The sequence below is a fragment of the Streptomyces sp. NPDC051452 genome (assembly GCF_044454765.1).
Lineage (GTDB): Bacteria > Actinomycetota > Actinomycetes > Streptomycetales > Streptomycetaceae > Streptomyces.
Map to the genome: position 1 here is coordinate 336,504 of NZ_JBITEB010000004.1, position 113,372 is coordinate 449,875.

At 71.5% G+C, this 113,372-nt stretch carries 104 protein-coding genes, 2 pseudogenes and 2 riboswitches (2 of these 108 cut by a window edge); of the genes and pseudogenes, 34 read left to right on the top strand and 72 right to left on the bottom strand.

Going from position 1 to position 113,372, the window contains the following annotated elements; genetic code table 11:
* The 13 genes from ACIBA9_RS13765 to rsmH all read right to left on the bottom strand — a co-directional run.
* Positions 1-705, bottom strand: the 5' portion of a protein-coding gene (locus ACIBA9_RS13765; protein WP_362153921.1) for a YggS family pyridoxal phosphate-dependent enzyme. The gene continues 15 nt to the left of window position 1, outside the view; the window shows 705 of its 720 coding nt (coding positions 1-705); its start codon is at positions 703-705; the stop codon falls past the left edge of the window.
* 6 nt (positions 706-711) lie between these two features.
* Positions 712-1,440, bottom strand: a complete 729-nt coding sequence (pgeF, locus tag ACIBA9_RS13770) for a peptidoglycan editing factor PgeF (protein WP_393898688.1) — start codon at positions 1,438-1,440, stop codon at positions 712-714.
* On the bottom strand, positions 1,437-2,645 hold the full coding sequence (gene ftsZ, locus ACIBA9_RS13775) for a cell division protein FtsZ (RefSeq protein WP_362153927.1): 1,209 nt from the start codon (positions 2,643-2,645) through the stop codon (positions 1,437-1,439). Before ftsZ ends, pgeF begins: the two co-directional genes overlap by 4 nt.
* A 279-nt stretch (positions 2,646-2,924) precedes the next feature.
* Positions 2,925-3,719 (bottom strand): cell division protein FtsQ/DivIB, encoded by a 795-nt coding sequence (locus ACIBA9_RS13780; protein WP_399362625.1) that lies wholly within the window; start codon positions 3,717-3,719, stop codon positions 2,925-2,927.
* A 26-nt stretch (positions 3,720-3,745) separates the two neighbouring features.
* On the bottom strand, positions 3,746-4,834 hold the full coding sequence (gene murG, locus ACIBA9_RS13785) for an undecaprenyldiphospho-muramoylpentapeptide beta-N-acetylglucosaminyltransferase (protein ID WP_362153931.1): 1,089 nt from the start codon (positions 4,832-4,834) through the stop codon (positions 3,746-3,748).
* Positions 4,835-4,840: 6 nt separating this feature from the next.
* Positions 4,841-6,202 carry a putative lipid II flippase FtsW gene (ftsW, locus tag ACIBA9_RS13790; protein ID WP_362153933.1) on the bottom strand — a complete coding sequence of 454 codons (1,362 nt, stop codon included), beginning with the start codon at positions 6,200-6,202 and terminating at the stop codon, positions 4,841-4,843.
* 85 nt (positions 6,203-6,287) lie between these two features.
* The gene (murD, locus tag ACIBA9_RS13795; protein ID WP_399362627.1) at positions 6,288-7,736 is read right to left on the bottom strand and encodes a UDP-N-acetylmuramoyl-L-alanine--D-glutamate ligase; all 1,449 of its coding nucleotides are present in this window, start codon (positions 7,734-7,736) and stop codon (positions 6,288-6,290) included.
* The gene (gene mraY / locus ACIBA9_RS13800) at positions 7,718-8,791 is read right to left on the bottom strand and encodes a phospho-N-acetylmuramoyl-pentapeptide-transferase (protein ID WP_399362629.1); all 1,074 of its coding nucleotides are present in this window, start codon (positions 8,789-8,791) and stop codon (positions 7,718-7,720) included. The genes murD and mraY overlap by 19 nt, the downstream gene beginning before the upstream one ends.
* Complete coding sequence (gene murF, locus ACIBA9_RS13805; protein ID WP_399362631.1) at positions 8,788-10,194, bottom strand: UDP-N-acetylmuramoyl-tripeptide--D-alanyl-D-alanine ligase; 1,407 nt, start codon at positions 10,192-10,194, stop codon at positions 8,788-8,790. The genes mraY and murF overlap by 4 nt, the downstream gene beginning before the upstream one ends.
* 4 nt (positions 10,195-10,198) lie before the next feature.
* Entirely contained in the window at positions 10,199-11,719 is a 1,521-nt protein-coding gene (locus ACIBA9_RS13810) for a UDP-N-acetylmuramoyl-L-alanyl-D-glutamate--2,6-diaminopimelate ligase (RefSeq protein WP_399362633.1), read from the bottom strand.
* Positions 11,720-11,896: 177 nt separating this feature from the next.
* On the bottom strand, positions 11,897-13,861 hold the full coding sequence (locus ACIBA9_RS13815) for a penicillin-binding transpeptidase domain-containing protein (protein ID WP_399362635.1): 1,965 nt from the start codon (positions 13,859-13,861) through the stop codon (positions 11,897-11,899).
* A 5-nt stretch (positions 13,862-13,866) separates the two neighbouring features.
* On the bottom strand, positions 13,867-14,358 hold the full coding sequence (locus tag ACIBA9_RS13820; protein WP_362154157.1) for a hypothetical protein: 492 nt from the start codon (positions 14,356-14,358) through the stop codon (positions 13,867-13,869).
* A 162-nt stretch (positions 14,359-14,520) separates the two neighbouring features.
* A complete protein-coding gene (gene rsmH, locus ACIBA9_RS13825) occupies positions 14,521-15,477 on the bottom strand; it encodes a 16S rRNA (cytosine(1402)-N(4))-methyltransferase RsmH (RefSeq protein WP_399362637.1) in 957 nt (318 codons plus the stop codon).
* A gap of 404 nt (positions 15,478-15,881) precedes the next feature.
* Here rsmH and ACIBA9_RS13830 point away from each other — a divergent pair, with 404 nt between their 5' ends.
* From ACIBA9_RS13830 to ACIBA9_RS13845, 4 genes are all read left to right on the top strand, one after another.
* Positions 15,882-16,427, top strand: coding sequence for a beta-class carbonic anhydrase (locus ACIBA9_RS13830; RefSeq protein WP_399362639.1), 546 nt, complete (start codon positions 15,882-15,884; stop codon positions 16,425-16,427).
* A gap of 279 nt (positions 16,428-16,706) precedes the next feature.
* Entirely contained in the window at positions 16,707-17,780 is a 1,074-nt protein-coding gene (locus ACIBA9_RS13835) for an AAA family ATPase (RefSeq protein WP_393898696.1), read from the top strand.
* The gene (locus ACIBA9_RS13840; protein WP_399362641.1) at positions 17,780-19,141 is read left to right on the top strand and encodes a DUF58 domain-containing protein; all 1,362 of its coding nucleotides are present in this window, start codon (positions 17,780-17,782) and stop codon (positions 19,139-19,141) included. Before ACIBA9_RS13835 ends, ACIBA9_RS13840 begins: the two co-directional genes overlap by 1 nt.
* Complete coding sequence (locus ACIBA9_RS13845; protein WP_399362643.1) at positions 19,138-21,522, top strand: DUF3488 and DUF4129 domain-containing transglutaminase family protein; 2,385 nt, start codon at positions 19,138-19,140, stop codon at positions 21,520-21,522. The genes ACIBA9_RS13840 and ACIBA9_RS13845 overlap by 4 nt, the downstream gene beginning before the upstream one ends.
* A gap of 224 nt (positions 21,523-21,746) precedes the next feature.
* On the opposite strand, the gene ACIBA9_RS13850 is transcribed toward ACIBA9_RS13845, so the two are convergent.
* From ACIBA9_RS13850 to ACIBA9_RS13860, 3 genes are all read right to left on the bottom strand, one after another.
* Complete coding sequence (locus ACIBA9_RS13850) at positions 21,747-22,130, bottom strand: DUF3040 domain-containing protein (protein ID WP_362153958.1); 384 nt, start codon at positions 22,128-22,130, stop codon at positions 21,747-21,749.
* Positions 22,131-22,406: 276 nt separating this feature from the next.
* A complete protein-coding gene (locus ACIBA9_RS13855; protein WP_399362645.1) occupies positions 22,407-23,177 on the bottom strand; it encodes a methyltransferase in 771 nt (256 codons plus the stop codon).
* A 124-nt stretch (positions 23,178-23,301) separates the two neighbouring features.
* On the bottom strand, positions 23,302-23,865 hold the full coding sequence (locus ACIBA9_RS13860; RefSeq protein ID WP_399362647.1) for an SAV_6107 family HEPN domain-containing protein: 564 nt from the start codon (positions 23,863-23,865) through the stop codon (positions 23,302-23,304).
* Positions 23,866-24,027: 162 nt separating this feature from the next.
* Between ACIBA9_RS13860 and ACIBA9_RS13865 the strand changes: the two genes are divergently transcribed.
* The 5 genes from ACIBA9_RS13865 (at position 24,028) to ACIBA9_RS13885 (ending at position 30,174) form a co-directional block, all read left to right on the top strand.
* Positions 24,028-24,891: an ATP-binding cassette domain-containing protein gene (locus ACIBA9_RS13865; RefSeq protein ID WP_399362649.1), complete on the top strand. Its 864-nt coding sequence runs from the start codon at positions 24,028-24,030 to the stop codon at positions 24,889-24,891.
* Entirely contained in the window at positions 24,863-26,947 is a 2,085-nt protein-coding gene (locus ACIBA9_RS13870) for a YhgE/Pip family protein (RefSeq protein ID WP_399362651.1), read from the top strand. Before ACIBA9_RS13865 ends, ACIBA9_RS13870 begins: the two co-directional genes overlap by 29 nt.
* 47 nt (positions 26,948-26,994) lie before the next feature.
* Entirely contained in the window at positions 26,995-27,624 is a 630-nt protein-coding gene (locus tag ACIBA9_RS13875) for a TetR/AcrR family transcriptional regulator (protein ID WP_362153969.1), read from the top strand.
* Positions 27,625-28,005: 381 nt separating this feature from the next.
* Entirely contained in the window at positions 28,006-28,608 is a 603-nt protein-coding gene (locus tag ACIBA9_RS13880; RefSeq protein WP_399362653.1) for a DUF4126 domain-containing protein, read from the top strand.
* Positions 28,609-28,665: 57 nt separating this feature from the next.
* Positions 28,666-30,174 carry a phytoene desaturase family protein gene (locus ACIBA9_RS13885; protein WP_399362655.1) on the top strand — a complete coding sequence of 503 codons (1,509 nt, stop codon included), beginning with the start codon at positions 28,666-28,668 and terminating at the stop codon, positions 30,172-30,174.
* 16 nt (positions 30,175-30,190) lie between these two features.
* Here the strand turns inward: ACIBA9_RS13885 and ACIBA9_RS13890 are convergent, their stop codons facing one another.
* The 6 genes from ACIBA9_RS13890 to ACIBA9_RS13915 form a co-directional block, all read right to left on the bottom strand.
* Positions 30,191-31,126 carry a hypothetical protein gene (locus ACIBA9_RS13890; protein ID WP_399362657.1) on the bottom strand — a complete coding sequence of 312 codons (936 nt, stop codon included), beginning with the start codon at positions 31,124-31,126 and terminating at the stop codon, positions 30,191-30,193.
* Positions 31,127-31,182: 56 nt separating this feature from the next.
* Entirely contained in the window at positions 31,183-32,106 is a 924-nt protein-coding gene (gene metF / locus ACIBA9_RS13895) for a methylenetetrahydrofolate reductase [NAD(P)H] (protein ID WP_399362659.1), read from the bottom strand.
* 149 nt (positions 32,107-32,255) lie between these two features.
* A complete protein-coding gene (gene thiE / locus ACIBA9_RS13900) occupies positions 32,256-32,906 on the bottom strand; it encodes a thiamine phosphate synthase (RefSeq protein WP_362153983.1) in 651 nt (216 codons plus the stop codon).
* A gap of 89 nt (positions 32,907-32,995) precedes the next feature.
* On the bottom strand, positions 32,996-33,361 hold the full coding sequence (locus tag ACIBA9_RS13905; protein ID WP_362153986.1) for an Rv2175c family DNA-binding protein: 366 nt from the start codon (positions 33,359-33,361) through the stop codon (positions 32,996-32,998).
* An 84-nt stretch (positions 33,362-33,445) separates the two neighbouring features.
* On the bottom strand, positions 33,446-34,678 hold the full coding sequence (locus tag ACIBA9_RS13910) for an NAD(P)/FAD-dependent oxidoreductase (protein WP_399362662.1): 1,233 nt from the start codon (positions 34,676-34,678) through the stop codon (positions 33,446-33,448).
* A gap of 32 nt (positions 34,679-34,710) precedes the next feature.
* Positions 34,711-35,061, bottom strand: coding sequence for a hypothetical protein (locus tag ACIBA9_RS13915; RefSeq protein WP_399362664.1), 351 nt, complete (start codon positions 35,059-35,061; stop codon positions 34,711-34,713).
* 50 nt (positions 35,062-35,111) lie between these two features.
* A riboswitch (TPP riboswitch) is annotated at positions 35,112-35,223 on the top strand.
* Here ACIBA9_RS13915 and thiO point away from each other — a divergent pair.
* From thiO to ACIBA9_RS13940, 5 genes and pseudogenes are all read left to right on the top strand, one after another.
* On the top strand, positions 35,221-36,402 hold the full coding sequence (gene thiO / locus ACIBA9_RS13920) for a glycine oxidase ThiO (protein ID WP_399362666.1): 1,182 nt from the start codon (positions 35,221-35,223) through the stop codon (positions 36,400-36,402). Its footprint overlaps the riboswitch before it by 3 nt.
* Positions 36,399-36,611: a sulfur carrier protein ThiS gene (gene thiS, locus ACIBA9_RS13925; RefSeq protein ID WP_362153997.1), complete on the top strand. Its 213-nt coding sequence runs from the start codon at positions 36,399-36,401 to the stop codon at positions 36,609-36,611. Before thiO ends, thiS begins: the two co-directional genes overlap by 4 nt.
* 2 nt (positions 36,612-36,613) lie before the next feature.
* Positions 36,614-37,405: pseudogene (locus ACIBA9_RS13930) on the top strand (thiazole synthase); the annotation flags it as partial.
* A gap of 100 nt (positions 37,406-37,505) precedes the next feature.
* The gene (pknB, locus tag ACIBA9_RS13935; RefSeq protein WP_399362668.1) at positions 37,506-39,431 is read left to right on the top strand and encodes a Stk1 family PASTA domain-containing Ser/Thr kinase; all 1,926 of its coding nucleotides are present in this window, start codon (positions 37,506-37,508) and stop codon (positions 39,429-39,431) included.
* Between the two features lie 57 nt (positions 39,432-39,488).
* The gene (locus tag ACIBA9_RS13940) at positions 39,489-40,367 is read left to right on the top strand and encodes a deoxyribonuclease IV (RefSeq protein ID WP_399362670.1); all 879 of its coding nucleotides are present in this window, start codon (positions 39,489-39,491) and stop codon (positions 40,365-40,367) included.
* Positions 40,368-40,434: 67 nt separating this feature from the next.
* Here ACIBA9_RS13940 and ACIBA9_RS13945 read toward each other — a convergent pair whose 3' ends face one another.
* A complete protein-coding gene (locus tag ACIBA9_RS13945; protein WP_399362672.1) occupies positions 40,435-41,067 on the bottom strand; it encodes a sulfite oxidase-like oxidoreductase in 633 nt (210 codons plus the stop codon).
* Between the two features lie 175 nt (positions 41,068-41,242).
* Here ACIBA9_RS13945 and bfr point away from each other — a divergent pair, with 175 nt between their 5' ends.
* Complete coding sequence (bfr, locus tag ACIBA9_RS13950) at positions 41,243-41,761, top strand: bacterioferritin (RefSeq protein WP_362154004.1); 519 nt, start codon at positions 41,243-41,245, stop codon at positions 41,759-41,761.
* 27 nt (positions 41,762-41,788) lie between these two features.
* Here bfr and ACIBA9_RS13955 read toward each other — a convergent pair whose 3' ends face one another.
* The 3 genes from ACIBA9_RS13955 to ACIBA9_RS13965 form a co-directional block, all read right to left on the bottom strand.
* Positions 41,789-42,013: a bacterioferritin-associated ferredoxin gene (locus tag ACIBA9_RS13955; protein ID WP_399362674.1), complete on the bottom strand. Its 225-nt coding sequence runs from the start codon at positions 42,011-42,013 to the stop codon at positions 41,789-41,791.
* A 134-nt stretch (positions 42,014-42,147) separates the two neighbouring features.
* On the bottom strand, positions 42,148-43,497 hold the full coding sequence (locus ACIBA9_RS13960) for a class II 3-deoxy-7-phosphoheptulonate synthase (protein WP_362154010.1): 1,350 nt from the start codon (positions 43,495-43,497) through the stop codon (positions 42,148-42,150).
* 119 nt (positions 43,498-43,616) lie between these two features.
* Positions 43,617-45,095 (bottom strand): hypothetical protein, encoded by a 1,479-nt coding sequence (locus tag ACIBA9_RS13965; protein ID WP_399362677.1) that lies wholly within the window; start codon positions 45,093-45,095, stop codon positions 43,617-43,619.
* An 82-nt stretch (positions 45,096-45,177) separates the two neighbouring features.
* Between ACIBA9_RS13965 and ACIBA9_RS13970 the strand changes: the two genes are divergently transcribed.
* Entirely contained in the window at positions 45,178-45,234 is a 57-nt protein-coding gene (locus tag ACIBA9_RS13970; protein ID WP_362154162.1) for a trp operon leader peptide, read from the top strand.
* A gap of 99 nt (positions 45,235-45,333) precedes the next feature.
* Positions 45,334-47,196 carry an anthranilate synthase family protein gene (locus ACIBA9_RS13975; protein WP_399362679.1) on the top strand — a complete coding sequence of 621 codons (1,863 nt, stop codon included), beginning with the start codon at positions 45,334-45,336 and terminating at the stop codon, positions 47,194-47,196.
* Between the two features lie 422 nt (positions 47,197-47,618).
* Here ACIBA9_RS13975 and ACIBA9_RS13980 read toward each other — a convergent pair whose 3' ends face one another.
* From ACIBA9_RS13980 to ACIBA9_RS13995, 4 genes are all read right to left on the bottom strand, one after another.
* Positions 47,619-48,647 carry a 6-phosphofructokinase gene (locus ACIBA9_RS13980; RefSeq protein ID WP_362154017.1) on the bottom strand — a complete coding sequence of 343 codons (1,029 nt, stop codon included), beginning with the start codon at positions 48,645-48,647 and terminating at the stop codon, positions 47,619-47,621.
* Positions 48,648-48,755: 108 nt separating this feature from the next.
* Positions 48,756-49,433, bottom strand: a complete 678-nt coding sequence (locus ACIBA9_RS13985) for a response regulator (protein WP_399362681.1) — start codon at positions 49,431-49,433, stop codon at positions 48,756-48,758.
* Positions 49,430-50,665, bottom strand: a complete 1,236-nt coding sequence (gene macS, locus ACIBA9_RS13990) for a MacS family sensor histidine kinase (RefSeq protein WP_399362683.1) — start codon at positions 50,663-50,665, stop codon at positions 49,430-49,432. The genes ACIBA9_RS13985 and macS overlap by 4 nt, the downstream gene beginning before the upstream one ends.
* A gap of 71 nt (positions 50,666-50,736) precedes the next feature.
* A complete protein-coding gene (locus ACIBA9_RS13995; protein ID WP_399362970.1) occupies positions 50,737-51,483 on the bottom strand; it encodes a lysophospholipid acyltransferase family protein in 747 nt (248 codons plus the stop codon).
* Between the two features lie 185 nt (positions 51,484-51,668).
* On the opposite strand from ACIBA9_RS13995, the gene ACIBA9_RS14000 reads away from it, so the two are divergent.
* On the top strand, positions 51,669-52,448 hold the full coding sequence (locus tag ACIBA9_RS14000) for an alpha/beta hydrolase (protein ID WP_399362685.1): 780 nt from the start codon (positions 51,669-51,671) through the stop codon (positions 52,446-52,448).
* Positions 52,441-53,010 (top strand): hypothetical protein, encoded by a 570-nt coding sequence (locus tag ACIBA9_RS14005; RefSeq protein ID WP_362154025.1) that lies wholly within the window; start codon positions 52,441-52,443, stop codon positions 53,008-53,010. Before ACIBA9_RS14000 ends, ACIBA9_RS14005 begins: the two co-directional genes overlap by 8 nt.
* A gap of 115 nt (positions 53,011-53,125) precedes the next feature.
* On the opposite strand, the pseudogene ACIBA9_RS14010 reads toward ACIBA9_RS14005, so the two are convergent.
* Positions 53,126-53,209, bottom strand: a pseudogene (locus ACIBA9_RS14010) (serine hydrolase); the annotation flags it as partial.
* Between ACIBA9_RS14010 and ACIBA9_RS14015 the strand changes: the two are divergent.
* Positions 53,180-53,341, top strand: coding sequence for a hypothetical protein (locus ACIBA9_RS14015; RefSeq protein ID WP_399362688.1), 162 nt, complete (start codon positions 53,180-53,182; stop codon positions 53,339-53,341). The pseudogene ACIBA9_RS14010 and the gene ACIBA9_RS14015 sit on opposite strands and share 30 nt — an antisense overlap.
* Here the strand turns inward: ACIBA9_RS14015 and ACIBA9_RS14020 are convergent.
* The 6 genes from ACIBA9_RS14020 to ACIBA9_RS14045 all read right to left on the bottom strand — a co-directional run bounded on the left by ACIBA9_RS14020 (position 53,322) and on the right by ACIBA9_RS14045 (position 58,449).
* Positions 53,322-54,074, bottom strand: a complete 753-nt coding sequence (locus ACIBA9_RS14020; protein WP_399362690.1) for an endonuclease/exonuclease/phosphatase family protein — start codon at positions 54,072-54,074, stop codon at positions 53,322-53,324. The genes ACIBA9_RS14015 and ACIBA9_RS14020 overlap by 20 nt on opposite strands.
* 155 nt (positions 54,075-54,229) lie before the next feature.
* Positions 54,230-55,183, bottom strand: a complete 954-nt coding sequence (locus tag ACIBA9_RS14025; RefSeq protein WP_362154033.1) for an ROK family glucokinase — start codon at positions 55,181-55,183, stop codon at positions 54,230-54,232.
* A gap of 67 nt (positions 55,184-55,250) precedes the next feature.
* Positions 55,251-55,748, bottom strand: a complete 498-nt coding sequence (locus tag ACIBA9_RS14030) for a DUF5304 domain-containing protein (RefSeq protein ID WP_399362692.1) — start codon at positions 55,746-55,748, stop codon at positions 55,251-55,253.
* Between the two features lie 57 nt (positions 55,749-55,805).
* Entirely contained in the window at positions 55,806-56,996 is a 1,191-nt protein-coding gene (locus ACIBA9_RS14035; RefSeq protein ID WP_399362694.1) for an ArsA family ATPase, read from the bottom strand.
* 65 nt (positions 56,997-57,061) lie between these two features.
* Entirely contained in the window at positions 57,062-57,502 is a 441-nt protein-coding gene (locus tag ACIBA9_RS14040) for an SRPBCC family protein (RefSeq protein ID WP_362154040.1), read from the bottom strand.
* Between the two features lie 122 nt (positions 57,503-57,624).
* The gene (locus tag ACIBA9_RS14045) at positions 57,625-58,449 is read right to left on the bottom strand and encodes a metallophosphoesterase (RefSeq protein ID WP_399362697.1); all 825 of its coding nucleotides are present in this window, start codon (positions 58,447-58,449) and stop codon (positions 57,625-57,627) included.
* Positions 58,450-58,745: 296 nt separating this feature from the next.
* On the opposite strand from ACIBA9_RS14045, the gene ACIBA9_RS14050 reads away from it, so the two are divergent.
* Positions 58,746-60,542 (top strand): AMP-dependent synthetase/ligase, encoded by a 1,797-nt coding sequence (locus tag ACIBA9_RS14050; RefSeq protein WP_399362699.1) that lies wholly within the window; start codon positions 58,746-58,748, stop codon positions 60,540-60,542.
* 13 nt (positions 60,543-60,555) lie between these two features.
* On the opposite strand, the gene ACIBA9_RS14055 is transcribed toward ACIBA9_RS14050, so the two are convergent.
* Positions 60,556-62,193: a GMC oxidoreductase gene (locus ACIBA9_RS14055; protein ID WP_399362701.1), complete on the bottom strand. Its 1,638-nt coding sequence runs from the start codon at positions 62,191-62,193 to the stop codon at positions 60,556-60,558.
* A 50-nt stretch (positions 62,194-62,243) separates the two neighbouring features.
* Positions 62,244-63,386 (bottom strand): glycosyltransferase family 4 protein, encoded by a 1,143-nt coding sequence (locus ACIBA9_RS14060; RefSeq protein ID WP_399362703.1) that lies wholly within the window; start codon positions 63,384-63,386, stop codon positions 62,244-62,246.
* 149 nt (positions 63,387-63,535) lie between these two features.
* Here ACIBA9_RS14060 and ACIBA9_RS14065 point away from each other — a divergent pair, with 149 nt between their 5' ends.
* Entirely contained in the window at positions 63,536-64,768 is a 1,233-nt protein-coding gene (locus ACIBA9_RS14065) for a glycosyltransferase 87 family protein (RefSeq protein ID WP_399362972.1), read from the top strand.
* A gap of 67 nt (positions 64,769-64,835) precedes the next feature.
* Here ACIBA9_RS14065 and ACIBA9_RS14070 read toward each other — a convergent pair whose 3' ends face one another.
* The 5 genes from ACIBA9_RS14070 to ACIBA9_RS14090 form a co-directional block, all read right to left on the bottom strand.
* Positions 64,836-65,987 (bottom strand): hypothetical protein, encoded by a 1,152-nt coding sequence (locus ACIBA9_RS14070; RefSeq protein ID WP_399362974.1) that lies wholly within the window; start codon positions 65,985-65,987, stop codon positions 64,836-64,838.
* A 63-nt stretch (positions 65,988-66,050) separates the two neighbouring features.
* Complete coding sequence (locus ACIBA9_RS14075) at positions 66,051-67,061, bottom strand: NlpC/P60 family protein (protein ID WP_399362705.1); 1,011 nt, start codon at positions 67,059-67,061, stop codon at positions 66,051-66,053.
* 238 nt (positions 67,062-67,299) lie between these two features.
* Complete coding sequence (locus tag ACIBA9_RS14080) at positions 67,300-68,340, bottom strand: NlpC/P60 family protein (RefSeq protein ID WP_399362707.1); 1,041 nt, start codon at positions 68,338-68,340, stop codon at positions 67,300-67,302.
* 212 nt (positions 68,341-68,552) lie between these two features.
* Complete coding sequence (locus ACIBA9_RS14085) at positions 68,553-69,896, bottom strand: NYN domain-containing protein (protein ID WP_393898724.1); 1,344 nt, start codon at positions 69,894-69,896, stop codon at positions 68,553-68,555.
* Positions 69,897-69,940: 44 nt separating this feature from the next.
* Positions 69,941-70,180 carry a hypothetical protein gene (locus ACIBA9_RS14090; protein ID WP_055541554.1) on the bottom strand — a complete coding sequence of 80 codons (240 nt, stop codon included), beginning with the start codon at positions 70,178-70,180 and terminating at the stop codon, positions 69,941-69,943.
* A 151-nt stretch (positions 70,181-70,331) separates the two neighbouring features.
* Here ACIBA9_RS14090 and ACIBA9_RS14095 point away from each other — a divergent pair, with 151 nt between their 5' ends.
* Both ACIBA9_RS14095 and ACIBA9_RS14100 read left to right on the top strand, forming a co-directional pair.
* Positions 70,332-71,075 (top strand): rhomboid family intramembrane serine protease, encoded by a 744-nt coding sequence (locus ACIBA9_RS14095; RefSeq protein ID WP_399362709.1) that lies wholly within the window; start codon positions 70,332-70,334, stop codon positions 71,073-71,075.
* Positions 71,072-71,353, top strand: a complete 282-nt coding sequence (locus tag ACIBA9_RS14100) for an Lrp/AsnC ligand binding domain-containing protein (RefSeq protein WP_362154063.1) — start codon at positions 71,072-71,074, stop codon at positions 71,351-71,353. Before ACIBA9_RS14095 ends, ACIBA9_RS14100 begins: the two co-directional genes overlap by 4 nt.
* A 9-nt stretch (positions 71,354-71,362) precedes the next feature.
* Here the strand turns inward: ACIBA9_RS14100 and ACIBA9_RS14105 are convergent, their stop codons facing one another.
* The 6 genes from ACIBA9_RS14105 to ACIBA9_RS14130 all read right to left on the bottom strand — a co-directional run bounded on the left by ACIBA9_RS14105 (position 71,363) and on the right by ACIBA9_RS14130 (position 78,499).
* Complete coding sequence (locus ACIBA9_RS14105; protein ID WP_399362711.1) at positions 71,363-72,748, bottom strand: aminotransferase class V-fold PLP-dependent enzyme; 1,386 nt, start codon at positions 72,746-72,748, stop codon at positions 71,363-71,365.
* A gap of 164 nt (positions 72,749-72,912) precedes the next feature.
* A riboswitch (SAM riboswitch) is annotated at positions 72,913-73,029 on the bottom strand.
* A gap of 79 nt (positions 73,030-73,108) precedes the next feature.
* A complete protein-coding gene (trpD, locus tag ACIBA9_RS14110) occupies positions 73,109-74,173 on the bottom strand; it encodes an anthranilate phosphoribosyltransferase (RefSeq protein WP_399362713.1) in 1,065 nt (354 codons plus the stop codon).
* A gap of 120 nt (positions 74,174-74,293) precedes the next feature.
* Positions 74,294-75,952, bottom strand: coding sequence for a cytochrome bc complex cytochrome b subunit (locus tag ACIBA9_RS14115; protein ID WP_399362715.1), 1,659 nt, complete (start codon positions 75,950-75,952; stop codon positions 74,294-74,296).
* The gene (locus ACIBA9_RS14120; protein WP_399362717.1) at positions 75,949-77,007 is read right to left on the bottom strand and encodes a Rieske 2Fe-2S domain-containing protein; all 1,059 of its coding nucleotides are present in this window, start codon (positions 77,005-77,007) and stop codon (positions 75,949-75,951) included. Before ACIBA9_RS14120 ends, ACIBA9_RS14115 begins: the two co-directional genes overlap by 4 nt.
* The gene (locus tag ACIBA9_RS14125) at positions 77,004-77,816 is read right to left on the bottom strand and encodes a c-type cytochrome (RefSeq protein ID WP_362154076.1); all 813 of its coding nucleotides are present in this window, start codon (positions 77,814-77,816) and stop codon (positions 77,004-77,006) included. Before ACIBA9_RS14125 ends, ACIBA9_RS14120 begins: the two co-directional genes overlap by 4 nt.
* A 62-nt stretch (positions 77,817-77,878) precedes the next feature.
* The gene (locus ACIBA9_RS14130) at positions 77,879-78,499 is read right to left on the bottom strand and encodes a heme-copper oxidase subunit III (RefSeq protein ID WP_362154079.1); all 621 of its coding nucleotides are present in this window, start codon (positions 78,497-78,499) and stop codon (positions 77,879-77,881) included.
* Positions 78,500-78,653: 154 nt separating this feature from the next.
* On the opposite strand from ACIBA9_RS14130, the gene ACIBA9_RS14135 reads away from it, so the two are divergent.
* Entirely contained in the window at positions 78,654-79,055 is a 402-nt protein-coding gene (locus ACIBA9_RS14135) for a hypothetical protein (RefSeq protein WP_362154080.1), read from the top strand.
* Between the two features lie 104 nt (positions 79,056-79,159).
* On the opposite strand, the gene ACIBA9_RS14140 is transcribed toward ACIBA9_RS14135, so the two are convergent.
* The 4 genes from ACIBA9_RS14140 to coxB form a co-directional block, all read right to left on the bottom strand.
* On the bottom strand, positions 79,160-80,419 hold the full coding sequence (locus tag ACIBA9_RS14140; RefSeq protein ID WP_399362720.1) for an Ig-like domain-containing protein: 1,260 nt from the start codon (positions 80,417-80,419) through the stop codon (positions 79,160-79,162).
* A 175-nt stretch (positions 80,420-80,594) separates the two neighbouring features.
* The gene (locus ACIBA9_RS14145; protein WP_362154086.1) at positions 80,595-80,993 is read right to left on the bottom strand and encodes a cytochrome c oxidase subunit 4; all 399 of its coding nucleotides are present in this window, start codon (positions 80,991-80,993) and stop codon (positions 80,595-80,597) included.
* On the bottom strand, positions 80,990-82,723 hold the full coding sequence (ctaD, locus tag ACIBA9_RS14150) for a cytochrome c oxidase subunit I (protein ID WP_399362722.1): 1,734 nt from the start codon (positions 82,721-82,723) through the stop codon (positions 80,990-80,992). The genes ACIBA9_RS14145 and ctaD overlap by 4 nt, the downstream gene beginning before the upstream one ends.
* Positions 82,720-83,682: a cytochrome c oxidase subunit II gene (coxB, locus tag ACIBA9_RS14155; protein ID WP_399362724.1), complete on the bottom strand. Its 963-nt coding sequence runs from the start codon at positions 83,680-83,682 to the stop codon at positions 82,720-82,722. Before coxB ends, ctaD begins: the two co-directional genes overlap by 4 nt.
* Positions 83,683-83,983: 301 nt before the next feature.
* On the opposite strand from coxB, the gene ACIBA9_RS14160 reads away from it, so the two are divergent.
* Complete coding sequence (locus tag ACIBA9_RS14160; RefSeq protein WP_399362726.1) at positions 83,984-85,360, top strand: cysteine desulfurase/sulfurtransferase TusA family protein; 1,377 nt, start codon at positions 83,984-83,986, stop codon at positions 85,358-85,360.
* Positions 85,361-85,416: 56 nt separating this feature from the next.
* Here the strand turns inward: ACIBA9_RS14160 and ACIBA9_RS14165 are convergent, their stop codons facing one another.
* On the bottom strand, positions 85,417-86,391 hold the full coding sequence (locus ACIBA9_RS14165) for a carbohydrate kinase family protein (RefSeq protein WP_393898733.1): 975 nt from the start codon (positions 86,389-86,391) through the stop codon (positions 85,417-85,419).
* Positions 86,392-86,520: 129 nt separating this feature from the next.
* Here ACIBA9_RS14165 and ACIBA9_RS14170 point away from each other — a divergent pair, with 129 nt between their 5' ends.
* On the top strand, positions 86,521-86,730 hold the full coding sequence (locus ACIBA9_RS14170; RefSeq protein ID WP_399362728.1) for a hypothetical protein: 210 nt from the start codon (positions 86,521-86,523) through the stop codon (positions 86,728-86,730).
* 102 nt (positions 86,731-86,832) lie between these two features.
* The gene (locus tag ACIBA9_RS14175; protein WP_399362730.1) at positions 86,833-88,353 is read left to right on the top strand and encodes a hypothetical protein; all 1,521 of its coding nucleotides are present in this window, start codon (positions 86,833-86,835) and stop codon (positions 88,351-88,353) included.
* Between the two features lie 87 nt (positions 88,354-88,440).
* Here ACIBA9_RS14175 and erpA read toward each other — a convergent pair whose 3' ends face one another.
* Positions 88,441-88,797: an iron-sulfur cluster insertion protein ErpA gene (gene erpA / locus ACIBA9_RS14180; protein WP_362154099.1), complete on the bottom strand. Its 357-nt coding sequence runs from the start codon at positions 88,795-88,797 to the stop codon at positions 88,441-88,443.
* A 264-nt stretch (positions 88,798-89,061) separates the two neighbouring features.
* Here erpA and nadA point away from each other — a divergent pair, with 264 nt between their 5' ends.
* Positions 89,062-90,258, top strand: a complete 1,197-nt coding sequence (nadA, locus tag ACIBA9_RS14185) for a quinolinate synthase NadA (protein WP_399362732.1) — start codon at positions 89,062-89,064, stop codon at positions 90,256-90,258.
* 25 nt (positions 90,259-90,283) lie between these two features.
* Here nadA and ACIBA9_RS14190 read toward each other — a convergent pair whose 3' ends face one another.
* Positions 90,284-91,072 carry an SDR family oxidoreductase gene (locus ACIBA9_RS14190; RefSeq protein WP_399362734.1) on the bottom strand — a complete coding sequence of 263 codons (789 nt, stop codon included), beginning with the start codon at positions 91,070-91,072 and terminating at the stop codon, positions 90,284-90,286.
* Positions 91,069-92,175, bottom strand: coding sequence for a 3-oxoacyl-ACP synthase III family protein (locus ACIBA9_RS14195; protein ID WP_399362736.1), 1,107 nt, complete (start codon positions 92,173-92,175; stop codon positions 91,069-91,071). The genes ACIBA9_RS14190 and ACIBA9_RS14195 overlap by 4 nt, the downstream gene beginning before the upstream one ends.
* Before the next feature lie 47 nt (positions 92,176-92,222).
* Between ACIBA9_RS14195 and ACIBA9_RS14200 the strand changes: the two genes are divergently transcribed.
* On the top strand, positions 92,223-92,978 hold the full coding sequence (locus ACIBA9_RS14200; protein ID WP_399362738.1) for an SDR family NAD(P)-dependent oxidoreductase: 756 nt from the start codon (positions 92,223-92,225) through the stop codon (positions 92,976-92,978).
* A gap of 64 nt (positions 92,979-93,042) precedes the next feature.
* On the opposite strand, the gene ACIBA9_RS14205 is transcribed toward ACIBA9_RS14200, so the two are convergent.
* The 12 genes from ACIBA9_RS14205 to ACIBA9_RS14260 form a co-directional block, all read right to left on the bottom strand.
* Positions 93,043-94,248 (bottom strand): cytochrome P450, encoded by a 1,206-nt coding sequence (locus ACIBA9_RS14205; RefSeq protein WP_399362740.1) that lies wholly within the window; start codon positions 94,246-94,248, stop codon positions 93,043-93,045.
* Positions 94,245-95,486, bottom strand: a complete 1,242-nt coding sequence (locus tag ACIBA9_RS14210; RefSeq protein ID WP_399362742.1) for a hypothetical protein — start codon at positions 95,484-95,486, stop codon at positions 94,245-94,247. Before ACIBA9_RS14210 ends, ACIBA9_RS14205 begins: the two co-directional genes overlap by 4 nt.
* A 217-nt stretch (positions 95,487-95,703) precedes the next feature.
* Entirely contained in the window at positions 95,704-96,315 is a 612-nt protein-coding gene (locus ACIBA9_RS14215) for a LuxR C-terminal-related transcriptional regulator (RefSeq protein ID WP_399362744.1), read from the bottom strand.
* A gap of 226 nt (positions 96,316-96,541) precedes the next feature.
* Complete coding sequence (locus tag ACIBA9_RS14220) at positions 96,542-96,769, bottom strand: ferredoxin (protein WP_399362746.1); 228 nt, start codon at positions 96,767-96,769, stop codon at positions 96,542-96,544.
* Positions 96,766-98,130 (bottom strand): cytochrome P450, encoded by a 1,365-nt coding sequence (locus ACIBA9_RS14225; RefSeq protein ID WP_399362748.1) that lies wholly within the window; start codon positions 98,128-98,130, stop codon positions 96,766-96,768. The genes ACIBA9_RS14220 and ACIBA9_RS14225 overlap by 4 nt, the downstream gene beginning before the upstream one ends.
* The gene (locus ACIBA9_RS14230) at positions 98,127-99,218 is read right to left on the bottom strand and encodes a terpene synthase family protein (protein WP_399362750.1); all 1,092 of its coding nucleotides are present in this window, start codon (positions 99,216-99,218) and stop codon (positions 98,127-98,129) included. Before ACIBA9_RS14230 ends, ACIBA9_RS14225 begins: the two co-directional genes overlap by 4 nt.
* An 8-nt stretch (positions 99,219-99,226) precedes the next feature.
* Positions 99,227-100,294: a polyprenyl synthetase family protein gene (locus ACIBA9_RS14235; RefSeq protein ID WP_399362752.1), complete on the bottom strand. Its 1,068-nt coding sequence runs from the start codon at positions 100,292-100,294 to the stop codon at positions 99,227-99,229.
* The gene (locus tag ACIBA9_RS14240) at positions 100,291-101,649 is read right to left on the bottom strand and encodes a cytochrome P450 (protein ID WP_399362754.1); all 1,359 of its coding nucleotides are present in this window, start codon (positions 101,647-101,649) and stop codon (positions 100,291-100,293) included. Before ACIBA9_RS14240 ends, ACIBA9_RS14235 begins: the two co-directional genes overlap by 4 nt.
* Positions 101,650-101,716: 67 nt before the next feature.
* Positions 101,717-102,952 (bottom strand): cytochrome P450, encoded by a 1,236-nt coding sequence (locus tag ACIBA9_RS14245; RefSeq protein WP_399362756.1) that lies wholly within the window; start codon positions 102,950-102,952, stop codon positions 101,717-101,719.
* A gap of 212 nt (positions 102,953-103,164) precedes the next feature.
* Positions 103,165-106,281, bottom strand: a complete 3,117-nt coding sequence (locus ACIBA9_RS14250) for an efflux RND transporter permease subunit (RefSeq protein ID WP_399362758.1) — start codon at positions 106,279-106,281, stop codon at positions 103,165-103,167.
* 198 nt (positions 106,282-106,479) lie between these two features.
* On the bottom strand, positions 106,480-107,160 hold the full coding sequence (locus ACIBA9_RS14255) for a response regulator transcription factor (protein WP_362154106.1): 681 nt from the start codon (positions 107,158-107,160) through the stop codon (positions 106,480-106,482).
* Positions 107,157-108,374, bottom strand: coding sequence for a sensor histidine kinase (locus tag ACIBA9_RS14260; RefSeq protein WP_399362761.1), 1,218 nt, complete (start codon positions 108,372-108,374; stop codon positions 107,157-107,159). The genes ACIBA9_RS14255 and ACIBA9_RS14260 overlap by 4 nt, the downstream gene beginning before the upstream one ends.
* A gap of 254 nt (positions 108,375-108,628) precedes the next feature.
* Between ACIBA9_RS14260 and ACIBA9_RS14265 the strand changes: the two genes are divergently transcribed.
* Positions 108,629-110,014, top strand: coding sequence for a DUF3616 domain-containing protein (locus tag ACIBA9_RS14265; RefSeq protein WP_399362763.1), 1,386 nt, complete (start codon positions 108,629-108,631; stop codon positions 110,012-110,014).
* A gap of 13 nt (positions 110,015-110,027) precedes the next feature.
* Here the strand turns inward: ACIBA9_RS14265 and ACIBA9_RS14270 are convergent, their stop codons facing one another.
* Both ACIBA9_RS14270 and ACIBA9_RS14275 read right to left on the bottom strand, forming a co-directional pair.
* Positions 110,028-110,306, bottom strand: coding sequence for a hypothetical protein (locus tag ACIBA9_RS14270; protein ID WP_399362765.1), 279 nt, complete (start codon positions 110,304-110,306; stop codon positions 110,028-110,030).
* A gap of 33 nt (positions 110,307-110,339) precedes the next feature.
* Positions 110,340-111,131, bottom strand: a complete 792-nt coding sequence (locus tag ACIBA9_RS14275) for a PspA/IM30 family protein (RefSeq protein ID WP_362154113.1) — start codon at positions 111,129-111,131, stop codon at positions 110,340-110,342.
* A 223-nt stretch (positions 111,132-111,354) separates the two neighbouring features.
* Here ACIBA9_RS14275 and ACIBA9_RS14280 point away from each other — a divergent pair, with 223 nt between their 5' ends.
* From ACIBA9_RS14280 to ACIBA9_RS14290, 3 genes are all read left to right on the top strand, one after another.
* Positions 111,355-111,984 carry a DUF3043 domain-containing protein gene (locus ACIBA9_RS14280; protein ID WP_362154116.1) on the top strand — a complete coding sequence of 210 codons (630 nt, stop codon included), beginning with the start codon at positions 111,355-111,357 and terminating at the stop codon, positions 111,982-111,984.
* An 83-nt stretch (positions 111,985-112,067) separates the two neighbouring features.
* Entirely contained in the window at positions 112,068-112,805 is a 738-nt protein-coding gene (locus ACIBA9_RS14285; protein WP_399362976.1) for a class I SAM-dependent methyltransferase, read from the top strand.
* 56 nt (positions 112,806-112,861) lie between these two features.
* Positions 112,862-113,372, top strand: the beginning of a protein-coding gene (locus tag ACIBA9_RS14290) for a S1C family serine protease (RefSeq protein WP_399362767.1). It continues 593 nt past the right edge of the window; the window shows 511 of its 1,104 coding nt (coding positions 1-511); the start codon lies at positions 112,862-112,864; its stop codon lies off the right edge, out of view.

Here is a 113,372-nt window from a genome sequence, read left to right on the forward strand (position 1 = left end):
GCGGACTCCGAGTACCGCAGTGCCGACGCGCACATGTGTCGCTCCGGCCGCCACGGCCTGTTCGAGGTCCGCACTCATCCCTGCCGACACCATGGTTGCAGCCGGATGGGCTCGGCGCAGGTCAGTCGACAAATCCATGAGCCGCTCGAACGCCGCCTGTTCGCGTCCCGCGTACTCCCCGGCGAGCGGGGCGACGGTCATCAGGCCGTCCAGCCGCAGTCCGGGCGAGCCGGCGACGAGTGCGGCCAACTCCTCGACGGCACCGGGGGCCACGCCACCGCGCTCGCCCCGGCCGTTCGCGTCCGCGTCGAGCGCGACCTGGATCAGGCAGCCCACCTCGCGCCCGGCGCGCACGGCCTCCTTCGACAGCGCCGTGACCAGCCGGGACCGGTCGACGGACTGCACGACATCGGCGTAACCGACCACGGAACGGACCTTGTTGGTCTGCAACTGACCGACGAAGTGCCATTCCAGCGGCAGATCCGCGCAGGCGGCCGCCTTGGGTGCCGCGTCCTGGTCGCGGTTCTCGGCGACATGGCGCACGCCGAGGTCCGCCAGGATCCGCACATCGCTCGCCGGGTAGGTCTTGGTGACCACGATCAGGGTCACATCCGCCCGCTCGCGCCCGGCGGCCGCGCATGCGGCGGCGATGCGTTCCTCCACCTTCGCCAGGTTCGCGGCGAGTTCGGTTCTACGGTCCGTCATGCCCCATCAGTCCAGCCACACATAGCCCGCGAGCCGCCCGGTGGTGCGGTCGCGGCGGTACGAGAAGTGATCCTTCGACTCCAGCGTGCACACCGGCGACTGCCACCGGTCGCACACCCCGAGCCGGTCGAGCTGCGCGTGCGCCCCGGCGCTCACGTCGACCGCCGGAGTGCCCCAGCTCGTCGTGGCGTGCGCCGCCGGCTCGACGCCGGCCACCTCGGCCCGCATCGGCTCCGGCACCTCGTAGCACCGGCCGCACACGGACGGTCCGGTACGGGCGACGATCCGGCCCGGTTCGGCGCCGAGTTCGACCATGGCCCGGACGGCGGCGGGGACGATCCCCTTGACCAGCCCGGGCCGGCCCGCGTGGGCCGCGGCGGCGACCCCGGCGACGGGGTCCGCCAGCAGGACCGGCACACAGTCGGCGGTGAGCACGGCGAGGGCGAGTCCGCGCCGGGCGGTGACGATCGCGTCGACCCCGGGCACCGGGCGTTCGCCCCACGGCTCGTCGACGACGATCGCGTCGGCGCCGTGGACCTGGTTCATCCAGACCACCCGGTCCGCGTCCAGGCCCAGCGACTCGGCCGCCAGCTTGCGGTTCCCGCGCACCGCCTCGGGCGCGTCACCGACCGCGCCGCCGAGGTTGAGCTCCTCATACGGAGCGGCGCTCACCCCGCCCCACCGGTCGGTGAAGGCGAAGTGCGCGCCGCTCACGCTCTCGCGCCGTCCTATCACTTGAGGAAGTCCGGGACGTCCAGTTCCTCGGCCGCGCTGTCCGCGTAGGTGCGGGGGGCGGGGGTGACCGGGATCTCGGCCACCGGCTCGGGGGCCGGCTCCGGCTCCGGCTCCTCCTTCGGCTTCACGCTGCCGAGCGAGCCGAAGGAGGGGCGGCTGGGCTCCACCGGCCGGGCGGGCGCGGGCTCCTCGCGACGGCTCGGGGCCGATGCGGAGGCGGAGGTGGAACCGAGGACGTTGTCCCGGCGGGCCGGCGGCTGGCCGCCGTCGAAGCCGGCCGCGATGACGGTGACCCGGACCTCGTCGCCGAGGGCGTCGTCGATGACCGCGCCGAAGATGATGTTGGCCTCGGGGTGGGCGGCCTCGCTGACCAGCTGGGCGGCCTCGTTGATCTCGAACAGACCGAGGTCGGAACCGCCGGAGATGGACAGGAGCACGCCACGGGCGCCGTCGATGGACGCCTCCAGCAGCGGCGAGGAGATCGCCATCTCGGCCGCGGCCACCGCGCGGTCGTCGCCGCGGGCCGAGCCGATGCCCATGAGGGCGGAACCCGCCTCGGACATGACCGACTTGACGTCGGCGAAGTCGAGGTTGATCAGGCCGGGCGTGGTGATGAGGTCGGTGATGCCCTGGACACCGGAGAGCAGGACCTGGTCCGCGGACTTGAACGCGTCCAGGACCGAGACCTGGCGGTCCGAGATGGACAGCAGCCGGTCGTTGGGGATGACGATGAGGGTGTCGACCTCTTCGCGGAGTTCCGCGATGCCGTCCTCGGCCTGGTTGGCGCGGCGCCGTCCCTCGAAGGTGAACGGGCGCGTGACCACGCCGATGGTGAGGGCGCCGAGCGAGCGGGCGATGTTGGCCACGACGGGCGCGCCGCCGGTGCCGGTGCCGCCGCCCTCGCCGGCCGTCACGAAGACCATGTCGGCCCCCTTGAGGACCTCCTCGATCTCCTCGCGGTGGTCCTCTGCGGCCTTGCGGCCGACGGCCGGGTTGGCTCCGGCGCCGAGTCCCCGGGTGAGTTCACGGCCGACGTCGAGCTTGACGTCGGCGTCGCTCATCAACAGCGCTTGCGCGTCGGTGTTGATGGCGATGAACTCGACACCCTTGAGACCGACCTCGATCATCCGGTTGATGGCATTGACACCACCGCCGCCGACACCGATGACCTTGATGACTGCGAGGTAGTTCTGCGGTGCTGCCACGTCGAAGGCCTCTCGCCTCGAATTACGTTGTCGCCGCCGTGCGGTGCCCCGCGCGTGGACGACAGATGCCGAATGGGACGGTCCGTAGCGCCGACCCGAACCCTAACCTTGAAGTTTAGGGTTACCAGTGTGTCTGTTCCCTGGAGTCTTCTGAACAGGACACTAAGTCGACAAGTGGCGCCCGTTCAACGAACACGCCGAACCTCCCGTTTTTCTTTTCACCCTATGTGATCAGGCATAGCAGTGCCCAACCAGGGTGCTGGCCTGCGCTGATGTGCGTCAACTCCCCGATGACGCAGGGGCGGTGGGCACGCTGACATCGAAGTGCCGGGCGCCGGGAGCTGCTTTCATGAGTGCTGTGAGGGCTCGTGCCTTGGCGCGGCCGTTCTCGCCGCTTCCCCACGCGACCGTGCGGCCGCCCCTCAACTCCAGCGAGATGTCGTCGTAGGAGCGGAGCCGGACGGCCCGGGTGTCCCGCGCCACGGCGGCCGGAAGGGCGCCGGCGACCCGGACGGCCCCGCGCACCAGGCGATCGGTGCCGAAACGCCGGAAGACGGCCGCGCCCGAACCCGCGCGGGAGAGGGACAATTCCAGCATCGGAACCCCGATCGGCGCCCGCGAAACCGTGGCGAAACGCACACCTTCGTCATCGACTTCGACGAAGTTCGCGCCCTTTCGGACCAGCAGAACCGGAGTGCGCTCCACCACTTTCAGGCCGATTCCATGGGGCCAGGACCGGACCACGTCGACGCTGTCGATGCGGCGCAGTTTCCGGCGCAACCGGGTCTCGATGGCGCCGGTGTCGATGGAGACCATCGGCGCCCCGACGGGCACGGCCGCCGCCTCCCGCACCTCGGCGGGGTTCAGCACGAGGGTGCCGGACACCGAGACGTGGTCGACCCGCAGCCACTGCGAGCCGTACAACACCCAGGCGCCACCGGCCCCGAGCAGCAGGAGGAGCACGGCCAGAATGACGATCACAAGAACGCGCGGTCTTCCGAGCCCGCGGGCGGGCGGCGGGCCGGACGACTCCTGCTGGCGTTCACCGCGCTCGGCGGTGGTCGGTCCGGCCACGCTCACTGCCCTTTCGTCATACGGTCCTAACGGCGCGAGGCGATCGCCTCGTACACCATGCCGACGAGGAGGTCGTCGGCGTCCCGGCGGCCGAACTCGCTTGCCGCGCGGGACATCTCGTACAGCCGGTGCGGGTCGGCGAGCACGGGCAGCACGTTCTGCTGCACCCACTCGGGCGTCAGTTCCGCGTCGTCGACGAGGAGTCCGCCACCGGCCTTGACCACCGGCTGGGCGTTGAGCCGCTGTTCGCCGTTGCCGATGGGCAGCGGGACATAGGCGGCCGGGAGCCCGACGGCGGAGAGTTCGGCGACGGTCATCGCGCCCGCGCGGCAGAGCATCATGTCGGCCGCGGCGTACGCGAGATCCATCCGGTCCAGGTAACTTACCGGCAGATAGGGCGGCATACCCGGCATCTGCTGCACCTGCGGCAGTTCGTTCTTCGGTCCGACCGCGTGCAGGATCTGGATACCGGCCTGCTGCAGCCACGGCGCGACCTGCTGGACCACCTCGTTGAGCCGGCGGGCGCCCTGGGAGCCGCCGGAGACCAGCAGCGTGGGCAGGTTGGGGTCGAGCCCGAAGCGGGCGCGGGCCTCGGGGCGGACGGCGGCCCGGTCCAGCGTGGCGATGGAGCGGCGCAGCGGGATGCCGATGTAGCGGGCGTCGCGCAGCTTGCTGTCCGGGGTGGAGACCGCGACCCGGGCCGCGTACCGCGAGCCGATCTTGTTGGCCAGACCGGGGCGGGCGTTGGCCTCGTGGATCACGATGGGCACGCCGAGGCGCTTGGCGGCCAGATAGGCGGGCAGGGCGACGTAACCGCCGAAGCCGACGACCGCGTCCGCCTTGGTGCGCTCCAGGATCTGCTCGGCGGCCTTGATGGTGCCGCGCAGCCGGCCCGGGACGGTGATCAGTTCGGGGGTGGGCTTGCGCGGCAGCGGCACCGCCGGGATCAGCGCCAGCTCATAACCGCGTTCCGGGACGAGCCGGGTCTCCAGGCCCCGCTCCGTGCCCAGGGCCGTGATACCCACGGTCGGGTCCTGCCTGCGCAGGGCGTCCGCGAGGGCGAGCGCGGGCTCGATGTGGCCGGCGGTCCCCCCGCCGGCGAGTACGACATGCACCGAAATTCACCGCTCTCCGGACGAGCGCGCCACCGAGGCGCGCCGTCGCATCGTGTTCCATCTCCGAGGCCCCCGCTCCGCACCGGGACCTGCCGCCCGCTTTCTACCAAAGCGAGGTTGCCGCACCGCGAGCGCCGCCCGCACAGCGGGCTCGTCACGCGCGAAGGCGATCAGCAGCCCGATGGCGAACATGGCCGGCAGCAGGGCGGACCCACCGTAGGAGAACAGCGGGAGGGGGACACCGGCGATCGGCAGCAGACCGAGCACCGCACCGATGTTGATCACCGCCTGGGCGGTGATCCAGGTGGTCACACCTCCCGCGGCGTACCTCACGAAGGGGTCCTCCGTGCGTCCGGCCACGCGGATACCCGCATAGCCTAGAGCCGCGAACAGCGCGAGCACCGACAGTGTCCCCGCCAGGCCCAGTTCCTCACCGGTGACGGCGAAGATGAAGTCGGTGTGGGCTTCGGGTAGTTGGCCCCATTTTTCCACACTCGCGCCGAGACCCGAGCCGAACAGCCCGCCGGAGGCCAGGGCGTAGATCCCGTGCACGGCCTGCCAGCAGTCCGCGACGCCGGACTTGGGCTCGGTGGCGCCGATGCAGGCGAGGCGGGCCATGCGGTTGGGGCTGGTCTTGATCAGGACCACCCCGATCAGGGCGGCGACCGACAGCACACCGGCGAACAGCCGGGTCGGCGCGCCCGCCAGCCACAGCAGCCCGAACAGGATCGCTGTGAGAATGATCGCGGTGCCCATGTCCCCGCCGAGCATGATCAGCCCGAGCAGCAGGAAGGCGACCGGCACCAGCGGCACCAGCATGTGCTTCCACTGGGCCAGCAGCTTCCTCTCCTGTTTGCGGGCGATCAGGTCCGCGCCCCACAGCACCAGGGCGAGCTTGCCGAACTCGCTGGGCTGGATCTGGAAGGAGCCGCCCAGGGAGATCCAGTTCTGGTTGCCGTTGACCGCCATCCCTATCCCCGGCACCTGCACCAGGGCCATCAGGAAGACGGCGCCGGCCAGGATCGGATAGGCCAGCGCCCGATGCAGCTTGACCGGCATGCGGGAGGCGGCGAACAGCAGGATGCCGCCGATGAGCGCGGCGAGGGCCTGCTTGCGGAAGAAGTACGACCCGGGCAGCGAGAGCTGCAACGCGGTGATCTGGGAGGCCGAGTAGACCATCACCAGACCCAGCACGGTGATCAGCACGCTGCCGCCGACGATCAGGTAGTAGGCGGTCAGCGGCCGGTCCCAGGCGCGGCGCGCACGGGTGTAGAACCGCTGGAAGGGGTTCTCCCGCGGCAAACGGGGCGCAGGGGGCCGCTTGACGGCCCGCTGGACCGGGGGCCGGCCCGTACGGCTACCGGACATCACCGGCTCCTCCCGACCTCAGCCACATCCGAGTCACCCGTCCCTCCAAGGGTCCCGCAGCACCCTGTGTGACCGAGACCCGCCGTCAGGCGCCCGTTCCGAGTTCGCGGACAGCCGCCGCGAACGCGTCACCGCGCTGGTTGTAGTTGGTGAACATGTCCATGGAGGCGCAGGCCGGGGCCAGCAGCACCGTGTCGCCGGGCCGAGCCAGCCGCTTCGCCTCCGTCACCGCCTGGAGCATCGCCCCAGTGTCGGTCCGGTCGAGGTCGACGACGGGTACTTCCGGGGCGTGTCGCGCGAGGGCGTCCCGGATCAGCTCCCGGTCGGCACCGATCAGGACGGCACCGCGAAGCCGCTTCGCCGCCCCGGCGACCAGTTCGTCGAAGGTGGCGCCCTTCGCCAGACCGCCCGCAATCCATACGATCGGTTCATATGCCGCCAAAGAGGCTTCCGCGGCGTGGGTGTTGGTCGCCTTGGAGTCGTCGACGTAACGGACGCCGTCGATGTCGGCGACGTGCGCGATGCGGTGCGCGTCGGGCTTGAAGGCCCGCAGGCCGTCCCGCACGGCCGTGGCCGGCACCCCGAAGGCGCGCGCGAGGGCCGCCGCGGCAAGGGCGTTGGCGATGTTGTGCGGGGCCGGCGGGTTGACGTCGGCGACCTCGGCCAGCTCCTGCGCGTTCTTGTGCCGGTCCGGCACGAAGGCGCGGTCGACCAGCAGGCCTTCCACGACGCCGAGTTGGGAGGGCGCGGGGGCGCCGAGGGTGAACCCGACGGCGCGGCAGCCCTCTTCCACGTCGGCCTCGCGCACCAGCTCCTCGGTGCGCTCGTCGGCCACGTTGTAGACGCAGGCGACCCGGTTCCCCTCGTAGACACGGCCCTTGTCGGCGGCGTAGGCCTCCATGGAGCCGTGCCAGTCGAGGTGGTCCGGGGCGAGGTTCAGCACGACGGCCGAGTGGGGGCGCGGCGAGGGCGCCCAGTGCAGCTGGTAGCTGGACAGCTCCACGGCGAGGACGTCGTACCGCTCCTCGCCGAGGACCGCGTCCAGCAGGGAGACGCCGATGTTGCCGACGGCGGCCGTGCGCAGGCCGGCGGCCGTCAGGATGGAGGCGAGCATCTGCACGGTGGTGGTCTTGCCGTTGGTGCCGGTCACGGCCAGCCAGGGGGCCGCGTCGGGCCCCCTCAGGCGCCAGGCCAGCTCCACGTCGCCCCAGACCGGCACGCCCGCCTTCGCGGCCGCCAGGAACAGCGGTTTGTCCGGCTGCCAGCCGGGCGCGGTGACGATCAGCTCGGTGCCTTCGGGCAGGGTCGCCCCGTCGCCCAGGCGCACGGTGATGCCGAGCGCCCGCAGCTCCGCGGCCTGCTCACGCGCGCGTGCGTCGTCGCCGTCGTTGACGACCGTGACGATCGCCCCGCGCGCGTGCAGCGCCTTGGCGGCCGGGACGCCGGAGACGCCGAGCCCGGCGACGGTGACGTGCCTGCCCTGGAATTCGGAGGTCGCCGAAGGCACCGAGGAGGTCACTTGTCCGCTGCCCATCCCGCGTAGAAGAGGCCCAGTCCGACGATCACGCAGATGCCCTGGATGATCCAGAACCGGACCACCACCAGGACCTCGGACCAGCCCTTGAGTTCGAAGTGGTGCTGGAGTGGCGCCATCCGGAAGACGCGCTTGCCGGTGAGCCGGAACGAGCCGACCTGGATGACGACCGACATGGTGATGAGGACGAACAGCCCGCCCATGATGGCGACCAGCAGCTCGGTGCGGGAGAGGATGGCCAGGCCGGTCAGCACGCCGCCGAGGGCGAGCGAACCGGTGTCGCCCATGAAGATCTTCGCCGGCGAGGTGTTCCACCACAGGAAGCCCAGGCAGGCTCCCATCAGGGCGGAGGCGATCACCGCGAGGTCCAGCGGGTCGCGCACCTCGTAGCAGGCGCCGGGGTTGGTCAGGGTCGAGGCGTTGGCGCAGGACTCCTGGAACTGCCATACGCCGATGAAGGTGTAGGCGCCGAAGACGAGGACGGAGGCGCCGGTGGCGAGGCCGTCCAGACCGTCGGTCAGGTTCACGCCGTTGGACATCGCGAGGATCATGAACAGCGCCCAGACGACGAACAGCACCGGGCCGATGGACCAGCCGAAGTCGGTGATGAACGACAGCTTGGTGGAGGCCGGGGTGTTGCCGCGCGAGTCGGAGAACATCAGCGACAGCACCGCGAAGGCGATGCCGACGGTCAGCTGGCCGGCCATCTTCGCCTTGGCCCGCAGACCGAGCGAACGGCGCTTGACGATCTTGATGTAGTCGTCGAGGAAGCCGACCAGGCCCATGCCGCACATCAGGCCGAGCACCAGCAGCCCGGAGAACGTCGGCGGCTTGCCGGTGATCACCTTGCTGAGGAAGTAGGCGGCGACCGTGGCCAGGATGAAGGCGATGCCACCCATGGTCGGCGTACCGCGCTTGCTGGCGTGCTCGCGCGGGCCGTCGTCACGGATGTACTGGCCGTAGCCCTTGCGGGCGAGCAGCTTGATCAGCAGCGGGGTGCCGACCAGGGTCAGGAAGAGACCAATGACTCCCGAGAACAGGATCTGGTTCATCATCGGTCGGCAACCTCACCCTCGGCACCGCTCTCGACGAGCGCCTGGGCAACGCTCTCGAGCCCCACCGAACGGGACGCCTTCACGAGCACGACGTCCCCCGGGCGCAACTCGCTGCGCAACAGGTCGATCGCCGCCTGTGCGTCGGACACGTGCACCGACTCCTCACCCCACGAACCCTCGTTATATGCGCCCAGTTGCAGCCAGGAGGCCTCAATCCCCCCGACGGCGACGAGCTTGCTGACGTTGAGCCGGACGGCGAGCCGTCCGACGGCGTCGTGCTCGGCGAGCGCCTCGTCCCCCAGCTCGGCCATCTTGCCGAGCACCGCCCACGTGCGGCGCCCCTTGCCCATGGCCGCGAGCGCCCGGAGGGCGGCCCGCATGGACTCGGGGTTGGCGTTGTAGGCGTCGTTGACGATGGTCACGCCGTCCGGGCGCTCGGTGACCTCCATGCGCCAGCGGGAGAGGGAGCCCGCCTCGGAGAGCGCGGTGGCGATCTCAGCTGCGGACATGCCCAGCTCATGGGCGACGGCGGCCGCGGCGAGCGCGTTCGACACGTGGTGCTCACCGTACAGGCGCATGGTCACATCGCTTGCACCGGAGGGTGTGTGAAGGCTGAAGGCGGGCTGTCCGCTGTCCGTGAGTCGTACGTTCTCGGCGCGTACGTCCGCTTCGGCCGACTCTCCGAAAAGGACCACCTTCGCCTTGGTACGGGAGGCCATGGCGCGCACCAGCGGGTCGTCGGCGTTGAGGACGGCGGTCCCGTCCTCGGGCAGGGACTCCACCAGTTCGCCCTTGGCCTGGGCGATCTGCTCGCGGCCGCCGAACTCGCCGATGTGGGCGGTGCCGACGTTGAGGACCAGGCCGACCTTGGGGGGCGTCAGCTCGGTGAGGTAGCGGATGTGGCCGATGCCGCGGGCACCCATCTCCAGCACGAGGAACTTCGTCTCCTCGGTGGCGGACAGGGCGGTGAGCGGCAGCCCGATCTCGTTGTTGAGCGAGCCGGGCGTGTAGATGGTCGGCGCCGCGCGCTGGAGCACCTGCGCGATGAGGTCCTTGGTGCTGGTCTTGCCCGCCGAGCCGGTCAGGGCAACGAGGGTCGCGCCGAGCCGGCGTACGACGTGCCGGGCGAGGGCACCGAGAGCGGTCTGCACGTCCTCGACCACGATCGCGGGCACGCCGACCGGGCGCGACGCCAGTACGGCGACCGCGCCCGCCTCGACGACCTGCGACGCGTAGTCGTGGCCGTCCACGCGCTCGCCGACGAACGCGGCGAACAGGCTGCCGGGCACCACCTCGCGGGAGTCCCGGACGACCGGCCCGGTGACCTGGACGGACGGATCCGGTATGTCGTGTGTCTGCCCGCCGACGACTGCTGCGATCTCGGCGAGGGAGAGGGCGATCACAAGTTCATCCCTGGGTCTTCTGGATAGCTTCGCGAAGCACCTGGCGGTCGTCGAAGGGACGGATCACGCCGGCGATGTCCTGGCCCTGCTCATGTCCCTTGCCGGCGACCAGGACGGTGTCGCCGGGCTGTGCGCGGCCGACGGCGGCGGCGATCGCGGCGGCCCGCTCCTCGAACAGGAGCACCTCGCCGCGTTCGTGCGCGGGCACGGAGGCCGCGCCCTGGAGCATGACCGCGAGGATCGCGAGGGGATCCTCGGAGCGGGGGTTGTCGGAGGTCAGTACGGCCGTGTCGGCGAGCCGGGCCGCGGCGGCGCCCATCGGGGCGCGCTTGGTCTGGTCGCGGTCGCCGCCGCAGCCGAGGACGACGTGCACCCGGCCCTTGGTGACCTTGCGCAGCGCCTTCAGCACCGACTCGACCGCGTCGGTCTTGTGGGCGTAGTCGACGACCGCGAGGTAGGGCTGCCCGGCGTCGACGCGCTCCAGGCGGCCGGGGACGCCGGGTACGGCGGCGACGCCGTCGGCGGCGGTCTGCGGGTCGAGACCGGCCACGGCCAGGGCGACGATGGCGGCGAGGGTGTTCGCCACGTTGAAGGGGCCCGCCAGCGGGGACCTGGCGTGCAGGCGCTCGCCGTTCGGGCCGAGGACCGTGAAGGTGGAGTCCAGGGGTCCGACCTGGACGTCCTGGGCGCGCCAGTCGGCGTCGGGGTGGCCCTCGGCGGAGAAGGTGACGACCGGCACGGTCGCCTCCCGCGCCAGCCGGCGGCCGTAGTCGTCGTCGGCGTTGACGACGCCGAGCCGGCTGCGCTCCGGCGTGAACAGCTGTGCCTTGGCCCGGAAGTAGTCCTCCATGTCGGAGTGGAACTCCATGTGTTCCGGGCTGAGGTTGGTGAAGACGGCGATGTCGAAGACGCAGCCGTCGACCCGGCCGAGGACCAGGGCGTGGCTGGAGACCTCCATGGCGACCGCCTCGACACCGCGTTCGCGCATGACGGCGAACAGGGCCTGCAGGTCGGTGGCCTCCGGGGTGGTGCGCTCGGACTTGATGCGCTCGTCGCCGATGCGCATCTCCACCGTGCCGATCAGGCCGGTGGAGCGTGCCGTCCTCAGGCCGCCCTCGACGAGGTAGGCGGTGGTGGTCTTGCCGGAGGTGCCGGTGATGCCGATCTGGAGCAGGTCATTGCCGGGCCGGCCGTAGATCGTCGCAGCGAGTTCGCCCATCCGCGCGCGCGGGTCGTCGACCACCAGGACGGGCAGTCCGGTGGCGGCGGCGCGCTCGGCGCCCGCGGGATCGGTGAGCACGGCGACCGCGCCGAGGCTCGCGGCCTGGGTGGCGAAGTCCGCGCCGTGCAGGCGGGCGCCCGGCAGGGCGGCGTACAGGTCGCCGGGGCGCACGGCACGCGAGTCGTGGGTGATCCCCGTGACCTCGGCGGAGCCGGCCGGAGCGGCCGCACCCAGCTGATCGGCCAGTTCCGCGAGGGATGTGGCGGAGACCTGAACCGGTCGCGGCGGCCCCGGATATGTCACGGAAGCGCCCTTCTGGGTGGTTTGGGACTGATCAGCTTGTGGCACGGCGGTGAGCGTACCGGGCGCACCCGCTCCGGAGCGAAGCGAGGGGCTGAGAGCGCCTTGGTTCCGGGGGTCCGGGGTGATCGTCGTCACGAGTTCGTCCTGTGGTCTTTCCGCTGTGCTGGGCGGTGCTGATCAGGGCTTGTAGGTCACGGGCAGGTTGGCGGCCTTCGCCCCGGTCGGCGGGACCTGGAGGGTCTTCAGGGCGAACTCCATCACCTGCTTGTAGATGGGGCCGCAGATCTGGCCACCGAAGTAGCTGCCGGCCGTGGCGTTCTGGATGGCGCAGTAGACGGTGATCCTGGGCTTGTCGGCGGGGGCGAAGCCGGCGAACGACGAGGTGTAGCCGCGGTACCTGCCGGTGGCCGGATCCACACGGTTGGCCGTGCCGGTCTTGCCCGCGACCCGGTACCCCGGGATGCGGGCCTTGACTCCGGTGCCCTGCTCGTCGTCCACGACGGACTCCAGCATCTGGGCCAGCGTCCTGGCGGTCTTCGCGCTGACGACCCGGGTCTGCCGGGGCTTGGGGACCGGGGAGAACCGTCCGTCGGCGCCCTTGGCACCGCGGACCAGGGTCGGCTCCACCCGGACGCCGCCGTTGGCGATGGTCGAGTACACGGAGGCGGCCTGCATGGCGTTGATCGAGAACCCCTGGCCGAAAGGGATCGTGTACTGCTGGGACGTGGACCACTTCTGCGGCGGCGCGAGGATGCCGCGGGTCTCGCCGGGGAAGTGGAGCCCGGTGTAGCTGCCGATGCCGAACTTGCGCAGGTAGGAGTGGAGGATCCGGTTGGCCTCGGGCTGCGACCTGCCGAGTTCGCCGGTGGCCAGGATGGTGCCGATGTTGCTGGACTTGGCGAGCACGCCGTTGAGGGTGAGGTTCCAGGTGGCGTGGTCGATGTCGTCCTGGAAGAGCCGGTCGCCGCGGTGCAGCCGGTTGGGCACGACGACATGGGTGAGCGGGGTGGCCGCGTTCTCTTCCAGGACGGCCGCCATGGACATCACCTTCGCCGTGGACCCGGGCTCGTAGGCGTCCTGGAGGGCCGCGTTGCCCATGGCGTCGCCGTCGGCCTTCGACAGGTCGTTGGGATCGAAGCCGGGTGAGTTGGCCATGGCCAGGATCTGACCGGTGCGGGTGTCCTGGACGATCACGTAGCCGCGGTCCGCCCTGGACTTCTTCACCTGCTCGGTGATCGCGTTCTGCGCGGCCCACTGGATGTCGCGGTCGATGGTGAGTTCGACGTCGGAGCCGGGAACGGCCGGTGTCTCGGTCGAGCCCGCCGTCGGCACCTGGCGGCCGCCGGACTGGGCGTAGCGGACCTTGCCGGCCTTGCCCGAGAGCTGCTTGTTCAGTTCCTGTTCGATACCGCCGCCGCCCTGGCCGTCGGCGTTGACCCAGCCCAGTATCCCGGCGGCCAGGTCGCCGTTGGGGTACACGCGCTGGCTGCTGGGGTCGGCGAAGACGCCGGCGAGGACGTTGACCGTGCCGTGGTCCGTCTCCGCCTTCTTGGTCAGCGCGCTCTTGAGGTCCTTGATCTGCTGCCAGACCTGCGGGGTCTGCCGGGTGGCGAGCCGGGCGTAGCGGGAGTTGCCGTTCTCCGGGCGCAGCTTCGCGACCAGCGCGGCCTGGCTCTGGCCGAGGATCGGCGCGAGCAGCGCGGCGGCCTGTTCGGGGCCGTTGCCGATCTTCAGCTGCTTGGCGCCGAACATCGTCGGGTCGGCCGTGATGTCGTAGGCGTCCTCGCTGATGGCGAGGGCCACGCCGTTGCGGTCGGTGATCCCGCCGCGCTCGGCGGTCAGGGTGTGCACCACATAGCGGTTCTGCTCCGCCCGGGCCGCGTAGGCGCTGGCGTCGACCGCCTGGACCTGGAGCAGCCGGACGACGAAGGCGAGCAGCACCAGGGTCAGGGCGAGGCTGACCAGGCGCAGCCGGGGGCGGGGGCTGCCGAGCCGGAGGGGGCGCGGGGGCATGGGCCGCGCCCCGCTCGGGCGGCGGGCCGGCCGGGCACCGGGCCCGGGCTGCCGCCGGACGGCGCCGCGCGGCCGGGGCGGTTTCGCGGGCCCGGGCACACGGCGGCGCGGCGGTTGCCTGTCGGACACTTCCGTCACCTGCCGGGGGTCGGGGTGGAGGCGGGCTGGGGGGTGGCGAGCGGCGGGGCCGGGACCCCGGCCGGTACGGACGCGGGGTCGCCCTGGAGGCCGGACGGTGAGCCGGCGGGTGCCGGGACCGCACCGGCCGGCGGCGCGGCCTCGGGGGCGACCGGGTCGGTGAAGGCTGCCGCCTCGGGGGCGGCGCCGGGCACGCCCCGGACCTTGCCGTCGGGGTCGAGGAAGGCGGGGTCGCCGCCGGGGACCATGCCGAGCTGGTGGGCGCGGCGCTGCAGGGCGTCGGGGGCCGAGTAGGCGTCGATGTCCCGCTGGAGGGCCTGCTCCTGGTCGGTGAGGTTCTTCGTCTGCTTCTGCAGGTCGGCGAGGTGGAAGGAGCCCTCGCTGAGCGCCGAGTTCAGTACCAGCAGCCCGATGAGACCACCGCCCAGGAGCAGCACGACGAGCAGGACGAACGGCGTGCGGGCCGCCTTGGCGCGACCGGCCGGGATGAGCCGGGCGAGCCGGGCCGCCCTCCCTCCCGGCGCGGGGCCGGCCTTGCGGTCCTTGCGTTCGGCCGGCGCGCCGGGTGCCCTGCCGGGTTCTCTGCTCGGTTCGGGTTTCCTACTCACCACTCCCCCAGCGAGTTGGGGAATCCAGCCGGCCCGTCTCACTCACTCGGCGTCCTCCCTGATGCGCTCGGCACCCCGCAGCCGGGCCGGTGCGGCCCTGCGGTTCTCGGCGACTTCTTCCTCGGTGGGAAGTTCGGCACCACGGGTGAGCAGCTTGAGTCTCGGCTGGTAGCGCTCGGGCACGACCGGCAGCCCGGGCGGCGCGGTGGAGGCGGCTCCGGCGGCGAACACGTGCTTGACCAGACGGTCCTCGAGCGAGTGGTACGACAGCACGGCGATGCGTCCGCCGACGTCGAGGGCCTTCACGGCGGCCGGGACCGCCCGCTCCAGGACGGACAGTTCGCCGTTGACCTCGATGCGCAGCGCCTGGAAGGTGCGCTTGGCCGGGTTGCCGCCGGTGCGCTTGGCGGCCTGCGGCAGGGCGTCCCGGATCAGCTCCACGAGCCGGGCGCTGTTGTCGAACGGCTCCTTGTCGCGCTCGCGGACGATCGCGGAGACGATCCGCTTGGCCTGCTTCTCCTCGCCGTACGCGCGCAGCACGCGGACGAGTTCGCCCGGCGGGTAGGTGTTGAGAACCTCGGCGGCGCTGATGCCGGTCGTCTGGTCCATGCGCATGTCCAGGGGTGCGTCCTGGGCGTAGGCGAAGCCGCGGTCGGCCTCGTCCAGCTGCATGGAGGAGACCCCGAGGTCGAACAGCACGCCCCGCACGCGCGCGATGCCGAGGCGGGCGAGGACCTCGGGCAGTTCGTCGTAGACGGCGTGCACCAGGGTCGCGCGGTCCCCGTAGGGCTCCAGCCGCTCGCCGGACAGGCGCAGCGCCTCCTTGTCCCGGTCGAGGCCGATCAGCCGCGCCTCGGGGAACCGGCTCAGCAGCGCCTCGCTGTGGCCGCCGAGGCCGAGGGTGCAGTCGACGACCACCGCTCCCGGCCGCTCCAGGGCGGGTGCCAGCAGGTCCAGGCACCGCTGGAGCATCACCGGGACGTGTCGACTCTGGCTCAAGGGGGCCTCTCAAAATCCGGCGCGGGCCGTACGTACCGCGAGGTCCCCGCCCTCCCCGACTGGGGGACCCCCGGTGAAGGGGAGGCCTGCCGGCGCCGGAAGCGTCAGCCGACCGGGAGCGGGAGGAGGCCGAGCCGTACGTACGCGCCGCGCACGTGGGGAGACGGTCCGGACCGGTGCCGGGGTCTCCGGGGGGTTTCACCAGCAGGGAGCGCCGCGCCTCCCGCTTCGCGTCACTTTAGTCCACCCTGTCTCGCGGTCAATCAACCGGCCTGCGCGTCGCCCTCCGGAGCGGTACCGGCGCGATCTCCGCCCCTGTGGATTCGCTCACAACAAGTCACGATGACATTCTTTGTCCGCTCTCACAGCAGGACCGGAAGGCCGATGACCAGTACGGTCTTGATATGACGACTTCCGCATCAGCTCCCACCGGGTCCGAAGGCGCCATAACGGACGGCACCATCACGGACCGTCTCGTCGAGGCCAACGAGCACTACGCCGACGCCTTCACCGATCCGGGCATGGACGCCCGGCCCGTCCTGCGCGTCGCGGTCGTGGCCTGCATGGACGCCCGTCTCGACCTGCACAAGGCACTGGGCCTGCAGCTCGGCGACTGTCACACCATCCGCAACGCCGGTGGTGTCGTCACCGACGACGTGATCCGCTCACTGACCATCAGCCAGCGGGCGCTCGGCACCCGCAGCGTGGTGCTGATCCACCACACCGGGTGCGGGATGGAGTCCATCACGGAGGACTTCCGGCACGAGCTGGAGCTGGAGGTCGGCCAGCGCCCGCCATGGGCGGTGGAGGCGTTCCGGGACGTCGACCAGGACGTGCGGCAGTCGATGCAGCGCGTGCGCACCTCGCCGTTCCTGTTGGACACCGGGGACGTGCGCGGTTTCGTCTTCGACGTCAGGACCGGCCGGCTGCGCGAGATCGATCCCGCCTGACCCGTGCCCACCGGGCCGGCGTCCCGCCGGCCCGCCGCGAACCTCCCCGCGCCGCGCGGGTGTTTTCCCCCGCTGCCTCGAAAAGGCCAGGCGAAACGGCCGCAAGACCGACATCTCACGGGCAGTTGTCCACAGTCGAGTGACACGAATCGGTAACGACGGCAAGAATGCGGGGTGTGGCGTCACACGGAACCGATTCCGTGTGGTGTCCGTGTTTCGGGGTGGGCCGGTTTCGCGCGCAGAGCGTCGGCCCGGAAAGAACGGGCCGAGGAGGGCCGGGTGTCGACCTATGACGATCCAGCGAGCCATGGGGGTGCCCCCGCCCGGGCATATGCGGCGGGGGAGGACCTGACCGCCACGGTGGAGCGGGTCCGCGGTTCGGTCGAGAGCGTGATCGAGGGCAAGCCCGAGGTCGTGCGGCTCGCGCTGACCGTGCTGCTCGCCGAGGGCCATCTGCTGATCGAGGACGTCCCCGGGGTGGGCAAGACCATGCTCGCCAAGGCGCTGGCGCGGTCCATCGACTGCTCGGTGCGGCGCATCCAGTTCACGCCCGACCTGCTGCCCTCGGACATCACGGGCGTGTCCATCTGGGACCAGCAGCGCCGGGACTTCGAATTCAAGCCCGGCGCCATCTTCGCGCAGATCGTGATCGGCGACGAGATCAACCGCGCCTCGCCCAAGACCCAGTCCGCACTGCTGGAGTCCATGGAGGAGCGGCAGGTCACCATCGACGGGCAGACCTATGAACTGCCCAGCCCCTTCATGGTGGTGGCCACGCAGAACCCGGTCGAGATGGAGGGCACCTACCCGCTGCCCGAGGCACAGCGGGACCGGTTCATGGCCCGCGTCTCCGTCGGCTACCCGAGCGTCGAGGCCGAACTGCGGATGCTCGACGTGCACGGCGGGGTCAGCCCGCTGGAGGACCTGCAGCCGGTGGCCCACGCGCACGAGATCGTGAAGCTCGTCGAGGCGGTGCGCGGCGTGCACGTCTCCGAGGCGGTCCGGCGGTACGCGGTCGAGCTGGTCGCGGCCACCCGCGTCCACCCCGACCTCAGACTCGGCGCCTCCCCGCGCGCGACGCTGCATCTGTTGCGCGCGGCCAAGGCGTCCGCGGCCCTCGCCGGCCGGGAGTACGCACTGCCGGACGACATCCAGGCACTCGCCGCCGCCGTCCTCGCCCACCGGCTGCTGCCCACCGCCCAGGCCCAGCTCAACCGCCGTACGGCCGAGCAGGTGGTGCTGGAGATACTGCAGCGCACCCCGGTGCCCGCGGCGCCCGGGCAGCCGAGCGGCCTCGGCGGCCTCGGCCGGACCGTGCCGGCCTACCCCCGGCAGCCCCCGCGGAGTATGTGATGGGCGCCGGGGGGACCGGGCAGCCGGAGGCCGACCGCGGGGAGGCGAGCGGCGTCCGTACGGCCCTGGCGGGGCTCACCACCCGCGGCCGCTCCTTCCTGGCGGCCGGGATCGCCGCCGCGATCTGCGCGTACGTGCTCGGCCAGAGTGATCTGCTGCGGGTCGGTCTGCTGCTGGCCGCGCTGCCGCTGATCTGCGCGACCGTGCTGTACCGCACCCGCTACCGGGTGGCCGCGAGCCGTCGGCTGGCCCCCGCGCGCGTCCCCGCCGGCAGCGAGGCCCGGGTGCACCTGCGCATGGACAACGTCTCCCGGCTGCCCACCGGACTGCTGATGCTCCAGGACCGGGTGCCCTACGTCCTCGGGCCGCGGCCCCGGTTCGTGCTGGACCGGGTGGAGCCGGGCGGCCGCCGCGAGGTGTCCTACCGGGTCCGCTCCGACCTGCGCGGCCGCTATCCGCTGGGCCCGCTGCAACTACGGCTGACCGACCCCTTCGGCATGTGCGAGCTGACCCGGTCCTTCGCCACCCACGACACGCTGACGGTCATCCCGCGCGTGGAGCCCCTGGCACCCGTCCGCTTCAGCGGCGAGGCCAGGGGCTACGGCGACGGCCGGCAGCGCTCGCTGGCCCTGGCCGGCGAGGACGACGTCATCCCGCGCGGCTACCGCCACGGCGACGACCTGCGCCGGGTGCACTGGCGGTCCACCGCGCGCTACGGCGAGCTGATGGTGCGCCGCGAGGAGCAGCCCCGGCGCTCGCGCTGCACCGTGCTGCTGGACACCCGGGGCGGCGGATACGAGGGCGGGGGCCCCGACTCGGCCTTCGAGTGGGCCGTCTCGGGCACCGCTTCCGTCCTGACGCACATGCTCGAACGCGGCTTCTCCGTCCGGCTGCTGACGGACGGTGGCACTTCGGTGCCCGGCGAGGGCGGCGACGGGTTCGCGGGCACCGGGCAGGAGACCGCGGACGCGGCCGGACTGATGATGGACACCCTGGCGGTGATCGACCACTCCGACGGCACGGGCCTGTCCCGGGCCTACGACGTGCTGCGCGGCGGCAACGAGGGACTGCTGGTCGCCTTCCTCGGCGACCTGGACGAGGAACAGGCCACGACCGTCGCCAAGATGAGCCGGCGCAGCGGGGGTGCCGTCGCCTTCGTCCTCGACCCCGACACCTGGGTGCGGGAGACCACCGACGTACCGCGGCCGGGCGACCGGCACTCGGAGCGGCTGCGCATGCTGCGCGAGGCGGGCTGGACGGCGCTGAGCGTGCCGCGCGGCGCCTCGCTGGACGCGCTGTGGCGGCAGGCGGACCGGGAACGGTCGGGACTGACCCCCGTGGGCGGGGAGGCGCTGGGATGAGCGGGCGGGCACGGCTGGCCCTGTGTGCCGCGGCGGCCACGCTGATGGCGTCGTGCGCGCTGCTGCCCCTGATGGCCGAGCCGACGTGGTTGCTGCAACTGATTCCGCTGGTGGCCGTGCAGAGCGGGGTGGGCGCGGCGGCGCGCCGGGTGCCGCTGGGCCGGCCGCTGACGGTGGCGGCGCAGGCACTGGTGACGCTGGTGCTGCTGACCCTCGTCTTCGCCCGGGAGCACGCGATCGTCGGGCTGGTCCCCGGCCCGGACACCTTCCGTTACTTCGCCGACCTGCTCCGGCAGGGCTCGGACGACGTCGGCCAGTACGCGATACCGGCGCCGCTCACCGACGGCATCAAGCTGATGGTGATCGGCGGTGTGCTGCTGATCGGCCTGCTGGTGGACACGCTCGCGGTGACCTTCCGCAGCGCGGCCCCGGCCGGCCTGCCGCTACTCGCGCTGTACTCGGTGGCCGCCGGGCTGTCCGACGGCGGGGCCGACTGGCTGTGGTTCCTGCTGGCGGCGGCCGGCTATCTGATGCTGCTGCTCGCGGAGGGCCGGGACCGGCTCGCCCAGTGGGGCCGGGTGTTCGGCGGCGCGCCCCGCTCACCGGGCTCCCCGGAGCCCGGCGCCGAGGCTCCCGCGCGCACCGGCCGGCGGATCGGCGCGGTCGCGCTCGGCGTGGCCCTGGTCGTGCCGCTGGCCCTGCCGGCGATGCAGGGCGGCCTGCTGGACGCGGCGGGCACCGGGGTGGGCGCGGGCAATGGCGACGGGGGCACGATCTCGGCGGTGAACCCGCTGGTGTCGCTGCGTGACAGCCTGAACACGAACAACGACCGCCAGGTGCTCTCCCTGCGGACCAGCACCAGCGACATCTCGGACATGTATCTGCGGATAGTCTCCCTGGACGACTTCGACGGCACCACCTGGAAGCCGGCCCAGCGGCATGTGGTCGGGGTACCGGACGCGCTCCCCACGCCCGTCGGCCTGAGCGGCGACGTCAAGCGGGGCAAGGTCAGCACGACGGTCAGGGCGGCGGGCTGGTACGCCCAGGACTGGCTGCCGATGCCCTATCCGCCGAGCGGGGTGAAGATCGGCGGCCGCTGGCGGTACGAGCCCGTGGGCATGACGCTCGTCGGCGACCACGGCCAGACCACCCGCGGCCAGACCTACCAGGTGACCAGCCTGGACGTGCGGCCGACCGCGCGGCAGCTGGCCTCCGCGCCGGAGCCGCCCGCGGCCCTGAAGCGCGAGTACACCCGGGTGCCGTCCGCGTTGCCGAAGGTGGTGGCCCGCACCGCCGAGAAGGTCACCTCGGGCGCGACGAACCACTACGAGGAGGCCGTCAAGCTCCAGGACTACTTCGCCGTCACCGGCGGCTTCCAGTACGACACCCAGGTGCAGGTCGGCCGCGGGCCGAAGGCCATCGCCAACTTCCTTGAGAAGAAGGAGGGTTTCTGCGTCCACTTCTCCTTCGCGATGGCGGCGATGGCCCGTACGCTCGGCATCCCGGCTCGGGTGGCGGTGGGCTTCGCGCCGGGCACCCCGCAGGCCGACGGCACGGTCGCGGTGAACCAGAAGGACGCGCACGCCTGGCCCGAGCTGTACTTCGAGGGCGTGGGCTGGACCCGCTTCGAGCCGACGCCGACCCGTGGCACCACGCCGTCGTACACCCAGCCGCAGTCGTCCGGCACCTCGCTGCCGGACCAGGACCTGCCGTCCAAGAACGCCTCCTCGGCGCCCTCGACGGCGGCCTCGCCGAGCGAGAGCTGTGCGAGCGAGCCGCGCACGCCGCAGGCCTGCGACAGCCCGTCGGCCGCGGTGGCCTCGGGCGGCGGGGACGGCGGGGCGGGTCCCTGGTGGATCCTGCTGATCGGGCTCGGCGTGCTGGTGGCGTTGGCGGTGCCGTTGTCGCCGCTGCTGTGGCGGGCGCGGGTGCGCTCGGCGCGGCTGGGCGCGCGTCCGCGGACCGAGGAGGGCGCGGCGGCGCACACGCTGGCCGTCTGGCAGGAGCTGACGGACAGCGCCTGGGACCACGGTGTCCCGCCGGACGAGTCGCTGACCCCGCGCGGGGCCGCGGCCCGGATCGTCCGGCTCGGGCAGCTGGATCCGGCCGCCGGGGCGGCGGTGCACCGGGTGGCGGACGCGGTGGAACAGGTGCTGTACGCGCCACGGCCGCGGCTGGCGGCGGGCGCGGCGCAGGACGTCCGCCGGGTGATCGAGGCACTGCACACCACGGCCGGCACCGGCGCCCGGCTACGGGCCCGGTTCCTCCCCCGCTCCGTCGTACGCGTGTTGTGGGCGGCATCGGCCCGCTGGTCGAACCTCAAGGCCCGAGCCACGGCCACCCGGCCAACGCTCCGCCGCCCCTCCCGACAGCAGGGCTAGTCCTGGGGCCGGGCGGGCGCTGCGAGGGCCTGGCCCCGCGGGAGGACTGGCCCTGCTGGGCGGCCGGCCTCTGCGTGGGGGCCGGCTCCGCGGGCAAGCGGGCGCGTCCAGCCGGCCACGGCCCGCCGTTCCGTGGGGGTGCGGTGCCGGGCGGTATAAGCCTGTGAGGGGTGACCACCGTTCATCGGTGGTCACCCCTCACAGGTGTGTCTGCTGTCGGGAACTCAGTGCCCCTGCTCGTCCCTGCGGCGCTGCCAGCGCTGCTCGATCCGGTCCATCACGGAGCGTTTCGGCCGCACCTGGCGGCGGGGTGCTCCCACGGGCTGCTCACCCGGTTTCGGGGCCTTGCGCCAGCCGGTGACGGCGAGCACGGCACAGCCCAGCATGACCAGGAAACCCACCACGCTTACCCAGATCAGCTGCGCGACCATTCCGGCCATGAGGAGCGCGATACCCACGAGGAAGCCTGCGACCGCCTGGTAGACCCGCCGCCGGGTGTACGTACGCAGCCCGCTTCCCTCGAGCGCCGACGCGAACTTGGGATCTTCGGCGTACAGCGCTCGCTCCATCTGCTCGAGCATGCGCTGCTCGTGCTCCGAGAGCGGCACGGAGTCCTCCTCATCGTGCAGTCGCCGGGGCGACCCGGGGGGTCCCTTCAGGATAGGCAGGGAATCGCCCCCGTGAAACCCGCCCCTCTACGCCAATCGGCCAACCGAAACCCTTCAGGCCGTCCCGGCTCGCTGAGGCTTCCATTCCCCGGCGGCCGACCCGTCATGCCGGGCGGTGTACCTCGATCATACGGCGCAAACCCCACGATCGGGGGGCTTGTGGCGTACTCCATCCGCCGTCGAGCCCCTGATCAGCGCCTGATCCCGGCGGTGTGCTCAGGCTCCGGCCGCACCCGGCGTCTCGCCGAGCACATGCAACTGGGTGGCCACGGAGTGGAACGCGGGCAACTCGGCCGCCGTGGACTCCAGCTCCAGCAGCGCGTCGAGGGCGCCGGGCTCGGTGTCCACCAGGACGCCGGGCACGAGGTCGGCGAAGACCCGGACGCCGTGCACGGCGCCGACCCGCAGACCCGCGCCCTCGACCAGCCCGGTGAGCTGCTCGGCCGTGAAGCGGCGCGGCACCGGATCGCCGATGCCCCAGCGGCCGTCGGGGTCCTTGAGGGCCTGCCCGGCCTCCTTGAAGTGGCCGGCGAGGGCGCGCGCGAGCACGGCGCCGCCGAGACCGGCCGCGAGCAGGCTGAGGACTCCCTCGGAGCGCAGCGCGGCGACGGTGTTGCGGACACCCTCGGCCGGGTCGTCCACGTACTCCAGGACGCCGTGGCACAGCACGGCGTCGTAGCCTCCGCGCTCGACCACGTCGAACAGGCCGTGGGCGTCGCCCTGGACGCCCTTGACCCGGTCGGCGACGCCGGCCTCGGCGGCGCGGCGCTCCAGCGCGAACAGCGCGTTCGGGCTGGGGTCGACCACGGTGACGCGGTGGCCGAGGCGGGCGAGCGGTACGGCGAAGTTGCCGCTGCCGCCTCCGGTGTCGAGGACGTCCAGCGCGTCCCGCCCCGTGGCCTTGACCCGGCGGTCGAGGGCGTCCTGGAGGACCTCCCAGACCACGGCGGTACGGAGGGAGGCGCGGGGGCGCATCGGGTCCGACACGGCAGTTGACTCCTCGGCAGGGCGGAAGGCTTCAGGCGCCTTCCACCCTATTGCCTCCGGTGCCCTGCCCCGTCACCGCGGCGGGGCTCGGCCGAGCGCGTCTCGCACCGCGGACCCCGGGTGGTCAGCCCGCGTCCGGAAGGTCACCCCGCGCACTCGGAGCGTCCGGTTCGCGGCCGTCCCGGCGGGGCTGGGGCAGGACCGGCTGCGGGACGAGCATCCGCTCGACGAGGCGGAGGAACATCGCCGCGTCCCGCAGGAGGTCGTCGGCGTCGCGCTGTGCGGCCGCCCCCTCGATGCCGGCCTCGGCGCGGGCGCGGCGGGCGGCTCCGGAGGCGAACAGGGCGCTCCACTCCGCCAGCTCGGGGGCCGTCTCGGGCAGTACCTCCCAGGCGCTGCGGATCCGGGCGCGGCGGCGCGGGGAGGTCTCGGGGCGGCCCCGGGCGGCGAGTACCGCGGCGGCGGTGCGCAGGGCGGCGAGATGGGCGGTGGCGTAGCGCTCGTTCGGCGTGTCGAGGACGGCGGCCTCGTCCAGGCCGGCCCGGGCCTGGGCGAGCAGGTCGAGGGCGGCGGGCGGGGCCGTGGCCCGGCGGAGCACGGGGTGCACATCGCTCGCCGGGCCGGTCAGTGAGGGGGCAGGGCCGGGGGCGCGGCGCCGACGGGCGGCGGCTGCGGAGGAGTTGGCCATGACGAACCTCCTGTCGTCTGGGTGACGGCACGGGTGCCGTATGTGCCCATCGTGCGGTATGGCACTGACAATCCGATCTGACCTGCGCTTTTGCCCCCATCAAAGGTTCGGGAGTATTTTTGTACTGACCAGTCAGTTCAAATACGCCAGGCAGGGGGGCTCGTGGACGGCGCGGACATCACCGCCGAAGGCCTCGGACTCAAGGGGCCGCGAGGGTGGGCCTTTCGGGGCATCACCTTCACAGCGGAGCCCGGCTCGCTGATCGCGATCGAGGGACCGTCCGGCTCCGGCCGCACGTGTCTGCTGCTCGCGCTCACGGGACGGATGAAGCCCACCGAAGGAGTGGCCACGGTGGGCGGGTTGAAACTTCCCCGGCACCTGGCGGCCGTACGCCGGTTCGGCGCCGTGGCCAACGTGGCCGGTGTCACGGATCCGGAGCCGGCCCTGACCGTCGGCGAGCACCTGCGCGAACGGGCGCTGCTGGAGCACCGGTTCGGCGGTTCGCTGCGCGAGGTGCTGCGTCCCCGCGCCCGGCGCGCGCACGAGGCACGGCAGCGGATCGACGCGGCGCTGGCCGCGGCCGGACTCGACCTGGAGACGCTGCCCAAGGGCTCCCGGACGGCCGTACGGGACCTGGAGCGGCCTCAGGAACTGCGTCTGTCCGTGGCGCTGGCCCTGATGGGCCGGCCCCGGCTGCTCGGGGTGGACGACGTCGACATGAAGCTCTCGGACGCCGAACGCACCGGGATCTGGGACCTGTTGCGCTCCCTCGCGCGCGCGGGCACGACGGTCCTGGCCGTGTGCCGCACGGCTCCCGAGGGCTGCACCGCCGTGTCGACGGGCCGGCGGGACGCCGGCCGGGAGGACACCGCGCACGAGGACGGCACCCGCGCGGACACCGCCCACGGCACCGGCACGGCGGACACCGACACCACCGAGGCGGGCACGGCCCCGGACGCCGCCGCGCCGACGACCGAACGGAAGGAGGCCGCCGGCGATGCGCTCACCGAGGCTGGCCGCGCTTGAGCTGAGGCGCTTCGGACGCGGCAGGCTGCCGCGCGCCGCCCTGGTCGCACTGCTCGTGCTCCCGCTGCTCTACGGAGCCCTGTACCTGTGGTCGTTCTGGGATCCGTACGGCCGCCTGGAGCGGATCCCGGTGGCCCTGGTGAACGACGACAAGGGCGCCACGGCGGCCGGCAAGAAGGTCACCGCCGGCGACGACATCGTCCACCGGCTGCGCGACAGCCGGACCTTCGAGTGGCACGAGGTGAGCGACGAGGAGGCCCGTGAGGGCGTCGAGAACGGCACCTACTACCTGTCACTGACCATGCCGGCCGACTTCAGCAGGCGGATCGCGTCCAGTTCGGGCGGCTCCCCCGAGACCGGCGCCCTCCGGGTGCGCACCAACGACGCGAACAACTACATCGTCGGACAGATCTCCCGCACCGTCTTCAACGAGGTGCGCTCGGCCGCGTCCACCAAGGCCTCCCGGACGTTCCTGGACAAGATCTTCGTGTCCTTCTCCGACATCCACGACGAGACCGTCACGGCCGCCAAGGGCGCCGACAGGCTGGACAGCGGCATCGGAAAGGCGGAGAAGGGCTCCAAGGACCTCGCCGACGGGCTGAAGGACGCCAAGGGCGGCAGCGGCAGGCTGGCCAAGGGCCTGAAGAAGCTCGACCGGGGCGCGGGAGACCTGCGGGACGGATCACGGCAGGTGGCCGACGGCACCCAGCAGCTCGCCGACCGCGTCAACGGCGTCTACGCCAAGGCGGGTCCGTTCCTGAGGACGAACGAGAAGACCATCGGGGACACCGCCAAGCTGGTCGCCGACTCGTCCAAGGCGGTCAAGGACAACCTCGACATCCTGGTGAAGCACGCGCCGGGCGCCGCCAAGGCCGCCCACGCCTCCTCCGCCGCCCTGGACGCGATCTACCGGGACCGCTGCGAGAGCGCGCCCCTCGCCGACCCGGCCTGCCCGGTACTGAAGCGGGCCAGGACGGCCGCCGCCGACGTGGCCACCGTCGCCGACGACCTGAACACGCTGATCGCGGACCAGGACGGCGACCTGAAGACCATGCGGGACAACCTCGGCACCCTGCGCGAGCAGGCCCTGGCCCTGGAGGAACGCGCACCGCACCTCGCCGAGGACGCCGACGACGCCGTCAAGAGGATCAACAAGCTGAACTCCGGTGCCCACCAGGTCGCCGCCGGCGCCGAGAAGCTGCACACCGGGCTGGGTACCGCGCGCAGCGGCGCCGTCACGCTGGACAAGGGCATCGCCACCGCCGAGTCGGGCGCCCAGACCCTGAACGGTGGCCTGTACAAGCTGTCCGACGGTTCGGGCAGGCTGGCCGGCGGACTGCACCGGGGCGCGGGGAAGATCCCGGACTACGACAAGCACGACCGCGACCAGCGCACCGGCGTGATGGCCGACCCCGTCCAGCTGGCCTCCCACGACCTGCACAAGGCACCGAACTACGGCACCGGATTCGCCCCGTACTTCATACCGCTGTCCCTGTGGGTGGGCGCGATGGTGGCCTACATGCTGATCGCGCCGCTCAACCGGCGTGCCCTCGCCGCCGGTTCCCCGGCCTGGCGCATCGCGCTCGCCGGCTGGCTGCCGGTGGTCGCCGTCGGGGTGCTCCAGGTGGCCGCCCTGATGGCCGTACTGCACTGGGGAATCGGGCTGCAGATGCTCCGCGCGGCCGGCACGATCGGCTTCCTGTTCCTGGTCACGGCCTGTTTCGCGGCGATCGTGCAGTGGCTGAACGCCCGCTTCGGCGCGGCGGGCCGGATCCTGGTGCTCGCGTTGCTGATGCTCCAGCTGACCTCGGCGGGCGGCACGTATCCGGTGCAGACCAGTCCGGGCTTCTTCAACGCGATCCATCCGTTCCTGCCCATGAGCTACATCGTGGAGGCGCTGCGCCGGCTGATCACGGGCGGCGGGCTCGGCCCGGTCTGGCAGGCGTGCGGGGTGCTCACCGCGTTCACCGTCGGCGCCCTGGCGCTGACCGCCCTGTCGGCCCGGCGCCGCCAGGTGTGGACGCTGGACCGGCTGCACCCGGAGCTGACCCTGTGATCCCCGGGGCGCCGCGGCACGCGCGCGTACCTGTGACAATCGGGGCCATGGAACGCAGCAGTGCCAGGTCCGGCGGCAGCACGCGCCGTGAGGCCACCCGGCAGAAGCTCTACGAGGCGGCCGTCACGCTCATCGCCGAACAGGGTTTCTCCGCGACCACGGTGGACGAGATCGCCGAGCGGGCCGGGGTCGCGAAGGGCACGGTCTACTACAACTTCGCGAGCAAGTCGGTCCTCTTCGAGGAGTTGCTCAGGCATGGCGTGGGGCTGCTCACCGCCTCCTTGCGGGAGGCGGCCGAGCGTACGGCCCGCGAGGGCGGCGGCAAGGTGGACGCGCTGGACGCGATGATCCGCGCGGGCCTGGTCTTCATCGACCGCTATCCGGCCTTCACCCAGCTGTACGTGGCCGAGCTGTGGCGCACCAACCGGGCCTGGCAGTCCACCTTGATGGTGGTCCGGCAGGAGGCCGTCGCGGTGGTCGAGGGGGTGCTGCGCGACGGGGTCGCGGCCGGCGAGTTCAGCGACGAGATCGACGTACAGCTGACGGCTGCCGCGCTGGTCGGCATGGTGCTGGTGGCCGCGCTCGACTGGCAGTCCTTCCAGCCGGAGCGTTCCCTGGACGACGTCCACGCGGCCCTGTCCCGGCTGCTCCAGGGCCGGGTCAGCGGCCGGGTCTGAGTACCGGGACACCGTCCGGGAGCACGGGAAGGCGCCGGTCCGTTGCCGGACCGGCGCCTTTCCGTTCCCCGCCCCCCTGTTTCCCTCCCGTACTCCCCCGTACGGGACCCCCCGTGCGGCCTCCGTGGTGGTCGGCCCCGGAGTCCCCCGTGTCTCGCTTCCGCCGACCGGGCGGCGGAAGGAGCGACCGGCGGGCGGGCGCCGTTCCGCCGCCCCGTGCCGGCGGTTCCGGCCCGCGCCCCCTGCCGTGGCTCCACCTTCTCCTGCGCGGGGCCCGCGGGCCATCCGCGCGCGTACTCATCTCGCCGTCTGAGTACGGGTACTCAGCCCTCCGCGCGCGGGAGGGGGACGGCGGGCCGCCCACTGGCTACGATCGCGTCCGTGTCCGTACTCCCTCTCGTCTTCACCAGCGGCTGGGCCAGCGGTATCAACGCGTACGCGGTGGTGCTGCTGCTCGGCCTGTTCGGTGTGACGGGGGTGAACGACGACATTCCGCAGACCTTGCAGCGCCCGGAGGTGCTGATCGTCGCGGGCGTGCTGTTCCTGTGCGAGGCGGTCGCCGACAAGATCCCCTACGTCGACTCGGCGTGGGACTCGGTGCACACGGTGGTGCGGCCGCTCGCGGGCGCCTGGGTCGGTGCGCTGCTCGCCGGGCAGAGCGGCTCGCTCTCGGACGTGGCGGCCGGTCTGGTCGGCGGTTCGACGGCCCTGGCCAGCCATACCGTCAAGGCCGGGACGCGGATGGCGGTCAACACCTCGCCGGAGCCGGTCAGCAACTTCGTGCTGAGCGCCGCCGAGGACCTCGGGGTGGGCGCCGTCGTGTCGTTCGCGATGTTCCATCCGGTGGCGGCGGCGGTCGTCGCGGGCGTGCTGCTGCTCGGCGGGCTGCTGGCGCTGGCGTTCCTCGTTTCGCGCATCCGGCGCTTCCTGCGCCGCAGGGCCCAGCGGCGCGAGGAGCGGCGCCTGGCCTCGCGCGGCCCCTGACCTGCGGCGCGGCCGCCCGCCGACGGGATTGTCGGTGGTGGTCGATAGAGTCGCGGCATGGCACGGATTGCGGTGATCGGCGCCGGGACGGGCGCGATGGCGGCCGCTGCCCGGCTGGCCGTCGCGGGCCACCGGGTGACGGTGTACGAGCGCACGGAGACGTACGGCGGTGCGGTGCGCCGGTTCGAGCGGGGCGGGTTCGCCTTCGACACCGGGCCGGGGCTGCTGACCCTGCCCGCCGTGTACCGGGATCTGTTCCTCAAGACCGGCAAGGAGCCGCTGGAGGACCGCGTCGAGCTGGTCCAGGTCGACCCGGCCGCGCGGCACGTCTTCGCGGACGGCACCGCGGTGGTGCTGCCGAACGCCTCGCGCGCGGGTGTGGTCACGGCCCTTGACGAGGCGCTGGGCGCGGGGGCGGGCGAGCGCTGGGGCGACTTCCTGGTGCGGGCCCGCGAGGCGTGGGACCGCACCCGCCGGCCGCTGCTGGAGGAGCCGCTGTGGCCCAACTGGGACGTGCTGGCTGGGAAGGAGCCGTATCCCGCCGTCGCGAACAAGCGGCTGCTGCGCACGCGGCGCGCGGACACGCTGTCCCGGATCGGGGCCTGGGAACTGCGCGACCCCCGGCTGGCCCAGCTGCTGGACGGTTACGCGCTCGCCTACGGCGTCGATCCCGCGACCGCGCCGGCGAGCGCGGCCGTACTGCCGTACATGGAGCACGCCTTCGGCACCTGGTACGTGCGCGGCGGGATCCGCGAGCTGGCGCGCGCGGTGTACGAGCGGTGCCTTCAGCGGCGGGTGGAGTTCGTCTTCGGCGCCGAGGTCGTCCGGGTGCTGCGCAAGGACGACCGGGCGGCCGGGGTGGAGCTGGCCGGGGGCACGGTGGCCGAGGCGGACTTCGTCGTCGGTACGGGCCCCTGGCGGCTGGGTTCCCTGGTGGACGGCGGGCCGCTGTACGGCGAGCGGGACGTGCCCGCGGTGCCGGAGGGCCGCTGTCCGGGACGGGCGGTGGTGTGCCTGGCGCTGCGCGGCGCGCCGGAGCCCGGTGTCCCGCACCGCACGGTGGTGCACTCGTCCGACGGCGGCGCCGAGCTGGAGCGATTCCGGCACGGGGTGCTGCCCGAGCCGCCGACGGTGCTCGTGGACCGGCCGGACGATCCCGCCCTGCGTCCCGACGGGGGGCACGAGTCGATGGTGCTGACGGCGACGGTGCCCTCGGCGGCGGAGTACGACTGGTCCGCGCCGGGCGCCGCGGACGCCGTCGCGGACCGGATGGTGGCCGCCGCCGAGCGGGCCGTGCCGGGGCTTCGCGAGCGGGTGCTGTGGCGCGAGGTCCGCACCCCGCTGGACACCGAGCGGGAGACGGGTGCCACGGGCGGGGCGGTTCCGCCGCCCGCGCTCGCCGCACCGGGGGGTGTGCTGCACCCGGCCAACACCACGGCGCTGCCCGGTCTGTTCTCGGTCGGCGGCTGGTCCCACCCCGGTGGCGGGCTGCCGCACGCGGGCATGTCGGGGGCGCTGGTGGCCGGACTGATCGTGGAGGGGCCGGAGTTCAGCGGCTCGCGGTGAGCCTGGGACCGGTGCCTCAGAAGCGGTACTGCTCGTCGTACCCGGCGCCGGACTGCGGCTGCTGACCGCCGCCCTGGTAGGGATACGGCTGCTCCTGCGGGAGTTCGCCGCCGTAGGCCTCGTCGGTGCGCTGCTGCGGCACCCATACGCCGGCGGCGGGGGTCTCGCCGTACCCGCCGGTGGCATACGGGTCCTGGGTGTAGCCCTGCTGGCCGTACTGCTGCTGTCCGTAGCCGTTGTCGTAGGCGCCGCCGTAGGACTGGGCGCCGATGTACGGGTCGGAGTAGTTGGCGTAGGCCTGCTGGTCCGGGGTGTCGTAGCCGTAGGACTGCCGGCCCTGGCCGGAGTAGTCGTAGGCGTAGCCCTGCTGTTCGCCCCCCGGGGCCTGGGCGGCGGCCGCGTAGGCCGTGTCGCCGTAGACGCCGTAGTTGCCGGTGTCGTCGGGCAGCGGCTGCGGCTCGTAGACGGCGGTCGTCTCGGCGGCGCCGGGCTCGGCGGACCGGACGGGGGTGAAGACGTCGTCGCGGTCGTAGTCGTCGTAGTCGCCCTGCTCGGAGGCGTAGGCGGCGTTGACGTCCTGAATGTCCCGGGCGTCGTCGTCCGGACCGGCGGCCCGCGGTTCCGCTGCGTCCGGTACCGGGTCCTGGCGCTCGGCCCTGCCGCGGCGGCGCTTGCTGCCGCCGCCGGTCTCGGCCTCGGGGCGCTTGACCGCCCAGCCGGCGGCGAAGCCCCGGCGGAACGACAGCGTGACGTAGGTCTGCCCGACGGCGAAGGCGATCGCGCCCAGTCCGATGACGATGACGGAGGGGATCAGCACGCCGAGCACGACACCGACGAAGCCGCCGAAGGCCAGCAGCCGCCAGCGCAGGCGCGCCTTGTACTGCAGCAGCACCTCGCCCAGCAACCACAGTGCGACGCCGCCGAACGCGATGTAGAGGACCGTCCAGCCCATGTACGCCCCTCTCCCAGTAACCGCTACGCAGTGTGTCCTATCGCGGTGCGGCCGGTCTAGGCCTGCGGGGGGTGGTGCAGGCCCAGGTTCTCGTAGATTTCCAGGGTCGCCGTGGAGTTGTTGAGCGTGATGAAGTGCAGTCCGGGCACTCCCTCGGCCAGCAGCCGCGCGCAGAACTCGGTGGCGAACTCGATACCGATGGAGCGTACCGCCGCCGGATCGTCCTTCGCTGTCAGGATCCGCTCTTTCAGGGCATCCGGGACCACGGCGTTGCTGAGCTTCGGCAGCCGTTCCAGCATCCTCACGCTGGTGACCGGCAGGACCTCGGGGATGACCGGGGTGTCGCAGCCCGCCGCCGCCACGCGGTCGCGCAACCGCAGATACGACTCCGGCTGGAAGAACATCTGTGTGATGGCGTAGTCGGCGCCCGCGCGGCACTTGTCCACGAAGTGGGCGACGTCGGTGTCCCAGTCGGCGGAGCGCGGGTGCATCTCCGGGAACGCCGCCACACCCACGCAGAAGTCGCCCGACTCCTTGATGAGCCGGACGAGTTCGGCCGCGTAGGTCAGGCCGCGGGGGTGCGGCACCCAGGCGCCCATCGGGTCGCCGGGCGGGTCGCCGCGGACGGCGAGCATGTTGCGGATGCCGGCGTCCGCGTACTGGCCGATGATGTTGCGCAGTTCGGCGACGGAGTGGTCGACCGCGGTGAGGTGGGCGACCGGGGTGAGCGTGGTGTCGGCGACGATCTGCTGGGTCTCCCTGACCGTGCCCGCCCGGGTGGAACCGCCGGCACCGTAGGTCACGGAGACGAAGTCCGGGGCGACCGCCTCGACCCGCCGGAGCGCGCTCCACAGGTTCCGCTCACCCTTGGGGGTCTTCGGCGCGGAGAACTCGAAGGAGTACGTCGCCTTGCCGGCGGCCAGGATGTCACGCACGGTCCGTGCGCGATCAGTCCTGGTGGATGCGGTTCCGAGGGCCATACCCGCAGGTTAGCCACGGGCGGCCGGTCTCCCAACCAGACAGCGGAAATTTGCCCGAATTGTCGGATTCCCGTCCAGTGGGTGGACAACCGGCCCCGACCGGCGGGCCACGAGGCCGGCGGTCGGGTGGCCGCTCACGGGCCGGACGGCTAGCGGGCCTCCCGCAGCCGCTTGGCGAACTCCGCCGCCGCGGCGCCCGGGTCCTCCGCCTCGGTGACGGCGCGGACGACGACCACCCGGCGGGCACCGGCGTCCAGCACCTCGTCCAGGTTGCCCAGGTCGATGCCGCCGATGGCGAACCAGGGGCGGTCGGTGCCCAGCCCGGCCGTGTGGCGGACCAGGTCGAGGCCGGGCGCGTGCCGGCCCGGCTTGGTGGGGGTCGGCCAGCACGGGCCGGTGCAGAAGTAGTCCACGCCCTCCTGGACGGCGGCCGCGGCGGCCTCCTGCTCGGCATGCGTGGAGCGGCCGATCAGGACGTCGTCGCCGAGGATCGCCCGGGCCGCGGGGACCGGAAGGTCCCCCTGGCCGAGGTGCAGCACCCCGGCGCGGGCGGCGTGGGCGACGTCCGCCCGGTCGTTGACCGCGAGCAGTTTGCCGTGCCGGGCGCAGGCGTCGGCGAAGACCCGCAGGTGCTCCAGCTCCTCGGCGGCCTCCATGCCCTTGTCGCGCAACTGCACGATGTCGACCCCGCCGGCCAGGACCGCGTCCAGGAACTCGGCGAGGTCGCCCTGGCGCCTGCGCGCGTCCGTGCACAGATACAGGCGGGCGTCGGCGAGCGCGGCGCGGGCGGTGTCGGACATGCGCGGGTCCCCCGTGATCGGTAGAGCTGATGGTTCGGTGGGCGGCGTGCGGGTTCGGGACCGCACGCCGCCTCGCTACGCGGCCTGGCTCAGACGGCGAGCGCCTGGGCGCGGCGCTTCACCTCCGTGCCGCGATTCTCGCTCAGGGCCTGCGCGGGCGTGCCCGGCAGGGTCGGGTCGGGGGTGAAGAGCCACTCGATCATCTCTTCGTCGGTGAAGCCGTCGTCCCGCAGCAGGGTCAGGGTCCCGGACAGGCCCTTGACGACCTTGTCCCCGTCGATGAAGGCGGCGGGGACGTGCAGCGCCCGGTTCTCACCTCGGCGTACGGCGATGAGCTGGCCGTCCTTGACCAGCTGCCGCACACGCGTCACCTCGACATCGAGCTGTTCGGCGATGTCGGGGAGGGTGAGCCAGGCGGGGACGAGAGCGTCGATCTTGGTGTCAATCTCGGTCACGGCATCTAGCCTGCCATCCCCCACCGACAGTCGGAAGCCAGGCGGGTCCACCCGGGGACGTCCGCCGGGCCCACGGCGGGGTCCCTAGTCGGCGGTGGCGGCCTTCAGCGGCCTGGCCGGGTCGGCCAGCGCCGCGGCGTCCATCGGCCGGCCCGCCTCGATCAGTCGCCGGCCCTGGGCCAGGTCCCGGGGCCGGCCCACGGCCAGCAGGGCCACCAGCCGGCCGTCCCGCAGCCAGCACACCGCCCAGGCCGGACCCGCGGGGTCGCCGCGCCACACCAGCCGGTCGGCCCCGGCGTGGTGGCCGGCGTACTGGACGAAGCGGCCGAACTGCTCGGACCAGAAATACGGCACCGGGTCGTAGACGGACGAGGTCTCGCCGAGGATGTTCGCGGCGACCGTGCGGGGGCCCTGCAGGGCGTTGTCCCAGTGGTGGACGAGCAGCCGTTCGCCGTAACGCGCCGAGGGGAAGGAGGCGCAGTCTCCGACGGCGTACACGTCCTCGGCGCCGGTGCGCAGCCGGGCGTCGGCGAGGACCTCGCCGTGCGCGCCCAGCTCGATGCCGGATCCGGCCAGCCACCGGGTGGCGGGGCGGGCGCCGATGCCGACGACGACGGCGCCCGCGGGCAGCCGGGTGCCGTCGGCGAGCACCACCGCGCCGGACTCGACGTGCTCCACGCGCGCGTCGGTGCGCAGTACGGCTCCGCTGTCGGCGTACCAGGCGGCCATGGGTGCGGCCACCTCCGCGGGCAGCACCCCCGCGAGCGGCCGGCCGGCGGCCTCGAGGACGGTCACCGCACAGCCCGCCTGCCGGGCCGCCGTGGCGAACTCCGCGCCGATCCAGCCGGCACCGACGACCACGATGTCGTGCTGCCGTTCGAGCACCGGGCGCAGTCGTTCCGCGTCGTCCAGGGTGCGCAGCAGATGCACGCCGGGCACGCCCTCGGTGCCCGGCAGGGTGATCGGCTCGGCGCCGGTGGCCAGGACCAGGACGTCGTAGGGCACCGGCCCGGCCTCGGTGTCCAGCTCGCGCTCGGCCAGGCGCAGCGCGAAGACCTCGCAGCCGAGCCGCAGCTCGACGCCGAGCGACTCGAAGTCCACGTCGAAGGCGGAGTCCTCGGCCTTGCCGAGCAGCACCGCCTTCGACAGCGGCGGCCGGTCGTACGGCTGGTGCGGTTCGGCGCCGATGACGGTCACCGCGCCCCGGAAGCCCTGTTCCCGCAGGGCGACCGCGGTCTGCACCCCGGCCATGCCCGCGCCCACCACGACCACGCGCCGCGTCGGTGACGTGGCCTGTCCCGCTGTCTGCTCGCTCACTCGATCACCATAGACACGTGACGCTCTGTCAGTCAGGGGGCGTGCTCGGTGACCTGCTCCACAACGCTCGTCCCGGCACCGGCCTGGGACTCCCACCGCCAGTCCTCCTCCAGGCGCACCCGGCCGTCCGGAAGCTCGACGACCCGCGAGAGGCAGTGCCCCGAGGACGTCGTTCCGTCGGTCTTGAGCTGCACGTACCGGAAGTCCAGCAGGTCGCCCGCGCGGGTGCCGACCAGATGGCCGCGCACCACGTCACCGCCCGCGTACTCGGCCCAGACCTCGCCGTCCCGCTCGTGGTAGGCGAACCGGGTGCGGGTGCCCACCTGTCCCGGCGCCTGGTCGGCGACCGGGGCGAGGACGAGGCCGTCGAGCGAGCGGGTCATGAGGGGCTCCCTTCTGGGTGGCGAGCGCCGCGGGCTAGGCTGGTCACCGTACAAGCACTCGCGGGAGCCCGGACGCACCGGGCTGAGAGGGAGGCTGGCGGCCTCCGACCGTACGAACCTGATCCGGGTCATGCCGGCGAAGGGAGGGGCTGGACGCCCATGTCGTCACGTACGTCCGACGTCCTCGTCATCGGGGGCGGAATCATCGGCCTGGTCACCGCCTGGCGCGCGGCGCAGCGCGGGCTCGCCACGGCCGTGGCCGATCCCGAGCCCGGCGGCGGGGCCGCCCAGGTCGCGGCGGGGATGCTGGCCGCGGTCACCGAGCTGCACTACGGCGAGGAGCGGCTGCTCGCCCTCAACCTGGAATCGGCCCGCCGCTATCCGGACTTCGCGGCCGAGCTGACCGAACTGACCGGCCAGGAGCTCGGGTACCGCCGTTGCGGCACCCTCGCGGTCGCGCTCGACACCGACGACCGCGCCCATCTGCGCGAGCTGCACGCCCTCCAGCAGCGCTCGGGCCTCTCGGCGGAGTGGCTCTCGGGGCGGGAGTGCCGGCGGCTGGAGCCGATGCTGGCGCCCGGGGTGCGCGGCGGCCTGCGGGTCGACGGCGACCACCAGATCGACCCCCGGCGGCTGGCCGCGGCCCTGGTGAGCGCGTGCGAGCGCGCCGGAGTGGTGTTCCACCGGACGTGGGCCGAACGGCTCGACGTCGTCGGGGGCCGGGCCGCCGGCGTCACCACGGCGGACGGCACCGAGCTGCGCGCCGGCCAGGTCGTCCTCGCCGCCGGCAGCATGAGCGGACGGCTCGCGGGTCTGCCGCCGGCGCTGGTGCCGCCGGTGCGGCCGGTGAAGGGGCAGGTGCTCCGGCTGACCGTGCCCGGCCGCTTCGCGCCGTTCCTGAGCCGTACCGTGCGGGCCGTGGTCCGCGGCAGCCACGTCTACCTGGTGCCCCGGGAGAACGGTGAACTGGTCGTCGGCGCGACCAGCGAGGAGCTGGGCTGGGACACGACGGTCACCGCCGGCGGTGTGTACGAGCTGCTGCGCGACGCCCACGAGCTGGTGCCCGGCATCACCGAGCTGCCACTCACCGAGACCCGCGCCGGGCTGCGCCCCGGCTCGCCCGACAACGCTCCGCTGCTCGGCCCGTCCGGCCTGGACGGGCTGCTGCTGGCCACCGGGCACTACCGCAACGGGGTGCTGCTCACCCCGATCACCGGGGACGTGCTGGCGCACGCGCTGACGACCGGTGACGTTCCCGAGGAAGCCCGCCCGTTCACCCCGCGGCGCTTCGGCGTCCTGCCGCCGGAGCCGTCCGCCCGCACCGTGGAGCAGCCCGCATGACCCCCACCGTCACCATCTCCGTCAACGGCGAGCGCCGGGACATCGCCCCGGGCACCGCGCTCGACTCCCTCGTCGAGACGTTCACCGCGGCGCCCTCCGGGGTGGCGGCCGCCGTCAACGAGACCGTCGTCCCGCGCACCCGGTGGGCGGCCACCGCGCTCGCCGAGGGTGACCGCGTCGAAGTCCTCACCGCCGTCCAAGGAGGCTGATCATGGCCGACGATCCCTTCGTCCTCGGCACAGTGCCCTTCACGTCCCGGCTGATCATGGGTACGGGCGGTGCGCCCAGCCTGGAGGTGCTGGAGCGGGCCCTGATCGCCTCCGGCACGGAGCTGACGACGGTCGCGATGCGGCGGGTGGACCCTTCCGTGCACGGCTCGGTGCTGTCGGTGCTGGAGCGCCTCGGCATCCGGGTGCTGCCGAACACCGCGGGCTGCTTCACCGCCGGGGAGGCCGTGCTGACCGCCCGGCTGGCCCGGGAGGCGCTGGGCACGGATCTGATCAAGCTGGAGGTCATCGCCGACGAGCGGACGCTGCTGCCCGACCCGATCGAGCTGCTGGACGCGGCGGAGACGCTGGTGGACGACGGGTTCACGGTGCTGCCGTACACCAACGACGACCCGGTCCTCGCGAGGAAGCTGGAGGATGTCGGCTGTGCGGCGGTGATGCCGCTGGGCTCGCCGATCGGGTCGGGGCTCGGCATCCGCAACCCGCACAACTTCCAGCTGATCGTGGAGCACGCGCGCGTGCCGGTGATCCTCGACGCGGGTGCCGGTACGGCCTCCGACGTGGCGCTGGCGATGGAGCTGGGGTGCGCCGGGGTGATGCTCGCCTCGGCCGTCACCCGGGCACAGGAGCCGCAGACCATGGCCACGGCCATGCGGCACGCGGTGGAGGCGGGCCGGCTGGCGCGGCTGGCGGGGCGCATCCCGCGCCGCCACTTCGCCGAGGCCTCCTCCCCCACCGAGGGGCGCGCCCGGCTGGACCCCGAGCGTCCCGCCTTCCCCTCCGGCGGGTCGCACGACGGTCACAGCTCTGCTGCATTGCGTCCCGGTCAGGACACGGGAGACGGGAGTGTCGGTCGTCCCTCGTAGACTCCCCTGCGTGGATACGACCCTTCAGGACCCCCTCGTCGGGCAGCTGCTCGACGGCCGGTACCGCGTGGACGCGCGGATCGCGGCCGGCGGGATGGCCACGGTCTACCGGGCCCTGGACACCCGCCTGGACCGTGTGCTCGCGCTGAAGGTGATGCACCCGGCGCTCGCGGGCGACGGGGCCTTCGTCGAGCGGTTCATCCGGGAGGCGAAGTCCGTCGCCCGGCTGGACCACCCCAACGTGGTGCAGGTCTTCGACCAGGGCGCCGACGGGTCGTATGTGTACCTGGCGATGGAGTACGTCGCCGGGTGCACCCTGAGGGACGTGCTGCGCGAGCGGGGCGCGCTGCAGCCGCGGGCCGCGCTGGACATCCTGGAGCCGGTGCTCGCCGCGCTCGGCGCCGCGCACCGGGCCGGTTTCGTGCACCGGGACATGAAGCCCGAGAACGTCCTGATAGGGGACGACGGGCGGGTGAAGGTCGCCGACTTCGGGCTGGTGCGCTCGGTGGACACCGTGACCAGTACGACGGGTGCCGTGCTCGGGACCGTGTCGTACCTCGCGCCCGAGCAGATAGAGCAGGGCACCACCGATCCACGCGTGGACGTGTACGCGTGCGGTGTCGTGCTCTACGAGATGCTGACCGGCGGCAAACCCCACGCCGGGGACTCCCCGGCCCAGGTGCTCTACCGGCACATACACGAGGACGTGCCCCCGCCCTCGGCCCTCGTGCCCGCCCTGCCCTACCAGCTGGACGAACTGGTCGCCTCGGCCACCGCCCGCGACCCCGGCATCCGCCCGCACGACGCGGTGGCACTGCTCGGCCAGGTCCGCGAGGCGCGCGGGGCACTGACCGACGCGCAGCTGGACGCGCTGCCGCCGCAAGCGCTGTCCGCGGAGCATGACGGGGCCGAGGACCGTACGAGCGTGATACCGCGCTCCCCGACCGTCCCGCGGGCGCTGCCCGTGGACGCGGACCCGGCCCCGGACGGTGTCCACCGCACCACCCGGTTGCAGAGCCCGCCCGGCCTCGACCGGCGGCGGCCCGCGCGTCCCCGTCGTGCGGTGCTGGCGGTGGTCGCGGCCCTGCTGGTGGTGTTCGGCGTGGGCGCCGGGGTCTGGTACATCAACTCCGGCCAGTTCACGAAGGTCCCCCCGTTGCTGGCCAAGACGGAGGCGCAGGCGCGGCAGCGGCTGGAGGCGGCCGGGCTGGACGTCGGGCGGGTCAGGCGGGCGTACAGCGACACCATCGAGCGCGGCACCGTCGTCAGCGCCGATCCGGCGCCCGGCTCCCGCATCCGGGACCACGACTCGGTGGCCCTGACCGTCTCGCTGGGACCGCAGACGGTGAAGGTGCCGGATGTGACGGGACAGCCGCTCGCCAAGGCGCGGGCGCGGCTGAAGGCGGCCGGGCTGGAGCCGGGCATGGTCACCCGGGCGTTCAGCGAGGACGTGTCGGGCGGCTCGGTGATCTCCACCACGCCGCGTACGGGCACCGAGCGGCACGCCGGTTCGGCGATCGCGCTGACCGTCAGCAAGGGCCGGCCCGTCGACGTGCCGGACGTCACCGGCGACGACCCGGACAGCGCCCGGCAGGAGCTGGCGGACGCCGGACTGAAGGTGAAGATCGCCACCGGACGGGTCGACTCGGAGTTCGACAAGGGCGAGGTCGCCACGCAGAGCCCGCGCGACGGCAGCGAGGCGGCCGAGGGCGACACGGTGACGCTGACGCTGTCCAGGGGTCCCGAGATGGTCGAGGTGCCGGACGTGGTCGGCGACAGCGTGGACGACGCCCACGCCGCCCTGGAAGGGGCCGGCTTCGAGGTCGACGAGGACCGCGGGCTGCTCGGGTTGTTCGGCGACACCGTGAAGAAGCAGTCGGTGCCGGGCGGCAAGAGGGCACCCAAGGGGTCGACGATCACGATCACCATCCGGTGACGGGGCTCACCGGGGACCGTGGTCCGGCGGCCGGGGCGGACATGACACCCTGAACGGGTGAGTCCCGTTCAGTCCTTCCCGCTCCGCAACCCCGTGGGCGGTCATGTCCCGGTGGCCGGCGGTCTGCATTCCGTGGGCCTGTCCTACGCCCGCGAACTGAAGGCGGAGACCGTGCAGGTCTTCGTCGCCAATCCGCGCGGCTGGGCGACACCGGCCGGGAACCCGCGCCAGGACGAGGCGTTCCGGGAGGCGTGCGCCGCGGAGTCGATCCCGGCGTATGTGCACGCCCCTTATCTGATCAACTTCGGCTCGCACACCGAGGCGACCGTCGAGCGGTCCGTGGAATCCCTGCGGCACTCGCTGCGGCGCGGCCGGGAGATCGGCGCGCTGGGCGTGGTCGTGCACACCGGCAGCGCGACCGGCGGGCGGGCGCGGGAGGTGGCGCTGAAGCAGGTGCGGGAGCATCTGCTGCCGCTGCTCGACGAGCTGACCCACGAGGACGACCCGTTCCTGCTGCTGGAGTCGACCGCCGGGCAGGGTGCCTCGCTGTGCTCGCGGACCTGGGACTTCGGGCCGTACTTCGCGGCGCTGGACGCCCACCCGAAGCTGGGCGTCTGCCTGGACACCTGCCACGTCTTCGCCGCCGGGCACGATCTGACCGGGCCGAGCGGTATGCACCAGACCCTCGACCTGCTGGTGGACACGGTCGGCGAGGGCCGGCTGAAGCTGATCCACGCCAACGACTCCAAGGACGTGGCCGGGGCGCACAAGGACCGGCACGAGAACATCGGCGCCGGCCACATCGGCGAGGACCCCTTCCGCGCCCTGATGACCCACCCGGCGACGGCGGGTGTCCCGCTGGTCATCGAGACGCCCGGCGGCAAGGAAGGACATGCCGCCGACGTGACGCGGCTGAAGGAACTGCGGGACTCCTGAGGCGTTCGCAGAGCACGGCCGCACCGGTGGACGATCCCGACCGCCGCCACCTCCCGGCCGGCCGGGATCAGAGTCCGGGGCCGTCGCCGGGCTCCTCCTGGTAGGAGTAGCGCTGTTCCTTCCAGGGGTCGCCGATGTTGTGGTAGCCGCGTTCCTCCCAGAAGCCGCGGCGGTCGGCGGTCATGTACTCCACGCCGCGCACCCACTTCGGGCCCTTCCAGGCGTACAGGTGGGGCACGATCAGACGGACCGGGAAACCGTGCTCGGCGGTGAGCAGCTCGCCGTCCTTGTGGGTGGCGAAGACCGTGCGGCCGGAGGCGAAGTCCGACAGGCGCAGGTTCGAGCTGAAGCCGTACTCCGCCCAGACCATCACATGGGTGACATCCGGCGCCGGCGGTGCCAGGTCGAGGATCGCGCGGGCCGGGACGCCTCCCCACTCCGCGCCGAGCATGCTGAACTTCGTCACGCAGTGCAGATCGGCCACCACGGTGGTGTACGGCAGGGCCGTGAACTCCTCGTGGCTCCAGGTCCGCTTGCCGCCGTCGGCGGTGGCGCCGAAGACCCGGAACTCCCAGCGCTCGGGCCGGAACCTCGGCACGGGTCCGTAGTGCGTGACCGGCCAGCCGCGCTGGAGCCGCTGCCCCGGCGGAAGCCCGGACCCCGCCACCGCTCCAGCCTCACCCTCCACCGGACGACCCATGCGTCCATCCTGACAGAATCCGGGCCATGCCCTGACCACCACCCGAGGAGTCGGGACAACTCGGGCAAGCCACCACTTAATTACTAAGTATGCGCTTACTGGACGATCTTCGCGGGCAGTGAAATCATGCGGCGCTACCGACTGACAGACAGTCGCCCCGGAAGGAGCCCCTCGCATGCAAGGCGACCCCGAGGTCATCGAACTGCTCAACGAGCAGTTGACCGCCGAGCTGACCGCGATCAACCAGTACTTCCTGCACGCCAAGCTCCAGGACCACAAGGGGTGGTCGAGGCTCGCCAAGTACACCCGGGCCGAGTCGTTCGACGAGATGCGGCACGCGGAGGTGCTCACCGACCGCATCCTGCTGCTGGACGGCCTGCCGAACTACCAGCGGCTCTTCCATGTCCAGGTCGGACAGACGGTGACCGAGATGTTCCAGGCCGACCGGCAGATCGAGGTCGAGGCCATCGACCGGCTGCGCCGAGGCGTCCAGGTGATGCGCGACAAGAACGACATCACGTCGGCGAACATCTTCGAGGCGATCCTGGCCGACGAGGAGCACCACATCGACTATCTGGACACCCAGCTGGAGCTGGTGGACAAACTGGGCGAGGCGCTCTACCTGTCAACCGTGATCGAGCAGGACCAGCCCGACGCCTCGGGACCGGGCACCGGCGGCTTCTCCACGCACTGAGCGGGCGCTGCCGCACGGCAGGCGCCGCTAGGCGGCTTCGTCCAGCCGCGCGAGAGCCGCAGCGGGCTGGTCGACCTGCTCGCGGCGGGGACAGGCGCCCCGGCCCAGCAGGGCCTGGATACGTCGCACACAGCCGCCGCAGTCGGTGCCGGCCTTGCAGGCCGAGGCGATCTGCCGCGGTGTACAGGCGCCGTCCTCCGCGTGCTGCTTGACCTGCGCCACGGTCACACCGAAGCAGCTGCAGACGTACACGCGGACTCACCTCCCGACCGGGTCGCTGATTGCCGTCCCGTTTCCGGTGAGGCAAACCTAACCTTACCTATCCGGTGGGGTCCGCGAAAGCAGAAAGGGGCGCGGATCGTCTGTGATCCGCGCCCCACCGGGGCTCACTGGTCCCGGTACATCTCCGCCACGAGGAACGCCAGGTCCAGCGACTGGCTGCGGTTCAGCCGGGGGTCGCAGGCCGTCTCGTAGCGCTGGTGCAGGTCGTCGACGAAGATCTCGTCGCCGCCGCCCACGCACTCGGTGACGTCGTCGCCGGTCAGCTCCACGTGGATACCGCCCGGGTGGGTGCCCAGCGCCTTGTGGACCTCGAAGAAGCCCTTGACCTCGTCGAGCACGTCGTCGAAGCGCCGGGTCTTGTGCCCGGAGGCCGCCTCGTAGGTGTTGCCGTGCATCGGGTCGGTGATCCAGGCGACGGTCGCACCGGAGGCGGTGACCTTCTCGACCAGTTCGGGCAGCTTGTCGCGCACCTTGTCGGCACCCATGCGGACGATGAAGGTCAGCCGGCCCGGCTCGCGCTCGGGGTCCAGGCGCTCGATGTACTGCAGCGCCTGCTCGGCCGTCGTCGTCGGGCCCAGCTTGATGCCGATGGGGTTGCGGATCTTCGAGGCGAACTCGATGTGCGCGCCGTCCAGCTGCCGGGTGCGCTCACCGATCCACACCATGTGCGCGGAGACGTCGTACAGCTTGCCCGTACGCGAGTCCACCCGGGTCAGCGCCGACTCGTAGTCCAGCAGCAGCGCCTCGTGCGAGGAGAAGAACTCGACGGTCTTGAACTCCTCCGGATCCGTGCCGCAGGCCCGCATGAAGTTCAGCGCGTTGTCGATCTCCCGCGCGAGCTGCTCGTAGCGCTGGCCGGACGGCGAGGTCCGCACGAAGTCCTGGTTCCAGGCGTGCACCTGCCGGAGGTCGGCGTAGCCACCGGTGGTGAAGGCGCGCACCAGGTTCAGCGTGGACGCCGAGGCGTTGTACATCCGCTTCAGCCGCTCCGGGTCGGGAAAGCGGCTGGCCTCCGTGAAGTCGAAGCCGTTGACGGAGTCGCCCCGGTAGACCGGGAGCGTCACGCCGTCTCGGGTCTCGGTCGGCTTCGAACGCGGCTTGGAGTACTGCCCCGCGATCCGGCCGACCTTCACCACCGGCACGGAGGCCGCGTAGGTGAGCACCGCTCCCATCTGCAGCAGCGTCTTGAGCTTGTTACGGATGTGGTCTGCGGACACCGCGTCGAAGGCCTCGGCGCAGTCGCCGCCCTGGAGGAGGAACGCCTCTCCCTTGGCGACGGCCGCCATGCGGGCGCGCAGCTGGTCGCACTCGCCCGCGAAGACGAGCGGCGGATACGACTCGAGGTCCGCGATCACTGCGCGCAGAGCCTCGGGGTCGGGGTACTCGGGCTGCTGCGCCGCGGGCAGGTTTCGCCAGGTGTTGCCAGCGTTGGCGCTGGTTGCGTTCACGGTCACACCCTCAACATTACGGGGTCACCGTCGGCGCCCATGCCACGGCTCAAAAGATGAGACGGACGGGTCCGCCGCGCGCACGGCGCGCGGCGGACCCGTCCGGGGCACGTCGTTCCCGGGCGTCAGTGCAGGTTCTGCACGGCCGGGTCGTTGAATCCGACGGCGAAGACGCTGCGCAGGGAGAGGTTGTCCGTCCCCGTGTAGCCCTTGCACACGTCGTTGTCGCTCACCGGCGAGGCCGGCAGGAACTCGGAGTGGGCCGCCGTCAGGTCGCTACCGGCGCAGATGCCCTCGGTCAGCCCCCACAGCTCGTCGACCTGGGTGGCGTCGAGCTTCGGCCAGTAGCTGAGGGCCTGGGGCGGGCCCGCCGCCCAGTTGCCGCCGCTCGCGCAGGTCGTCGCGGCCCGGGTGTCGCCCACCCAGGTGTGCGAGTACACGCCGGGGACGGTGCCGCACCCCTTGTGGAAGGCGAAGTTCAGCACGCCCTGGGCGTCGGTCCAGGTCATGCCGCCCTGCAGGCCCCGGTAGCGGGAGGCCGCGTAGGCGTCCTGGATGACGGTCTTGCCGCCGGACATGTTGAGCAGCCCGGGATAGGTGGCGGAGCTGGCCGGGTTCAGCTGGTAACGCACCACGCGAGCGCCGTCGACCGAGCCCTGCCACTCACCGGTGACCAGCTTGAAGGGGCCGCCGCCGGTCTTGTCCAGCGAAAGCCAGGAGAAGCACAGCTGCTCGGGGTCGATGGTGGCGCCCGAACAGTCGGACGGCGTGCCCGCCTGCTGGTAGTAGTGGACCTCGGGCAGCACGTAGGGGTAGCCGCAGGCGCTGGAGTGGCCCGCGCCGTCGATTCCGTAGGTGCTCACGCCGGAGCCGTAGGTGTCGACCTTGGCGAGCTTGTTGATGTCGAAGACCCGGATGCCGTGCGCGGTGTCGGTGACGTAGATGTAGTTCGCGTACCAGACGATGCCGCCGCCGTGGCCGGTGACGAAGCTGAAGTCGTCACCCGAACTGGTGGGCTCGGCGAGCAGGACGTGACGGTACTTGCCGGTGTCCCGGTCGAGCAGGGTCAGCTTGAGCAGGTTGTTGGTCTTGCAGCCCTCGGACGTCTCGTGGCTGAGCGTGCGGTAATGCCAGGAGACGGCCGCGACGTGCCGGCCCTGGATGGCGCCGTCGGAGCCGTCGGCGGTGCCCGTGGTGCTCAGGCCCTGCGGCCACCAGTGCGGGTTGGTGTCGTCGGTGTGCGAGTTGGACCAGCACCAGGCCGTCGTGGTGCCCGCCGGGGGCAGCGCCTTGGTCTCGGTGCCGGTGCAGGAACGCATCGAGCGCAGGTTCAGCCAGGGGTCGGTCGCACCGGAGGAGTTCTTGGTGTAGTCGGTGGTGACGACGTCCGTGAGGTCGGCGTGGTCGGTGAGATGGGTGCCGTACAGCTTGTTCGTGGCCGAGACGTAGCTGGTGTCGGTCAATTTGAACTGGTCCGCGCCGAGCGACAGCTTGGTCATCGTCGGCGAGTCGACCGCCGATGCGGGCTGCGCGGTGAGACCGGTCAACAGCGCCGCGGTGGCGGCCATCCAGGTCAGCAGCCTGGAACCACGTGAGAGTGCCATGGCACCTTCCGTAGAAGACGAGCGGGACATGTCAAAGCAGCGGTGATCGTATCCTCACGCGGCATCGGGTAAGGTTCGGGATATGTTCGCGCCGTCGTCTCGCATGTGGTGGTGGACCGCTCATCCGGCGGCCCGCTGACTGCGCGTACACACACGACTTCGCGAAGGCCGCCCGAGGGGCGGCCTTCGGCGTTCTCGGGGCCGGGTCGTTCCTCCCAGTGAGAAGGAAACCGACCCCATGCATCTGCGCGACCTGCACGACGACCCCCGACCCTTCGCCCTGCTACACCGGCGCACGCCCGGCCGCGCCGCGGACGTGATCGAGCTGCTGATCGGCCCCGTCACGGAGGTCGAGCGGCTCGCCGACCTGCCCGACGAGGGCCTGGCACTGGTGCCCTTCCGGCAGATCCGCGAGCGCGGCTTCGACGTCCGCGACGACGGCACGCCGCTTGCCGTGCTGGTCCCCGAGGAGTCGCACACGCTGCCCCTCGCGGACGCCCTCGCCCAGCTGCCCGCGCACCAGGTGCGGGTGAGCGGCGGAGGCTTCGACGTCGGCGACGAGGAGTACGGCGAGATCGTCGGGCGGGTGCTGCGGGAGGAGATCGGCCGGGGCGAAGGCGCGAACTTCGTGATCCGGCGGACGTTCGAGGGCGCGATCCCCGGCTTCGGCCGTGCCGACGCGCTCGCGCTGTTCCGGCGGCTGCTGACGGGGGAGCGGGGCGCGTACTGGACGTTCGTGGTGCACACCGGGGACCGGACGCTGGTGGGCGCCAGCCCGGAGGTGCACGTGCGGATGTCCGGCGGGACCGTCGTGATGAACCCGATCAGCGGGACGTACCGCTATCCCGCCGAGGGGCCGACGCCCGGGCATCTGCTGGACTTCCTCGCCGACGGCAAGGAGGTCGAGGAGCTGTCCATGGTCGTCGACGAGGAACTGAAGATGATGTGCACCGTCGGCGACATGGGCGGGGTCGTCGTCGGTCCACGGCTGAAGGAGATGGCGCACCTCGCGCACACCGAGTACGAGCTGCGCGGGAAGTCCTCGCTGGACGCGCGGGAGGTGCTGCGCGAGACCATGTTCGCGGCGACGGTCACCGGGTCTCCGGTGCAGAACGCGTGCCGGGTGATCGAACGCCACGAGGTCGGCGGCCGGGGCTACTACGCGGGGGCGCTGGCGCTGCTCGGGCGGGACCCCGGGGGCGCGCAGACCCTCGACTCCCCCATCCTGATCCGCACCGCCGACATCGACGCCGGCGGCCGGCTGCGGGTTCCGGTCGGCGCGACGCTGGTGCGCGGCTCGGACCCGGCGGGCGAGGTGGCGGAGACCCACGCGAAGGCGGCGGGCGTCCTCGCGGCGCTCGGGGTGGTGCCGTCCCGTCCGCGACCGGAGCGGGACCTGCCCCGACTGGCCGAGGACCCCCGGGTGCGGGCCGCGCTGGACGGGCGCCGGGCGTCGTTGGCGCCGTTCTGGCTGCGGATGCAGGAGCGGGGCGGGGAGCTGTCCGGCCGCGCGCTCGTCGTCGACGGCGAGGACACCTTCACGGCGATGCTGGCGCATGTGCTGCGCTCGGCCGGCCTGGAGGTGGCCGTCCGGCGCTTCGACGAGCCGGGGCTGCGGGAGGCGGTGCTCGCGCACGAGGGACCGGTCGTGCTCGGGCCCGGTCCGGGTGACCCCCGCGACCTCGCCGACCCGAAGATGCGGTTCCTGCGCGACCTCGCGGCCACGGTGGTCCGGGAGCACCGCTTCGGCGTGCTCGGGGTGTGCCTGGGGCACGAGCTGATCGCGGCCGAACTGGGGCTCGAGCTGGTGCGCAAGCGGGTGCCGTACCAGGGGGCGCAGACCCGGATCGACCTGTTCGGGCGGCCGGAGACGGTCGGCTTCTACAACAGCTTCACGGCCCGCTGCGACGAGGAGACCGCCCGGGAACTGGCCGCGCACGGCGTCGAGGTGAGTCGCTCGGACGACGGCGAGGTCCACGCGGTGCGCGGCCCCGGGTTCGCGGGCGTGCAGTTCCATCCGGAGTCGGTACTGACCCTGACCGGAGCGACCATCGTCCGCGACCTCCTCCTCACCCTCCACGAAACAACCCACACGAGCTGAACGCCGGGGCATCCCCGCGGGCCAAGGCCCCGGCGTCCCGACCGAAGCCGATGCCCTGGCCCAGCCGCACGGCCTGGGCCCCGGGGGGGCAGGCCTTGGGCCTTGGGGGGCCTCGGACCCGGGGAGATGCGGCCCCCTCGGACCGGGGGGCCAAGGCCCGCCCGACCCGGCGTCCCCGGGCGGGGACAGGCCCCGGATCCGGGAGGCGGGAGCCTCGAACCCAGGGATACGGCCCCCTCGGGCCAGGGGCCAGCGCCCGCCCGGCCCCGTGTCCCGGCCGACGACGACACCGAGGCGCCGGCCGGAAACCTGGCTCAGTCCGGCCGAGAAGCCGGCCACGAAGCCCCCCGATCCCAGCCCGAGACGACACTGACGCCCCAGCCGGACGAGCCCTCCAGCCCCAGCCGATGAAGCCGCCCGGCTCAGCCGAAGAAGACGCCGATCTCTTCGTAGAGTTTCGGGTCGACCGTCTTCAGTTTGGCCGTGGCCTCGGCGATCGGGACGCGGACGATGTCGGTGCCGCGCAGGGCGACCATCTTGCCGAAGTCGCCGTCGCGCACGCAGTCGACCGCGTGCAGACCGAAGCGGGTGGCGAGCCAGCGGTCGAAGGCGCTGGGGGTGCCGCCGCGCTGGATGTGCCCGAGGACCGTGGTGCGGGCCTCCTTGCCGGTGCGCTTCTCGATCTCCTTGGCCAGCCACTCGCCGACCCCGGAGAGGCGGACGTGCCCGAAGGAGTCCAGCGACTCGTCCTTGAGGACCATTTGACCGTCCTTCGGCATGGCACCCTCGGCGACGACGACGATCGGGGCGTACGACGCCTTGAAGCGGGAGGTGATCCAGGCGCACACCTGGTCGAGGTCGAAGCGCTGCTCGGGGATGAGGATGACGTTGGCGCCACCGGCGAGACCCGAGTGGAGGGCGATCCAGCCGGCGTGACGGCCCATCACCTCGCAGACCAGGACCCGCATATGGGACTCGGCGGTGGTGTGCAGGCGGTCGATGGCCTCCGTGGCGATGCCGACCGCGGTGTCGAAGCCGAAGGTGTAGTCGGTGGCGGACAGGTCGTTGTCGATGGTCTTCGGGACGCCGACGCAGGGCACGCCGTACTCGTCGGACAGCCGCGCGGCAACGCCGAGGGTGTCCTCGCCGCCGATCACGACGAGGGCCTCCACCTCCTGCTTGGCGAGGTTCTCCTTGACACGGCGGATGCCGCCGTCCGTCTTGAGGGGGTTGGTCCGCGAGGAGCCGAGGATGGTGCCGCCGCGGGGCAGGATGCCACGCACCGCGGGGATGTCCAGGCGGACCGTGTCGTTCTCCAGGGGCCCCCGCCAGCCGTCCCGGAAGCCGACGAAGTCGTAGCCGTACTCCTGCACGCCCTTGCGCACGATGCCCCGGATGACGGCGTTGAGCCCGGGGCAGTCGCCGCCTCCGGTCAGTACTCCGACCCGCATGGAAATGTCCCTTCGCCGCGTATGCCTGACGATCGGTCACGCTAATGGTGATTCAGGTCACACCGGGAGAGGCAGGAAGGGTGATTTCGCCGCATTGCCGCAATGGCCCTACGCGTCGTCGAGTCCGCGCTCTATCGCGTACCGGACGAGTTCGACCCGATTGTGCAACTGGAGCTTGCCGAGGGTGTTCTGGACGTGGTTCTGGACCGTGCGGTGGGAGATGACGAGGCGTTCGGCGATCTGCTTGTAGCTCAGACCCTTGGCGACCAGGCGCAGCACCTCCGTCTCCCGGTCGGTCAGCCGGGGCGCCCCGGGCTCGTCGGCGTCGGCGGCGGGCGCGGGCTCGGAGGCCAGCCGGCGGTACTCGCCGAGCACCAGTCCGGCGAGGCCGGGCGTGAACACCGGGTCGCCGACGGCCGTCCGGCGCACCGCGTCCAGCAACTCCTCGGTGGAGGCCGACTTCAGCAGATAGCCGGTGGCACCGGACTTGACCGCCTCCAGGACGTCGGCGTGCTCGCCGCTCGCGGACAGCACCAGGACGCGCAACGCCGGGTTGTGGGCGACCAGTTCCTTGCAGACCTGGACACCGGGCTTGGCGGGCAGGTTGAGGTCCAGCACGAGGACGTCGGGGCCTGCGGCCTTGGCGCGGCGGACCGCCTGGTCGCCGTCGCCGGCGGTGGCGACCACCTCGAAGCCGGACTCGCCCAGGTCCCTGGCGACCGCGTCGCGCCACATGGGGTGGTCGTCGACCACCATGACCCGGATCGGGTCCTGCTGCTGCGTCATCGTTGCTCCGTCTTCTTCCCCCGCGCCCCTGCGGCGCCCTTCGGTACCTTCAGTTCGACTTCCGTGCCCTGCCCGGGCACGGAGATCAGCTCGGCGCTGCCGCCGAGGTCGCGCAGCCGGCCACGGATGGACTGGGCCACCCCGAGCCGGCCGTCGCCCTCGGCCTGGGCGAGCCTGCCCTCGGGGATGCCGGGCCCGTCGTCGCGGACGGTCACGATGATCTCGTCCGGTTCGTCCTCGACCAGGATCCAGGCCCGGGCCTCCTCGCCGACGTGCCGGCGCACGTTGTCCAGGGCGGCCCCGACCGCCGCGGCCAGCTCCCGGGCCGCGGCGGGCGGCAGCACCACCGGGGCGCCGGGCTCGGCGAGGCCCACCCGGCCGCACGCGTAGGGGGCGAGCAGCAGACGCAGATCGACCGGGCCGGCCGGTTCGCGCGCGTCCGGCTCCTCGACGAGCCGTACGACGGCTCCGGCGGCCGCGTCCTCCGACACCCGCGACACCGGCACCAGACCACCGGAGACCAGCGTGCGCAGGGCCACCTCCTGCTCCCCGGCGAGGCGGCCCAGCTCGGCCGCCTCGCCCCCGAGGGCCGTGCCCCGCCGCTTCACCATCGCCAGGACCTGCAGCACGCTGTCGTGGATGTCCCGGGCCAGCCGCTCCCGCTCCCGGGTGGCGGCCTCGATCTCCAGGGCGCGGGCGAGGGTGCGCTCGGAGGCGCGGGCCACCTCCACGACGTAGCCGATGGCGATGGAGGCCACCCAGACGAGGATCACGTTGTGCACGGTGTCCCGGGCGGGGTGGCCGCGCTCGACCAGGTTGACTGCGGCGACGGCCGTGGAGGCGACGGCGGCCCAGCGCCAGCCGCCCTTCAGCGCGAAGGCCAGCACCGAACCGGCGGTCCATATCGACGGCAGGGTGGGGCCGCCGCCCGCGATCCGCTCGTGGTTGTCGGCGAGCGGGGTGAGCAGGATGCCGGTCATGGCCACGGCCAGGTCGGCCGCCAGGAAGCGCTTGGTGCAGGCGGCCGCGCTGCGCACCAGGGACAGGGTGGCGAGGGTCCACCCGACGAGGACGGTGTAGTAGGCGACGGCGAGCCAGGGCCGGGTGAAGTGGGAGTACGCGCTGGCGCACAGGCCGATGGCGTACAGCATGGTCAGCACGCGGTAGCCGGCGAGCGCCCGCCACAGCGGCAGCTCCACCGACATCCGCATGACGCGCTCGCGTCCGGCCACGTCCCCCACTCCCCCGCTCTCCGGCCGCCGCTCCGCCCGCTCCCCCGCCCCCCGGGGGTCGCCGCGGCCGGCTAGCCCTCCGCCCGCTTCTCCGCTTCGGCCTTCCTCTCGGCCTCGGCCTTCTTCTCCGCTTCCCTGGCCGCCTTCGCCGCCTCCGCGATCTGCCGCTTGGCGGCGGTGGCGTACATGTCGACGTACTCCTGGCCGGAGAGCTTCATGATCTCGTACATGACCTCGTCGGTCAGGGCGCGCAGGACGAAGCGGTCGTGCTCCATGCCGTGGTAGCGGCTGAAGTCCAGGGGCTTGCCGATGCGGATGCCGGGCCGCATCAGCTTGGGCACCACCTTGCCGGGCGGCTGGATCTTCTCGGTGTCGATCATGGCGACCGGGATGACCGGCGCGCCGGTGGCGAGCGCCACCCGGGCCAGGCCGCCGGGCTTGCCCCGGTAGAGCCGGCCGTCGGGCGAGCGGGTGCCCTCCGGGTAGATGCCGAACAACTCGCCGCGCTCCAGCACCTCTATGCCGCTCTTGATCGCCGCCTCGCCGGCGCCGCGCGCCCCCGAGCGGTCCACCGGGAGCTGGCCGACGCCCTTGAAGAACGCGGCGGTCAGCCGACCCTTCACGCCGGGGGTGGTGAAGTACTCGGCCTTCGCGATGAAGGTGACCTTGCGGTTCAGCATCGTCGGAAGGAAGAACGAGTCCGAGAAGGACAGGTGGTTGCTCGCCAGGATGGCGGGGCCCTCGGCCGGAATGTTCTCCAGTCCCTCCACCCAGGGCCTGAAGGCGACCTTCAGCGGCCCGCCGATGGCGACCTTCATCGTGCCGTACAACACCCGTGTGCCTCCTGTTTGCGTCGAACAGACCTTAACCCGGAGCACCGTCAAAGGGCCCGACGACCCTGGTCGGTGTCAGTGCGGTCGCGTACGGTGAAGCACATCCGCACTTTTCTTCCCGCCTTGACCGGTCGCCGGACAGGGCCCTCCCAGGAACAGGAGAGTCGAAGGTGCCGGTTCTCCCCGGAGCCGAGCCGTACCGCCACGAGGGCGGGGAAGTGGGCGTCCTCCTCTGTCACGGCTTCACCGGCTCACCCCAGTCGCTGCGCCCGTGGGCGGAGCACCACGCGGCCCACGACCTGACCGTGTCTCTGCCGCTGCTGCCCGGCCACGGCACGCGCTGGGAGGACATGCAGCTCACCGGCTGGCAGGACTGGTACGCGGAGGTGGACCGCGAACTGCGCCTGCTCTCCGAGCGCTGTTCCCGGGTCTTCGTCGCGGGCCTGTCGATGGGCGGCGCGCTGGCGCTGCGCCTGGCCGCGCGGCACGGCGCGCGGGTCGCGGGCGCGGTGGTCGTCAACCCGGCGAACAAGGTGCACGGCCTGTCGGCGTACGCCCTGCCGGTCGCCCGACACCTCGTACGGACGACGAAGGGCATCGCCAGCGACATCGCGAAGGAGGGCGCGGCGGAGGTGGGCTACGACCGGGTGCCGCTGCACGCGGCGCACTCGCTGCGGGTGTTCCTGCGCCGGCTGGACGGGGAGTTGCCCCAGGTCACCCAGCCGTTGCTGCTGCTGCGCAGCGCGCGGGACCATGTCGTCCCGGCGGCGGACGCGGCCCGGGTGCTGAGCCGGGTGTCGTCCGTGGACGTGACGGAGCTGGTGCTGGAACACAGCTACCACGTCGCGACGTTGGACGAGGATGCGGACCGGATCTTCGAGGAGAGCCTCGCCTTCATCGGCCGGCTCGCACCCAGTGTCGGCACAGAAGGGACGGCCGCAGTTGGCTGAGCACGACTCCGACCGCGACAACCGCGAGGAGCGCGAGCCGGACGAACAGGGAGTGCCCTTCGACGAGGAGGCCGCCTGGCAGGCCATCGTCGCGGGGTACGGCGCGGAACCACCGGATCCGCCGGGCTCCCGGCCCTTCCGGTCGGTGGAGGACCTCGCGCTGCCGGAGCCGGACACCGACACCGGCGCGGAGCGGACGGCCGAGCCGCGTCCGGTGCGGCCGCTGGGCAGTTCGGTCTCGTTCGCGCCCGGCGTCGGTCCGCGCGACCACACACCGGCCGAGCCGTCCGAGGACGACTTCGACGAGGACGACGACGGCCACTTCGTCCCGCCGGAGCCGCCTCCGCTGCCGGCCGCCGACGCCACGGCCAAGTTCGCCTGGCTCGGCGTGGTCGGCGGTCCGCTCCTGCTGCTGCTGGCGGTCCTGTTCGGCTGGGACATGACCTGGTGGCTGACGACCCTCGCCATCGGCGGCTTCCTCGGCGGCTTCGCGACGCTGGTGACGCGGATGCGCACGGACGACGAGGAGGGCGACGATCCCGGCCGGGGGGCCGTGGTCTGAGGGGACCGCAGCTCGTGGGCCCCGCCTGAACCCCCCTCGCGGCGGCGTCCTCGTCGGCGAGCCGCAGCTCGGGGACGTAGCGGCGGACCGGGGCGGCCAGATCCACCCGGCCCTGCTCGGCCAGGCGCATCAGGGCGGTCGCCGTGAAGCTCTTGGAGGCCGAGACCAGGTGGAAGAGCGTGTGCGCGTCGACCGGCAGCGGGTGGTCGGCGTCGGTGACGCAGTGGGCGAGGTGGATCTCCTCGCCCACTGCGTCACCACACCGACGGCGACGCCGGGAATCCCGTACTCCTGGGCCGTGGCCACTTGGTTCAAGCAGGCGGAATCCTGAGCGCGGCCAGCACCGGAAGGTGATCCGTGGCCGCCACCAGGTCGGCCCGGGTGACGCCGGGCTGGTCCAGCGGGACGCCGCAGCCCAGCACCTCGACGCCCCGGTCGGCGAAGATCGCGTCGATGCGCTGGTGGGGGTCGGCCGAGGTGGAGGTGAACTCGCCACCCCAGGGAGCCGCGACCCGGCAGTCCTGGAGGGCGCCGGAGAGCTCGCGAAAGGTGGGCCCGTCGGGACGCTCGTTGAGGTCGCCGCCCGCCACGGTGTGCGCCACGCCCAGACCGGCGAGGCGGTCCAGCAGCAAGGCACCCTGCTGCCGGCGTTCGTCCTGCCGCAGGCTGAGGTGGCAGCTGAGCACGCCCAGGCGGACATCGCCGAAGCGGACCACGGCGGTGGCGAATCCGCGCCGGTGCAGTCCGGGGGTGAGCGGCAGGAGGACGTCCTCGGTGCGTTCGACCGTGGCCCGCAGGCTGCACAGGATCGCCGGTCCCGCCGCCGTGGCGCCGCCGGTGAGGAGGACCTGGCCGGAGGCGGCCGCCAGCCGGGTGAGTTTCTTGCGCCAGCGGAAGAAGCGGGGTGCTTCCTGGAGGAGGACCAGATCGGGAGCGCACGCGCTGATCACCCTCGCCAGGGCGTCGGTGTCGTCGCGCAGCGAACGGACGTTGTAGCTCAGGACCCTGACGACCGCGGAACCGTCGGCTTCCATGCGGGAGTTGGGGAGCAGCGGGGTTGCCATGCCGTCAATTTACGCCGCCGGGGAGCCGGGGCGCGTCATGGCCGAAGGCGCCGAAGGCGCGAGGTTCCGTGCGCGACCGCCGCGTCGTCGTGGCTGGTCGCACGGATCCCCGCGCCCTCGGTTCGGTGCGCTGACCGCACACCGTGAAGCGAACGTCACATGATCGGGTCGGGCTCGCGGGCCAGGTCCGCCGCGCCGACCATGCCCGCCTTGTTGCCGAGCTGGGCCGCGATCACGTCCGCGACCGGCCGCCAGTTGCCGCCGACCAGCCAGCGCTTGTACGAGGTGCGGATCGGGTCGAGGACCAGGTCGCCCTCGTCCGAGAGGCCGCCACCGACGATGAACGCGGACGGGTCGAACAGGGAGGCCAGGTCCGCCAGACCGGCTCCGGCCCAGCGGGCCAGCTCGCGGTAGGAGTCCACGGCCACCGGGTCGCCCTGGCGGGCGGCCATGGAGATGTGCTTGCCCTCGATGCCGTCGGGGGTGCCGTCGCCGAGCGACAACAGGACCTCGGCCCGCTCGGGCGTGGCGTTGGCGCGCTGCTTGGCGTAGCGGACCAGGGCGCGGCCGGAGGCGTACTGCTCCCAGCAGCCCTGCGAGCCGCAGCCGCACAGCAGACCGTCCGGGACCATCCGGATGTGGCCGAACTCGGCGGCCACGCCGAAGTGGCCGCGGCGCAGCTTGTTGCCGATGATGATGCCGCCGCCGAGGCCGGTGCCGAGCGTGATGCAGATGACGTTCCGGTGGCCCTTGCCCGCGCCGAACCGGTACTCGCCCCAGGCGGCCGCGTTGGCGTCGTTCTCGACCACGACCGGGAGGCCGGTGCGCGCCTCGACCTTCTCCTTGAGCGGCTCGTTGCGCCAGTCGATGTTGGGCGCGAAGTAGACCGTCGAGCGCTGCCGGTTGACGTAACCGGCGGCACCGATGCCCACACCGACGATGTCGTGCCCCGCGCGCGCCCCCTCCACCGCCGAGGCGATGGCGTCCACGATGGCCTCGGGCGTGGTGGGGGTCGGCACCTTGAAGGTCGAGAGGATGTTGCCGTCCTCGTCGACCACGCCGGCCGCGATCTTCGTGCCGCCGATGTCGACGCCGATGGTGAGTCCCATGAATCCCTCAGTTCCGGTCGAGCCCCGCTACGGCCAACCGTACCCGAGGCCCTGTCGCGGCAGGGCTTCAGTCCAGGTCGATACGCTCTCCCGGGCCGGTGCCCTCGCCCCCGTCGGGGCGGTCGGGGCGGCCGGGGCGCTCGTCCTTCAGGTCGGCCGCGCCGGTGGTCCAGCGGTGCTCCTGGGCCTGGACGGCGGAGCGGTAGGCGGCCAGCAGTTCGGTGCCGGCCTGGGCGAGGTGGTCGAAGACGTCCGGGTTGCGTTCGATGACGGGCTCGACGGCGGCCTTGGCCTGCTGCACGACCTGGCGCACCACCTGCTGGGCGGCGGGTCCGGCGAGGGCCCCGAGCAGCGGTGACTGGAGGCCGGACAGCTTCTCGGCCACCGTGTCCACGAGCCGCTTGAGTTCCTCGGCGGCCGAGCCCGGGGGCGGGCCGTACTCGGTGCGGCGGCGGGCCTTCTCGGCGGCGAGGTCCTCGGCGCAGGCCGCGGCCCAGGCGTCGGCGTCGGCGGGCCGCGCCTGCTCCTCCTCGTAGGGGCCGGATGCTGGGCGCTCTTCGCTCATGGCGGACTCCTGACTACGATTCGCCCTTCCGACGGTACCTGAACGGGCGTACGGCGTTCACCGTCCGGCGCCTGGCCACAGATCCGGGTCGGGGGCGAACCGGATCCGCAGCTCGCTCTCGCGCAGTCCCGCCCCGGCCACGGTGCAGCGGCGCAGGGCGGACGGCAGCGGGACGATCCGGCGGAAGGAACCCGCGCTGATCAGGAGTTCGTCGCCGCGCCGGACCAGGTCCAGTTCCTCCCGTATCGCTCCGGGCAGCGGGATGTGCCAGACCAGCACGCCGTCCTGCGCGATCCGGTCGGCGACGGGCCACTCGACCGGGTCGGGCGCCTGGTTGACGGCCGGCACGCGCAGGGCGTCGAGGTCCTCGGCGCCGCGCGGGTCCCGTCCGAGGTGGGGGACGGTGTGCAGGGCGCAGGGCAGCTCGCGCCACTCGGCGAGGGTCTTGCCCTGCTGGGCGAGGAGTCCGGCGAACCAGGTGTCGCCGCCGGTGTCGGGCAGGACGCGGTTGGCGACCAGGGCCTCGGTGCGCAGTCCGCGAAGCGCCAGCCCCAGACAGGCGGTGTGGACGGCCTCGGCGCCGGCCGGTCCGGGTTCGGCGACCAGCCGTACGGCGGTGGTCCGGTCGGCGAGGACGGCCTGGACGGCGGCCAGTTCGACGTCCCAGCGGGCGGCGGTCTCGTACAGCCAGTCGGCGGGCATGGGGACGCCGGCCAGCCGCCCGAGGACCGGGCGCAGGGCGCGGGCCGCCTGCCGCTCGGCGGGCAGCAGGCGGCGCAGATAGCGGCGCAGTTCCTCGGGCAGGGCGAGCAGGGCGAGGGCCTGCGGCAGGGGCGGCAGGTCGACGACGAGGAGGTCGTAGCGCTCGGAGAGGGCCGCGTCCCGCAGCGCGCGCAGGAGGGACAGTTCCTCGGCGCCGGGCAGTGGGGTGACCTCCTCGGCGTCCAGGCGGGCGGCGCCCAGCAGGTCGAGGACGCTCGCGGCGCGGGTCTGGAAGAGGGTGAGGTCCTGCCGGAAGCGGTCGGCCGCGTCGGGCCGCCAGGTGGTGAGGTTCCCGGCGGTGAGGTCCCCGGCGCCCTCGGCGGGGGCCGCTCCCGTCCCGGTGCCCAGCGCCGCGCCCGCGGTGTCGGTGTGATCGGCGCTGAGCAGGAGCGTGCGGGTGCCCTCGGCCGCGGCGCGCCGTGCGGTGGCCGCGGCGACGGTCGTACGGCCGCTGCCGCCCGGGCCCGTGATCAGGATGGTGCGCATGAGGGTGAACGGTAACGGAGACGGGCGCGGTCGCGAGCGGGGCTCGGCCGCACCCGCCGCGGGGCCTACCGGCCCGACTCCACCCGCTTCTTCAGGCCCGCCAGGGCCCGGTCGATGATGACCTTCTCGGCCTTGCGCTTGATCATGCCGAGCATGGGGATCTTGACGTCCACCGTGAGCCGGTAGGTGACCTCGGTGGCGCCGGCGTCGGCCTGCCTCAGCAGGTACGAGCCGTCCAGGGCGCGCAGCATCTGGGACTTCACCAGGCTCCAGGAGACCTCGTGGTCGCCGGTCCAGGTGTAGGCGAGGGTCTGGTCGTCCTTGATGGCGCCGGCGTCCATGACGAGGCGGACCCGTTCGGCGCGGCCCCGCTCGTCGGTCCCGAGGACCTGCGCCTCCTTCACCTCGCCGGTCCAGTCCGGGTAGCGCGCGAAGTCGGCGATCACCGCCATGACGTCGGCCGGAGCGGCCTCGATCGTGATGCTCGAACTGGTGTGTTCCGCCATCGCCGTGGCTCCTCCGGATGCGCGCCGTATGAAGAGGTCTGTGTGCGCCGGGCTGCGCACGTGTGTGCAGCGTGAAGGCTACCGCGCCACCGGGCGGCCGCTCTCACCCCCAGGTCCGCCGGTCACCATTCGAGTGCCCAGGGCCTGCCGGTCCCGGCGAAGTGGCCGACGTTGACGCACTCCGTCGCGCCGATCCGCATCCGGCGTGCCAGCGGCTGGTGGACATGGCCGAACAGCGCGTAGCGGGGCCGGGTCCGGCGGATGGCGTCCAGCAGGGCCCGGCTGCCCCGCTCGAAGCGGCGCGCGACGGTGTCGTAGACCAGCTCGGGCACCTCGGGCGGGATGTGTGTGCAGAGCACGTCGACCTCGCCGACGGCCTCGATCTTCGCCGCGTACTCCTCGTCGCCGATCTCGTACGGCGTCCGCATCGGGGTGCGCAGGCCGCCGCCGACGAAGCCGAAGGTCCGGCCGCCGATCTCCACCCGCTGGCCGTCCAGCACGGTGGTGCCGGGGCGGGCGTACTCCTGCCACAGGGGCGGCATGTCGACGTTGCCGTAGGTGGCGTACGTCGGGGTGGGGAACGCGGCGAACAGCTCGGCGTACTGCTTGCGCACCGCCTTCTCGATGGCCCCGGCACGGTCGGTGCCGATGCCGGCCCACAGCCGGGCGCCGAACTCGCGGGCCTCGGCGAAGCGGCGGGAGGTGCGCAGCTCGACGATGCGGTCGGCGTTCTCCTCGCCGAAGAGGTCGGGGAAGATCCCGCGCGAGTGGTCGGCGTAGTCGAGGAAGAGCACGAGATCGCCCAGACAGATCAAGGCGTCGGCACCCTCGCCGGCCCGGGCCAGGTCCCGGGCGTTGCCGTGCACGTCGCTCACCACGTGGACGCGCGTCCTTCGCTTGCCGGAGGGGCCACAGGGCCCGGAGGATCCGGAGGGTGTGGATGCCATGGCGATCAAGGGTAGGCCTGTGCGCTCCAGGTGAACAGTGTCGGTCCCGCCTGGGGTTACTCGCCGGTCGGTTCGGCCGTGGACTACTGTGCGCGAAGGAGAGCCAGCCTGTGTGACGCAGCGAACATCTCGCGGGGACCCCCTGTCGTAGACGCCATACCGGCGGGTAACGTCCGGGCAGTCCAGTCGTGCTCAGGATTTCAACATCCGAATCCACGAGCACTTGCCCGAGCCTTGGACCGCACCGTCGCATCACACAGTGTCGTGGCGCCGGCGCCCTATGAGGAGCAGCAGTCTTGCGCGAGTTCAGCCTTCCGGCTTTGTACGAGGTCCCCGCGGACGGGAATCTGACCGACATCGTCCGCAGAAACGCCGCGCAGCATCCCGACGTCGCCGTCATCGCCCGCAAGGTGGGCGGTGCCTGGCAGGACGTGACGGCGCGGGAGTTCCTCGCCGAGGTGCGCACCGCCGCCAAGGGGCTCATCGCCGCCGGGGTGCAGCCGGGCGACCGGGTGGGCCTGATGTCCCGCACCCGCTACGAGTGGACGCTGCTCGACTTCGCGATCTGGAGCGCCGGCGCCGTCACCGTGCCGGTGTACGAGACCAGCTCGCCGGAGCAGGTGCGGTGGATCCTGTCGGACTCGGGCGCGACCGCGTGCGTGGTGGAACTGGACACCCACGCGGCGGCCGTGGAGGCGGTGCGCGAGTCGCTGCCCGCCCTGAAGAACCTCTGGCAGATCGAGGCCGGCGGGGTCGAGGAGCTGGGCCGGCTCGGACAGGACGTGTCGGACGAGACGGTCGAGGAGCGCAGTTCGCTCGCCAAGGCCGACGACCCGGCGACCATCGTGTACACGAGCGGCACCACCGGCCGCCCCAAGGGCTGTGTGCTCACCCACCGCAGCTTCTTCGCCGAGTGCGGCAACATCGTGGAGCGACTGCGCCCGCTGTTCCGCACCGGGGAGTGTTCGGTCCTGCTCTTCCTGCCGCTCGCGCACGTCTTCGGGCGGCTCGTGCAGATCGCGCCGATGATGGCGCCGATCAAGCTGGGCTGCGTCCCGGACATCAGCCACCTCACCGACGAACTGGCCGCCTTCCGGCCGACGCTGATCCTCGGTGTGCCGCGGGTCTTCGAGAAGGTCTACAACTCGGCGCGGGCCAAGGCGCAGGCCGACGGCAAGGGCGCGATCTTCGACAAGGCGGCGGACACCGCGATCGCCTACAGCAAGGCGCTGGACAGCGCCTCGGGCCCGTCGCTCGGCCTGAAGTTCAAGCACAAGGTCTTCGACAAGGTGGTCTACGGCAAGCTGCGCGCGGTGCTCGGCGGCCGGGGCGAGTACGCCATCTCCGGCGGCGCCCCGCTGGGCGAGCGGCTCGGCCACTTCTTCCGGGGCATCGGGTTCACGGTGCTGGAGGGCTACGGCCTGACCGAGTCCTGCGCGGCGACCGCGTTCAACCCCTGGGACCGGCAGAAGATCGGCACGGTCGGCCAGCCGCTGCCGGGCTCGGTGGTGCGGATCGCCGACGACGGCGAGGTGCTGCTGCACGGCGAGCACCTGTTCAGGGAGTACTGGAACAACCCGGCCGCGACCGCGGAGGCGCTGGCGGACGGCTGGTTCCACACCGGTGACATCGGCACCCTCGACGAGGACGGCTATCTGCGGATCACCGGCCGCAAGAAGGAGATCATCGTCACGGCGGGCGGCAAGAACGTGGCACCGGCCGTGATAGAGGACCGGATCCGGGCGCACGCGCTGGTCGCGGAGTGCATGGTGGTGGGCGACGGGCGGCCGTTCGTCGGTGCGCTGGTCACCATCGACGAGGAGTTCCTCGCCCGGTGGGCCGCGGACCACGGCAAGCCGGTGGGCTCCACCGCGGCGTCGCTGCGCGAGGACCCGGATCTCATCGGCGCGGTCCAGGCGGCGATCGACGACGGCAACGCCGCGGTGTCGAAGGCGGAATCGGTGCGGAAGTTCCGCATTCTGTCCTCCCAGTTCTCGGAGGAGTCGGGCCACCTCACGCCGTCGCTGAAGCTCAAGCGGAACGTGGTGGCGAAGGACTACGCGAACGAGATCGAGGCGATCTACGCCAAGTGACCGGCGCTTTCGCTCATGGCGCGGTGTCCTCGGCGAGGACCCGCGCCATCGTGCGTTCGGCGAGCGCGGTGATGGTGACGAAGGGGTTCACACCGATCGAGCCGGGCACGAGCGAGCCGTCGGTGACGTAGAGCCGGGGATAGCCCTTGACCCGGCCGTAGTCGTCGGTCGCCCCGCCCAGCACGCAGCCGCCCAGCGGGTGGTAGGTGAAGTCGTCGGCGAAGACCTTGCTGGACGAGCCGAACAGGTCGTACCGGTAGATCGTCAGGTTGGCCAGGTTGATCCGGTCGAACAGCTTCCTGGCCATGGCCACCGACACCGCGCTCTGGGCGGGGTTCCAGTCGAGCTTCACCGCGCCGGAGGCGGAGTCGTAGGCGAAGGAGGCCCGTTCGGGGTTCTTGGTGATCGCCAGATACAGGCTGATCCAGTGCTCGAACCCCATGGGCAGCGGGGCGATCTCGGCGAAGACCGGGTTGGCGGTGTTGGCCCAGTCGTCAATGCCCATGACGGGCATGGTCGCCTGGTTCGGGCCGACGGTGTCCCAGACGTGGTTGGCGCGGCCGACCATGGTGTTGCCGTTGGTGCCCCAGCCCGCGCCCACTTCGGCGTTCAGGTCCGGCAGGGTGCCGGTGTCGCGGGCGCGGACGAGGAGTTCGGTGGTGCCGAGGCTGCCGCCGCCGAGGAAGAGATAGGTGCAGCTGTACTGCCTGCTCTCCACGACCGTGCCGGTGGTGTCGATGCGGTCGGTGGTCAGGACGTACGACCCGTCGGCCGCCCTGCCGACCGACTTCACCCGCTCCAGGGTGTTGATGGTGACGTTGCCGGTGCCGAGGGCGGCGGCGAGGTAGGTCTTGTCGAGGCTGCGCTTGCCCTGGTTGTTGCCGTAGATGACCTCGCCCGCGAGGGCGGACTTCGTGGCGGTGCCGGCCGCCTCGCGCTGCATGTAGCCGAAGTCGTAGACGTTCGGCACGAAGGTGGTCTTCAGGCCGGCGTTGGCGGCGGCCTTGCGCGAGGTGCGGGTGAATTTGTACCAGTCCGTGGACTCGAACCAGGCCGGGTCGACGCTGTTGACGCCGAGCATGGAGCGGGCGCGCGGGAAGTGGGTGGCGTACATCTCCTCGGCGTCGACGGTGGGGAACTGCTCGGTGAAGTAGGACTTCGGCGGGGTGACCGCCATCCCGCCGTTGACCAGGGAGCCGCCGCCGACGCCCCGGCCGACGTACACGGACATGTGGTCGTAGTGCACCCGGTCGAGCACGCCGGGGTAGGCGCCGATGTCCTTGTTGACGAGGTCCAGCCACAGGAAGGTGGCCAGCGGGGCCTCGGTGCGGGTGCGGAACCACATGGAGCGCTGGTCGGGAGCGCTGGTGGAACAGAACACCTTGCCGTCGTCACCCGCGGTGTTCCACAGGCGGCCCATCTCCAGGACGAGGGTGCGGATGCCGGCCTGGCCGAGGCGGAGGGCGGCCACGGCACCGCCGTAGCCCGAACCGACCACGATGGCCGGGGCGTTGTCGACGGCGGCCGGTTCGGCCGCGTGGGCGGATTCGAGGCCGACGCGGGTGAGACCGGCCGCGGCGGCGGTCTGCAGGGCCATCATGCCCAGGATGTGACGTTTCGTCAGCTGACGCTGCATCAGTTTTGCTGTCATGCGCGCAGCATGTGCGGAGTTTCCGGTTCCGGCCAGAGCGGCGGCAAGTATTAGAGCAGGGCTTTGAGTTTCTCCGCGAGCAGGTCCCAGCGCCACTTCTCCTCGACCCAGCGCCGACCCCGCTCGCCCATCCGGCGGCGCAGCTCGGCATCGCCCAGGAGGGCCGCGATCCGCTCGGCGGCCTCGGCCGGCTCGCCGCCCCGCACCACCCAGCCGGTCTCCCCGTCCAGCACCGCGTCCGGGGCGCCGCCGGAGTCACCGGCGACGACCGGCAGACCGGTGGCGGACGCCTCCAGATAGACGATGCCGAGTCCCTCGACGTCCAGGCCGCCGCGCCGGGTACGGCAGGGCATCGCGAAGACGTCGCCGGCGCCGTAGTGCGCGGGCAGCTCGGACCAGGGCACGGCACCGGTGAAGCGGACGGCGGAGGCGACGCCCGTCTCCCGGGCCAGCCGGCGCAGGTCCCGCTCGTAGGGACCGCCGCCCACGACGAGCAGCACGGCGTCCGGCTCGGCGGCCAGGATGCGCGGCATGGCCCGGATGAGGGTGTCCTGGCCCTTGCGCGGCACCAGCCGGGAGACGCAGACCACCACCGGCCGGTCGGTGAGACCGAGGCGCGCGCGGACCTCGGCGCCGCCGGAACCCGGGTGGAAGGTCTTCTCGTCGACCCCCGGCGGCAGCTGCGTCATGCGCCGGGCCGCCTGCGGGGTCAGCGCGGTGGCGATCCGCGAGCGGGTGTACTCGCCTAGGTAGGTGATCGTGTCGGTGGACTCCCCGATCCGGCGCAGCAGCTGCCGGGCGGCGGGCAGCTGGGCCCAGCCGGCCTCGTGCCCGTGAGTGGTGGCCACCAGGCGCTCGGCGCCGGCCCCGCGCAGCGCGGGAGCCATCAGGCCGAGCGGTGCCGCCGCGCCGAACCACACCGAGGTGCATCCGTGCTCCCGCAGCAGCCCGGCCGCCCGCCGGGTCACCCGCGGGGTGGGCAGCAGCATGGTCGTACGGTCGCGTACGACGGTGAAGGGCTGCTCGGCGTCGAAGGCGGCCGTGGCCTCGGCACCCTCCCGGCCGTGCTTCCAGGTGGAGGCGTAGACGACCAGCCGGCCGGGCTCCAGGCGCAGGGCCATGTTGTGCAGGAAGGCCTGGATACCGCCCGGCCGGGGCGGGAAGTCGTTGGTGACGATCAGGGTCTTGTGCATCGCCGCCGACCCTACCGAATCGGCGGTTCGGGGCCGGGCGCGGCCGAGCCTGTGGCATGCGCACAGGTGTGCAGGCCATCATGGACGCGGAATCGAACGCCGGGCAGTGGCACCGGGACACCGACCGGCATCGAACGACAGGGGATGACGTGGAGACGAAGGCCGCCCGGCGGTCGCCGGCCGGGCCGCTGGCGGCCTGGGGCGTCACCCGTGCGGTGCTGCTGCTGTTCGTCTTCCGGGTCCTGCTCTTCCCCGGCCCGGACGTCACCTCCGACGTGTCGGTGATCTACCGCGGTTGGTACGAGGTGCTGCGGCAGGGAACGTTTCCGCTGGACGACGTCACCTGGCAGTACCCGCCGGCCGCCGCGCTGCCCGTCCTCTCCCCCGCCCTGCTGCCCTTCCTGTCCTACCCGCACGCCTTCTTCGTGCTGGCGGCCCTCGCCGACCTGGCGGTCCTGGTGCTGCTGCTCCGGACGGGCGGACGGCCCGGCCGGTCCCGGCGCGGGACCTGGGTGTGGGTGGCCGGAGTGCCGCTGCTCGGGCCGACGGTGTACGCCCGCTACGACGTGATGGTGACCACGGTGGCGGTGGCGGCGCTGCTCGCCGGGGTGCGGCACCCGCGGGTGATGGGCGCGCTGACGGCCTTCGGGGCGCTGCTGAAGGTGTGGCCCGCCCTGCTGCTGATCGGTGCCGGGCGGCGGGCGTGGGCGTCGGCGGCGGTGACCGCGACAGGCCTCGCGGCGCTGTTCACGGTGTCCATGCCGGGCGCCTTCGCCTTCCTGACCTTCCAGCGGGACCGGGGCACCGAGGTGGAGTCGCTGGGCGCCCTGGTCTTCCATGTGGCCCGGCACTTCGGCTGGAGCGGCGAGGTACTGCTGAACTACGGGTCGATCGAGTTCCTCGGCCCGCATGTGGACCAGGTCAGCGCGGGGGCGCTGGCGCTGACCGCGGCCGCGTTCGGCTGGCTGCTGCTGTGGCGGCTGCGGGCGGGCCGGCTCACGCCGCCCACCCTGACCGACGCGGCCTTCACGGCGGTGCTGCTGTTCACGGTCACCAGCCGGGTGATCAGTCCGCAGTACCTGGTGTGGCTGATCGGGCTGGCCGCCGTCTGTCTGACGCACCGGGCGAGCCGCATGGGGGCGCCCGCGCTGATGGTGGTGCTCGCCTCCTTCGTGACCGTCCTGGAGTTCCCGCTCGGCTTCACGCACGTGGTGGCGAGCGACTGGTACGGCGTGACACTCCTGGTGCTGCGCAACGGCCTGCTGGCCGCCGCCGCGCTCACCGCGGCCCGCCGGCTCTGGCGCTCGACGGTCCCCCCGACCACGCCGGTCACCTTCCCGCCCCACCCCACCCAGGCCGGCAGACACCGAGTCCCCTCCTGACCCGGGCCCCCACCCGCCTCCAGGGGCGCGGAAAACCGCGCGACGGCCGCCGGGGCCGGCGACGGGCTCAGCCGAGCCGGCCGGCGACGTACGCGCGCCACCTGGCGGTGAACCGGCCCGGTGTCGTGCCCAGCACCCGGTCCAGTGCCTGCTCGACCGCGCCCGCCCGCCCTCCGTGCGCGCCGACGGCGCGGTAGAAGGCGTCGAGCCGGGCCGTTCCCCAGCCCTCGGCGATCATCCGGCAGGCCAGCCAGCCACCCTCGTAGGCCCGCGCGAGTTCCGTGGGCTCGCTGGTGAAACCGAAGTCCTCGTCGGCGGGCAGCGAATCCGGCACCCGCCCGTCCCGGACGGCGCGGGCCAGCTCCGGGGCGATCTCCCTCGGGCCGCGGCCGGTGCCGAGGTAGCCGATCCAGTCGGCGTACCCCTCGGAGAGCCACAGCGGGGTCGCGGCGGTGGTGTCCGCGCGGGTGGCCACATGGGTGGTCTCGTGGGTCAGTACGACCTGTTTGCCGACGTCGCCGAGGCCGGCGTACGCCTCCGGGTTGACCACGACCCGGTCCGCGGGCGTGTTGCCGGGACCGCCCGCCTCACCGGTGGTGACGGCCGCGATGCCCCGGTAGTTCGCGGCGGGCGAGCCGAGCAGGCGGCCCATGCCGGCCAGGGACCGCGGCACCAGGACGACCACCCGCCGGCTCCAGCGCGTGCCCCAGCGCGCGGAGACCGCGGGCACCGCCCGGTCGGCGAGCCGGGCGAAGACCCGCAGCTCGGCGACCGGCCGACCGGTGCCGAGGACCAGGCTGTGCGCGCCCGTGACGGCGGCCACCGTCCCCTGGTCCCAGAGCTGCTGCCCGGCCGTCCCGGCGGGCCTGTCGGCGCTGACATACCAGCCGCCGTCGGCCGTGCGGGCCAGGGTGAGGGTGCGGCGGGTGTCGACCGGGGCCTTGTCGTAGCCGGCGACGCGGTAGCGCAGTTCGGCGTCGGCGGTGGCGCCCGCGGACGTGCGGCGCACGCCGGTGACGCGGTAGGTCCAGGAGGCCAGCGGGAGGGCGCGCAGCCGGGAGTACGGGGCGCGGGTGCCGGTCGCGGCGTACGCCGTCTCGTCGTGGCCGAGGAGGGCCGCCGCGCGCCGGTCGAGCACGTGCTGCACCCCGGCCCGCGCGGGGTCGGCCGTCATACGCGCCCCGCAGCCGGTCAGCGGCAGCAGCAGACCGAGCCCCATCGCCCCGAGGCGCCACGCCCTTCCACGACCAGCCACTTTCCGATCGTACGGCGCGCGGGGAGGTCAGGGGCGGGTGACCGAGGAGACGGGCATCATGCCGACCGGGTCGTAGCGCACCGGCGCGCCCGGGTACGGCGCGTGGATCACCTGGCCGTGGCCGACGTACATCCCCACGTGGCTGGCGTCGGAGCGGTAGACGACCAGGTCGCCGGGGCGGGCCTGGGACAGCGGGACCTGCCGGCCGGCGAAGCGCTGTTCCTGCGAGGTGCGCGGCAGATGGACGCCCGCGTGCGCGTACGCCCACTGCATCAGGCCCGAACAGTCGAAGCCCGAGGGGCCGTTGGCACCCCACACGTAGGGGCGGCCGAGGGCGGCGCGGGCGGCGGCCAGGGCCGCGGCGGCCCGGCCGTCGGGGGCCGCGGCGCCGGCCGGGTCGGGCAGGGAGGCGCGGCTGCCCCGGGAGGCGCGGGCGTAGGCGGCGCGGTCCGCGGCGGACAGCTGGTTGAGCAGCTGCCGGGCCTTGGCGAGCTTGCGCTCCACGGTGTGCTTGTGCGCGGCGACGGCCTTGCGGCTCTTCTCCAGCTCGGCGAGCTTGTCGGCGGCCTCCGCGCGCTCCTGGGCCAGCTCGCGCATCACCGACCGCAACTCGCGCAGCTGGCCGGCCTGCTGGACGCCGATGCGATCGAGGGTGGCGGCCTTGTCGAGGTAGTCGTCGGGGTCGTCGGAGAAGAGCAGGGCGACGGCCGGGTCGATGCCGCCGGAGCGGTACTGGGCACCGGCCAGCGAACCGAGCCGCTCCCGCAGGGTGTTGACGCGCTGCTGCTGCCGGGCGATGTGGTCCTGGGCGTCGCGCACCTCGCGGCGGAGCGTGTCGGCACGCTCCGCGGCCTTGTCGAAGGACTGGGTGGCCCGCTCGGCCTCCTCGTAGAGCCGGTCCACCTCGGCACGGGCGGCGCCGTGCGGGCTGGCGTGCGCCGGAACGGCGCCGAGCGCTGCGGCCGTGGCCGACAGCACGCACAAGGCGGCCGCGCCACGGTCGAATCCGGACGGTGCAAGGCGACGATGGGACCCCACGGCAGTCCTTCTGCTGGCGGACGGAGACCGCTCCCCCGGCGCCTGGGGACGGGGAGACCCCGGCACCGGGGAAACGCGCCAGACAGTAGCCGTGCGAGCGGGCCCCGGCCAAAGACCTCGGAGTCAACACACGGTGACGCCCCGCCGCTGACGCAGGTCAACGGCGGGGCGCGGGGTCAGTTCCGGTTCCCGGGATTCGCCCGTTCGGGCGCCACCCGGTGTCGTGTCGTGACGGGTCTCAGACGCGGACGCCGAACATGAACGGGCCGCCGATGGTGCTCATGGACTCGTACCGGACGACCGTGCCGGTGCGCGGGGCGTGCAGGATCTGGCCGTTGCCGGCGTAGAGACCCACGTGGTGGATGTCGCTGAAGAAGAAGACCAGGTCGCCGACCTGCAGATCGCTCTGCGAGGTGATGCGGGTGCCGATGTTGGCCTGCGCCTGGGAGGTCCGGGGAATGGACACGCCGGCCTGGGCGTAGGCCCAGGAGGTCAGGCCCGAGCAGTCGAAGGAGGAGGGGCCCGTGGCGCCGTACACATACGGCTTGCCGATCTGGGACTGGGCGGCGGAGAAGGCCGCCGCGGCCCGGCCGGAGGCGGGCGGCGTGTCGCCGAGGTGCACGCGCTCGGTGGAGGAGCGGTTGGCGCGCTGCTGGTCGGCGGCGAGGGCCGCCTTCTCCTTGGCGGTCAGCGAGTTCAGGAGTCTCTGCGCCTCGCCGAGCTTGCCCTGGACTTCCTTCTTGCGCTGCTCCAGCTGGGTGCGGGTGGAGGAGAGGTCCTTGAGCTTCTCGGTGGCCTCCGCCCGCTCCTGGGCGAGTTCGCGCTGCTTGGCCTGGATCTTCTTCAGCGCGTCGACCTGCTGGGTGCTGAGCTGGTCGAGCGTGGAGGCCTTGTCGAGGTAGTCGTCCGGGTCGGAGGACAGGAAGAGCTGGACCGAGGGGTCGATGCCGCCGGAGCGGTACTGCGCCGTGGCCAGCGAACCCAGGCCGTCGCGCAGCTTGTTGAGGTCCTCCTGGCCGCGGGCGACGTTGTCCTGGATCGTGGAGATTTCCTTCTGCAGCTTCTGCTGCTTCTCCTTGGCCCCGTTGTACTTCTCGGTGGCCTGTTCGGCCTGCTGGTAGAGCTTGTCGACCTTTGCCTTCACCTCGTCCTTGTTCAGCTTCTCGCTGGGGGCGGCGTTGGCGGCGTTCGCGCTCAGCACGACGGCAGCGGCGGCTGCGGTGGTCAGCACGGTCACACGAGTGCGGCTCGGCTGCTTGGGTCGACGGTGGGACGCCACGGAGGACGAACTCCTTCTTGTGAGTGATCACCCGCTCGGAGGTTCGAGGCCTGACCCTAGTGACCTCGTTGTGATCAGTTCAAATCCTCACGGCAAAAAATCCCGTCACGCAATGCATTCTTTGCACACAACACACAAGCAGTGACGTCCGATTGACGCAGCGCTGCGTGACGATACGGCCAATTCGGGCATCTCCTATGCCCGTTGGACCTTCAGGACAGCCGCTTCAGAAGCACCGCAGAGGCCACGGGTCGGGCGCCCACCTTGGCGATCCCGTCGGCCACCTCCCGGTCGGTGGAGGCGACGATGACCGGCCGGCCCGGGGGTTCCGCACGCACGAGCTGGCGGATCAGCTCGTCCGCCGTGACGCCCGGCTTGGAGAACAGCACCCGCACCCCGCGCGGCGGCGCGAGCAGCACCGGCGCCGCCAGCTCGGCGCCGTCGAAGACGCACGTCACCTCGGCGCCCGTCTGCGCGGCGAGCGCCGAGAGCTGACCGAGCAGTCTGAGCCGCTGCTTCTCCAGCGGCATCTGCGGATAGCCGGTCTTGGTGACGTTGTACCCGTCGACCACCAGATGCGCCTGCGGCAGCGCGAGCAGCTGGTCGAGGATCGCCGGATCGTTCTCGGACAGGGCGCGGGCGGCGATGTCCTTGGGGGTCATGCGCCCCGGTTCCACCGCGTCCACGGTCTCGGCCGGGCGCACCGACACCGGGGGCAGGGCGAGTTCGCGCCGGAGCCCCTGCGTCGCGTCCAGCAGGGTGTCGAGCAGCAGCCGTACCCGCATGTCCTCCACGCTGCGGCCCTCGCGGGCGGCCCGCCGGGTGGCCTCCAGCGCGGCCTCCGCCTCACCGAGGCGCGCCTTGAGCCGACGGGACTCGCTCTCGGCGGCCGACACCTGCGCCTGGGCCTCCCCGCGCACGGCGTCGATCTCGCCCCGCGCCTTGCGCAGCGCGGCCTCGCCCCGCTTGACGTCGCTGAACGCCGAGCGCAGCTTGCGGTGCAGCGTCTCGGCCTCCCTCTTCACCGACTCCAGGTCCGCGCGCAGCCGTTCGGTCTCGGCACGGGTGTGGTCGCGGGCCTGGGCCAGCTCGGCGCGCAGCCGCTCCAGTTCGGCCCGGCTCTCCTCGTCCGCCCGCTCGGCGTCCGCCCGCAGGGCCTCCTCGCCGGCGGCGGTGGCCAGCTTCACCCAGCCCGCCGGGCGCAGTACGTAGGCCGCGGCCGCCACGTCGAGCGGGTCCGCGGCCGGGGGCGGCGAGCCGGAGTCGAGGGCGCCGGCGAGTTCCGGCTGCGCCTCCTTGAACTTCTCCCCGATCCGCTGCCGGAACAGCGGGTCGGTCTCCAGCGCCGCCGCCATCGCGTTTCCGGCGAACTTCGCCCGGCGCTGGGGGGCGAACCGGGCGTACTGCCTCAACTGGGGGGGCAGTTCCGCCAGGGTCAGAGCGCCGAAGCCGTCCGAGACGATCTGCACGACCCGCCGGCGCACGCCGTCGGGCAGCGGACGGTCAAGCACCTCGGCGGTGCCGTCGTCCGGCCCCCCGCCCGCGGTCTCCACCATCCGTCACACCCCACTAATTCCGCTGTCCTCGGGGTCCGCTCCGCTCAGGAGCCGGCGCCCGGCCTGTCCACGAGTTCCACCTGGTCCACCGCGTTGCACCAGCGGCAGCGGACCGACTCGATGGTCTCACTGACCACCTCGCGCTCCTCCACCTTCGGCTCACCGGCCAGATCGAGATGGACGTACTCGACGACCTTCGACGAGCGGGTCACGTCGAACCGGGTGAGGTTGCCGCACAAAGTGCAGCGCCACCGCGTCGTGGCGGTCGGCAGGGGAACCGTCATCGTGACTGTCCGCTTCCTTCTGGTCTCGGTGCGCCGTCGGCCGACGCGTGTGGCACGTAACCCTACGGCCTGGCGGGTGCTCGCCGCCCGCCCGTCCACGGCGGCGAGGCGCTCTGTCAGGTTGCGTCCCGTTACGTCATGCTCTGTAGTCATGATCAGCACCTGGAACACGGCGACCGGCAGGGCCCTGGGAGCGGTCCGGCGCAGCTCGGCACCGATGACGTACGGCCTCATCGCCCTGTGCTGCCTGATCTTCGTCCTGGGGCCGGCCTCCGGACTCACCCCGGGGTACGGCACCGGGGACGCGCTGCTCACCGCCCAGCGGGCGTACTTCCGGCACTGGGGCGTGGTCCCGGCCGAGCTGTTCGACGGCGCCGTCCGGGAGGCGCTCACCCCCGCCACCGCCCTGTTCGTGCACGGCAGCTGGGTGCATCTGCTCGGCAACATGCTCTTCCTCTTCGTCTTCGGGGCGATGACCGAGGAGCGGATGGGCCGGGTGCGGTTCGTGCTCTTCTACTGCTGCTCCGGATATCTGGCCCTGCTCGGCTACGCGGCCGCCAACGCCGCCTCCGAGCAGTCGCTGGTGGGCGCCTCAGGGGCGATCTCGGCGGTGCTCGGCGCCTTCCTCTACCTGTTCCCCCGGGCCCGCGTGACCAGTCTCCTGCCGTTTCTGTTCTTCCTGCCGCTGCGCTTCCCCGCCTGGGTCGTCCTGCCCTTCTGGGCGGCCCTGCAGTGGCTCGCGGCGGGCCGCGCCTCCGACGGCCCGGGCGTGGCCTACCTGGCCCACCTGGTGGGCTTCGGCCTCGGCTTCGGCTACGCGTGGGTGCGCTACGGCCTTGCGACTAGAGTGAGGTCCGCACCGGCCCCGGCGTCCGAGGGAGAGAACCAGCCGTGATCACCGCGATCGTCCTCATCAAGACCAGCGTGGACCGGATCCCCGAGATCGCGGAACAGATCGCCGGGCTGGAGAGCGTCAGCGAGGTCTTCTCGGTCACCGGCACCTACGACCTCATCGCCATGGTGCGGGTCCGCAGGCACGAGGACCTGGCCGAGGTGATCCCCGGCCGGATCAGCAGGATTCCGGGCGTGGAGGGTACGGACACGCACGTGGCGTTCCGTACCTACTCCCAGCACGACCTGGAGGCCGCGTTCGCGATCGGCCTGGACAACTAGGGTTCGGTCTCAGACCGCCGGGACGCAGCGGCCGTCCTCGGTGCGGTAGCGCCACTTCGCACCCTGGGCCACCAGTTCCCGGACCGCCGTGACGAACCGCTCCACGTGCTCGTCGGGCGTGCCGGCGCCGAAGCTCACCCGGATCGCGTTGAGGGACTTCTCCCCCGGCGCCGCCTCCGGCGCCCCGCACTCGCCCTGGGTCTGCGGGTCGCTGCCCAGCAGGGTGCGGACCAGCGGGTGGGCGCAGAAGAGGCCGTCGCGGACGCCGATGCCGTACTCGGCGGACAGGGCGGCGGCGAAGTGGGAGCTGTTCCAGCCCTCGACGACGAAGGAGAGGACGCCGACGCGCGGGGCGTCGTCGCCGAAGAGGGACAGGAACCGCACCTCGGGGACGTCGGCGAGGCCCTCGCGGACCGTGCGGACCAGGTGCCGCTCCCGGGCGACCAGGGTGTCCCAGCCGGCCTCGGTGAGCGCCTTGCAGGCCGACGCGATGGAGTAGGCGCCGATGACGTTCGGGGAGCCGGCCTCGTGCCGGGCGGCGCTCTCGTGCCACTCCACGTCCACCGCGCCGTCGGCCCGCCGGGTGACCTTGCGGCTGGCGCCGCCGCCCGCGAGGTACGGCTCGGCCGCCCGCAGCCAGTCGGCGCGGCCGGCCAGCACACCGGAGCCGAAGGGGGCGTACAGCTTGTGCCCGGAGAAGGCGACCCAGTCGACGTCCAGGTCGCGCAGGTCCACCGGGTGGTGCGGGGCGAGCTGGGCGGCGTCGAGGACGATCCGGGCCCCGTGCGCGTGGGCGGCCGCGGCCAGCTCGCGCACCGGCCACAGCTCGCCGGTGACGTTGGAGGCGCCGGTGACGCAGACCAGCGCCGGGCCGTGCGGGTCGCGGTCGGCGAGGGCCCGCTCCAGGGTCTCGACGGCCTGACGCGGGGTGCGCGGGGCGTCGAGGTAGGTGACGCGGGCGTCCTGCCACGGCAGCAGGGAGGCGTGGTGCTCGGTCTCGAACACGAAGACCTGGCAGCCGGCCGGGAGCGTGCGGGCCAGCAGGTTCAGCGAGTCGGTGGTCGACCGGGTGAAGATCACCTGGTCGTCGGCGCGGCAGCCGAGGAAGGCGGCGACCGTCTTGCGGGCGTTCTCGAACAGGTCCGTGGAGAGCTGCGAGAGGTAGCCGGCACCGCGGTGGACGCTGCCGTAGTACGGGGCGTAGGCGGCGACGTCGTCCCAGACGCGCTGCAGGGCGGGGGCGCTGGCCGCGTAGTCGAGCGCGGCGTAGCCGACCTCGCCGCCGGTCACGAGCGGGACGGTGACGTCCCGGCCCAGCACGGGCAGCGGGGCACAGACGGGCTGGTCGGCGGTGGTGGCGGCAGTGGTGGCAGTGGTGGCAGTGGTGACGGACATGCGGGAACTCCCGTGGGCAGCTGGAACTCACCGCGCGAGCGGACACGGCTCCAGCGCGGGCGAGGGGAAAAGGGGGATGCGGAGGCGGGGCTCTGCGGCCCTATCGCATTCGCTTGCTCACGGAAGGCTCCCTCGACGACCAGGACCCCTGGAGATTCGTGAGGGGTCCGCGCTTGCCGCGGACCTTGCTGTCCACGACCTGGTCTTCACCCGGGGCACCCCGCCACGGACGGAGGGTTGCCGGACAGTCGGCCGGGGCCTCATGACTGTCACTCATGACCTGGTTCAGTATCCTGCCACACGATCTTCGGCGCGCAAGGCGCGGTCCGCCATGTGGACCGCGCCTCGTACGGGACCGGGTCAGGCGTGGGTGGCCGCCACCCATCGCTCCAGCGACCGCTTGGCGGCGCCCGAGTCGATCGACTCCCGCGCCTTGGCCATGCCGGCGCGCAGCTGGTCGGCGAGGGACGCGTCGGTCGGATGGAGGGCGACCAGCGCGGCCGCCGAGTTCAGCAGCACCGCGTCGCGCACCGGGCCCCGCTCGCCGTCCAGCAAACGGCGGGCGACCTCCGCGTTGTAGGCCGCGTCCGCGCCGCGCAGGGCGTCCACGGGAACGAGGTCGATGCCCACGTCCCGCGGGTCGAAGGTCTCCTCGGTGACCTTGCCGTCGCGCACCACCCACACCCGGGAGGTGGCGGTGACGGTCAGCTCGTCCAGGCCGTCGTCGCCCCGGAAGACCAGCGCCGAGTTGCCGCGCTCGGCGAGCACACCGGCCACGATCGGCGCCATCCGCGGGTCGGCCACGCCGACCGCCTGGGCCCGCACCTTGGCCGGGTTCGTCAGCGGACCCAGCACGTTGAAGGTGGTCCGGATGCCCAGCTGGCCGCGCGCGGCGGCCACATGGCGCAGGGACGGGTGGAACTTCACCGCGAAGCAGATGGTGATGCCGGCCTCCTCGGCGACCTCCGCCACCCGTCTCGGGGTCAGGCCGAGATTGATCCCGAGCTGCTCCAGGACGTCGGAGGACCCGGAGGCGGAGGAGGCGGCGCGGTTGCCGTGCTTGACGACCTTCGCACCGGTGCCCGCGACGACGATCGAGGACATGGTGGAGATGTTCACCGTCTTGGCGCCGTCACCGCCGGTACCGACGATGTCGACGGCCGGGCCGGGCACCTCGATCACGTTGGCGTGCTCGTACATCGTCCGGACCAGCCCGGAGATCTCCTCGACCGTCTCGCCCTTGGCCCGCAGCGCCACCATGAAGCCGGCGATCTGCGCGTCGGTCGCCTCGCCGCGCATGATCAGGTCCATCGCCCAGGCGGTCTCGTCGGCGCTCAGGTCACGGCCGTTCAGCAGGCCGTTCAGCAGGACGGGCCAGGAACGGCCCGCCGCGGTGTCGCCTCCAGCGGGGGTCACAGCGCTCATCAGCCGCTCCTCGTACACAGTCCTGCAAGTCGTAGACCACCCTATCCAGCCCGGAACAGGGTGAAGGGCCCCGTCCGCAACCCGGACGGGGCCCTTCACCGTGGTGTGGCGACGCGAGGATCAGTGGTGGCCGTGGCCGCTCGTGATCTCCTTGTACTCCTCGACGCTCGGCTTGGGGATCTGGCTGTCCTCGCCGTAGAAGGCGCTGGAGAGCTTCGCACGCAGCTTCTGCGTGGCCTTCACCTTGCGCTCGACGCCGTTCTCGTCGACCGTCGGGCCGATCTCGGCCGGCCGGTACTGGTGGTGCGCGGTGAGCGTGTGCAGCTGCTCCTGGCTGAGCGGCTCGTGCACCTCGATGAACTCACCGTGCGGCAGCCGCTTGATGATGCCGGTCTCGCGACCGTGCAGCACCTTCTCGCGGTCCCGGCGCTGCAGGCCGAGGCAGATCCGCTTGGTGGCGATGAACGCGATGACCGGTCCGGCGAAGAAGAAGATCCGGACGAACCAGGTGACCGCGTTGATCGACAGGTGGAAGTGGGTGGCGATGAGGTCGTTGCCACCGCCCACCAGACCGATCATGTAGACCGTCACCCAGGCGACACCAAACGCCGTACGGGTCGGGGCGTTGCGCGGGCGGTCCAGGATGTGGTGCTCGCTCTTGTCGCCGGTGACCCAGGACTCGATGAACGGGTAGACCGCGATCGCCATCAGCACGAGACCGAAGAGCACCAGCGGGATGAACACGCCCAGGACGAGCGTGTGACCCCAGAAGTTGATCTCCCAGCCCGGCATGTAGCGGACCAGACCCTCGGCGAAGCCCATGTACCAGTCGGGCTGGGCGCCGGTGGACACCTGGTCCGGGCGGTAGGGGCCCATGGCCCAGATCGGGTTGATCTGCGCGATGGCCGCGATCGCCGCGATGGCGCCGAAGACCAGGAAGAAGAAGCCTCCGGCCTTGGCCATGTAGACCGGCAGCAGGGGCATGCCGACGACGTTCTTCTCGGTCTTGCCGGGGCCCGCGAACTGCGTGTGCTTGTGGTAGAAGACCAGGATCAGGTGGCCGACCACCAGGCCGAGCATGATGCCCGGCAGCAGCAGGATGTGGATCGAGTAGAACCGGGCGACGAAGTCGTGTCCGGGGAACTCACCGCCGAAGAGGAACATCGAGATGTACGTGCCGACGATCGGCATGGACAGGATCGCGCCCTCGGTGAAGCGGACACCGGTGCCGGAGAGCAGGTCGTCCGGCAGCGAGTAACCGGTGAAGCCGGTGAACATGCCGAGGACGAACAGCAGGAAGCCGAACAGCCAGTTGATCTCGCGCGGCTTGCGGAACGCGCCGGTGAAGAACACGCGCATCATGTGCACGAACATGCCGGCGAGGAAGATCAGCGCGGCCCAGTGGTGGATCTGCCGGACGAGCAGACCACCGCGCACGTCGAACGAGATGTGCAGGGTCGAGCTGAACGCCTCGGACATCAGCTGTCCCTGGAGCGGGACGTAGGAGCCGTGGTACTCCACCTCGTTCATCGACGGGTGGAAGAACAGCGTCAGATAGACACCCGTCAGGATGATGATGATGAAGCTGTAGAGGCAGACCTCACCCAACATGAACGACCAGTGGTCGGGGAAGATCTTCCGCATGTTGGCCTTGGCCAGGGAGTAGATCCCCAGCCGGCCGTCGGCCCAGTCGGCGACGCGCTCGCCGGCCGGTGCCTTCCCGCGGGTGCGGCCGGCGGCAGCGCCGGACGTGTTCGTGTCGTTCGCTGCAGTACTCATCCGCGCTCCCAGAAAGCAGGACCGACGGGCTCCTCGAAGTCGCCGAGCGCCTGGAGGTAACCCTCACTGTCCACACCGATGCGCAGCTGCGGCAGGGCGTGGCCGGCGGGGCCGAAGATCACTCGGGCACCGTCGGAGAGGTCGAAGGTGGACTGGTGGCACGGGCAGAGCACGTGGTGCGTCTGCTGCTCGTACAGGGAGATCGGGCAACCGACGTGGGTGCAGATCTTGGAGAAGGCGACGATGCCCTCGTGCGACCAGTCGAGCTCGCGCTTGTCCTTGATGTTGCCCGGCTGCAGCCGGACGATCATCAGGGCGGCCTTGGCGATCTCGTTCTGGAAGTCCTCGGCCGTCTCCTCCAGCCCGTCGGGCTTGGCGAAGGTCAGCGAGCCGACGATGACGTCCTCGGGACGCAGCGGCTGGTTCGTGTTCATGTTGATCAGGCGCTTGCCCTTGGCCCACAGGGTGTGGCGGAGCTTGGTCCCGGGGGCCGGGCCGAGTCCGCCGAGCAGCATGACGCCCGAGAGCGGCACCAGGGCCAGCGCACCGAACATGGTGTTGCGGATCAGCTTGCGGCGGCCGATCGCCGACTCCTTGGCACCCTCACGGAAGTCCGCGTGGACCTGCGCCCGGACGTCGGGAGAGGCCTCGATCGGGTGCCGCTCGGCGGGAACCTCGACGTCGGACATCAGGGTGCGGGCCCAGTGGACCGCACCCGCGCCGATGCAGAACAGCGCCACGCCGAGGGTCAGCCCCAGCGTGAAGTTCATGGCGCTGACGTGCCCGATCGGGAAGACGAAGATCGACTTGTCGTTCGGGATCACGAGGTACGCGACGATGAAGGCGATGGTGGCCAGCATCGAGACCGTGAACAGCAGGGCCACCACACGCTCGGACCGCTTGGCGGCCCGCTCGTCGATGTCCTGGATGCGGGGCTCGTGCGGCGGCAGGCCCGGGTCGGCGAACGGGTTCTCCTCGTCCGCGACGCTCACGGCGCCGTGCCCGTGGTCCCGCTCGGCGGGCAGGTTCTCTTCTGGAATGTCTTGGCTACTCATGACTTCTTGGCCTTTGCGGTCCGAGCGGCGACCCAGACGGCGACCGCGATCAACGCGCCCAGCCCGAAGATCCAGGCGAACAGGCCCTCACTGACCGGCCCGATGCCGCCCAGCTCCATACCGCCCGGGTTCACGGTCTCGCTGCTGTCGACCGCGTGCAGGTACGCGATGATGTCCTTCTTGTTCTTCTCCGACATCGTGGTGTCGGGGAAGGACGGCATGTTCTGCGGGCCGGTCTGCATGGCCTCGTAGATGTGCTTGGGTGCGACGCCTTCGAGGGTCGGGGCGTACTTGCCCTTGGTGAGGGCACCGCCCTTGCCGGTGAAGTTGTGGCACTGCGCGCAGTTGGTGCGGAACAGCTCGCCACCCTTGGCGATGTCCGCCCCGGCCGGACCGTACTGATCCTTGGTCGGCACGCTCGGACCGGCGCCCAGCGACGCGACGTACGCGGCGAGCTGGTCGATCTGGGCCTGCGTGTAGACGACCTTCTTGCTGGGGATCTGCGCCATCTGGGAGGTCGAGGCCGGCATACGGCCGGTGCCCACCTGGAAGTCGACCGCGGCGGCGCCGACGCCGACCAGGCTCGGCCCGTCGGAGGAGCCCTGGCCACCGGTGCCGTGGCAGCTTGCGCAGCCGACCTGGTAGAGCTTCTTGCCCTCCTTGATGGTCAGGGACTGGGCGGTTTCATCGGCCTGCGCCTTCGTCGCGGGCGCGAACGCGGCGTACAGCCCCCCGGTGGCCGCCAGCGCGAGGAGTAGGACGACGACCGCCGCCAGCGGATGGCGTCGTCGTGCGGAGAGCTTTTTCACGGATTACCCCGGTGTCAGGATCTTCTGCGTCGATGCTTCTGGATGTGCGGGAGCGGTCCCGGCTACTTGATCAGGTAGATCGTGGCGAAGAGGCCGATCCAGACGACATCGACGAAGTGCCAGTAGTAGGACACGACGATTGCGGCGGTCGCCTGCTCGTGCGTGAACCTCTTCGCCGCGTAGGTGCGGCCGAGGACCAGCAGGAAGGCGATGAGACCACCCGTCACGTGCAGGCCGTGGAAGCCGGTGGTCAGGTAGAACACCGAGCCGTACGGGTCGGAGGACAGCGAGATGCCGTCCTTCTTCACCAGCTCGGTGTACTCGTAGATCTGACCGCCGATGAAGATCGCACCCATGATGAAGGTGAGGATGAACCAGCCACGGAGCTTCTTCACGTCGCCGCGTTCGGCCGCGAACACGCCGAGCTGGCAGGTGAGCGACGAGAGCACCAGGATCGTGGTGTTCGTCGCGGAGAAGGGCACGTTGAGCGCGTGCGCCATCTCCTTCCAGTGAGCCGGTCCGGTCACCGACCGGAGGGTGAAGTACATCGCGAAGAGGGCCGCGAAGAACATCAGCTCGGAACTCAGCCAGATGATGGTTCCGACGCTGGTGAGGTTCGGCCGGTTGACCGACGGGTGCGCGTGCCCGGTATCTACTGTCGTTGCTGTCGCCACGACCGACATTATGTCGGTCGCTTATCCCGCCCTCACTCCGGGGGGTGCCGTTCGGAGTGTTGCTGCCCGCCGAACCGGTGCTGACGTGGTGTTCATGGGAGTAACATCCGCCCAAACGGCCCTGTCCGTCCTGTCCGTACGACGCTGACGTCCCGGAGGAACAATGCAGCCGACCGCCACGGTGCTGGTCTACAGCGACGACTCCAACACCCGCGAACAGGTACGGCTGGCCACCGGTCGTCGGCCGGCTCCGGACGTGCCCGAGGTGGAGTTCGTGGAGTGCGCGACGCCCGCCGCGGTGCTGAGCGAGCTGGACAAGGGCGGCATCGACGTCTGCGTGCTCGACGGCGAGGCCGTGCCCATGGGGGGCATGGGGGTGTGCCGGCAGATCAAGGACGAGGTGTTCCAGGCCCCGCCGGTACTGCTGCTGATGGGCCGGCCGCAGGACGCCTGGCTGGCGACGTGGAGCCGGGCCGACGCGGCGGTCACCCTGCCCGTGGATCCGGTGGAGTTCGCCGCCGCGCTGGCTTCCCTGCTGCGGCGCACGAGGCTGCTGAGCGCCTGAGGGTCCGGGGCGCGGAACGCACGGCGCGTGCGGGCCGGTGGGTGTCTCGTGCGCCCACCCGGCGCGGCCGCGCATCGCCGTGCTCCCGCGCCCCCTCGGGACGTTCACACGGCCGTCGGCTGGAGCCTCGCCGCGTCCGCGGTCGACGGGGTGTCCGTGGTGCCGGTCAGCGCGCTGCCGGTACGCCATTTCTTCCAGTCGAGGTTCCAGTCGCCGAAGCCGTTGCCGAAGGGTTCCATCGGGTCGCCGCCCGAGTTGACGACCTTGACGACGTCACCCTCGTGGATGTTGTCGAAGAACCACTCGGCGTTGGACGTGCTCATACCGGTGCAGCCGTGGCTGACGTTCGCGTACCCCTGGGACCCGACGGACCAGGGGGCGGCGTGGACGTACTCGCCGGACCAGGTCACCCGGGTGGCGTAGTACACCGGCAGGTCGTAGGAGTCGGAGCTGCCCTCGGCGATGCCGACGGTGCTGCCGCGCATCCGTACGAAGTACTGCTTCTCCAGTACCACCTTGACGCCGTTGCGGGTTTCGAAGCCCGGCTTGCCGGTGGTGACCGGGATCTGCTCGACCTGCGCACCGTTCTTGTAGTACGTGAGCTGGTGCGTGCCGGCGTCCGTGATGACCTCGACCCGGTCGCCCGTGGTGATCTTCAGCGCCTTCGACTTTCCGCCCCACAGCCGGTCGCTGATCCGCACGCCGTCCAGGTTGCTGTGCACCTGGATGGTGGCGTGGGCGGGCCAGTACTCCCGGGGGCGGTAGTGCAGTTCCTTGCCGCTCACCCAGTACCAGGAGCCGGGCACGGCCGGTACGGAGTCCACCCGGAGGGCTCGCTCCACGATGGCCCGCTGCGCCTTGTCCTTGATCTCCTGGTCGAGCTGGGCGGTGATGGGCTGTCCGACGCCGTAGGTGCCCTTGTCCGGCCCGAAGGTGACGTTCAGCCGCTTCTTGCTGGTGGGTTTGCTGGTGTCGAACGCGAGGACCTTGCGGCCCGGCGCGCCGTCCTCGTCCTCGATGCTCACCGTGACCGTGTAGTGGGCGTTCGCGGCCAGCGGGGAGGTGCTGTGCCACCGGCTGCCGTCGGCGGCGAGTTCGCCCGCCACGTAGCGCCCTGTGGAGTCCTGGGCGGTGACATCGGTGATACGGCCGTCACCGCTCTTCTCGGTGACCTCCAGGGGCTTGTCCGGATCGGCCTGCTTCCCTGCATCGGTGGGGCCGTTGAAGGAGATCTGGCCCGCTGCGTCGTACGGCCTGGCCGACAGGGGGTTGCCGTCCGAACCGCAAGCGGTGACGCCCGCGCCGAGGGCGGTCACCAGCAGGGTGCAGCTGACGACGGTGCGGGTCCGCGCAGTGTGATTCATACGATCACGCTATGAGGTGGTGACCGTACCGGCACGGTGGGTAACTCGTTCGAGGGAACGCTGGTGCGGCAAAAGAGGGACGGGAGCCTTCGCCGGGGCTGCCGCGCCCGGAAAAACCGGGGAGCCCGGACCCTCCTGACGAAGGGTCCGGGCTCCCGGTGCGTGTGCTCGCGCGCTACTGGGTGCGGTTCTCACCGCGGTAGTACTCGAACACCCAGCCGAACAGGCCGAGCATGATGATCGGAGCGGCGAAGTAGATCAGCCACCAGCCGACCGCGATGCTGAGGAAGGCGATCGCGCCGCCGGTGCCCAGCATGAGCGGCTGCCAGCTGTGCGGGCTGAAGAAGCCCAGCTCGCCCGCCTCGTCCGCGACGTCCGCCTCCTTGTCGTCCTGCGCGCCCGCGTCGACCCGCCGGGCGGTGAAGCCCAGGTAGAAGCCGATCATGACGCTCAGGCCGAAGGCCAGGAAGAGCGCGGTGGTGCCGGCCGGCTCCTTCGACCACACGCCATACACGATGGCCATGATCAGGATGAAGACGCTCAGCCAGATGAACATCCGACCCTGGATCTTCACTTGCCGGCCTCCTTGCTGCCCGCGATGGCGGTGCCGTGACCGACGTTCTCGAGTTGTTCGAGCGCGGCGATCTCAGGGTGGTGCAGGTCGAACGCCGGGGATTCGCTGCGGATCCGCGGCAGGGTGAGGAAGTTGTGCCGCGGCGGCGGGCAGGAGGTCGCCCACTCCAGCGAACGGCCGTAGCCCCACGGGTCGTCCACATTGACCGGCTTGCCGTACTTGGCCGTCTTCCACACGTTGTAGAGGAACGGCAGGATCGACAGGCCGAGCAGGAACGAGCTGATGGTCGAGATCGTGTTCAGGGCGGTGAAGCCGTCGGCCGCCAGGTAGTCGGCGTACCGGCGCGGCATGCCTTCGGCGCCCAGCCAGTGCTGGACCAGGAAGGTGCCGTGGAAGCCGACGAACAGCGTCCAGAACGTGATCTTGCCGAGGCGCTCGTCGAGCATCTTGCCCGTCATCTTCGGCCACCAGAAGTGGAAGCCGGAGAACATCGCGAAGACGACCGTGCCGAAGACCACGTAGTGGAAGTGCGCCACCACGAAGTACGAGTCGGAGACGTGGAAGTCCATCGGCGGCGAGGCCAGGATGACACCGGTCAGACCACCGAACGTGAAGGTGATCAGGAAGCCGATGGCCCAGAGCATCGGTGTCTCGAAGGACAGCGAGCCCTTCCACATGGTGGCGATCCAGTTGAAGATCTTCACACCGGTGGGGACCGCGATCAGGAAGGTCATGAAGGAGAAGAACGGCAGCAGCACACCGCCGGTGACGTACATGTGGTGCGCCCACACGGTCACGGACAGACCGGCGATCGCGATGGTGGCCGCGATCAGGTTCATGTAACCGAAGATCGGACGACGGCTGAAGACCGGCATGACCTCGGAGATGATGCCGAAGAACGGCAGGGCGATGATGTACACCTCGGGATGGCCGAAGAACCAGAAGAGGTGTTGCCACAGCAGTGCGCCGCCGTTGGCCGGGTCGAAGACGTGTGCCCCGAATTTTCGGTCCGCCTCCAAGGCGAACAGCGCGGCCGCCAGGACCGGGAAGGCCAGCAGGACCAGCACACCGGTCAGCAGCACGTTCCAGGTGAACACCGGCATGCGGAACATCGTCATGCCCGGTGCGCGCATGCAGATGATCGTGGTGATGAAGTTGACCGCGCCCAGGATCGTACCGAAACCGGAGAAGGCCAGACCCATGATCCACATGTCGGCACCGACGCCCGGCGAACGGACCGCGTCCGACAGCGGGGAGTAGGCGAACCAGCCGAAGTCCGCCGCGCCCTGCGGGGTCAGGAAGCCGCCCACCGCGATGCTCGAGCCGAACAGGTACAGCCAGTAGGCGAACATGTTCAGCCGCGGGAACGCCACGTCGGGCGCGCCGATCTGCAGCGGCATGATCCAGTTGGCGAATCCGGCGAACAGCGGCGTCGCGAACATCAGCAGCATGATCGTGCCGTGCATCGTGAACGCCTGGTTGAACTGCTCGTTCGACATGAACTGCAGACCCGGCCGGGCCAGCTCGGCGCGCATCAGCAGCGCCATCACGCCACCGATCAGGAAGAACGCGAACGAGGTGCAGAGGTACATCGTCCCGATCGTCTTGTGGTCGGTGGTCGTCAGCCACTTCACCACGACGTTACCGGGCTGCTTGCGCCTGACCGGCAGCTCGTTCTCGTACGAGTCCTCCGCTGCCGCGGCACCCTGGGGTTCGTTGAGGATGCTCACAGGTTGTTCGTCTCCCGGTTCTTCTCGTGGCTCGTCTGCGCGATGCCGGCGGGAACGTAACCGGTCTGCCCCTTCTTGGCGAGGTCCTTGAGGTGCTGCTGGTAGCGCTCCGGGGAGACGACCTTCACGTTGAACAGCATCCGGGAGTGGTCGACGCCGCAGAGCTCGGCGCACTTGCCGAGGAAGGTGCCCTCCCTGTTGGGGGTCACCTGGAAGGCGTTGGTGTGGCCCGGGATGACGTCCTGCTTCATCAGGAACGGCACCACCCAGAAGGAGTGGATGACGTCACGCGAGGTCAGGACGAAGCGGACGGTCTTGCCCTTGGGGAGCCAGAGCGTCGGCCCGGGGTTGCCGGTCTGCGGGTTCCGCGTGCCGGGCGTACCGACGTCGTAGACACCGCCGGCGTTCGCCGGGAAGGCCTTCTTGAACCGGTCCGGGATGGCGGCCAGGTTCGGGTCGGTCTTCGCGTCGCCGGTGACGCCGGGGACGCTCTCGACGTAGTTGAAGCCCCAGCTCCACTGGAAGCCGACCACGTTGACCGTGACATCCGGCTTCTTGTCGGTGAGGCTGAGCAGCTTCGACTCGTCCCGGGCCGTGAAGTAGAACAGCACCGAGATGATGATGATCGGGACCACCGTGTACAAGGCCTCGATCGGCATGTTGTACCGGGTCTGCGTAGGAACCTCGATTTTGGTGCGGCTGCGCCGGTGGAACATGGCGCTCCACAGGATCAGGCCCCACACCAGCACGCCGACGGCGAGCGCGGCAGCCCAGGAGCCCTGCCACAGGGAGAGGATCCGCGGAGCCTCTTCCGTGGTGGGGGTGGGCATACCAAGGCGGGGGAAGTCCTTGTATGTGCAACCGGTCGCGGTCGCCAGGACCAGGCCCGCGGTCAGTGCCTGCAGCAGCTTCCGCCGCATCGGGCGCCGCGGCGAGCGGTCGGAGCCGTTGGGACTCACGTAGCGCCTTCCCGAGAGTCTCGCCCGCGCGGTTGGCTGCGGCCTTCTCGCTGGTCGGTCGCCGCCCTGCGTCGGGCAGGGGTTTGGATGTTTATGCGGACCAAACCCTAGCCGACGCTCTCCGAGGGTTCGCGGGGAGGGGGGCATACGCGCCGCCGGTCACTCCGAAGGGGTCGGATTGGGCGCCCAATGGCTCGGGTTGTCATGGTTCGGCGTGCCGGCGCGGAGGGCGTTGTGGCTGGTCGCACGGTTCGTGGCGCCCCTGGAGCGGCCGCCTTCACCGAAGTCTTACCGTTGCCCTGTGCCCTACTTCGATGCAGCCTCCGCCGCCCCCCTCCACCCCGTGGCCCGACAGGCGCTGTTGGCCTCGCTGGACGAGGGATGGGCCGACCCCGCCCGGCTCTACCGGGAGGGGCGAAAGGCCCGCATGCTGCTGGACGCCTCCCGGGAGGCGGCTGCCGAGGCGGTCGGGTGCCGGGCCGACGAGGTGGTGTTCACGACCTCCGGGACCCGGGCCGTACACACGGGCGTGGCGGGCGCGTTGGCCGGACGGCGGCGGGTGGGGCGCCACCTGATCGTGTCTGCCGTCGAACACTCCTCCGTACTTCATTCGGCCGAGGTGTTCGAGGCGGACGGCGGGTCCGTCACCCATGTGGGTGTCGGCCGGACGGGAGCCGTCGACCCCGGGTCCTTCGCCGCGGCGCTGCGCGCGGACACCGCGCTGGCCGTCCTGCAGTCGGCCAACCACGAGGTCGGCACCGTGCAGCCGGTGGCCGAGGTCGCCGAGGCGTGCCGCGCGGCCGGGGTGCCGTTGCTGGTGGACGCGGCGCAGTCGCTGGGGTGGGGGCCGGTCGCGGGCGGCTGGGCGCTGCTGGCGGCCAGTGCGCACAAGTGGGGCGGGCCGTCGGGGGTCGGGCTGCTCGTCGTGCGCAAGGGGGTGCGGTTCGCGGCCCAAGGTCCGGTGGACGAGCGGGAGTCGGGGCGCGCCGCGGGGTTCGAGAACATCCCGGCGATCGTGGCGGCGGTGGCCTCCCTGCGCGCGGTGCGGGCCGGGGCGGCCCAGGAGGAGGTACGGCTGCGGGAGCTGACGGAGCGCATCCGGACGCGGGTGCCGGAACTGGTGGCGGACGTGGAGGTGGTGGGCGACGCGGAGCGGCGGCTGCCCGGGATCGTCACGTTCTCCTGTCTCTACGCCGACGGCGAGGCGCTGCTGCACGAGCTGGACCGGGCGGGCTTCTCCGTCTCGTCCGGCTCCTCCTGCACGAGCAGCACGCTGACGCCCAGCCATGTGCTGAAGGCGATGGGGGTGCTGAGCGAGGGGAACGTACGGGTGTCGCTGCCAATGGGCGCGGCCGAGGCGGACGTGGAGCGGTTCCTCCAGGTGCTGCCCGAGGCGGTGGCGGCCGTGCGGGCGAAGCTCGGGGCGCCCGCGCCGGCCGTGCGGGCGCGCCCCGCCGAACTCGTCGTCGACTCCCTGGGCAAGCGCTGCCCCATCCCGGTCATCGAGCTGGCGAAGGTGATCGGGGACGTGCCGGTGGGCGGCACGGTCCGCGTCCTGTCGGACGACGAGGCCGCCCGGCTGGACATCCCCGCCTGGTGCGAGATGCGCGGCCAGCGCTACCTGGGCGAGGAACCGGCCGAACGGGGCACGGCCTACCTGGTGCACCGGCTGGTCTGAAGCGTCCGCCGGGTGCGCGGGGAACCGTGCGGCCGGCCCCCGCGCACCCGCGGCCGTCAGCGCAGGTGGGTGCGGACTTCCTCGGCGGCCGTCTCCCCGTACGCCTTGGTGAAGCGCTCCATGAAGTGACCGCGCCGCAGCTGGTACTCCTGCGTGCCGACCGTCTCGATGACGAGCGTCGCCAGCATGCAGCCGACCTGGGCGGCCCGCTCCAGGGAGACACCCCACGCCAGGCCGGACAGGAAGCCGGCGCGGAAGGCGTCGCCGACGCCCGTGGGGTCGGCCTTGCGCTCCTCCTCCGCGCAGCCGACCTCGATCGGGTCCTCGCCGACGCGCTCGATGCGCACGCCGCGCGAGCCGAGCGTGGTGACGCGGTGGCCGACCCTGGACAGGATCTCCGCGTCGCTCCAGCCGGTCTTGGACTCGATGAGGCCCTTCTCGTACTCGTTGGAGAACAGGTACGTCGCGCCGTCCAGCAGTATCCGGATCTCGTCGCCCTCCATGCGGGCGATCTGCTGGGAGAAGTCGGCGGCGAAGGGGATGTCCCGCGAGCGGCACTCCTCCGTGTGGCGGAGCATCGCCTCGGGGTCGTCGGCGCCGATCAGGACCAGGTCGAGGCCGTCCACGCGGTCGGCGACGGTCTTCAGCTCGATCTGGCGGGCCTCGCTCATGGCGCCGGTGTAGAAGGAGCCGATCTGGTTGTGGTCGGCGTCGGTGGTGCACACGAAGCGTGCGGTGTGCAGGGTCTCGGAGATCCGGACCGACTCGGTGTCCACGCCGTGCCGGTCGAGCCAGGCCCGGTACTCGTCGAAGTCGAAGCCGGCCGCGCCGACCAGGATCGGCCGCGTGCCGAGCTGGCCCATGCCGAAGGCGATGTTCGCGCCGACCCCACCTCGGCGCACGTCCAGGTTGTCGACCAGGAAGGACAGCGAGACCGTGTGCAGCTGATCCGCGACGAACTGCTCGGCGAATCGGCCGGGGAAGGTCATGAGGTGGTCGGTGGCGATGGAGCCGGTGACTGCGATGCGCACGTCGGCATTCTCCTGCGGGAGGCGGGATTGACAGTTCACGCTACCCGTTCGAGCGGCGCCACTGAAGCTGGCAAAACTACCCGATAGTAGATCTTTCTTCGCGGACCCGAGCGTGCCTACGGTGCGCTCATGACGATTCCCGAGGCCGACCACAGCCGACCCGCCGAGTACGACGGTGATCTCGCCGCACTGCGCGGTGACTGCGCCCGGATGGCACCGCACTGGGCGGCTCCCGAGCGCGCCGCGTCGCGGCCGGTGTCCCCGTCCCGGATCCACGGGGTGCGCGTCCCCGCCCGGTCCGCCCGGCTGCTGGACGCGATGTCGGACTACGGCGACTGACCCGTCCGGCGCAGTCCCGGGAACCGCGCACTCGCCTCCCGCGTCCCATCGCCGTCCCCCACGCCGGGGAGCACGGGACACGAGCCAGCGAGGAGCGATGCGGTGAACACCGAGCGGCCTGAGAACTCCGGTGACGCGCAGGTGCCGGAGCCTTCCGGTGAACATGTGGCGGGGGCGCCGCGGGCCGGCGCCGAGGAGACGGCCGGCCGCTCCGGCCGGCACCGCTCACCGCTGGTCGTCGCCTCGGTGGCGGCCGCGGTGCTGCTGGTCTGCGTCGGTGGCGCGTATCTCGCGGCGAGCGGTGGCCCGGGGGGCGGTACCGCCCCGGGCGCCTCGGGCGGGGGTGGCACTCCCCCGCAGCTGGCCCTGGACGGCGCGTCGGACGGGAACGGCATCGCTCCCGGGGAGCACGACCCGTCCGGCGCGACCTACGTGGCGGGCGGCGAGCTGCCCCGGGGGCCCGGCTCGGCGCCGGTGTACCAGTCGGCGGGCGGGGTCGGCGAGAGCGCCGTGGCGCGGCTGGCGAAAGCGCTCGGCATCGACGCGTCGCCGGTCGCCGAGGGCCGGATCTGGCGGGTCGGCGGCAAGGACGGGACCGGGCCGAGGCTGCAGGTCGACCGGGACGCGCCGGGCAGCTGGACCTACAGCCGGTTCGCGCCGGGCACCGACAACTGCAGGAAGGGGATCCTGTGCGCGCACGACCCGGCGGCCCCCGCCGGCACCTCGGTGAGCGCGCGGGAGGCGATCCGGGTGGTGGCGCCGGTGCTGAAGGCGGCCGGGCTGGCCGGCGCGAAGACCGACGCGAGCCAGGTGCTGGGCAGCCAGCGGGTGGTCAACGCCGATCCGGTGGTCGGCGGGCTGCCCACGTACGGCTGGACGACCGGCCTGAGCGTCGACAAGCGGGGCGAGGTGGTGGGCGGTCACGGGCTGCTCGCCGCGCCCGTGAAGGGCGACACCTATCCGGTGCTGGACGCGCGCAGGTCGCTTGAGCTGATGAACGCGGCGCCGCCGAAGAGCGGTCACCGGATGGGGATCGGCGGCTGTGCCACGCCGGTGCCGGCGAAGGACCGGCTGGAACAGCCGTGCGGTGCGGTCCCGGGTGCGACCACCGGGGCGCCCGGTCGGGCGGCGGACACCCTCACGGTCGACGAGGCGGTGTTCGGGCTGGCCGCGCACTCGGTCGGCGGGCGGCAGGCCCTGGTGCCCTCCTGGCTGTTCCGGGTGCGGGCGGCCGGGCAGGACGCGTTCACGGTGACCTATCCGGCGATCGACCCCAGGTACCTGAAGTCGGCCCGGTCGGCTCCGTCGGCGCGGCCCTCCGGTGCCTCCGGGGAGCGGCATGTGAAGGTGACCGGCTACACGGCCGACGGCCGGGAGCTGACCGTGCGGTTCTTCGGCGGGGTCTGCGCCGACTACACGGCGTCGGCCACGGAGAGCGGCGGCCGGGTGACGGTCGCGGTCACGGAAAAGCCCTGGCCGGACAAGGTGTGCGTGCTGATCGCCAAGGAGTACGGCAAGACCGTACGGCTGAGGGCGCCACTGGACGGGCGGACGGTGGTCGGCACCGACGGCGCGCGGATCGCCGCGGCCGAGCCGGGCGCGCTGCGGCCGCAGGCCCGCTGACCTCGTCGCGACGCACGAAGGCGGCGGCCCCGGGAAGGGGCCGCCGCCTTTCGCGTCGGACCGGGCCGGCCGGTCCGTCGGGGCCTATCAGCTGAAGGAGTCGCCGCAGGCGCAGGAGCCGGTCGCGTTCGGGTTGTCGATCGTGAAGCCCTGCTTCTCGATGGTGTCCACGAAGTCGATGGTGGCGCCGCCGAGGTACGGGGCGCTCATGCGGTCCGTGACGACCTTGACGCCGTCGAAGTCCTTCTTGACGTCACCGTCGAGCGAGCGCTCGTCGAAGAAGAGCTGGTAGCGCAGGCCGGAGCAGCCGCCGGGCTGGACGGCGACACGCAGGGCGAGGTCCTCGCGGCCTTCCTGGTCGAGCAGGGCCTTGACCTTGGACGCGGCGGCGTCGGTCAGGATGATGCCGTCGGTGACGGTGGTGGTCTCGTCCGATACGGACATCTACATCTCTCCCGGGTTGTACGGAGACTGCTTGCCGACGAGTGCAACCGGCGTTTCCGCGGATTCATTCCGGGCCGGGCATTCGCATGGTCGCGTTCTTCCTTGTCTCTTCATGCTCGCACACGCCCGGCGACGGCGGCAGCGGCCGGGAGCGCGCTACGGGCAGGATTCACGTCACATGGACGCTATGGCCGTCGTCAAAGTGACGTGAAGCGGATATGATAGATAGCGTCAGTTAGACGAAAAGTAGAAAGGGTGCGTGTCGTGACCACCGCCCAAACCCCGGAGCTCGACGTACAGCCGACTCCGCTCGCCCTGCTGCTGCTCGGCCGCGAGGCCGACCCGAAGAGCGAGCGGGGCGTCGAGTGTCCCGGTGACCTGCCTTCGCCGTCCGACCCCGACCTGGTGCAGCGCGCCCGCGCGGCCAAGGAGAAGCTCGGCGACAAGGTCTTCGTGCTCGGCCACCACTACCAGCGCGACGAGGTCATCCAGTTCGCGGACGTCACGGGCGACTCCTTCAAGCTGGCCCGGGACGCGGCCGCGCGCCCGGAGGCCGAGTACATCGTGTTCTGCGGTGTGCACTTCATGGCCGAGTCGGCGGACATCCTGACCTCCGACGACCAGAAGGTCGTCCTGCCCGACCTCGCCGCCGGCTGCTCCATGGCCGACATGGCGACGGCCGAGCAGGTCGCCGAGTGCTGGGACGTGCTGACGGAGGCCGGGATCGCCGAACAGGTCGTGCCGGTGTCGTACATGAACTCCTCCGCCGACATCAAGGCCTTCACCGGCAGGCACGGCGGCACGATCTGCACCTCGTCGAACGCCAAGCGCGCCCTGGACTGGGCGTTCGAGCAGGGGGACCCGGCGACCACGAAGGTGCTCTTCCTGCCCGACCAGCACCTGGGCCGCAACACCGCCGTCCGGGACATGGGCATGTCCCTGGACGACTGCGTGGTCTACAACCCGCACAAGCCGAACGGCGGCCTGACCGCCGACCAGCTGCGCGCCGCGAAGATGATCCTGTGGCGCGGGCACTGCTCGGTCCACGGCCGCTTCAGCCTGGACTCGGTCAACGACGTGCGCGAGCGCATTCCCGGCGTGAACGTTCTCGTCCACCCCGAGTGCCGGCACGAGGTCGTGGCGGCGGCGGACTACGTCGGCTCGACCGAGTACATCATCAAGGCGCTGGAGGCGGCCCCGGCCGGTTCCAAGTGGGCCATCGGCACCGAGCTGAACCTGGTCCGCCGGCTGGCGAATCGTTTCGCGCCCGAGGGCAAGGAGATCGTCTTCCTCGACCGGACGGTCTGCTTCTGCTCGACCATGAACCGCATCGATCTGCCCCATCTGGTGTGGACCCTGGAGTCCCTGGCCGAGGGCAACCTGGTCAACCGCATCGAGGTCGACGAGGAGACCGAGGCGTTCGCGAAGCTGGCCCTGGAGCGGATGCTGGCGCTGCCGTAGGCGCGCGGGGCCGGCCCGGTCGCCGTCAGCACGGATGACCGCAGAACGGCGCCGTGATGCTCAGGCCGCCGTCCACCACCAGGTTCTGACCGGTGATGTACTCGGCGGCGGCCGACAGCAGGAAGTCGACGGCGTCGGCGACCTCCTGCGGCGAGCCGGGCCGGCCCTTGGGAATGTGCGGGACGATGTCGTCGGCGGTCAGGCCGGTGGCCTTCAGGTAATGGCCGAGGGAGTCCGTCGTGATCATGCCTCCGGTCACCACGTTGACGTTGACGCGCCGGGGCGCCAGCTCGGCGGCGAAGTAGCGGGCCCATGCCTCCAGCGCCGCCTTCTGGGCGCCGATGGCCGCGTATCCGGGGATCGCGCGCCCGGAGGCCAGCGACGAGATGGCCACGATCCTGCCACCCCGGTCCATGAGCCGGACGGCACTCTGGGCGGCGATCACGAAGGACTGGGAGTTCATGGCGTGGCTGCGCACCAGGTGGCGCGGTTCGACCTGGTCGACGGTCTTCACGGGGCCCGCCGCCGCATTGGCGACCAAGTGGTCGAGCCTGCCGAAGCGCCCCTCGACGAAAGCGAACAGTTCGGCCGTCTGCTCGCTGTCCTCGATGTCGGCCCGGCACAGGCAGCCGTGTCCGCCCGCCTTCTCCACCTCCTCCAGGGCGCTGCGGGCGGCTTCCTCGTCCTGCTTGTAGTTGATCACCACATGGCCGCCGCGCCGGGCGACCGTGCGCGCCACGGCCCGCCCGATACCCCGAGAGGCGCCCGTGACGACGGTCACCAAGCCCTGTCCCCCGTCCTCCGGCAGGCTCATGCCGCTCCCCTCTCTCCGGTCTCTCCGGCCCCGAAATCCTCCGGGCCGCACCAGCGCAGGACGGTGCCGCCGTAGCTCATGCCCGAACCGAAGGACACCAGCAGAACCTCGTCGCCGGGGTGCAACCGGTTGGATTCGAGGGCTTCCCACAGAGCCAGGATCACGCTGGAGCCGCTGGTGTTGCCCAACCGGTCCGCCACGACGACGGTCTTGCTCTCCGGCTGACCGAGTTCGCGGACCAGCCGACGCAGCAAGGTCGGGTTCGCCTGGTGAGAGATGATCAGGTCGACGTCGTCCAGGGTGGTTCCGGCGGCCTTGACGACCTGTTCGGCGAAGTCCGGGATGACGTCCAGCGCGAAGTCGCGTACACCCCCGCCGTCCATGCGCATGTAGTTCGCTCCGCTGAAGCGGTTGGGCACACCCCCGGGCGGATCCTGACGCTCCGTGAAGGCCGTGTAGTACAGCTCGGGCTTGGTGCGCATCAGCGTGGGGCCGACGCCCCGCCCGTCCCGGCACGCCTCCAGCAGATAACAGCCCGCGCCGTCGCCGAAGATGGCGTGTCCGGTGCGGTCCTCGGGGTCCAGGCACTGGGCGACCGTGTCGGCGATGACGACGGCGACCCGCTGGTACTCGCCGGAGCGCAGGTACTTCACGCCGACATCGAGCGCGAAGACACCTCCCGCGCAGCCGCCGGCGTTGACGTCGAACCCCCTGATGTCGAAGAGCTCCGCCTTGCGCAGCACGGCGGCGGCCATGGCCGGCAGCATGTGGTCCGGTGTGCCGGTACAGCAGATGAGGAGATCGATCGTCTCCGGGGCGATGCGGGCGCGGACACAGGCGTCCCGCAAAGCCCCGACGGCGAGGTCAGAGGTCAACTGGCCGGGCCGGGCCACCCTGCGCGCGTGAATTCCCAGCTTCGCCCGAATCCATTCATCACTGGTGTCGAAACGCTCGACGACCTGTTCGTTCGATATTTCGACGTCGGGCACAAAACGCCCCACCGATCGAATTCCAACGGATACCGGAGCACTATTCCACACCGTCCGCTCACCCCTTTCAAGAAAACGAACAAAAGGCTTGCCCTGCCTGGCTGGGTCATTCACGATTGATCAGTCCGCCGTGTTTCGGCTCCGTCGAAGGAAGGCTTCTCATGTCTCGTGCCGTCGCTCTCGTCACCGGCGGAACCTCGGGTCTCGGTCTCGCGACCGCGCAGCGACTGCGGGCCGACGGCCTGCGGGTGGTGATGCTCGGCCGCTCGCGGGAACGCGGCGAGGAGGCCGCGGCGCGGCTGGGTGCCGAGGCGACCTTCGTGCCCGGGGACGTCACCGTCGAGCGCGATGTCGAGCGCGCCGTCGAGACCGCCGTGAGCCAGGGCTCGCTGCGGGCCCTGGTGAACTGCGCGGGCCGCGCACACGCGGCGCGGGTGGTGGGCCGCTCCGGCCCCCACTCCTTGAAGGAATTCACCGAGGTGATCGAGGCCAACCTGGTCGGCACCTTCAACGCCGTGCGGCTGGCGGCCGACGCGATGGCGGAGAACGAGCCGGTCGCCGGAGAACGGGGAGTCGTCGTCAACACCGCCTCCATCGCCGCGTTCGACGGTCAGATCGGTCAGGCCGCCTACGCCGCCTCGAAGGCGGGGGTGGCCGGGATGACCCTGCCGCTGGCCCGAGATCTCGGGCCGTTGCTGATCCGGGTGGTCACCGTGGCCCCGGGTCTCTTCGACACCCCGGCGGCGGATGTCCTGCCGGCCGGAAAGAAGACCGAACTGGCCGGGCTGGTACCTCATCCGCGCAGGTGGGGACAGGCAGAGGAGTTCGCGGAGCTGGTGCTCCACATCCTCCGCAACTCCATGATCAACGGCGAGACGATCCGGCTCGACGGCGGCCTGCGGCTCCCCGCCCGTTGAGCCACACGTCCATGAGCACGGCACGCGAGACGGGCACCGTCGGGCCTCGCGTGCCGTGCGGCCCTCACCACGCGATCGGCAGGTCCTGACAGCCGTACACGATGGCTCCGTCCCGCATCCGCACCTGGTCCGCGGGGACCGCCAGGCACAGACCGGGCAGCCGGTCGAGCAGCGTCTGGAAGCCGATCCGCAGCTCCGCGCGGGCCAGTTGCTGGGCCACGCACTGGTGCACGCCGAAGCCGAAGGCCAAGTTGCCCGAGGGTGTGCGCGTGATGTCGAAGCGGTCCGGGTCCGTGAAGCGCTCGGGGTCCCGGTTGGCGGCCGGCAGCGACACGGTGAGGGTCTGCCCGGCGCGCACGGACTGCCCGCCCAGTTCCACGTCCTCGGTCGCGCCGCGCGAGATGCCGAACTGGATGACGGTCAAGTAGCGCAGGAGTTCCTCGACGGCGTTGTTCACAAGCCCGGGGTCGGCGCGCAGGGCCGCAAGCTGTTCCGGGTGGGTGAGCAGGGTGTAGGTGCCCAGAGAGAACATGTTCGCGGTGGTTTCATGGCCGGCGGTGAAAAGCTGGAACGCCACGCTGGTGAGTTCCACATCGGAGAGTTCCGCCGACTGCACGAGTCCACTCAGCAGGTCGTCTCCGGGCTCTTTCCGCTTGAGTGTCACGATATGCGCGAGGAATTCGAAGATGATGCGATAGCAGTCCTTCACTTCGGCCGCGGAGGAGTCGATGCGCAGCATCTTCTCGGACACGGGCTGGATGTCCTGCCAGTCGCTGTACGGAATTCCCAGCAGATCGCAGATGACACGGGAGGGCAGTGGCATGGCGAACCCGGTGACGAGGTCCGCGGTGGCGGCACCGTCCGCCTGCATACGGTCGATCAACTCGTGCGCCACCGCGGCGATCTTCGGTTCCATCTCCCGCATCCGGCGGGTGCTGAGTTCGCCGGTCAGCAGCCGCCGGTACTTGGTGTGCTCCGGCGGGTCCATGCCGACGAACATGCCGGGCACGTCCTCCTCAGGGGGCTGGCCGTCACCCAGGACGTCGTGCACCGCGGAATGCCGGATGCGCGGGTTGGAGCTGAACCGGGAGTCGGACAGCACCTGCCGCGCCAGTTCGTGGCCGGTGACGATCCAGCCCTGGTGTCCGTCCGCGTAGGTGAGTGGAGCCACCGGGCAGCGCCGGCGCATCTCGGACAGCTCCGGCGGGGGATCCAGCGGATGGACTCGTGCCATCGGGATGCGGGGTGGCGTGGCTTCCTGCTGGGTCATGCGCGCTCCTGGTTCGTGGTGCGGGCGCGGAGCAGTTCCGCGGTGCGCTCCGCGAGAGCCGTGCGCTCCGCCGCGGAAAGCAGGCCCTCGGGGGACGTGATCTCTATGCTCAGCCGCCCGCCGTACGAGGTGACGACGAACAGCAGCAGACCGTGCATGGTGGTGGTCGTGTAGCCGCGGAAGTCCGTGATGCGCAGACCCCGCGGTGCGGTGAATTCGGGGAGGGGCCCGAGGTTGGTCACGACGAGGTCGACGGAGACGGGCTCGGCGGCGGCGAACTGGCCGGCCTCGAGGATGGCGCGTTCCGCCTCGCCGTCGTCGACGGCCTTGTCGAGCCGCTCTTTGATGGCCTTCCCGACGGCGGTCGGATCGGCGCCTCGGGGGACGGAGACGACCGTCTCGACTCCGCTGACGAAGTTGGTGGACTCCTCGACCGTCACCGGCGGTTCGCTCCTGGCACGCAGATCCACCGGGCAGCCGCACACCAGGTCCAAGGCGTCTGTGCCGGGCCGGCCCTCCCGGACGGCTACGGTGGCCGCGCCGGCCACGAAGCCGTGGACCGAGAACGAGTCGGCGCGCAGGGACGCGCGCAGTAGTTCGGTGTCCTCGGCGTCGAGCCGGAGCCTCTGGGGCACCACCGTGTGCGGCTCCGGAGAGGGTGCCGCGGCCAGGGCCGCGCACAGCGCGTCCCGGTCCACGGCGCTCTCGGTGACAACGGCCCGGTCACGCTCCCTCAACAGGGCCTCGGCGGACCTCTGGGAGGGGACCTCGGGGGCGGTGTAGGGCTGCGTGCGGCCTTCGGTGAGGGCGGTGTAGTTGCGGCACAACTTCGCCAGCAGGGTGACGCCGCCGCGCCCGTCGATCATGCTGTGGTGCAGGACGAGAATGACGCGTGCGCTGTGCTCGGCCCGCACGATGACAAGCCGGCACAGCTCCCGGGTGGAGTCCAGCGGGCGAGCCATCTCCGCCAGGTAGACGTCCTCCTCGGCCTCGGGGGTGCCGTCGGTCTCCCGCAGAACGGCCGACGGCAGCCGGCCGGGCGGGATGCTGAAAAAGTACCCTTTCTCGTCCCTGCCCAGGTTTCCGGTCAGCAGCGGAACAGCGTCACACAAGGCCCTGAAGGCCTGGATGAGCCGATCCGGGTCGAGCGTACCGGCGACTGTTATGGAATAAGAGCCGGACCAGTCCACAAAAGCGTGATAAGCCTCGCTGGGATCCAGATACCGCAGCCGTGACATTAAGCACTCATTCCCATCGGATCCGTCCGGCAAAGTACCGTGCACCGACGCCCCGAATTTGATCAGGAAGCAATCCCGACGGAACGTGTGACCTCAGTATTTCCGGGCGCAACCGAAGTGTCTTCGGCCCAAGAACCAGTCCGAGAGCCCGTCTCCGGGCGGGGCTCGTCGGGCTGGGACCTGGACCATCGGCCAGGGCCGCGGACAGCGGGAAGGGTCAGACGCCCCGGGCCGCGATGGGCTGGCCGTGCGGCGTGGTGAAGGAGCCCATGGCAGCGATGAGCTGGGCTCGCGTGCTGACGCCCGACTTGGCGAGCACATTGGAGACGTGGAATTTGATGGTCTTCTCGGTGACGCACAGAGCCGCCGCGATGGCCTTGTTGGACAGCCCCTGGCAGAGCAGGCCGAACACCCCGTTCTCACGCTCGGTGAGTCGGTCGCGGAACCGGTGGTCGACACCGGGGGGCGTACAGCCCGCACGGACGGCCTGGAGGAGGCAAGCGGTGAGTTCCGGGGACGCGAAGCCCCCGTCGTCCAGGACCGCGTGGACGGCGTGGACGACATCGTCGTTGGCCGCCTCGCGGTGGACGACTCCCCGTACGTTGCCTCTGACCAGGCCTGCGAGCCGCTCAGGGGCCATCGACTCGATGCCGTACACCACGGCGGCCGGCGGGTTCGCGACAGCCCTGTCCAGTTCCTGGATGAGCTCGGTCAGTCCCGCCTCCAGCAGGACAACATCGGGCCGGCACTCACTGACCCGCTGCACGGCCTGTTGTTCGTTCGCCGCTTCCGCGACGACGCAAATACCCGGGTCCTGGGTGAGCAACATTTTCAATCCGAACCGGGCCTGCGGATGACTGTCGCATACAACGACATCGACCGGGTTACGGGCCGCAGCAAATCGGTTCATTCCAGTGAGACTGACCGGCATGGGTCCCCCTACCTCGCTACCGTCAACGTTCGACACGCTAATCGAACGCCCGCAGGCCACGCAAGGGTTCAACCGTCACATGCGACCCACCCACACACTTGTGGGTACTTTAATCCGTCATGTGCTACTCGGCTTCGCACCCGCTTCCCAGTACGCTTGTCACGGAAATTGCTTTGCACGGACAGTTTTCCGATGCGATCCTGACGGATTTTTCACTTTCCCTTGGTGCAAACCGTTCCAGGAGCACCACTCTGCCGTCGGTATCGCGCTGATCGAAGACGTCCGGTGCGCTCAGGGCGCACATGCCCGCGCCGCAGCAGCGCTCCCGGTCGACGCTGATGCGCAACGTCATGGACAGGCCACCCGTTCCCGACGCGGGACCGGCGTGATCGTCATGGGCATGTGATTCGGGTTGACCGTGGCCCATGGCATCTCCTTGACCTTCGTTCCCTCGACGAGCGCCAGCCGCCAGCGCCGGGTGATCGTGCCCAGCACCACGTGCATCATCGCCCAGGCGAACTGCTCACCGATGCAGTGCCGGGGTCCCGCTCCGAACGGTGTGTACGCGCCCTTGGGCAGGCTCGCGGCCGGCCGGTCCAGCCAGCGATCCGGATCGAAGCGCAGCGGATCGGGGAAGAGATCCGGGTCGCGGTGCACGGCGTACGGGCTGTAGAAGAGCTCGGTGCCGGCCGCCACATGGCCGCCACCCAGCGGAAAGTCCCGCACGGCCCGCCGGGATATGACGAGGATCGGCTGCCGCACGCGCATCAGCTCCTGCAGCACCCGCCGGTTGAAGGGCAGACTGCCGACGTCGGCCATCGTGAAGTCCCGCTCTCCGACGACCTCGAAGACCTCCGCGCGCGCCCGCTCCTCGATCTCCGGGTGCCGGGCCAGCTCGTAGAAGAGCCAGGCCATGGCGGTGGCGGCGGTCTCCGAGCCGGCCATGGTCACCGAGACGATCTGGTTGCACAGCTCCTCGTCCGTCATCGGACGGCCGGTTTCCGGGTCACGGGCGGCCAGGAGCATGGACAACATGCCCGCTCGGCCCGGCTCGGCGGCGCCCTGCCGGTAGGCCAACATCACGCCGCTGATGGCCTCGCGCAACTGCGCGAAGGCCGTGTCGAACCGGCGGTTCATGGGCAGGGGCAGCTTCTCCAGCAGGTCACCCGGCGACACCGTGCGCCACATGATGGCCTCCAGCACGACGGGCAGGATGGCCGCCAGTTCCTCGTGCGCCGACCGGTCCACGACCGAGCCGAACATGGTGCGGGCCAGGATGTTGAAGGTGATGTCGCGCATGGCCCGGTCCACCGGGATCCGAGCACCGGGCTGCCAGTGAGCGGTCTTCTCCTCGGTGACCTCGCGCATCACCTCGACGTACCGGCTGATTTCGTCCCGATGGAACGAGGGCTTGATCATGGCCTGCTGGCGGCGGTGCTCGTCGCCGTAGGCATGGATCACGCCGTTGCCGGTCAGCGGCCGGACCTTGTCGTAGAACCGGCCCTTGTCCAGCAGGTCCTTGCGGTCCGTGAGCAGGGTGTGGATCAGCGGAGGCGAGGTCACGAACAACGAGGGCATCGGGCCCAGGTCCACGCGGACCAGGTCACCGTGCGCGCGCAGCGAGGTCAGGAAGCGCAGCGGGCTGCGCATGAGTGTCACCGCGTGGCCGAGCCCCGGCATCCGTCCGGGCGCTGTCGTGTAGGAGACGCTCACGCGTGCGCCTCCGAGGTCGGCGTGGCCAGTCGGCAGTAGGCGCGGCCGCTGTAGACCGTGCGCTCCAGACGCAGCGTGAGCATGCCGGAACGCGCGCCGTTCCACCGGTGCCCCGTCCCGTTGTAACGGGAGGTCAGGTACGACCACTGCAGATTGCCGGCCATCATGTGCCACAGCGCGTCCAGGTAGGCCCGGATGTCCGCGCGCCGGCCCCACTCACTCGCCTCGATGGCCGCTCTGGTCCGCATGAAATCGGCTCGCTTGCCGTCGATGAGCGCGAACAGGCGGTCCACGCCCTCCTGCAGACCGAGTCCCTCGCTCAACCGGAGGACCGAGAGGGCGTTGACGTAGTCGTCCATCATCGCCTCGGCCCGGAAGGAGAACATGTCGTTCGTCAGCATGATGTGGACCAGGGCGATGTCGATGATCTCGCGCAGTTCCGTGTGGCGCCGGAGGTCCTCGGTCAGGTCGATGCCCAGTCCGTACTCGCCGAGCACGAAGTACATGCCCATGCCGACGCTGTCCTTGCGGACTCCTATGTAGGTGTCGTAGTCGAAGACCCGGTCCTCGGCGCGAGAGGTGATCTCGTGGACACACCCGGCCAGGAAGCGCCGGACCTCCGCGAGGAACCGGTCCCACACGGCGGGCGGCATACCCGCGCTCATCTCCTTCCACAGGCCCTGAAGCACCGAGCCCCACATCTGCGTGCCGTCGGCCTGCCCGTCGAGGATGCCCGCGAGCAGCACGAACAACTCCTCGGCGGCGGCGGGATCCTTTCCGATCTTCTCGCGATCCACCATCGCGTTGTCGAACACGGAGAGGTACTCGGTGTACTTGCACAGGTGGCGCAGCCGGTCCTCACGGGCCGAGGGCAGCACCAGGCACGTCCACAGGGACGCGGTCTCCTCCAGCAGGAGGTCCATGTCCCGCGGATCGTCCATGGCGAACCCCATGGTTTGCCGAACCCAGGCGTCCGATTCCCGTCGGATGTCCTCCGTCTCCGGGTGGCTGCACGCGGGCAGCAGGTAGGGGAATTCGGGGAGGTAGATCTCCGCACCGTCCGAGAACGGCTTCGGAATGGTCGACATCCGGTCAGTCACCTTTCACGATGCACGCAGGCTGCCGCCAGCGACTCCAGTTCGTTCAGCGCGGAGGGGTGGAGACCGGCGGCACGCACGGCCTGAATGGCTCCGGCGTGGCGCTCGCCGATCATCCGCTCGATGGCGGCGTGCGCCCCGGTCGCCCTGACCACGTTCCGCAGTTCGGCCAGGTCGTCCAGGCCGAGCCGCTCGGATCCGTAGAGCAGATCGAGCCGGGCGTACTGCGCGGGATCCGCCAGCTCCCGGGCCATCGCGATGAGGGCGGTCGGCTTGCCCTTGCGGGCGTCGTCCAGTGGCTCCTTGCCGGTCAGCTCGGGCGCTCCGAACAAGCCGATCACGTCATCGCGGAGCTGAAACGCCTCCCCCAGCAACAGCCCGAAGGTGTCGTACGCCCCGAGTAGCGCCTCGTCGGCGCCGGCCAGGGCGGCACCGATCTGCAGGGGGTAACGGATGGTGTAACTGGCCGTCTTGTGCCGGACGATCTTCAGAGCGTCGGCAAGCCGTCCGCCCCGCGACTCGCCGACGAGGTCGAGGAACTCCCCGTACAGCGCCGAGATGCGCAGCCGGCCGAACAGACGGCGAGCCCGCGCGCTCCCGCGCACCAGGGGGCTGTCCTGGAACACCTGCTCCGACCAGACCAGGCAAGCGTCGCCCGCCAGCAGTGCGCCATTCTGCCCGAATCGCCGGCTCTCGCCCTGCCAGCCCTGTTCCGTGTGCCACTTGCCGAGGGACAGGTGGACGGACGGACGGCCGCGGCGCAGATCGCTGTCGTCGATGATGTCGTCGTGGATCAGAGCCGCGGTGTGGAACAGTTCGAGCGCGGCGGCCACCTCGATGATATCGGCGTCGTCCGCGGATCCGCCGGCGCCGTACCAGCCCCAATAGCAGAACAGGGGGCGGATCCGCTTGCCCCCGTTCATGGTCAACTCCCGTAGACACAGCAGCACCTGCCGCGCGGCCGGGTCGGTCTCCTCCGCGATCCGTTGCCGGAAGAAGGCGTCGAGACTCCCGTTGACCTGTGCGGTGACGTCCGCGCTCTTCGCCAGCGCCTCGGCGATGGTCACTTGTCGCGCCTGACGACCTTCATGGACAGTTCCCCGGGAACCAGGGCGCCCATGGCGATGGGCTTCACCGGCTCACCGGTCACGGGCTGGACGGACCAGCGCTGCAGCAGGGTGGCGAGGACGGTCTGGGTCTCGAACCAGGAGAACGACTCACCGATGCAGTTGCGGACACCGGCGCCGAAGGGCATGAAGGCGCTGCGCGGCACCTCCTTGGCCCGCTCGGGCAGCCAGCGGTCGGGGTCGAACGCCTCCGGGTTGTCGTACACCTTCGGGTCGTGGTGGACGGCGTAGATGGAGTACAGGACCTCTGTTCCGGCGGGAATGCGATGGCCACCGAGTTCCGTGTCCCTCACGCACTTGCGGCCCAGCGCCCACACCGGCGGATACAACCGCAGCGCCTCCTGGATGACGCGCCGGGTGTAGTCCAGGGCGCGCAGGTCGCCCGCCTCGACCGGGCGGTCGCCCGTCACCTCGTCGACCTCCGCCTGCATCCGGCGCTGCACCTCGGGGTGGCGGCCGAGGAGCATGCACGCCCAGCTCATGGCGCTCGGCGTGGTCTCGGACCCGGCCGTCAGGAGCGTCATGAACTCGTCCTGGATCTGCTTGTCGGTCATCGACTTGTTGCCCTCGTCACGCGCGGTGAAAAGGAGGTTCATCAGGTCGTCCTGCCGGTCGCCTGGTTTGTCCTTGGCCCGGTGGTCGGCGATGATGCGCCGTCCCATCGAGTACAGTCGGCCGATCGCGCTGTGGAATTCCCGGCTGGACCTGTTGGGAATCCGGTCGAGCAAGCCGGGCGGAATCGCCGCACGTTTTTCGACGCCGGATATCACGATCGGCATGGACTTGAAGACCTCGGCCACGTCCTGTTCCACCATGTCGGTGGAGAACAGTGCCTTGATGACGATGCGTACGGCGAGTTCGTAGAACATGCTGTACATGCCGACACGCTGACCGTCGCGCCAGGTGTCGAAGACATCGGTCGCCGACTCGCGCATCACGTCGACATAGGTGGCGATCTTCTCGTGATGGAACGCAGGCTGCATGAGCAGGCGCTGCCGGCGGTGGAAGTCGCCTTCGGACAGCAGGATGCCGTTGCCCAGCAGTGGGCGGGCCTGGTCGAACTGCATCCCCTTCTCGAAGGACTTGGCCTTGCGGACGAGAATGTCGTACAGCATGTCGTGGTCGCTGACCACATAAGCCTGCCTGGTGCCGAGCCAGATCCGGACCAGGCCACCCTGCTCGCTGACGCTCTGGAAGAACCGGAGCGGATTGCGGAACATCTGGACGGCGTGGCCTGCGAGCGGAACACGCCCCGGCATCGGAGGAACTGACGGTGCGGCAGTCGCGAGAGCCATGGTTCTTCTTGCCTCCGTGGATGGAACGTGGGGAGTACGCCTGGGGACGAGGACGGCCGGTCGCGGTTCAGGACCAGGTGACGGGAAGCTCGGCGAGCCCCCGGAAGACGAAGCCGCCCGGCAGGTACCGGGGCTCGAAGCCGTCCGCGAGGCGCAGTCCGGGCAGTGCTCTCACCAGCGTCTCCAGAGCGATCTTCGACTCCAGGCGGGCGAGAGAGGCACCCACACAGAAATGGATGCCGTGGCCGAAGCCGAGGTGACGGGGCGATCCCTGCCGGTCGAGACGGAAGGTGTCGGGGTCGTCGACCCACTGCGGATCCCGTCCGGCGGCGGCGAACATCACGCGCAGTCGGGCGCCTTCGGGCACCTCGGTGTCACCGACCCTGAGCACCTCGGTGGCGACACGGGGCGCGCCCTGTACCGAAGAGTCGTGGCGCAGGGCCTCCTCCACCGCGGCGCCGGCGAGGCCGGGGTCCTTGACCAGCTGCTCCCACAGCGAGCGGTCACGCAGCAGCTGATGCATCGCGTTGGAGATCAGGTTGGTGGTGGTCTCGTGCCCTGCGGCAATCATCACGCGCAGCGCGACGACGGCGTCCTCGATCGTGCACACCGGGTCATCCTCACCGGCGGCCCGCGCCAGTTCGGTGAGCAGGTCGTCGGCGGGCTCCCGGCGGCGCTGCTCCAGCAGGCCGAGCACGTACTTCTCGTACGTCACCACGTCGGTGGCGCAGTGGACCTGCTGTTCCGGGGGCAGGGGGACGACCTGCAGGGCGAGCCACTCGTTGTTCCACTGCTTGACCCTGGCCCGGTCCTCCTCCGGGATTCCGATGATGTCGCAGATCACCGTCATGGGCAGCGGGTAGGCGAACTCCGTGAGGAGATCACAGTTTTCCTTCGCCGCGATCAGGGTTGCGAGTCGCTCCGCTATCTCGCGGATCGACGCCTCCCGGCGTCGCAGCGCGCGCGGCGTGAAGTACTCGCTGATGAGGTTGCGGAACCGTGTGTGGGCCGGCGGATCCACGTTGTAGAGGGCCACCCGAAAGAACAGCGAGTCGTCCAGGATCGCCTTCGCCTCAGGGCAGAACGGATACGAGCCGTCCAGGTTGTAGCGGCTCGTGAAACGCTCATGATCCCGTTGGACAGCCTCGATTTCCGCACGTCCGGTGACGATCCATTCGTCCAGCGCGGTCTGGTGGGCGACCGGCTGTTCCTTCCGAGCACGTGCGAATGCCGCGTACGGACACGCGGTGTATTCCGGCGACGTAGGGTCAAATATTTCTGCGGCAGGAATGTCGGGCGACATCGGGAGTGATTTCCTCCTGTTTCGGGCGATTGCCTACCACCGAAGGCGGTAGGGCCCACCCGCACGATCGGATTTAAGGATCATCGACCGATGCCGCGGTTGTCTTCCGCCGAGAGGCCAGGATCCATACGCCCGGCCAAAGACGAGGAGGTGCGGTTTCCCAGTCGCCGGACCAGGAAACCGCACCTCGTAGAGGGCCGACAGCGGGCCGTTTACAGCTCCGCCGGCTCCCGGTCGTCCACCACGGGCGTCCGCTCGGCCGGCGAGCCCCGCCTGGCCGCCCGCTTCTTCGCCCGGCGCTCCTTGCGCAGCTCCACCATCGCGTAGAGCGTCGGGACCAGCAGCAGGGTCAGCAGGGTGGACGTGATCAGACCGCCGATGACGACCACCGCCAGCGGCTGGGCGATGAAGCCGCCCTCGCCGGTGACACCCAGGGCCATCGGGAGCAGGGCGAAGATCGTCGCCAGGGCCGTCATGAGGATCGGGCGCAGCCGGTGCCGGCCGCCCTCGACCACGGCCTCGACGACGCCGTACCCCTGGTCGCGGTACTGGTTGATCAGATCGATCAGGACGATCGCGTTGGTCACCACGATGCCGATCAGCATCAGCATGCCGATCATCGCCGGGACGCCCATCGGGGTGCCCGTGACGATCAGCAGGCCGATCGCGCCGGTGGCCGCGAACGGGATGGAGACCAGCAGGATCAGCGGCTGGACCAGCGAACGGAACGTCGCGACCAGCAGCATGAAGACGATCGCGATCGCCGCCAGCATGGCCAGGCCCAGGTTCTTGAACGCGTCGTCCTGGTCGGAGGAGACCCCGCCGATCTCGGCCTCGGCGCCCGCGGGCAGCTTGAGGGCCTTGATCCTGGACTGGAGCTTGGCGCTGACCGCGCCGGTGTTGTCCGCGGTGGGCTTGGCCGTGATGGTCGCGGCGCGCCGACCGTCGATCCGGGTCAGCGACACCGGGCCGTCCACGAGCTTCACCGTGGCGATGTCGCCCAGCTTCACCGGCCCCAGCCGCAGGTTCCGCAGCTCGGCCAGTGTGGTGGCGGGCCTGGCCGACTTCACGACGACGTCGCGCTCGGTGTCGTCGAGGATCGCCTTGGCCGCCGTCGTACCGCGTACGGCCTGGCCGACCGCGGCGCCCAGCTTCTGGTCGTCGAATCCGGCCGCGGCCGCCTTGGCGTTGGCCTTGACCGAGATCCGCGGCACGCTCGTCGCCAGGTCGCTGGTGACGTCCGTGACGTCGTCGAGGCCGGCGACCGTGGAGCGGACCCGCTCGGCGGCGGTGCGCAGGGCCTGCGGGTCGGAGGCCTTGACCACGACGCTCAGGTCCTGGTTGCCGAAGCCGTCACCGGCCGACACGGTGGTCGTCCCGATGCCGTCGAGCCTCTTCAGACCGTCCTCGAGGTGGCGCTGGACGTCGTCGTAGGACGCCGCGTCCTTCAGCATCACCTGGTACGACGCCTGGTTGGTGTCCGTACCGCCGCCGAAGGCCGCCATGAAGCCGGAGGAGCCGACGGTGACCTGGTAGTCCTTGACTCCCTCGGTGGAGGCGAGCAGCTTCTCCACCTTGTGCGCCTGCGCGTCGGTGGCGGCGAGGCTGGTGCCGGGCTTCAGCTTCTGCCTGACGGTCAGGACTTCCTGATCGCCCTGGTCGAAGAAGTTCGTCTTCAGCAGCCCGGACATGCCGAACGTGACGACCAGGACGACGATGGCGATCAGCACGCTGGTGAGGCGGCGACGGGTGGCGAAGCGCAGGACGGGGACGTAGGCGCGCTGGAGACGACTGCGCGCCTCCTTCCGCTCGGCCTCGCGGCGGGCCTCGTCGGCGTCCTCGGGGGTGCCCTTCGGGGCGCGCAGGAACCAGTACGACAGGACCGGGACGACCGTCAGCGACACCAGGAGGGAGGCCAGCAGGGCCGCCGTCACCGTGATGCTGAACGAGCCGAACAGGGCGCCCACCATGCCGCCGACCAGGCCGATCGGCAGGAACACCGCGACCGTGGTGAGGGTGGAGGAGGTGACCGCGCCGGCCACCTCGCGCACGGCGGCGAGGATCGCCTCCCTGCGCTCCTCGCCGTAGCCGAGATGCCGCTTGATGTTCTCCAGGACCACGATCGAGTCGTCGACGACCCGGCCGATGGCGATGGTCAGCGCGCCGAGCGTGAGCATGTTGAGCGACAGGCCGCGCGTCCACAGCACGATCAGGGCGAGGACGACGGACAGCGGGATGGACACCGCGGTGACCAGCGTCGAGCGGATCGACGCCAGGAACACCAGGATGATCAGCACCGCGAAGAGCAGGCCGAGCGCGCCCTCGGTGGTCAGGCCCTTGATGGACTTGGACACCGCCGGGCCCTGGTCGCTGACGATCGTGAGCTTCGCGCCCGCGCCGAGGTCCTCGCGCAGGCCGGGCAGCTTGTCCCGGACGGCGTCGGAGATGGAGACCGCGCTGCCGTCGTGGGCCATGGTGACGTTGACGGCGAGGCTGGGCCTGCCGTCGGTGCGGGTGAGGGAGTCGGCCGGGGCCGGCCGCTCGTCCACGGAGGCGACGGCGCCGAGGCGTACGGGCTTGGCGCCGCCCCCGCCGGTGACCATCAGGTCCTCGATCTGCCGCAGCGAGGTGAAGCCGCCGCCGACCTGGACGGTGCGGTTGGCGCCGTCCTCGTCGAAGGAGCCGGCCGGGACGGTGGCGCCGCCCGCCTGCAGGGCCTGGCCGAGGGCGGCGGGGGTGAGGCCCGCGCGGGCCAGCTTCGCGTCGTCGGGGGTGACCGCGACCTGGAGGTCACGCACGCCCATGACCTGGACCCGGCCGACGCCGTCGATGCCCTTCAGGGCCGGGACGACCGTCTTGTCGAGCTGGTCGGCGAGGGCCTGCTGGTCCTTGCCTGAAGTGGCGGCGAGCACCACCGTCGGCATGTCGTCGGTGGATCCGGAGACCACCTGCGGGTCGACGCCGTCCGGCAGCCGGTTGCGGGCCCGGTTGACGGCCTGCTGGACGTCCGCGACGAGCCGCTTGGTGTCGTTGCCGTAGTCGAAGGACGCCATGATCACGGCGTTGCCCTCGGCGGCGGTGGAGGTGACACCGGTGACGCCGTCGACGCCCTCCAGGTTGTCCTCGATGGGCTCGACGACCTGCTTCTCGACCACGTCCGGCGAGGCGCCCTGGTACGGCGCGATCACCGACACCATGGGAAGTTCGATGGTGGGCAGCAGTTGCTGCTTGATCTGGGGGATGGCGATCAGCCCGAAGGCGAGCGCGATGAGCGATATGAGCCCGACGAGGGCCCGTTGCGCGAGGCTGAATCTCGACAGCCAGGACATGGATCTGGGTCTCTCTTCTGGGAGCGGCACAAGCGCTGCCCGGTATGGAACGGGCTCCGTACCGGAGAACGGTGGCGACGGACGCACCGGTGAGCGCCCACCCCACCACCCTGGGCCATGTCGCACGGCGGTTCCGTAGGCCCCAGGTCCCGTTCCTTATCCGCGCCCTACTCCCCGCGCAGTACACGCGGGTGGAGATCACTCCATCCGGGGACGTACCAGCCCCGACTCGTAGGCGATCACGACGAGCTGGGCCCTGTCCCGGGCGCCGAGCTTGGCCATGGCCCGGTTGACATGCGTCTTCACCGTCAGCGGGCTGACCTCCAGGCGCTCGGCGATCTCGTCGTTGGAGTGCCCGCCGGCCACCTGCACCAGGACCTCCCGCTCCCGGCCGGTGAGCGTGCCCAGGCGTTCGGCTCGGGCGGGGTCGCGGTCGTCGTCGCCGGGGCCCTGGGCGAGGAAGCGGGCGATGAGCCCCTTGGTGGCCGCCGGGGAGAGCAGTGCCTCGCCGCCCGCGGCGACCCGGATGGCGCTCAGCAGTTCCTCCGGCTCGCTGCCCTTGCCGAGGAATCCGGAGGCACCGGCGCGCAGCGAGCGCACCACGTAGTCGTCGACCTCGAAGGTGGTCAGGATGACCACGCGGACGTGGGCGAGGGAGGGCTCGGCGCTGATCAGCCGGGTGGCGGCGAGGCCGTCGGTGCCAGGCATCCGGATGTCCATGAGGACCACGTCGGGGGCCTTCTCCTTGGCCAGCCGGACCGCCTCGGCGCCGTCGGAGGCCTCCCCCACCACCTCCATGTCGGGCTCGGAGTCGACCAGCACCCGGAACGCGCTGCGCAGCAGTGCCTGGTCGTCGGCGAGCAGGACACGGATCGTCATGCGGGTCCCCCCGGGGCCGTCGTACGGGTCTCGACGGGCAGGATCGCATGGACGCGGAAGCCGCCGCCGTAGCGGGGTCCGGTGGTCAGGGTGCCGCCGAAGGCGGTGACCCGCTCCCGCATGCCGAGTAGGCCGTGGCCGCCGCCGGTCTGGGGCGCGGCGGCCGCGCCCGCGCCGTCGTCGAGGACGGTGACCTCCAGGTTGGGTCCGACGCGTACCACGCTGACCTCGGCGCTGGCCCGGCCCGCGTGCTTCTGCACGTTCGTCAGCGCCTCCTGGACGATCCGGTAGGCGGCCAGGTCGACGGCGGCCGGGAGTTCGGTTCCCTGGTCGGCGCGGGCCACGTCCACCGGGAGGCCGGCGTTGCGGAAGGTGGCTGCCAGCTCCTCCAGCCGGCCGAGGCCGGGGGCGGGCTCGGTGGGAGCCTCGGGGTCGCCGGACTGGCGGAGCAGGCCGACGGTGGCCCGCAGTTCGTTCAGGGCGCTGCGGCTGGCCTCGCGGACGTGCGCGAGGGCCTCCTTGGCCTGGTCCGGCCGCTTGTCCATGACGTGCGCGGCCACTCCGGCCTGCACGTTGACCAGGGCGATGTGGTGGGCGACGACGTCGTGCAGATCGCGGGCGATGCGCAGCCGTTCCTCGGCGACCCGGCGGCGGGCCTCCTCCTCGCGGGTGCGCTCGGCCCGTTCGGCGCGCTCCCGGATGGTCTGCATGACGGCGCGGCGGCTGCGCACGGCGTCCCCGGCGGTGGCGCCGATGCCGGTCCAGGCGAGCACGGCCAGGTTCTCCTGCGCGTACCAGGGCAGGGGGCCGCCGAGCATGGCGGCCGCGGTCAGCACGGTCATGGTGAGCAGGCCGACCCGCCAGGTGGTGGTGCGGTCGGTGGTGGAGGCGACGGTGTAGAGCGCGATCACGGCGGACATGGCGACGGGGGTGCGCGGGTCGCCGGTGAAGAACTCGGCCACGGAGAGGGCGCCGGTGACGGCGAGGACCGTCTTGGGCAGACGGCGGCGGAAGACGAGGGCCACCGCCGCGAGGGTCGTCAGGACCAGGCTGAGCGGGTCGGGGGTGCGCACGCCCCAGGTGACGCCGTGCCCGTCCTTCGGCACGACGAAGGACCCGGCCACCATGCACACCAGCACCCCGGCGGCGATGGCCGCGTCCAGCGCGAGAGGGTGTGCCCTCAGGCTGCCCCGGGCGCGATCGAGAGTGCTCACACAAGGAACAGTACGGGTGTCGCCGCCCCCGCTTCCCCCGAACAACCGACCCGCCCCGAAAGGGGTGCGGACCGCGCGAGCGGCCACCCACCGGCCCGCGCACGCCCCGCGAGGACCGCACCCGGCCTGGCAGGCGGCGCGGTTGTTGTCCGTGCGGTCGGCCGGTGGACCGTCGGCCGTCGGCTGTTGTTGGTCCGGCCTGCTCACCCTTCTCGTCGGCATCCGCGCCAGCATCCGCCGACGAAAGGCCGTCCGTGCGCCCTCACTCCTCGCCGTCACCCCGTGCGTTCGGGCCCCTCGCCGCCCTGGCGCTGGTCTCGGCCACGGCTCTGGCCACCCCCGCACACGCCGTCTCGTACGGGACACCGACCATCAAGCTGTCGGCCGCCTATCTGTCCGGCGCGGTCGGCGCCACCGGTGACCCGACCGTCACCGTGACGGTCGCGCAGAGCGGCGCCGACGCCGCCGCGCTGACGGTCACCGCGAGCAGGAGCAGCAAGACCTCGGTGGCGGCCACCACGGACGTCGCCGTCGCCGGCGGCGCGGGCAGCCGTACCGTCGCCGTCACCGCGCACGCCCGGGGCTACACCGACATCACCCTGAAGGTGACCGGCCTCGGCGGCAAGACGGCCACCACGACCCTGCACTACGCGGCCTCCCCGGCCGTCCGGCACAGCGCGGACGCGCGCTATCCGACCGGCGCCTCGGACGCCTCCGCCGCCGTCGACGTCGGGGGCGGCTACGTCCTCGTCGCCGACGACGAGGACAACACCCTGCGGCTGTACGACGGTTCGGCCTCGGGCGCGCCGGTCAGGAGCTGGGACCTGGGCGGCGCGCTGGGCGCCGACAAGGAGGTGGACATCGAGGGCGCGGCGCGTGTCGGGAACACCGTCTACTGGACGGGGTCGCTGGGCAACAACAAGGACGGCGCGTACCGGGCCGACCGCAATACGGTCTTCACCACCACCGTCTCCGGCTCGGGCGCGGCCACCTCGCTCACCTTCGGCGGCGCGGGCCACCGGCTGCGCGACGACCTGGTCGCCTGGGACGAGGCCGCCGGCGACCGGTACGGCTTCGCCCACGCCACCGAGGACGGCCAGACGCCGAAGCAGGTGGACGGCTTCAACGTCGAGGGTCTGGAGTTCGCGCCGGGTTCCTCCACCACCGCCTACGTCGGCTTCCGCGCCCCGCTGGTGCCGCCGGCCCCCGGTGGCAAGGCGCTGATCGTGCCGGTGACCAACATGGACCAGGTGGCGCGCGGCACCAAGGCCGAGTTCGGCACGCCGATCGAGCTGGACCTCGGCGGGCTGTCCATCCGCGACCTGCGCCGCGACGACCGGGGGCGGTTCCTGATCCTCGCCGGTTCCTGGGCGGCCGACGACAACAGCGACCCGTACGCCCTGTACTCGTGGGACGGGGTCGCCGGGCACCAGCCGGCCAAGGTGCTGGACCTGCCCACGGCGGACGCGGGCGGCTGGGAGTCGATCGTGGCCGTGCCGGACCTGACCGCCGCCGGCGCCCGGGTGCAGCTGATCACCGACGACGGCGACGCCGACCTGTACGGGGACGGCGTCCAGGCGAAGGACCTCTCCCACCCGGAGTGGCAGAAGTCCCGCACCACCTGGTTCACCCTGAGCTGACGCCGCGAACGGATCAGCCCGGGATCAGGCCGTCGTCGCCGAGGAGTTGGCGGACCTCGTCCAGGGTCGCGTCCGGCGACGGCAGGATCAGCTCCGAGGGTTCCAGGGCGTCGTCCGGCAGCGGGGTGCCCAGCCGGCGGACGGCGTCCAGCAGGGCGGTGAGCGTGCGGCGGAAGCCCGCCTCGTCACCGCTCTCCACCTCGGACAGGAGGTCGTCGTCCAGCTGGTTCAGCTCGGTGAAGTGGGAGTCGTCCAGCTTCACCTGGCCCTCCCCCATGACCCTCACGATCACGTCGGCCTCCTCGGCTCGGCCCCGGCGCCCTGGCTACTGCTTGTCGAAGCGCGGGGTGTCCTGCGGCTGCTGCTGGGACTGTGTCCGGCCGGTGCCGCCCTCGATCGACTGCTGCGGGGAGCCTCCGGCCAGCTCGGCCTTCATGCGCTGAAGTTCCAGCTCTACATCCGTACCACCGGAGAGGCGGTCCAGCTCGGCCGCGATGTCGTCCTTGGCCATGCCGGAGGGGTCGTCCAGGGCGCCGGAGGCGAGCAGTTCGTCGATGGCGCCGGCGCGGGCCTGCAGCTGCTGCGTCTTGTCCTCGGCGCGCTGGATGGCCAGGCCGACGTCGCCCATCTCCTCGGAGATGCCGGAGAAGGCCTCGCCGATGCGGGTCTGGGCCTGGGCGGCGGTGTACGTCGCCTTGATGGTCTCCTTCTTCGTGCGGAAGGCGTCCACCTTGGCCTGCAGGCGCTGGGCCGCGAGGGTGAGCTTCTCCTCCTCGCCCTGCAGGGTCGTGTGCTGCGTCTCCAGGTCGGTGACCTGCTGCTGGAGGGCGGCGCGGCGGGAGAGCGCCTCGCGGGCGAGGTCCTCGCGGCCGAGCGCGAGCGCCTTGCGCCCCTGGTCCTCCAGCTTGGAGGACTGCTGCTGCAACTGGTTCAGCTGGAGTTCCAGACGCTTGCGGGAGGTCGCCACGTCGGCGACGCCGCGACGCACCTTCTGCAGCAGCTCCAGCTGCTTCTGGTACGAGTAATCCAGGGTCTCGCGCGGGTCCTCGGCCCGGTCAAGGGCCTTGTTCGCCTTCGCGCGGAAGATCATCCCCATACGCTTCATGACACCGCTCATGGGCTTCGCGCGCCCCCTTCTGACGGACTCCAGCTCACAGATCCTGCGACAGAACCCACAGTACGGGCCCTGCCTCCATTACCGCACTGTTCGGGGAGTGATGCGCTCATCCCCAAGGACGACTGCGGGTGGTCCCGCTCCGGCGTAGGGAGTAGGGAACGCCCCCTCTGTCCTGCTACAGACGCCTGGCGTTGCGGGATCGTTCCCGTTCGGGCTGGGGTCCATGCCCGTGCAGCGCTTACCCTTGGGTTTTGTGTTCCGTAGCCGTGCCAAGGAAGAGAAGGCCCCGCTCGCCGACAAGGCGCCGGTGAACCTCTCCAAGCAGACCCGCGACCCGCAGGCCCCCAAGGGTCGGCCCACGCCCAAGCGGAGTGAGGCCCAGTCCCAGCGCCGCAGTGTCGCCAGTACCCCCACGAACCGCAAGGAGGCCGCGAAGCGTCAGCGTGAGGACCGGCGTCAGGCGCTGGCGCGGCAGCGCCAGGCACTGGCCAGTGGCGACGAGCGCTATCTCCCCGCCCGGGACAAGGGCCCGGTGCGCAAGTTCGCCCGGAACTGGACGGACTCGCGGTTCAACGTGGCGGAGTTCTTCCTGCCGCTGGCCGTGGTGATCCTGGTGCTGAGCGTCGTGCGCGTGCCGGCGATCCAGAGCATCGCGCTGCTGCTGTGGCTGATCGTGATCGTGCTGATCGTGCTGGACGCGGCGGTCAGCGGGTTCCGTCTGAGGAAGCGGCTGGCGGAGCGCTTCCCGGACCAGAACACGCGCGGCGCGGTCGCCTACGCCCTGATGCGTTCCCTGCAGATGCGCCGGCTCCGGCTGCCGAAGCCGCAGGTCAAGCGCGGAGAGCGGCCCTGAGCGCAGACGCTTTCACCGCGGGCGCGGCCGACGCCCGGCGAGACCGGCCGGGCGGGCTGCGCGATGTCGTACGCCGGGAACTGCTGGCCCGGCAGCTCGACGAGCAGATGGCCGGGCGGTTCCCGGTGGGGCGGCGGCTGCGGGTGCTCGACGTGGGGACCGGCCGGGGCGCGCAGGCGCTGCGGCTGGCCCGGCTCGGCCACCAGGTGACCGGGGTCGAGCAGGACACCGCGATGATCGCCGCCGCGCGGCAGGCCCTGGCGGCGGAGCCGGAGGGCATCCGCGAGCGGGTGCGGCTGGTGGAGGGGGACGGCCGGGACACCGGTGTGCACTTCCTGCCGGGCAGCTTCGACGTGGTGCTGTGCCACGGTGTGCTGATGTACGTGGAGGAGCCCGACCCGCTGGTGGCGGGCCTGGCCCGGATGCTCGCGCCCGGCGGACTGCTCTCCCTCCTCGTGCGCAACGGCGACGCGCTCGCCATGCGACCGGGCCTGTGCGGGGACTGGGCGGCCACGCTGGCCGCGTTCGACCCCACCGCGCGTCTTCCCCATGCCCGGACGGACCCGGACGGGGTGGGCCCCACCCGCCCGGGCGCGGAAGTGCGGGCCGACCGGCTGGCCGCCCTCACCGCCACGCTCGCCGGTATCGCGGCCCCGCTGCACACCTGGTACGGCGTCCGGGTCTTCACCGACGCGGCGGCGGACGACGCCCCGGTGCCCGAGGACCTTCAGGCGCTGCTCGCCGCCGAGGAGCGCGCCGGGCGCACCGACCCCTACCGCGGGGTGGCGGGACTGCTGCACCTGTGCGGCGTACGGGGCTGAGCCCGTCCGGGGGAACAGAGCGAGCCCGTTGATCCGCGCGCGGTGAGACTCGGGGCATGCGCGCTCGCCGTATCCGCCCGCTCCGCGTTCCCGTCCGCGCCCTCGTGCCGGGTAGGGCCCTTGCCGCCCTCGTGCTGGTGTGCTGCGCGGGCCTCACCGCCGGCTGCACCCTGCCCACCGCCCGGGCCGGTGGCGACAGCGCCGCCTCCGGGGCGGCCGTACCGTCGGCGTCCGGCGCGGCGGGCGATCTGCAGAGCCGGTACCAGCGGGTCATCAAGGAGGTCCTGCCGTCGGTCGTGCAGATCCAGGCCAGTGGCGACCTGGGGTCAGGGGTGGTGTTCGACGGCGCCGGGCACATCGTCACCAACGCGCACGTGGTCGGGTCGGAGAAGACCTTCAAGGTGACCACGGCCAACAGCGAGGAGCCGCTCACCGCGAGCCTGGTCTACTCCTACCCCGAGCAGGACCTCGCCGTGATCCGGCTGGACAAGGTGCCGGCCGGGCTGCGGCCGGCGGTGTTCGGGGACTCCGCGAAGGTCGAGGTCGGCCAGATCGTGCTGGCCATGG

Bases quoted from the DNA above. Each gene is read 5' to 3' on its own strand.
- ACIBA9_RS13860 (WP_399362647.1), bottom strand. From the start codon at position 23,865: ATGGCCAACTCCTCCGCAGCCGCCGCCCGTCGGCGCCGCGCCCCCGGC.
- ACIBA9_RS14035 (WP_399362694.1), bottom strand. From the start codon at position 56,996: ATGCGCACCATCCTGATCACGGGCCCGGGCGGCAGCGGCCGTACGACC.
- ACIBA9_RS13845 (WP_399362643.1), top strand. From the start codon at position 19,138: ATGAGCGGGCGGGCACGGCTGGCCCTGTGTGCCGCGGCGGCCACGCTG.
- thiO (WP_399362666.1), top strand. From the start codon at position 35,221: ATGTCGTCACGTACGTCCGACGTCCTCGTCATCGGGGGCGGAATCATC.
- ACIBA9_RS14205 (WP_399362740.1), bottom strand. From the start codon at position 94,248: ATGACCCAGCAGGAAGCCACGCCACCCCGCATCCCGATGGCACGAGTC.
- ACIBA9_RS14255 (WP_362154106.1), bottom strand. From the start codon at position 107,160: ATGACGATCCGTGTCCTGCTCGCCGACGACCAGGCACTGCTGCGCAGC.
- ACIBA9_RS13890 (WP_399362657.1), bottom strand. From the start codon at position 31,126: ATGGGCTGGACGGTCCTCTACATCGCGTTCGGCGGCGTCGCACTGTGG.
- ACIBA9_RS14120 (WP_399362717.1), bottom strand. From the start codon at position 77,007: ATGAGTAGCCAAGACATTCCAGAAGAGAACCTGCCCGCCGAGCGGGAC.
- ACIBA9_RS14200 (WP_399362738.1), top strand. From the start codon at position 92,223: ATGTCTCGTGCCGTCGCTCTCGTCACCGGCGGAACCTCGGGTCTCGGT.
- ACIBA9_RS14085 (WP_393898724.1), bottom strand. From the start codon at position 69,896: ATGGTGGAGACCGCGGGCGGGGGGCCGGACGACGGCACCGCCGAGGTG.
- ACIBA9_RS14020 (WP_399362690.1), bottom strand. From the start codon at position 54,074: ATGGCAACCCCGCTGCTCCCCAACTCCCGCATGGAAGCCGACGGTTCC.
- thiS (WP_362153997.1), top strand. From the start codon at position 36,399: ATGACCCCCACCGTCACCATCTCCGTCAACGGCGAGCGCCGGGACATC.
- erpA (WP_362154099.1), bottom strand. From the start codon at position 88,797: ATGTCCGTATCGGACGAGACCACCACCGTCACCGACGGCATCATCCTG.
- bfr (WP_362154004.1), top strand. From the start codon at position 41,243: ATGCAAGGCGACCCCGAGGTCATCGAACTGCTCAACGAGCAGTTGACC.
- ACIBA9_RS14025 (WP_362154033.1), bottom strand. From the start codon at position 55,183: ATGGGACTCACCATCGGCGTCGACATCGGCGGCACGAAGATCGCGGCC.
- ACIBA9_RS14040 (WP_362154040.1), bottom strand. From the start codon at position 57,502: ATGGCGGAACACACCAGTTCGAGCATCACGATCGAGGCCGCTCCGGCC.
- ACIBA9_RS14135 (WP_362154080.1), top strand. From the start codon at position 78,654: ATGCAGCCGACCGCCACGGTGCTGGTCTACAGCGACGACTCCAACACC.
- ACIBA9_RS14140 (WP_399362720.1), bottom strand. From the start codon at position 80,419: ATGAATCACACTGCGCGGACCCGCACCGTCGTCAGCTGCACCCTGCTG.
- ACIBA9_RS14170 (WP_399362728.1), top strand. From the start codon at position 86,521: ATGACGATTCCCGAGGCCGACCACAGCCGACCCGCCGAGTACGACGGT.
- ACIBA9_RS14045 (WP_399362697.1), bottom strand. From the start codon at position 58,449: ATGGCATCCACACCCTCCGGATCCTCCGGGCCCTGTGGCCCCTCCGGC.
- mraY (WP_399362629.1), bottom strand. From the start codon at position 8,791: ATGATGAACCAGATCCTGTTCTCGGGAGTCATTGGTCTCTTCCTGACC.
- metF (WP_399362659.1), bottom strand. From the start codon at position 32,106: ATGGCCCTCGGAACCGCATCCACCAGGACTGATCGCGCACGGACCGTG.
- ACIBA9_RS13915 (WP_399362664.1), bottom strand. From the start codon at position 35,061: ATGACCCGCTCGCTCGACGGCCTCGTCCTCGCCCCGGTCGCCGACCAG.
- ACIBA9_RS14095 (WP_399362709.1), top strand. From the start codon at position 70,332: ATGATCAGCACCTGGAACACGGCGACCGGCAGGGCCCTGGGAGCGGTC.
- ftsW (WP_362153933.1), bottom strand. From the start codon at position 6,202: ATGTCCGGTAGCCGTACGGGCCGGCCCCCGGTCCAGCGGGCCGTCAAG.
- ACIBA9_RS13830 (WP_399362639.1), top strand. From the start codon at position 15,882: ATGACGACTTCCGCATCAGCTCCCACCGGGTCCGAAGGCGCCATAACG.
- ACIBA9_RS13965 (WP_399362677.1), bottom strand. From the start codon at position 45,095: ATGGCACTCTCACGTGGTTCCAGGCTGCTGACCTGGATGGCCGCCACC.
- ACIBA9_RS14055 (WP_399362701.1), bottom strand. From the start codon at position 62,193: ATGACAGCAAAACTGATGCAGCGTCAGCTGACGAAACGTCACATCCTG.
- ACIBA9_RS13840 (WP_399362641.1), top strand. From the start codon at position 17,780: ATGGGCGCCGGGGGGACCGGGCAGCCGGAGGCCGACCGCGGGGAGGCG.
- ACIBA9_RS13985 (WP_399362681.1), bottom strand. From the start codon at position 49,433: ATGACGCAGCAGCAGGACCCGATCCGGGTCATGGTGGTCGACGACCAC.
- ACIBA9_RS13980 (WP_362154017.1), bottom strand. From the start codon at position 48,647: ATGCGGGTCGGAGTACTGACCGGAGGCGGCGACTGCCCCGGGCTCAAC.
- ACIBA9_RS14215 (WP_399362744.1), bottom strand. From the start codon at position 96,315: ATGTTGCTCACCCAGGACCCGGGTATTTGCGTCGTCGCGGAAGCGGCG.
- ACIBA9_RS14060 (WP_399362703.1), bottom strand. From the start codon at position 63,386: ATGCACAAGACCCTGATCGTCACCAACGACTTCCCGCCCCGGCCGGGC.
- ACIBA9_RS13870 (WP_399362651.1), top strand. From the start codon at position 24,863: ATGCGCTCACCGAGGCTGGCCGCGCTTGAGCTGAGGCGCTTCGGACGC.
- ACIBA9_RS14275 (WP_362154113.1), bottom strand. From the start codon at position 111,131: ATGAGCGGTGTCATGAAGCGTATGGGGATGATCTTCCGCGCGAAGGCG.
- murD (WP_399362627.1), bottom strand. From the start codon at position 7,736: ATGGGCAGCGGACAAGTGACCTCCTCGGTGCCTTCGGCGACCTCCGAA.
- ACIBA9_RS13875 (WP_362153969.1), top strand. From the start codon at position 26,995: ATGGAACGCAGCAGTGCCAGGTCCGGCGGCAGCACGCGCCGTGAGGCC.
- ACIBA9_RS14090 (WP_055541554.1), bottom strand. From the start codon at position 70,180: ATGACGGTTCCCCTGCCGACCGCCACGACGCGGTGGCGCTGCACTTTG.
- ACIBA9_RS14130 (WP_362154079.1), bottom strand. From the start codon at position 78,499: ATGTCGGTCGTGGCGACAGCAACGACAGTAGATACCGGGCACGCGCAC.
- ACIBA9_RS13885 (WP_399362655.1), top strand. From the start codon at position 28,666: ATGGCACGGATTGCGGTGATCGGCGCCGGGACGGGCGCGATGGCGGCC.
- ACIBA9_RS14115 (WP_399362715.1), bottom strand. From the start codon at position 75,952: ATGAGTACTGCAGCGAACGACACGAACACGTCCGGCGCTGCCGCCGGC.
- ACIBA9_RS13995 (WP_399362970.1), bottom strand. From the start codon at position 51,483: ATGAAGGTCGCCATCGGCGGGCCGCTGAAGGTCGCCTTCAGGCCCTGG.
- ACIBA9_RS14230 (WP_399362750.1), bottom strand. From the start codon at position 99,218: ATGTCGACCATTCCGAAGCCGTTCTCGGACGGTGCGGAGATCTACCTC.
- ACIBA9_RS13975 (WP_399362679.1), top strand. From the start codon at position 45,334: ATGCATCTGCGCGACCTGCACGACGACCCCCGACCCTTCGCCCTGCTA.
- ACIBA9_RS14030 (WP_399362692.1), bottom strand. From the start codon at position 55,748: ATGAGCGAAGAGCGCCCAGCATCCGGCCCCTACGAGGAGGAGCAGGCG.
- ACIBA9_RS14245 (WP_399362756.1), bottom strand. From the start codon at position 102,952: ATGTCGCCCGACATTCCTGCCGCAGAAATATTTGACCCTACGTCGCCG.
- ACIBA9_RS14190 (WP_399362734.1), bottom strand. From the start codon at position 91,072: ATGAGCCTGCCGGAGGACGGGGGACAGGGCTTGGTGACCGTCGTCACG.
- ACIBA9_RS14070 (WP_399362974.1), bottom strand. From the start codon at position 65,987: ATGGGGCTCGGTCTGCTGCTGCCGCTGACCGGCTGCGGGGCGCGTATG.
- ACIBA9_RS13945 (WP_399362672.1), bottom strand. From the start codon at position 41,067: ATGGGTCGTCCGGTGGAGGGTGAGGCTGGAGCGGTGGCGGGGTCCGGG.
- ACIBA9_RS14250 (WP_399362758.1), bottom strand. From the start codon at position 106,281: ATGTCCTGGCTGTCGAGATTCAGCCTCGCGCAACGGGCCCTCGTCGGG.
- ACIBA9_RS14240 (WP_399362754.1), bottom strand. From the start codon at position 101,649: ATGGCTCTCGCGACTGCCGCACCGTCAGTTCCTCCGATGCCGGGGCGT.
- thiE (WP_362153983.1), bottom strand. From the start codon at position 32,906: ATGTCCGACACCGCCCGCGCCGCGCTCGCCGACGCCCGCCTGTATCTG.
- ACIBA9_RS14210 (WP_399362742.1), bottom strand. From the start codon at position 95,486: ATGTCACGGCTGCGGTATCTGGATCCCAGCGAGGCTTATCACGCTTTT.
- ACIBA9_RS14105 (WP_399362711.1), bottom strand. From the start codon at position 72,748: ATGTCCGTCACCACTGCCACCACTGCCACCACTGCCGCCACCACCGCC.
- ACIBA9_RS14220 (WP_399362746.1), bottom strand. From the start codon at position 96,769: ATGACGTTGCGCATCAGCGTCGACCGGGAGCGCTGCTGCGGCGCGGGC.
- trpD (WP_399362713.1), bottom strand. From the start codon at position 74,173: ATGAGCGCTGTGACCCCCGCTGGAGGCGACACCGCGGCGGGCCGTTCC.
- ACIBA9_RS14280 (WP_362154116.1), top strand. From the start codon at position 111,355: ATGCCCGTGCAGCGCTTACCCTTGGGTTTTGTGTTCCGTAGCCGTGCC.